This window comes from Rhizobium sp. BR 317, assembly GCF_047445835.1.
GTDB lineage: Bacteria > Pseudomonadota > Alphaproteobacteria > Rhizobiales > Rhizobiaceae > Rhizobium > Rhizobium paranaense.
In genome coordinates, this window is sequence record NZ_JARWLB010000016.1 from 1 (window position 1) to 113095 (window position 113095).

Sequence of the window (113095 nt, forward strand, 5' to 3'; positions counted from 1 at the left end):
TCGCTTCGAGACCGCGAAAGAGCCGTCAACGTTTCGATCTCCTGCTCGCTCATCGCCAACTCGATTACGCGCCGTCTGGGTGCCATGATGAAACTCCTCATTTGGATAACTCAAACCAGGAATCCGCCAGCCCGCTTCAGGTTCCATCAAAGGCCGCTTTCATGGATTCGCTCGTCTAGTATGCATAGGTGCTCGACATCAAGCGATCCTCCGATTAAAACCCCTGCGAATGAAGTGACCGGTCGCGGCCAATGCTGTGTTGGGAAAGGGGAACACCCATCTTGGAGATTTCAATGTCGACTGAAAAATTCGCTTCATTCGAATCGGCGCTGGCGGGAAAACGCATATTGGTAACCGGCAACACTGGCTTCACCGGAGGTTGGGTTTGTCTGTGGCTGAAATCGATAGGCGCAGCTGTTACTGGCTACTCGTTGCGCCCCGAGACTTCCCCATCTCTTTTCAACGCCATCGCTGACGATATCGACACGACATTCGGAGATATATGTGACTACGGTCAATTGGCCGATGCCGTTTTCCGAGTCGAACCGGATATTATCCTTCATCTTGCTGCGCAGCCTTTGGTGAGGCGCTCTTACGCAGAGCCGTTGCGTACGTTCTTAGTAAACGCGCAGGGAACCGCGCATGTGCTTGAAGCCGCACGTAATGTGAAAAGTGTGCGCGGTGTCCTCTGTGTAACCACTGACAAGGTTTACAAGAATAACGAATGGACGTGGCCATATCGCGAGAATGACGCGCTTGGCGGCAAAGACCCATATAGCGCTTCCAAGGCAGCGGCCGAAATGGTGATCCAAAGTTATGCGGCTTCGTATCCCAATGAACTTGGAAAAGGGCCTGCAATTGCAACGGCGCGTGGTGGCAACATAATTGGGGGAGGTGATTGGTCCGAAGACAGATTGATACCGGATTTTGTCCGCGCGGTTATGAACAATGATCGTCTTACGTTGCGATACCCCGACGCAACCCGTCCATGGCAACACGTATTAGCTCTCGTCCAAGGCTATCTGATGATCATGGCAGGCTTGCTGTCTAAAGATCCGGCACGTTACGCCCGAGCGTGGAATCTGGGCCCACACGACGTGAAGCAATATTCCGTTCGGGACGTGCTGACATTGATGTCGGTTTCCTGGCAGCGCCCGGATCTTACTTTCATGGAAGAACCGCTGCCTGAGGCAAGAGCTCTTGCCCTTGACAGCACGTTGGCCCGCAACGAATTAGGCTGGATGCCAGTTTGGGATACGGAGCAAGGTGTTAGGGAGACAGCTCGCTGGTACCGGCAATATTATGAAAATCCAAGTTGTGCCTCACAGATAACGCAGGAGCAGATTAACGCTTGGCGCGAGAAGATCGTCCAATGATCTTTATCATTGGAGGGACTGGACGGCTTGGAAAGGCAATTGCCAGCCGATACAGTTGCGAAGAGACCGCTTTACCAAGCCGCAGCGTTTATGAGAACTGGTGGATGCCGAATTCGGTTAGCTTGATTTCCGAATATTTTAGACCGTGGGACGGCTCCGGCTCGGTAATATTTGTTGCATCGGGATTATTGGACCCAAGTGCCGCCATGTCGGATCTCCAGAGGATAAACTATTCTTTGCCTGTCAATATTATCGAAGGGACCAAGAAGCTTGGAATACGCGTTGTCACCTTTGGAACAGTTACGGAAAGACTATTTCCTGAGGGTAATGCCTACGTTAAAAGTAAAATTGCGTTGAGCGAGTATATTGCGAGATCGGCCATACACGACGGCAGCGCTGCTCATATAAGATTGCACACGCTATACGGCCTTTATGAGCCCTCACCGTTCATGTTCTTAGGTCAAATATTGCGTGCGCTTCGCTCCCAATCGAAATTCGAGATGACGCAAGGAAAGCAGTTACGCGAATACCATCATTTCGAAGATGATGCCGGAGCAATCCACTGCTTTACGAAAAGTTGGGAGCCGGGACTTATCGAATTGAACCACGGCCAGTCCGTAGCGTTAAGAGATATTGCGGCCACGATATTTTCGGCATTCGATGCAGAAAACCTGCTCGCGATAGGATCGAAGCCGGAACCAAAGGAAGAAAACTACGGCGTGTCTTTTGACAAACCTGACTTTCTGAAATCTGTCTCCTTCAGGGATACTTTACCTGGGATACTCGGATATATGAAATACTGCTTGGCTGGCCTCGATACGGAATCATGATGGGCGAGAAATCTACCCCGAAGCCAAAACCGCTTATATCGATTTCGATCCCTGTTCTTAACGAAGAGGGAAATCTCGAGGCGCTTTATTCACGTTTGGCAGCCTTGGCCGTCGAAATGGAGGATAGGTGTAATCTCGAGTTTGTGTTTTCCGATAACCACTCGAGCGACCGCACGTGGTCGATGCTCACAGAACTGGCGGAGAGAGATACACGCGTTAAGGCAATTCGATTTTCTAAAAACTTCGGTTTTCAGCGCTCTATTCTCGCCAATTATCTCCATACTCGAGGCGAGGCAGTCATGCAGGTTGACGCGGATTTACAAGACCCGCCCGAGATGCTGGAGCAATTTTTTGAGCTGTGGCAAAAGGGCTACCATGTAGTCTACGGCGTGCGACGCGGGCGGCCGGAAAGCCTTTTCATTTCCAAGTTTAGACGCGCCGGCTATTGGTTTATTGACAAACTCAGCGAGCATCCCATCCCCCGGAATGTCGGCGATTTCAGGTTGGTGGACCGGAAGGTTGTCAACGTGCTGGCGAGGGTGAAATCACCCAGCCCGTATCTTCGCGGGGCGATAGCCGGATTCGGTTTCAAGCAAATCGGACTTCCGTATGATCGCGACGCCCGCGTTGCGGGGCAGAGCAAGTTCAATGTCAGCCGGCTGATACGCCTAGGTCTTACCGCGGTACTAAATCATTCTACTGTTCCCCTTAGGGCGGCATCATTTCTTGGCGGGGTAATATTGGCCCTGAGTCTGATAGGGGCATCCTACTATGTCATCTATCGGCTAATGCATCCTGACTTTCCTGTCGGAATCGCGAGTCTTCACATTCTCATGCTGTTCGGAATCGGGCTGAATGCGTTCTTATTGGGAGTTATTGGCGAATATCTGCTCAGGATTTACCTTATCCTTCGAGCGGAGCCAATTGCCATCGTGGAGCACAGCCTCAACTTCGAACCTTCGGAACTAAAATCATTGTAGGAGGAAGACTATGAAAGCCGTAATTTTAGCTGGCGGTCTTGGCACTCGCATAGCAGAAGAGTCCGACACAAAGCCAAAGCCGATGGTAGAAATTGGCGGCAGGCCATTGCTGTGGCACATCATGAAAATGTATGCTCACCACGGAATAAAGGATTTCATTATATGCCTTGGTTACAAGGGCTACGTAATTAAAGAGTTCTTTTTTAACTATTATCGACACATGTCGGATATGACAATCGATCTTGGTGTTGGTGATCACAAGATACTAAACAGCCAGTCAGAGGACTGGACTATTACGCTTGTTGACACGGGCATCGATACAATGACGGGTGGCCGCCTAAAGCGTGTGGCTTCTCATATAGGCAACGAAACGTTTTGTCTCACATACGGCGATGGCCTCTCAGATATAGATATTAGCGAAGAGATACGATTTCATAAAGGCCACGGTAGGCTGGCGACGGTGGCGGCAGTTCAGCCGCCGGGACGTTTTGGTGTATTAAATATTGACACCTCTTGGCGGGTTAATAGCTTTGAGGAAAAACCAAGCGACGAAATCGGGTGGATTAATGGCGGCTTTTTTGTCCTTGAACCAGCAGCTATAGACTATATTGAAGGCGATGCGACATCCTGGGAACGCGAACCGTTGTCTCGACTTGCGATAGATGATCAACTGTTCGCTCATCACCATCACGGATACTGGCAGCCTTGTGATACGCTTCGCGATAAACGCGAGTTAGAAAGCCTTTGGGCGCGTAATAAGGCCCCTTGGCGCGTTTGGTCTTAACGGAGCATGTTAGAGTGCGAAAACACCGGAAAAAAGGTAGGCTTTGGTCCCCATTCCCGCTCTATACATGCATAAAATAGATCTCGCCGATTCGAAATTAACCAACAGACATGCAGTTTTGCTGACTGGACCAGAACGGCGGCGGCGATGGTCGGTAGAAGATCGCGCGCAGCTACTGGCGGAGGTGCGTCGTTGGCGAAAGATTGCCGATCGTCATGTCATCGATCATGCGCCGGCGTAGCGGGCTTATCTCTGTCATTGTAATCTCCTGGATGAAGGTGCGCAGAACAGCCCAATCCTTCAAATCAGAAGCGCATCATGTAAATCCCGCGCTCCAAATGCCGCGCAAGCGGCTTCGTTCAATCCCTTCCGATTCAGCTAAAAACGGAAACGCTCTAACGAGCAAGCGATTTAAACCAAACGGCGTAAGGTTGCGCGAGCCACCACTTCAACGGCACTCTGCCGTAATGCTTTCGAACTGTTGCTATTGCCTCACGGTAGTGACGCACCCGCAGAGTTTTCGTCTTCGTGTTCTCATGCACGCGATTCACCGCAACGTAGTTATCAACGAAGCGGGGAGGGCCGCACTCCTTGTAAAGCCTCCACCAGAGATCATAGTCCATCGTCATATGGAGGTTAGGATCGACGCCACCTACTTTCTCCCATGCAGTACGCCGAATGACCGTCGCAGGTTGCGAAATAATACAGCGTAGAGCCAGTCGCCGCTCTGAAAATGGCTCAACCCACACCGGCTTCAGTGATTGCGTCTTTTGGACAAAATTCCAGCAGCGCCCATATGCCATGGGGGAATGCGGGCTCTGTTCGGCCACTCGAATCAGTCTCGATAGGCTCCCAGGTAGGAACCAGTCATCACTGTTGAGCCAACACACGTATTTAGCATGGCCGAGCCCAATGCCTTCGTTGATGGCCGCGGCCTGTCCGTCGTCGGCGTTACTGCGATAGCCAGCGAGGCGGTCACTCCACCTTTCGATGATCGCCTTGGAATTGTCAGTCGAGCCGCCGTCCATCACAAAGACCTCGACAGAAACATCTTGTTCGAAAATCGAACTCAATGCCTTCTCAAGATAACGACCCTGGTTGTACGAGGGAACGGCGACTGTAACAAGGGGCTCAGTCAGCTTAAACCTCGGCAGTCTTCGAAAGAAAATCGGAATAGGCGAGCTTGATCCCGTCTCGTAGTTTTGTACGCGCCTGCCATCCGAGCTTACGCAAGCGTTCGACGTTCAACAGCTTGCGCGGAGTTCCATCTGGTTTGGAGCTGTCGAATACTATTTCGCCTTTGAATCCTACCACGTCCGCGACCGTCTCAGCCAATTCTCGGATCGTAACGTCTTGCCCCGTGCCGACGTTGAAGAGACCTCCATCGACCTCTTCACGCTCCATCAAAAATACGCAAGCGTCGGCCATGTCATCCACATAGAGGAATTCACGCATTGGCTGACCCGAGCCCCATACTTCGTAAGTCTTGTCGCCCCGCATTTTGGCCTCGTGCGCCTTGCGAATTAATGCGGGTAATACGTGACTGTTGTTTAGATCGTAGTTATCATTGGGGCCATAGAGATTTGTTGGCATGGCATTGATATATTGTGTTCCATACTGCCGGTTATAGCTCTCACATAGTTTTACGCCGGCAATCTTGGCAATCGCGTATGGCTCGTTCGTTTGCTCAAGCGGACCAGTCAGTAGATACTCTTCGCTTATTGGCTGCGGACAATCACGGGGATAAATGCAGCTCGATCCAAGGAACAGCATCCGGTTCACGCCCGCTTGCCAAGCCGCGTGCGTGACGTTCGCTTCGACCATTAGGTTTTGATAAAGGAATTCGGCCCGGTAGATATTATTCGCGTGGATTCCGCCCACTTTGGCGGCCGCCATGAAAATGTAATCCGGGCGCTCGATAGCCATAAAACCGACAACGTCTGCCTGCTGCGTCAAATCAAGTTCCGAATGCGTTCGGGTCACCACGTTCGAATAGCCGGCAGCCTTGAGACGGCGCACTATAGCCGAGCCCACCATGCCACGATGACCTGCGACATAAATTTTGGCATTTTTGTCCATCTGTCTACTCGTGATATTGGTAAGTATTGAAACCGTGCTTCTTCACGACTTCATCCCGCTCTGCCGCCTTTAGGTCCTCACGCATCATCTCGGATACGAGTTCGGAGAAGGTGATTTTAGGTGTCCACCCCAGCTTCTCCTTAGCCTTGCTGGCGTCGCCAAGCAGGGTTTCGACTTCGGCAGGGCGGAAGTAGCGGGGGTCAACAGCAACAACGCAGTTCCCGTTGGGATCGAAACCTTTTTCGTTGACGCCCTCGCCAACCCAGCGAATTGCGATTCCGATTTCCTTTGCCGCTGCGTCCACGAATTCGCGGACACTATATTGAATGCCGGTGGCAATGACGAAGTCTTCTGGCTTGTCCTGCTGCAGCATCAACCACTGCATTTCGACGTAGTCCCTGGCATGTCCCCAGTCACGCTTCGCGTCGAGATTGCCGAGATGCAAGCAGTCCTGAAGGCCAAGTTTAATGCGCGCCAGCGCCCGCGTTATCTTGCGCGTGACGAAGGTTTCGCCGCGCACCGGGCTTTCGTGATTAAACAGAATGCCGTTGCAAGCATAAATGCCGTAGGCTTCACGATAGTTTACCGTGATCCAATAGGCATACAGTTTGGCGACCGCATAAGGGCTCCGGGGGTAAAATGGGGTTGTTTCCTTCTGTGGTGTCTCCTGCACTAGACCGTACAGTTCAGACGTACTTGCTTGGTAAAAGCGCGTCTTCTTTTCCAGGCCAAGAATACGGATGGCCTCCAGAATTCGTAGTGCACCTAGCGCGTCGGAATTTGCCGTGTATTCGGGCTCTTCAAAGGAAACGGCAACGTGCGACTGAGCGGCAAGATTGTAAATCTCGTCAGGCTGAACCGACTGAATGATGCGAATAAGGCTAGTGGCATCCGTCAAATCACCATGGTGCAAAATAAATCGACGGTTGCTCTCATGTGGGTCGACGTAAAGATGGTCGATGCGATCCGTGTTAAATAAGGATGATCGACGCTTTATGCCATGAACCTCGTAGCCCTTGCTCAGCAAAAGCTCGGCGAGATAGGAGCCATCTTGACCGGTGACGCCAGTAATGAGTACTTTTTTCACGATATTTGTCTCTACCTAAATTACACGAAACGCTGTAGCCGACGTATTTGGGCCTGGACCATACGCCCTACCATTTCTTCGAAGCTGACACTAGGCTGCCATCCTAGCATTTCTTTCGCCTTGGCTGGATCGGCAACCGTCTTTCTCGGTTCCAGCGGCCTGACTAATACGGGATCGCTGAATACACATTTTTTCCAATCTCTGCCAACACTTTGATAAGCCACTTCACATAAATCCTGAAGCGTATGCGATAGTCCCGTCCCGATAACGAAGTCTGTTGGCAGGTCCTGTTGTAAAATCATCCACATTGCGCGGACGAAATCTGGCGCATAGCCCCAATCGCGCGAAACTTGCAAATTTCCCAGTGCCAGCTTGCCATCCTCGACGATGGGCCTGCCTCGTTCGTTGCGGTCCGGAGAACTGGTGATATTCAGCGCCTGACACGCTGCCCCATATGCAACCTTTTGGGGAAGGAAGTGCAGTGGCCGCCGCTCGCTTTCGTGATTGAAGAGGATGCCGCTGGCGATATACATCCCGTAGCTATCGCGATAGATTCCAGCCATTTGATGAGCATACACCTTGGCGGCAGCATAGGGGTTCACAGGATTGAAGGGAGTTTGCTCGTGCTGGCATTGTACGTCAGTCTGACCAAACATTTCCGACGAAGATGCGTGATATATCCGAGCGCGGGGGCAGTTATGCCGCACCGCCTCAAAAAGCCTTACTGCTGCCAATCCATTAACGAGGAGCGTTTCAGGCGCCCGTGACCAAGATTCTCCAGGGCGGGACTGCGAGGCCAAATTGTAAATCTCGTCCGGCTTAGCGTCCTGCACGGCCGTTGCGAGGTCGATCCCTTCCGAAACATCTCCAAATAAGACCTCGATTCTGCCGACCAGATGGCTGGCGCAATTTGCCTTATACCAGCTCTCCTGTCGCGCAAACCCGAAGACCTTATAGCCTTTTTCTAGTAGGAGTTCGGCTAGATAGGAACCATCTTGTCCAGTAACGCCTGTGATCAACGCTCGTTTCATCGGCACGTCTATATCACCTTCCATTTCAAAAGGCGCACTCAACTGAAGCTTCTGCGAAGGCTCGACGAATTGCGCCATGCCTTTCTGATCAGAGTGCCCATTGCGGGTGATCGACGATCAATCACGCTGAACACTGTGCGGGCTACATACCTCATATTCTCTCGGTTGCGCCGGATTCGAAAAAGCTGTCCGGTGAAATGGAACAGAGCAGGCAACCGATATACGCGCGGCAATATGCGCCGCAAGGTGGCTCCGCCCGTCCAAGATTCATACAGGCGATAGTACCAGAGCCCGTGGTAGTAGCTGTAGCTGACATAGCCGCCATGCTCTTCGCAGATTTTGAAAACCTCTTCGAATATCTTTCCGCGCATCGCCAACGTCTTGGCGTCCTTATGCAAGCGAGATTGCGCGAGCTTTTCAAAAGTATGGTGGATGATGCCCCCTGACGATCCGATCCTCAGCCAGTAATCGTAATCCATGGCGGTCTGAAGTTCGGCGTTGAACGTACCAGTGCGCTCCGAAATGCGACGCCTCCAGAAAGCGGCCGGCTGGCAGATGCAGCAGTCCTGCATTAGCCGTTCAAATGTGAATTCGGCCGTCGCATACGCGCCGGTTATTTTGCCGTCTTCATCAATATAGTCGGCATTGCCGTAAACGAGGTCACATTCGGGATAGTCATTGAAATAATCAACAACTTTTTCAAGGGCGCCCTGTAGCAAAATATCGTCAGAATTGAGATAAGCTAGGATTTCGCCGCTGACCTTTCGCATGCCTTTGTTGATGGCATCCGCCTGTCCCTTGTCCGGCTCCGATATCCATCGGATCTTGTCGCCATAGCTTTTCAGAATCTCGACAGTTTCATCGGTCGAAGCGCCATCCATGACGACCAACTCGACATTCTTATAGCTCTGCGACAAAACACTGTCGATCGATGCCCGAATGAAATGGGCATGGTTACGGGTCGGCATCACGATGCTCAGCAGGGGTTGCCGCCTCTGAGGCCCTGGCGCGTGTGCGACCCTATCAAGGGCAGCGCGCAGGTTGTGAGCGGGTGTGGTCCAATTGTAAGCGGCCAGACGTTCGCCCGCCTTCACCGAAAGGCTCTCCCGCAGACCCTCTTCGTTGACTATCCTGGACATGAGTTGCGTCATCGCGCCGACATCGGTGGGGTCACAGGCAAGGACGGCATCGCCGCCCACCTCGGGCAGCGAGGTCGCGTTGCTGCAAAGAACCGGCGTGCCGTGATTGAACGCTTCCAGAAGCGGCATGCCGAAGCCTTCGAAGAGTGAGAAATAGACCAACGCGACGGCTTCCCGGAAGAGCGCCGCCACCTGCTCGTGGGGAACGAAGCCAAGATGTATTACAGGAAGGTCTTCGAACCCCTTGATCACGTCCGCAAAGCCATCGGGACTTCCCGTCAGCACAAGACCGGTTCTCGGCGGCAGTAATTGTTGGGCATCGCGAAATGCTTCAAACAGCCGACGATGATTCTTATGCGGCCAAATGTTGGCCGGCATGTAGAAGAACCGATCAAAAGCCCGCGCGGCGGCGGGCAGGGCGCCGTCTGCAGGCTCGTCGCGAAGCTCTTCCGGCAGCGCGGCTGGCATCAGGAACACATCCTCAGAAAGAGTCCAGCCGTTGTTCACCAATGTGGCGCGCGAGTGATCCGTCATAGTCGCGACAGCACCGCCGCATGACAAGGCATAGGCAAAGGCGCGCCGGCGGGCCGCCAAGACATGCTTAGGAAAGAACTCCGGAAAGAACTCGTGCTGAATATCCGGAATGACGAAAATCTGCCGTCCGAACGGAATGTTCGGATGCTGCTCTTGTGGATATGTGCGTATAATCGCTTGAGCGCGCATGTTCTCACAATGGCGAGTCATCTCGTTGTAGAAAGCGACCGGGTGTTCATCGAGCGGAACGAATTCTACATTGTCTCCCTCAATCAAGATAGGCGGTGGTCCAGGGCGATGGAACATGACTACCCGATCCATTGGATAAAGCCGCACCATCTCGCGAAGGACGCCTTTCACCCAAGGGACAATTCCCCCGGAGGTGCCGGCGTATAGCGGGAAAAGATCGACGCCGATCACCAGCCGGTCCATTTCTCCCGGGTGTCTGGGCATCCCTATGGCATTGACATTTAGTCGCTGCATGTCCGATTGTACCGCGAACCAGAAGTCCTGGAGCGTTCTCTGAATATCACCTTGGAACATGGAGGGGTCTGATCGCATGGCATTCGTAAGAGTATCCAGCCAATAGGACACTGCTCCATGGGTAATGGCTTTGCCGCTATAGCGCTCAGCCATGAGGCGCAGTTCCTCCGCCCGTCGAAACCCACCGTTAGCCGTTAGAGTATCTCCCCATTCGCGCGAAGCTGCCAACGGCACATCGATCGTCGCGGGCTCAGCCAATTTTGCGAGGCGGATCCAGAGATCCCAGTCGAAAGTCCAGCGGAGATTGACGTTGAGCGGGCCAGCCTCCTTCAGAACTTTCGGGTTCATGAATGTCGCCGGTTGCAGGATATAATCCAGGCCTTCAACAAGTGCATCACGATTGTAAAGTATGGTGCCCGGATTGAAGGTGGCCTTCATCTCACCGGCCTCATCCACGCGAAGACCATTGCCAAACCAGAAACTCGCGTCGGGATTCTCGCGCCACTTAGTGGCCAGTTGCTCGAATGCGCCAGGTAAGTAGAAATCATCCGCATTCAGCCACGCGACGATATCGCCGGTGCACTTCGCCAACCCCTTGTTGATCGCATCGGCGGCACCTTTGTCGGGTTCACTCACATAATTCGTCAAACGCTCACGATTACGGTCCAAAATCTCCAACGTGTCATCAGTTGAGCCGCCGTCGATGACGAAATGCTCAAAATTTCCCCAATTCTGGGCAGCGACCGAATCCAGACACTGCTGGAGAAAGCGCCCCTGGTTCAGGGACGGGGTGACGATCGAAATTTTTGGTAGCTGGCTAGAAGAAGACATGATCAGCTATTTTTTTCCTGCATTGCGGCCTGCAATTCGTGGATCATCTTGGTCAGCGTATTGATCTGATCCAATCTATCAGCCCTATCACCATCGATAATCGCGATCTGCGCGCTTAAAGTATCGATCTGCGCGCCCAAAGTATTGATCTGATCAAGCCTCTCGGCGCGATCGGCGTCGATCACCTTTATGCGGCTATCCAGATCCAACATCGCCTGCACGAACCGACCGGAAGGCGTTGACGTCAACGCAGCCTCGGCGGTCTCATCTGAGTTGGCAACGATTGGCTGCCTGCTTACCGCGAAGAACATATCGTATTGGTAGAACATCGGTGGCTCAAACACGATGTGCTCTGCGCCGAGCTGCTTGAAAAGACGGCTGACCGATTCCTTCGTAAAAAGATAGAGATGCTCGTTGGATTTGAATTGCTCGAGGAATGCCCCGTTTGTCGCCACCAACTGTTCGTAATTCATTTCGTTTTTGAATTGCGGGGTTTGAATTAGAAGTAAACCATCCGGCTTCAGCAGGCGTAGGGTGTGCTCCATGGTTCCGACGGGATCAGGCAGATGCTCGAGTACATCCATTAACGCCACAACATCCAGGCTTCCAGGCTCGATGTCGAGATTCTCTACTGGGCCCACCGAGATTGGCACGCCAAAAGTCTTATGTCCGAACTCGACGACCCACGGGCTCATTTCGAGACCGGCGGCTTCATAGCCGGATTGGTGAAGCAGCCCTACAAAGCTGCCATGCGAGCAACCCAATTCCAACACCTTTGCCGGAGGGAGGCGATATTTAAGGAGCGTCCTCAACCAATGGAGATTGCGGTCGGTAAGGTCGCTTCTGGATCGCTGAAAAATGTTTGGAAAGCCCAGGTCTTTGCTTTGGTGCTCAAGCCAATATTGCCGCCCATAAAAATCGGCGTCATCATTTGAAACCTGGAGCTCCTCGTTCGACAATCCAACGAGCGAAACAAGCGTGCCGCAATTTGCGCACCTTTCGTATTCCGCGCTGAATGGAAGAAATTCGTGAGCGCCACACCAGCAAATTCGCTTTGTCATCACCTAGTTTTCCTGACTCTGAATACTGCCCCGCTGCAGTTATTCCATTTATTTTCGATATCGAGCAACCCAGAGGTAATCCCGTTGGGCGAAAGGAGTGCGTATACCTAAGTTCACCGCCTTCCGATCACTTAAGCTGCCGCTTTCCGTAAACACGCATACAGCACCGTTAAACTGTGTGGCGCCATATTGTCTGTCTGTGCGGATACGGTCGACCCCTTCGGCTGTAGCCATCGCTGCAAATGACCGGTGACTGACGCAGCGCTCGTTATCGCCAGATCAGCTTGTGGCGACGGTTTCAAAGGCATATTCGAAAGCTCCAGGTAGATCAGCAACACCATGATGAGTGAGCGCTGCGCCACTATGCATACGGCGCCAGCCGACCGCGATAACTCCTGCCCTAGGCAAATGGCAGAGGCGAGATATGTGAGAGAAAATCCTCTCATGATTGAAGTTTGTCATACCATGATATGTTTCCGCATCAATCGTGGCTAGACCTAGCTCAAAGCTATATTCTCCAAGTTCGAGCTTCAGCTCGACGCTCTGGCGGCAGCGAATAAGCGTGCCCGCCGGCAGATATTGCGGTGTTTCTACGCTGTATTCGAGTGATCCCTTGCCGTGAACGTTGATCCCTCTTTCGTTCTGTAGAACGACACCGGCAAGCGGAATCGCGATCGGATTCGATAATAGGAACTCATAGCAGAAAACCGCGGTTTCCCCCTGGGCAAAGCTGGCGCAACGGTTTCCGGATGTGTCAAAAACCCCGTAGCGGGTGCAGCGTGCCGAGCCATTGCCAACCTGGTTCGTCGCTTCGGCATTAACGAACGCAGTATCATCTGGCCAGAAATCCGTTCGGGTCGCTCTCGGCAAGGTGATAGGGTTCGCAAGAGACGCATCAAGCTGCGCCACGCCAATGCGCTCCGCCAGCTTGGGTTGATGCAACTGATAATAGCGCTTGGCAGCTTCGCTCGATTCTCCGACGAATAACGCTTTGCCGCGATCGAGTAAAATTGCTCGATCGCAGAATTGCTCGATATCAGTCATGGCGTGCGAAACAAGTAAGACAGCGGCACCGGAATCTCGCAGGGCTTCGAGGCGAGCATAACATTTTTGCCGGAAAAATACATCTCCAACCGCAAGCGCTTCGTCGATGATGACAATGGAGGCATCGATGTGCGCCTGGACCGCAAACGCTAGCCGCACAAACATGCCGCTCGAATAGCTCTTTATCGGTTGGTCGATGAAATCCCCGATATCGGCAAACTCGACAATACGGTCGTAGCGTTCTTCGATTTGCTTCTGGCTGAGGCCAAGGATTCGAGCATTCAGGAAGACATTATCGCGGCCGCTGAATTCAGGATTGAATCCACTACCCAGTTCCAGCAGCGCAGCAATTCGGCCATCCACTCTGACCTCACCGGAGGTCGACGACAATGTGCCAGCCAGGATTTGCAGCAGGGTACTTTTACCACTGCCGTTGCGCCCGATTATGCCTAGAGTCTCACCAGGTTTGACCTGGAATGAAATATCGCGCAACGCCCAGAATTCACGATGGTAAGAGGGCGGATTTCGAGGTTTCGCTAGCCCTGTCCAACTCGTCAGCTCATGCAGGCGTGGCATCAGCAGTTGCTTCAGACGATCCCGAGGATGATCATAAATATCATATCGTTTGCTGAGGTTTTTAACATCAATGACAGCTTTGTCAGAGTACATCGGCAAAGCCTTTTCTTGTCTTCTGGAACCACGTGAATCCCAAATAGAAGACCAGCACGCCAATGACAAGGCTGACACTCCATGCTTCCCAATCAATGGGCGCGCCCCACAATAGTGCGGCTCGGAGCTGTATGACGGGAAGCGTAATCGGGTTCCATACCAGCATTGCCTGATACAACGGCGGCAAGGCGTCGATGGGATAAAATATCGGTGCCAGAAACAACATGATCGTAGTTGCCATTACAATCACCTGTGCAAAATCGCGTAGGAAGACCCCCAATGAGGATAAAAGCCAGCTTAGGCCGAGTGCAATTAGAAGCATCGGCAACAATATAATAGGAATTAGCAGACCGCTCACATGCAGAGGTGCACCGGAAAATACACAGAAAATCACCAGGACCAGCAGGCTGACCAAGAAGTGGCCGAGCGCGGATCCCAATGCCATCAGCGGGAGTATCTCCAAAGGGAAAACAACTTTTGTGACATAGTTCGGATGGCTCACAATCAACGTCGGTGCCCGGTTAAGGCATTCGGCAAAAAGCGCATGAACGATCAATCCAGAGAAGAGCACGATGGCAAATCCGACCTTACTCTCATTGGCAATACCCCAACGGGCTTTAAAGGCCACACTGAAGACAAACGTATATATAGCCAACATCAACAGTGGGTTGAGAAGCGACCAGGCGACACCAAGGAAAGAACCTTTATATCGGCCGATGAAGTCGCGCTTGATAAGCTCCCAAAGAAGTTCGCGGTGATATGCCAGTGTCGAAAGCATACTCGTTGGGTTTATGCTGTGTTTGTTGATCATTCAGCGCGCCTATGCAGTTTTCATAGTGATGAAGTTTTCCCAGAAAGGTAACTACGGATTTTTCTGAACATCCACTCACACGTGGCGGGAGTATCATTTTTGCATTCGCGTCCATCGGCGCGCCAGCCTTTAATCAGCTATTCGTTTCGAAATCAAATTCTTTAGGAACGGAACCAGGCACTATGTGTTCATAATTCATAATTCGAGGTGACCCAAAAATCATGGGCACCTGCCTTGCCGCGTAACCCCCGCGGATGAAAAATGATTAATCGCTATATAAAATTTGTGGTTTGGCTCACTTTCTGGATAGACTAAAAGCTGCTATCTGGGCCACTGAAACAGCTAAGGCCTGATGAATAATGCCGCAAACAATTTCAGCTGGGAACGATGCCAGCAACCGTTTGTCTCACGTCCTAGAAGGCGCCACCAATCGCCTCGCAGACATCCAGACCGAGTTATCTCTTCGGCGCTCAGAGTTCCAAATTCTTCTTGAGCAAAATTCGGCTATCTTAGCTCAATGCCGTGCATCTAGTATGTTGGCTCTGGATTCATACATACTGAACAATCCGCGGTATCAAGACAAAAGATGCGTAAACGGGGCTTATGGCCAAGTTTACAGCCAAAACAATGAGGACGGCATTATCGCGGAGATATTCAGGCGGATTGGTCACGACACGAAGTCATTTGTCGAAATCGCCGCTGGGAATGGGATCGAAAACACAACTCGCCTCCTTCTGGATCTCGGCTGGACCGGTGTTTGGATTGAAGCCGGCGAAGCGGAAGCAGCATCTATTCGATCGCATATGACTGGCCCTATTTCGAACGGTCGACTGGTTTATCTCCAGGAAAAGGTTGATCGTGATAATGTTGCCCCGCTTGTCGCGAACGTGATCAGAGCAAATCCCGATTTCCTTTCATTGGATATTGACTATAATACCTCCCACATTTGGACTGCATTGAAAGACTTGACCCCTAGGGTTGTCTGCGTAGAATACAATGCCCACTTCCCGCCAAGCGTAGATTACGAAGTCCCATACGATCCAAATGGAACGTGGAACGGAACAACTAACTTTGGCGCCAGTTTGAAGGCACTTGAAAGGATTGGTCACGAAGCCAACTACAGTCTCGTAGGCTGCGACATCTTTGGCGTAAATGCCTTTTTCGTACGAAAAGACCTTTGTGATGAAGATAAGTTTTTGGCGCCGTTCACTGCTGAAAATCACTACGAACCACCGAGGTTCAATCTCATAGGTATGCGTGGGCACGGCCGTCAGGCACAGTACTCCGTGCTGTAGCAAAGGGACAGATTGCACCAAGATTCAGGCGTTTGAAATGTTCGGCAGCCATCTCTGGCAGCCGTCGCCGGGATGCTGCGCTTTGGGGTTACGCACACTCTCTTGCGAGGTGGCCTCACCGCCGCGATTTGAAGAGTAAGCGTGCGAGCAACCAATGTGGCAGCCCCTGCCGTCATGCCAAGCCTTAACGCCGAATTTAGCAAGTTCGCGCCATAGTCGCGTCCTAACTCTTGGGCATTGGTACTGTTTACATGATTTATGGTGCATCGACGGCGACACCTCAGCTTCCATGGTAAGCGTCCGGCGTAAGCGCGCGTTTTGCGGCACCTTTTGGCATTGAAAGATGTGAGGCATGAGGTGTGCACCAGAAAAGAGGTGGACACCATATTATGGCCAATGAGGATGAGAAACTTCGTGTGAAGCTCGTGGGTCGGGACGGGCGGCGGAGCTTTGATCGGCTGTCGAAGGCACGGTTGATCGAAAGTTGTTTGCAGCCAGGCACGTCGGTCGCGCAACTTGCATTGGACCATGGGATTAATGCGAACTGAACCGCGCCGGGTTTGCCGGAGACCCCAACTTCTGAGAAAGTGGAGCCGATATGAGCAAGACAACAAACAAATTTTCACCGGAAGTCCGCGCCTGAGCAGTGCGGATGGTTTTGGATCACCAAAGCGAATATTCCTCGCGATGGGCAGCGGTTTCCTCGATCGCCGCCAAGATCGGCTGCCCGGCGCAGACGCTCAATGAATGGGTGAAGAATTCGATGCAATCTGAACTTACCAATGTGCAAATACAATTAAACACGCTATTTCTAATGCTCTAAACTATAGGCGGAAGTATTTTTTCGGAGCTTATCGAGATGCTCCTCGCAGATTGTTTTCACTAGGTGCTGCAATCCACTGGTACGCTCGCTGAGCCAGATGAGCGACAATGCGAGAACTGTGTTCGTTGGACCGGGCAGGATCAAAAGAGCGAAGGCGGCGATAAAGAAATGTGAGAGATCCATTTACGGGGTTCCAAAGTTTGCTCGCTTCTATTGGCACACGATACATGGGGGGTAATTGATCAAAGTCATTTTGGGATGGAACCAGCCTTCCCCTTGGCCGTTGAGATCGATCGGAGGATGTTGCCATGCCTCGCTTGATTTCATTCATGCTCACTCGGCTTTTGATCGGGTTTGCGATTGGCACCGTGGTCGGCCTGATAATATGGACGAACGGTGTCTCACCAGTCGCTTTATCGCTCGTTGCTCCGGAGCGCTACATAGCGTTCGGAATGTTCGTCTACCTTTTCGCCAGCACCATCGGCATCAGCTATTTCTCTACGGCACTTTTCCTGGACGATCTTTAGAATGATAGGTCGTCGCATGGAAAGCCATCAATCAGCATTTTGAGTTAGGTCAAGGACGGGAAGTCCGGTTGGTTGCATATTAGGCCATGCTCGGTTTTCGACCCTCTTGAAGGCGTGCCGTTGTGGCCCGCTCTTGGATGAGGAGAGCGGGGCCACGTCAATATCTCGAAAGTTGCAGGTAACCTTGATCAACCTAAATCCACAGCAAGCCGCGGCAGTGCAACAGATTCATACCAGGATTGCCGGCTCTTCGTGGTTCAATAGAAATTCGGTTACGGAATGGGAGCTTTTGAAGCTCATCCTTCGCAGCCTGGCTCGCAGCGATGAGGAAATGGCGGTTCAAGAGATTTGCGAGCGCGAGGCTCGTGCGCGCTTTTCGCACTGATCGCGGTGCCGAATGCTAGAGTTGCTTTTGCCGCTAGCCCGGGTGAGGCTTATCTTGTCTGTTCATTGCCATCCTGCCACCAAGCCGCTGCCATAATCTTACGTCTTCGGCGGTGATCCTCAGGGCTGGAATTGCTCCGAGTTGCAAAAGCTTTTCCGAAGCGATCGCCGCAAACACATCCATGCACTCCAGAAATCGAAGCGCTCCGTCGCGCGGCGGCAAGGCGGCGGTCAGAATGCCTCTTCTTGTCACCGTCACCTGGCAAGAATGCCGGTCATGCGCGTGAAACAGGAAGGAGCCGGTTCTGGTCGTTTTGTCGAATGCGATCGTGTCTGCGGTGCGTCGATCAATCCCGATCATCTTCCAGCGTTCCACTCCGGCTTCCTCTGCCTCGCGAGTATGTTTGGATTCCCTGGACACCAGGTGTGAGGCGCCAACCGTGCAGAAACGATTCCAGAATGGCGCGTGGCTCTCCACCGACACTGCTGTTTGAACCGAGGAATTCGAGAACATCCAGGTGACGGCGCCGCTCGAGTTCGTTCCTCATCGTTCCGATCCTTCCATGCTCGAGCCCTGGGCGCCCATGGACGCTCCTGCGAGGCTCACTCGACTGAGCACGACTGCCTTGAGAAGTTGCGACCCAAGCCGCGCCTGCAGCGCCATGTCGTCGAAGAGCATGGCCGCTTCTTCAAGCTCTCCTCGCTCGGCATACGAGGCCAACTCTTCCAGTCCGGTGGTGAGGTCGACGAGGGTGGCCACTTTCACACGTTGTCGAAGTGCGAGATGATAGAGTTCTTGAACGATCGATTTCCTTTCGGACGGCTCCACCCTCGTCAGAACCTCGCCGACGGCCGACGAGCAGTCGTATTCGGGGTCGAGTCGCCTGGCGAGCACCTTTATCTGACGGATGGCGGAGACAACGTCCCACTCATCCGGCGACGGCCTGAGAGTTGAAGTCATCGGCTTCCCCCTTTACCCATTCGATTGCTTTCAGCCACATTGTCTCGGCCAAAATACTGGCCTGGACGTATCGGATCGGTCCAAGCATCGGCACGAACAAGGGTGCCATATGGGACGTCTCGATTGGCTGTATGGTACCCATTTTGTCGCCGGCCTTGCTTGTTCGGCATCAAACAGAACGTGAGTTGTGCCCGCTTCTAGCGAAGGCCATGCCCTTGCCATATCTTTGGTCCGCACCCTGACCGGCTGTCGGTTATCTCCGTGCGCCGTCGGCGAGGATGAGCAGACGCTCTCCATCGGTTACCGTGAGTTTCTGCCGCCCGCCCTCGACGATACCCTTCGCCTCCCATGCGCTGAGGATTCTTGAGACCGTGTGCAGTGTCGTCCCGGTCATCTCCGCGATATCCTGGCGGGAGATTGGGAAATCGATGCGAATCCCCGCATCCACCGCCCGACCGGCCTGCTTGCAGAGTCGCAGGACGGCATGGGCGACCCGCTTTTCAACTTCCTCGGTCGACATTTCGCGTATCCTGGTATGCGCTTCTTCCAGACGCTGCCCGATCGTCTGCATCGCGCTCATAGCCAGTCGAGGATTCTGCTCTACGAAACACGACCACATTTCGGTCGGCCATCCGAGCACCACACTTTCCGCTGCAGCAACCGCGGTGCCGGGATAATCCGATCTGCGAAGTGCCATGGCGAAGCCGAATAGATCCCCCGGATGGACCATCCGGACAATGATCTGCTGGCCGTCCTGAGTGACCTGCGTCACCTTCAGCCGCCCGTGCAGCAGCAGAAAGAAGGATTTCGCCGGCGCGCCCTGCTCGAACACCGAGTCTCCCATTGCGACACGGCGTGAAATAGCATGCTCGAGCATTGCATCGAGATCGGGATCCGTCATCCGCTCGAATAGCGGCAGCGTCTTTAAAACTGTGCGATCGACCCTCATCGTCTATTCGTCTTTCTTTAGGTTTTAATGATTGTTGCAAGGAGCTGCGCGGTGGCCCTGCGAGCAAAATTTACGATGCTTTCCAACAGCGACGGGCGGCGCACGAGACGGAATCCAAGATTGTCGGGAGGTGCTCCCACGGAACATCCTCCGCCCTTCGGGTTTCTGACGAAGCTGTTCATCGGCGAGCGATGTCTTCCGGCAGTGATCATGACCCCGCAACTGGAAGGGTCCAGATCTTCATCGGCTTTCGTCTTGTCGAGATCGATGCGCCTGTTGCAGGTCGACGTCCATTCCCAGATGTTTCCGGCGAAATCGACGAGCCCGGTCTGGCTGATGCCGAAAGAACCCTTCGGCTGAGGGCGAGGATCAACCGAAGCGGAGCGGCGGGCTTCTCGTTCGTAATCGGCGAGCCAGCGCTTGGCGGGATTGCGATCGTCCGGGTCTATGCCAAGCGCATCGTCTGGAAATCGATCGGCCGCCGCGTAAGCGAGTTCGAAATCGGTCGGTAGCGTCCATTCTTGCCCGGTATGGTGCGACAGCCAAGCGGCGTAGCGCAGCGCATCATCGTAGCTTACACCGGTCACCGGGATGCTGTCGTTCGGCAAGGTGACGCCGGCTTCCGAGGGGATACATGCGGCGTCAGAGACGCAGCGTTCGTATTCGGCCTGCGTGACCTGATATTTCATGACGTCGAGCGGAACCACCACGGCTTCCTGCCGTTTGGGAGCGTCGATCGCCAGACCATTGCGAAAGTATTCCGTCACGTCGCGATATTCGAAGGCATGCGGCGCGATGGTGACGACCTCGGGGGAGACGACGGCGACACCTTGTCCTTCGAACGAAAGAAGCCCCGCCTTCTCGGCGAGCGCTCCGGAGAGCAAGCCGAGAATAGCGAGGGGAATGATGATCGACAGTTCCGAAACCGTTCTTCTAACGGCGTGCGGTGTCATGGCTTTGTTCGCAATTGCGCCCTTCTATTTGAAGCGGGTGCGCGGGGCCACATCGAGGGACCCGCGCGCCCGAGATACGATCAGGTTGCCGAGGGCGCCCTGATCGAGGTCATGAGATCGTCGTTCCAGTCGCCGGTCACCTTGAAGTGGGCGGCCGCGCCCAGCTCGAACGCCTCGATGAGATTGTGGTTCACGTAGGCGTAGATGCCCGGCTGCTTGAACGTGTAGATCGCGGCCCCAGCGGTGCCGCCCGGAATGAACCATGTTTCCTGGTCGGTATCCGGAGCGTTCAGGAACTTGCCGGTGGCCCACACATACTCGCCGTGGCCGCCGATGAGATGCGGACGGGTGTCACGGTTCGCCTGCGAATGCACGATCAGGACGGTCTCGCCCACCTTTGCAGTCATCGCGTTTTCGCCGGTCAGCGCTCCCACGGCGCCGTTAAACACGATGTGGGTCGGCAGGAGGGTCTTCATGACGGCGACCGTCTCTTCGTATGCCTCGCCGGGGCTGCCGAACTTCTTGAACTTGCCGTCGGCGTCGCGCGGGACGTAGAAGTCCTGTTCGCCGACGTAATAGACCTTGTCGTAGACGATCGGTTTGCCGCGGCCGTCAGTCAGCCCCTCGCGCGGCAGCACCATAATCGCGCCGTTCATCCCGGACGTGACGTGCCAGGGGACCATTCCCGGAGGTGCGCAATGGTAGACAAACACGCCTGCCTTTGTCGCCTTGAAGCGTAGAACCGTGCTCTCGCCGGGATTGACAACGGTGAGCGCTCCACCTCCCAGACCGCCGGTTGCGGCATGAAAGTCGATGTTATGCTGCATCGTGTTCGTATCGGGGTTGACCAATGTCAGTTCGACGTAGTCATCCTGATGGACGACCATCAGCGGTCCCGGAACCGAGCCGTCGAAGGTCATGGCGTTGATTTCGGTGCCTTCCTTGTCCAGCACCATCTTCTTTTCCTGGATGGTGAGCGTGAACTCCTTGATCTTGGGGCCGCCTTCAGCCTTCTGCGTGTGGGCATGGACGAAGGGCGGCTTGACGAGCTCGATCCTCTCTCGCGCGATCTTCGATAGATCTACCGCCGCTCCCGGCTTCCTAACCGCTTCCGCCGAGGCCACTTCCTCGTCGGCATGAGCAACCGTGGACATGATGATGGGCGTAAGCGCTCCCGCGACAGCAGCGCCCGTCAGCATCGTGCGCCGGGTCATTTGCAGAGTATGTGTCATTTCCAATCTCCATCATCGAAGAGAGGGCGAACGCCGCCCGGTCGACAAGGAAAGTAGAAGAAGACCCGAGAAACTCTTTGATGTGGCGCAAACTGCCTATTTGCTGCGACGCAAACTTTAGGCTGTGGTCTTCGAGTAATCTCAGAGACCGCCATTTTTCCCACTTGAACGTTTATCGCAACGACATATTGTCCGCTTAGAGATCTTTCACTTTCATGTGACGCTGCTGCGGAGGGACGTGGTAATCATGCGAGGAATGTTCTTGGTTCTCTGTCTCTCCTTGTTGGCAGAGGCGCCGGCGCTCGCCCAACAGATGGCCCATTATCCGAACGATATGGCTGACCGGGTGCAGGCATGCACGCCCTGCCACGGGGTCGAAGGGAAGGGCACCAACGACGCCTATTTCCCAAGACTTGCCGGAAAGCCGGCGGGGTATCTCCTGAACCAGCTTGAGGCATTCAAGGCGGGACGACGAAAATACCCGCCGATGAACTATCTCCTTGAATATCTGACCGACGACTACCTGGCTCAGATCGCTGCGTATTTTGCAGACCAGCATCCGTCGCTGCCCGAGAAGCCGCCGACGGATGTTAGTCAAACGGTGCTTGACCGCGGGCATGCGATCGTAACGCAGGGTGATCTCGACCGATCCATCCCCGCCTGTGTTAGCTGTCATGGGAGTTCTCTGACCGGACAGGCGCCCGGTATTCCCGGCCTTCTTGGTCTTCGCGCAACTTACGTGAGCGCGCAACTCGGGGGCTGGCGGTACGGAACACGCACCGCCAAGGCTCCCGACTGCATGCAGCTTGTTGCCGCGCGGTTGACGGAGGACGACGTGCGCGCGGTCGCGGCCTATCTGGCGAACCAGCCCCAGCCTGCCGACCCCGTGCCATCGGCAGCCGGATCATGGTCGCTTCCCTTTGCGTGCGGCAGCCAGCCGGATGGAGAGAAGAAGCCATGATGCGCCGAAACTCGATCAAGCCGGCTCTGGCCGCCGCATCCCTGATCGCGCTGATGGCGACGCTTGGTCCCGCTTCCGCCCAGTCTCCGCAGCTCAGTTCGGACGTTGTCAAGAAGGGGGAATACCTGGCCCGTGCCGGCGACTGCGTCGCATGCCACAGCGCGCCGGAAGGGAAGGTGTTCGCGGGCGGGAGAGCCATGCCGACACCGTTCGGAACGCTTTATACCTCCAACATCACGCCTGATCCTGAGACGGGAATTGGGCGCTGGTCCGCGGATGACTTCTACATGACGATGCATCATGGGCGGTTTCCGGATGGCGGCCTTCTCTATCCCGCGATGCCTTTCGGCTCCTATACCAAGGTTACCCGTGAGGATAGCGATGCTATCTTCTCCTACCTGAAGGCGATCGCTCCGGTCCATCAGGCGAACCGGCCGCATGAGCTCGATTTTCCCTATAACAACCGTTCGCTCATCCTGGGCTGGAGAACGCTGTTCTTCAAGGAGGGAGAGTTCGAACGCGATCCAAACAAGTCCGACGAATGGAACCGCGGGGCCTATCTCGTCGAGGGCCTTGGGCACTGCGGGATGTGCCACACGCCCATCAATGCATTGGGCGGCAGCAGGCAGTCGGAGGCGTTCCAGGGCGGGCTCATTCCGATGCAGGACTGGTATGCCCCCTCGCTCACCTCCAACAAGGAGGCAGGCCTGGGCGGCTGGTCACTCGAGGAGATATCGGATCTTCTCCAAAAGGGTGTTTCAACCAGGGGCGCCGTCTACGGTCCGATGGCGGAGGTTGTGTTCAATAGTCTCCAATACATGACCGATGACGACATCCGCGCAATGGCCGTCTACCTCAAGAGCATCGCCCAGGACGAGCCGGCGACACCTCGGCCGTCCGTCGCGACCTCGGAGGCAAGTCTCCTGATCAGCTTGGGCAAGACGGTTTACGACAAGCAGTGTTCGAGCTGTCACGGAGCCGCGGGCGAGGGAAAGCCGCCGGATTATCCGCCGCTCGCCGGCAACCAGTCAATCCAGATGGAATCGGCGGTTAACGGGATCAGGATGGTTCTCAACGGAGGATATCCGCCCGCGACCTACAAGAACCCGATGCCTCATGGCATGCCTCCCTTCGCCGTCAACCTTTCCGACGACGAGGTGGCGGCCGTCGTCTCCTATATCAGAACCGCATGGGGAAACCGCGGCACGCCGGTAAGCGCCGCGGACGCCAACAAGCTCAGATCCGCACCACTCCAGTGAGGGCGTCATGATCAATTCGCAAGAACCTGCCGAAGCGCCTGACGACGCGATGGTGGAAAGGATTGTCTCCGAGGGGCCAAGAGGAGCGGTTGCGGTCGCAGGCGTGGCCACGGTCATCGTTCTTCTCGTCTGGGTTCTCTTCTACCTACTCGTATTCGTACCGAGGAGCGGCTGATGAGCCACATTCATGGCGAAGGCGCCGCAGTCGCCGAACGGGTCGAGAGGCGGTGGGCAACCATATCGGTCCTGATCATCGTTTTCCTGGCCGGAATGGCTGCATTCGCGGGCATCCACCAGGCGACCATGCCCCAGGCAAGCGTGGAAACCACGGATCCCACGACGATCCACCTTCAGGGCGAGTTCATCGAATCCAACCTTGGAAGCGCGCTGGAGCCTGACGGCTCGGTGACAGTGCGGGCGATCGGGCAGCAATATTCCTTTTCTCCATCCTGTATCGTCGTACCCGCCCAGACCCCGCTGACGTTCCGCGCCACCAGTGCCGACGTCGTGCACGGAATTCTTATCCAAGGCACGAACGTCAACACGATGCTGGTGCCTGGATATGTCTCCGTACTGAAGGCGACTTTCGACAAGCCGGGAGATCATCTGATGCCCTGTCAGGAGTTCTGCAGCGTCGGCCATGAAGGAATGTGGGGAAAGGTGAAAGTCGTGGACAAGCAAGAGTTCCTTTCGGAAATGGCGAACAAGAGGAGGCTTTCCTGTGCTCCATAATCGCAGGCTGATCCTCGCGCATTTCTGGCTGGCGTTTGCGTCATTCGGCCTCGCGCTTCTATTGGGCGCCTGGCAGATGTACGTTCGCAGCCCGCTTCATCCGTGGCTGAACAATCCCGAATGGTATTATAGGTCGGTGACGGCGCACGGCACCGTCATGGGATACGTCTTCCCGACTTTGGTTGCGATGGCGTTCGGCTATGCGATCAGCGAGACGGCGCTGAAACAAGGGCTTATCGGCGTCCGTTGGGCCTGGGCGGGATTTTGGCTGATTGCGGTCGGCGCGATCATTGCGATGGTGCCCGTCGCGCTCGGCCTCGCGTCGGTATTGTACACGTTCTATCCGCCGCTGATCGGCTCGCCGTTTTACTATATCGGCGTCGTCCTGGTCGTCGTCGGCTCGTGGATATGGGTCGTGCTCATGTCGATCAACCTCAGGGCCTGGAAGAAAGCCAACCCGGACGTTCCCGTGCCTTTGGCGATGTTCGCAAACGTTGCGGGCTCCTATCTCTGGGCCTGGACGGCGGTCGGTGCTGCCCTGGAATTGCTTCTCCAGATACTTCCCGTTGCGCTTGGGTTCAAATCGACGATCGACGCCGGCCTGGCACGCGTCTTCTTTTCGTGGACCCTGCACGCCATCGTCTATTTCTGGCTGATGCCGACATACATCGCTTATTACACGATCGTTCCACGCTCGATCGGCGGCCGTGTCTACAGCGATACGATGGCGCGAATTTCTTTCATCCTATTCCTGGTCGTGGCGATGCCGATCGGCATTCATCACGCCTTCGCCGATCCTGAGGTGGGCGCCGGCTTCAAATTCGTGCATTCGGCCTTCACCGCGCTCGTGGCCCTGCCGACTCTCCTCACGGTCTTCACCATCTGCGCCTCCGTGGAGATCGCCGCGCGCGCACGCGGCGGAAGAGGCATGTTCGGATGGGTCAAGGCATTGCCGTGGCGCAATCCGATGATGCTCGCCTTGGCCTTTTCGTTCACCATGCTTGGTTTCGGTGGCGCCGGCGGCCTCATCAACATGAGCTACCAGCTCGACACCTCCATTCACAACACGCAATGGATCACCGGCCACTTTCATCTCATTTTCGGCGGCGCGATCGTCATTATGTATTTTGCGATCGCCTACGATCTATGGCCCCATCTGACCGGTCGCCCCATTGCAAGCCTGTCATTGGTGCGGACACAGCTCTGGCTCTGGTTCATCGGCATGATCGTAACGACCTTCCCATGGCACTATGTCGGCGTCTTGGGAATGCCTCGCCGAATGGCCTATTACGACTACGCCGATTCCGCTCTTGCGAACGAGGCGATGTCGGTTGTTCTCTCCGCCATCGGTGGGTTCATACTCGTGATCTCCGGCCTCCTGTTCATACTGGTTCTTGTGCGCACGCAGTTTGGTACGCCAGAAAAGTGTGAAGATTATCGCTTCGCGCTGGCCGTCCATCCGCCGACGAAGGTTCCCCTTGCGCTCAACAGCTATGCTCTGTGGATCACCCTCATGATCGGGCTGACGATCACGAATTACGGCTATCCGATCCTTCAGCTTGCAGTGCGCAACGACACGTCGGTGCCGGCGGTTTACGTGGGAGAACGGTAAATGGCTGACGAGCCCCTCATCAGCTTCCGAAATCGATGGACCGTCACCAGCATTGCGGTCGTGGCGGCGGTTTTCGTGGTCGCAGCCGCGCTGGGGTTCGTCATTCTTCCGAACCTCGAGGCGAGGGAGAAGGTCGCCGGCATCTGGGATTCGATCTGCCGAGCCGCGGGACTGCCGCAACGCAGCGCGCCGGTCGAGACGGTAACGTCAGACTATAAGACCTCCCAGGTCAAGCTCGCCACGGCGGTATCACTGAAGCGGGACCAAGCGGCGATCGGAAGAGGCGCCACGCTGGCACAGCAATGTGCCATCTGCCATGGACCGACGGGGGTAAGCCGTGCGGATTCACCGAACCTTGCCGGGCAGTATGCAAGCGTGATTTACAAGCAGCTTCGCGATTTTAAGGACGGCGTTCGGACCAACGCGGTCATGAGCCCGTTTGCCGCGAAGTTGTCCGAGCAGGACATGCAGGATCTTGCCGCATACTATTCTTATCTTCCGCGCCTGCCCAGCTACCATCCCGCTGGCGAGATACCGGTGCCGCGCATCGTCGCCGGCGGCGCGCCAACCCGCGGAATTGCTCCTTGCGGGTCGTGCCACGGCAGTATCGAAAACAAGCTTGGCAGCCCCTGGCTCGAGGGGCAGTCGGAACTCTATTTGAAGACGCAGCTTTTGGCGTTTGTCTCGGGCTTGCGCCGCAACGACATCAGCGAGCAGATGCGCAACGTCGCCCGCGCGATGACACTGGAGGAAATCGACGAAGCGGCAAAATATTATGCCAGCAAGCCGCCGCCCTATCTCACCACCGATTAGGGCGGCCGCATCTATTCCACTATGGTCGGAGGCCTCGCATATTCACCGCTATGAATTCGACGATGCCGAATTCTTAAGTCGAGCGATCCACTCGGCTCCGGCGTGGCCGTGATGAAAGCCGTTTGCGAGCGGCACATCGGGATAGATGGTCCTCAATCGTGCGGCCACCTCGCTGGCGTCGCTCTCGCGGTTTGCCAGCGCTCTGAATGCCTTGGACACACCGACCATGTCGCATACCTGCGGGGAAAGCCGCAGCGACGCAATTCCCATCGAACGCAGGTCCTCAGGGGAATCCAGGAGAGCCTGGCATGCGTGGGAGACGGTCTGTATGCCGTTCAGCGCCAGAAACGGCTGCCCGGATAGGGTTTTGACGGCGAGACCATCCGGATCCTCCTGACAGACGAACTGACAGTTGTCTTTCGTCCTCCCCTTGGACCGTGCATGGGCGCATCGGGCCGATAGGGCGAGAGGAATGCGGCCAAATGCGAAGAGTTCGAATTCCGGGCCGGGGCAGGCTTGGGTGATCTTCGACACGGACGTTGCAGGAAGCTCGGGAGGGAGGCAGATGCTTGTCGCGCCATTTCGCGCAAGCAGTCGCGCGGTCTCTCCGTTATAGACGTTGACGAAGGGACCGACAGCATGCGGTCGGCCTTTCAAAATCCTCAGAGCCGACAGGTCGTTTGCCTCGACGAGATGCGATTCATCCTCGGCGAGTTCCCTCTGATATTTTGACTCGCGCTCGAGCGTCACCATCGCAAGTGTGGAGAGCCGAACCGTCTTGCCAGCCCTTTCCAACCGTTCGATCACTGTGGCCATCTCGGCTTCCATGACGTGCAATCGCTTCGAGCAGATCGTCTCGCCGAGGACGACGACGTCGACGGGTGCTTCGTCGGCGATCTCGAAGTAAAAGTCGCGGAACTTTTCCGCCGGCCATAGATAAAGCAGTGGCCCGAGGGTCAGGTTGATCGAAGCTGTCATCTTACCTCCAACGCTTCTCATAGGCACCGTGTGTCGTCTGCTGACCCTCGCTCAGCGTTCTAAGGCGTGCCATCAGGCGGGTTCGCTTATCGGGAGCAGCATGAAGGGCCGCTCGCAGGGTCGAGACGACTTCCGAGATGTAGGCCTTCCCGCGCTGGCGGCCCTCGACCTTCAGTGCCTTGACGCCGGCATCGCGAAGCTGGTCGAGCTGGTCCATCACATCAAGGGAAACGGGATCTTCGAAGGCGTAGGTCTTGGCGTCTCCGATCTCGAAACGCCCTTTGCATAAGGTCGGATAGCCGGTCGGTTCTGCTTCCGCGAAGCGGTTGATGGTGAAGCCACCGAGATCCGAGATCATGTCGCGGCCGGACTGCTGATAGCGCACATGGCTTGCCGGCGAGCAGACGCCGTTCATGTTCGGAGACTTGCCTGTCGCATAGGAGGACAGAGAACAACGCCCCTCCGCCATGACGCAAAGCCCGCCGAATACGAAGACCTCGACTTCGCAGGCGACCTGACGGGCAATTCTGGCGATGTCCTGTATCGTGAGCGTGCGCGGAAGCACCACACGCGCGGCCCCGAAATTTTCCACCAGATAGGCCAAGGCGTCTGCGTTGGAGGCCGAGGCCTGAACCGAGATGTGGAGACGCTGGGTCGGATGATGTTTGGCTATGTGCGCCATGAGACCGAAATCGGCAACGATCAATGCGTTTGCGCCGGCTCGCGTTGCTTCGTCTGCCCGGCGATACCAAAGGTCTTCCTTGCCCGCCGTCATGAACGTGTTCAGCGCGACAAAGGTCTTCACATTACGCTTTCTTGCGTAGGCGACGGCCTCGCGAAGCTCGGACAGGTCGAAGTTCAGGCCAGGAAAATTTCGCGCATTCGTCTCGTCGCGGAAGCCGCAATAGACGGCGTCGGCCCCGGCGTCGACAGCTTCACGGAAGGATGCCGGCGTTCCGGCTGGACAGATCAGTTCCATTGGACACCCTGGACTTCGAGTGCTCCACGTCTGATGGCATCAAGTATCTTCCTGGCCGAATGGCTCATCGGACCGGCCGGCTTGCTCAGCGACCGAACCAGATCGATTTCGTTGTCATCGAGTGCGTTTCGCAATGCCAGCACGGCCTCCATGTCACCGGAGACAAGGAGTTTTCGGGCAAAGAAGAGCGCGTCGCCATCGACCCGGCCTTCGGCAAGAGCGAGCATGAGGGCCAAGGGGCCTGTGATCGTGGCCTCTGCTTGCGGAACATTTCCCTTGCGAACGGTGCGCACCGAACGATCCAAGGGTCGAATGCAGAAGGAGAAGGCGAAGTCCGTCGGTACGAAAGCAAACCGCGCATTGCCGTATTCGCCCAATCGATCGAACAGTTTCGGGTGATTTCTCAGGACTTGCTGAAGGAGAAGGTCAGCGATGCGTGCGGCGATTGGCAACGGAACGATCCTGGCTGTCGCCATCAGGGAGGGTGGAGCGAGCATTGAGGCCTCTTAATTTGACGAGGCAAACTAGTTCCAATCGAGAGGTCGCTGTTTGATCCCGCACAAAGACGTCGACGGTTTCGTGGTGCGATTGCTCATGAATGCTGAACGACGATCGGACTATTCAAAGACATGTAAACCTGCAGGGTTTTCTCTCGGACCTGGAGCGCCGAGGAATGCTCGTTGCAGTGGACGAGCCAGTTTCTCTTGTCCACGAGGTTACTGCGGTGCACCAGAAGGTGCTCCGTCAAGGCGGCCCGGCGCTCCTCTTCAGACGACCCATGAACCGCGAAGGGGCAATCTCCGCGATACCGGTGGTTGCCAATCTCTTCGGCACCAGGGAACGCATCGAACTAGGCCTGGGGCTAGGGACCGGCGGTCTGCCGCGTCTTGCAGAGGAGTTGGCGGAACTGCAGCAGGCATCCCCTCCGAGGTCGCTTTCCGACGCCTGGAGGAAGCTTCCGCTATTGAAGGCCGCCGCATCGATGCGCTTCCGCTACTCCCGAAAATCACCCTGTCAGGAGATTGTGCTGGAAGGGGAGGATATCGATCTTGGCCGTCTTCCAATCCAGTGGTGCTGGCCCGGCGAACCTGCACCGCTGATAACATGGCCTCTCGTGATCACATGCAGCCCCGACGATCCCCACGACATAAACGTGGGCATCTATCGAATGCAGGTTCGTGACAAGGCTTCGCTGATCGTTCGGTGGCTTGCTCACCGCGGTGGCGCGAAGCACTTTAGGCAGTGGCAGCAAAAGGGGCTCGACATGCCTATCGCCGTCGTCATCGGCGCCGACCCTGCCACGATCCTGTCGGGGGTCATGCCCCTTCCGGAGGGAATGAGCGAACTCAATTTCGCCGGCCTTCTGCGGGGATCGCGAACGCAGGTGACCAGAGGCCGCACCGTGCCCCTATTCGTACCGTCGCACGCGGAAATCGTTCTGGAGGGCCTGGTTTCAAAAGACGAGACGGCGTTGGAAGGTCCCTATGGCGACCACACAGGCTACTACAACTCCGTCGAACCCTTTCCGGTCGCGCGCCTGACGGCAATCACCAGCCGACGATCGCCGGTCTATCTGACGACCTACACTGGCCGACCTCCCGACGAACCCTCGGTGCTCGGCGAGGCAATGACCGCATTGTTCGTCCCGATCGCGAAACGCCATTTTCCCGAGATCGCCGACATCTGGCTTCCGCCCGAGGCCTGCTCCTATCGCGCCGCCGTCGTTTCGATCGACAAGCGATATCCGGGTCAGGCGAGGCGGGTGATGATGGGTCTCTGGTCGATGCTTCCCCAATTCAACTACACGAAGCTTGTCATCGTCGTGGATGCCGGCGTGTCCGTCCGGAGCTGGGGAGACGTCTTTTGGGCGATATCGACGCGGTTTGACGCAGCCCGGGACCTTGTCGTCCTGGAGAATACGCCGATCGACTATCTGGATTTCGCCTCCCCGAAGGCCGGGCTCGGAACGAAGATGGGGCTCGACGCTACGAACAAGATCGGCGTCGAGACGGAACGGGAATGGGGTCGCGAGCTTCATATGCCCGAAGAATTGACAAGACGCGCGGGCGAAATCTGGGAGGGGATAGGTCGTGAACTGGCAAGCGGACGGGCATGACGTCGTTCTCGCGGTCAGCGGAGCGTCCGGGGCGTCGCTTGGCGTCGCGGTTCTCGACCGGCTGACGGCGCTGCGGATCAGGGTTCATCTCGTCGTCACCGACGGTGGCAAGAGGACGCTGGCGCATGAGGTCGGGCCGGAAACGCACGGCCGGATGCTGCTCAAGGCGCACACATGGTACGATAACAAGGACATTGGTTCGGCGATCGCGAGCGGTTCCTTTCCCGTTTCGGGGATGATCGTCGCACCGTGCTCGATGAAGACGCTGGCGGCGATCGCGACGGGCGTGTCGGAAACCCTGGTCGCCCGTGCCGCCGACGTTCAGCTCAAGGAGCGCCGCCGTCTTGTGCTCATGACGCGCGAGACGCCGCTGCATCTGGGCCACCTTCGCAACATGACATCCGTCACGGAAATGGGAGCCGTCGTCATGCCTCCGGTACCGGCATTCTACAACCGGCCGCAGTCGATCGAAGACGTCGTTGACCATCTGGCCCGCCGTGCGATCGACCTGCTGGGCCTATCTCTTCCGCATCAGTCGCGGGCATGGACCGGAGAGGCTTCGTTCACTCAGCTGAACACAGCGATCGGATCTGCTCCGAAAAGCAGAGCATGACCTCCTGCGAACAACAGCCAGGCGCCGAGTGCCACCGTAATCAGGGCGGAGAGGAGCATGGGGAGATCGCAAGTGGGGCGGCGACCTGAGAAGAAGGCTGCCAGCGGCACGATCGAGGTGCCTTTCGAAAAGGTCTTCCACCGGTCCCCGAGGCGACGGCGGGCCCGCTTTTCGGTGATCGCGATCGACCCCAGCGAGAAAAGGGCGAAGCCTCCAAAGAGAAGCAGCGACCGCAAATCGCCGTTCGCGACGATGTGACCGGACGCCCAGATCGCAAATCCCCAAAGGACCGGATGCCTTGTTATGCCCACCACGGCACCGACATCGTCCGATTGCCTGATCGCAATGGAGAGCGGGTTTGCACTCAACAATCCCGCAATCACCAGGAAACCGCCGAGTGGCGCGAGGACAAATGTTACGGCTGCATGCCAAGGGCGCAGGTCCCACAGCGGGATATAGTCCAGCGCCAGGGCAGCCGAGAACAGCCAAATCAGAGCAACAACCGAGGCGGTGGAGTAGCCGACGAAGTATGTCGGCCTGCCGATGCGCGAGACGATGCTGGAGCGAACCACTGGAATAGCCGGGATCGAATGAAGGAGAAGGAAGAATGCAAAAGCGGAAACGAACGAGATCATGAGAACCTCCTGAAGCGTCCGTGATAGCAAATCGGCTCCGCCTTAAGATTGATCGCAATCAATTACCGCAACATTGGCGCCACCGACTTCAGCGTTTATCGGCGTTTCTGTGGTGGCGCGCCCCGTATTTGCGCAATCTCAACGACCCCTCCTGAAAATAATGACATGTCTCAATGATCAACTTCGGAGACAATGATCATGCAGAACAAAAAAGATGGCGGCGCCCATGCTCCCCGCGGAATGTCTCGTGAGGGTATTGTCATCTTCTCCTACGGTTTTCGCCCATTCTTTCTCGCTGCCGCGATATGGGCGATCGTCAGTATCGATCTCTGGGCTGCCTTTTTGACGCTCGGCATTCCACTCGCCACGGAGTACGGGGCGCTCTACTGGCACGCCCACGAAATGCTCTTCGGATTTGCACCAGCTATCCTCGCCGGCTTTCTGCTCACAGCCATACCGAACTGGACTGGACGATTGCCGATTTCGGGCCGCCCGCTCATCTATCTTTTAAGCCTCTGGACTGCCGGTCGTCTCGCCATGCTTGCGAGCAGCCTCGTAGGCGTTATTCCTGCCGTGATCATCGACAGCGCGTTCCTTCCTGCTATGCTCATTCTATCAACCCGTGAGGTCGTCGCCGGCCGGAAGTGGGCCGACCTCAAGGTGATTGCCGGTCTGGCTGTCTTGTCGCTTGCGAACATTCTCTTCCATCTCCAAGTCGTGAAAGCAGGCCATCCGGAACTGGCGATCCGCCTGGGCCTCGGCGCCTACGTTCTCTTGGTGACGATCGTCGGGGGCCGAATTCTTCCGAGCTTCACGCGCAACTGGATCAACCAGTCCGGCCGGACCGATTTTCCCGTGCCCTACAACCGCTTCGACGCCGCCACGATCATCGTCGGCGCGGTATCGCTCACGGTATGGGCAGTCTGGCCCGAAGCATGGGCGAGTGGCATTCTTGGCTCAGCAGCCGCCGTTTTGAACGTTGTCAGATTGGTGCGCTGGCGCGGCTGGACAACTTGGCCGGAACCCATCCTCTTCGTGCTGCACGTCGCCTTCGCGTTTGTGCCCCTCGGATTTGCGGCCATCGCACTCCAGGCGGTGGGCCTGCCGGAGCTTGCCGTTCTTCATATCTTCGCGATCGGATCGATATCGCTGATGATGCTGGCGGTGATGACGCGTGCCAGCCGCGGCCATACCGGCCGGAAGCTGAAGTCCAGCCGGCTTACGAACCTATCCTATGTTATTCTCCTCGTTGTAGCCTTCGTCAGACCGATGGCGGAACTGTTCCCTGACTATAGTGTGGCGATCTTGATGATGGCGCTCCTCGGATGGACAGCGGCGTTCGGCCTCTTTACCATCGAACATGCACCTATGCTCTGCTTCGGCAGAAAGCCATTGACGGTTCGGTAAGGCTGATAGTCTTTCAGTCCGAGTGCACCGCACGCCGCCAGTTCACTCGACGGCGTGTGGGACGCGTTATCAGGGAAGGACCGAAGCCATAGACATCTTGCTTTAAGCGGTCGTCGATATTCCTTTGGGATTTTCCGAGAGCCAGGCGCTCACCGCAGTCCATACAGAAAATATGATAGTTTTCACTCATGGCCTCGTCCAAATAGTCGGACCCTGACTGGGACCTATCTACATCTCGATGAGATCAGACTGAAGGCGCGGGATTTTAGGTGGCCGCTTGCCGGTTCGAGTCTCATCAAGCGCAAAGCGTTGCTCGGTCTATCCGATCGTGGATTCGATGGAGCGTATCAGACGTTGGGTTGGGCAGTTGCTCTGTTGTCTGACCAAAGAATTTATACAAACTTTGGTCAGTCGCTCACGTTTCACGCGAAGATTCTTCAGATGTCCGCCAAAGGGCGCTTGAATGGAAATGCCTTACCGGGAGGAAACCGAACAAACGCCTGTCCATTCGGTCGAGTAGTCAGAAAATGAGAGAGATGCTGGCAGTCCTGTACGCAGCGAGCCGGATGACGCAAGGATGCGTGCCGATCCTATTCGGATGGGGATTGGCTGTCGGTAGAGACTTCTAAAACCAATTCGTAAGCCGTGCTGCGGCCGCCGGCCTCGCCTTTGCGCAGGATGCCTTTAGCCAAGAGGTCCGCGATGTCACGCGAGGCCGTGTCCTGAGATGCACTCGTCAATTTTGCCCACTTGGTCGATGTGAGCTTCCCGTCGAAATTTCCTTCCAGCAACCGATTGAGAACCTTGGCCTGTCGGGGATTGAGATGATGCGCGGCATGGGCCTGCCAGAATTCGTTTTTGAGTATGACATTGTCGAGGGTCAGCAATGCGGCCCCCACCGCATCGCCTAGACAATCCAGAAACCATCGAACCCATTTCGTGATATCGAGTTCCTCTCTGGCGGTTACCGATTGTAGAGCTTCGTAGTAGCCGGTACGCGATTTCTCGATGGCCGCGGACATGGAATATAGCCGCGGAGCTCCCCCGCCACCGCGCGCAAGGGTCATGTCGGTAATCGCACGGGTTATGCGGCCATTGCCGTCGCCGAACGGGTGGATGGCCACGAACCACAAATGGGCGATGGCTGCTTTGACGAGAGGATCCATCTCCTGTGATCCGTTGAACCAATCGAGGAAGGCCGTCATCTCCTTCTCCAGGCGGTCGGCGGGTGGCCCAACATAGTGTACTTTCTCGTGTCCGAACGCACCGGATACGATTTCCATCGGGCCACCGGAATCGTCCCGCCAGTCGCCGACGCGAAGCCTCTGTCCCCATTCGTTGCGGCCGGTTGGAAATAGAGCTGCATGCCATTGAAAGAGGCGCTCGGCTGTTAACGGCTTGAGACAGTCGATCGTAGCATCAAGGGTTATGTGAACGATGCCCTCGACCGAGCGGTTGGGCGTCACGAAGCCAAAGGCCGTCAGAGTGGGAAGACGTGAAATCGTCTATCGCAGGCCGATTGGATTTAAAGGCCCGGTGGCAGGCTTGGTCCGTCACTTCTTTGCGCACTGTAAAAACCCTCTCGAAAGGCATTTCAAGTTATTTCACGGTGCTCTCCGAGACAGCTATATCAAATTGATTTACTTGCATTGTGGCGTCGATGATCGGCGATAGGTCGGAAGTTCATATTTGTTCAACTGCAAAAGACAGGTGGTCGAATCTCTCTGGGAAATCCCGGCCTTCTCCGCCGATGTTGTCGAGGATCTTACCGCAGCCGCGCTCAAAGGCGGAGTCCGCATTTGGGCCGCCGCTAGGGTTCCTGGGTATCATGCGAATTCTGAAGTCAACGATGCGTGAGCGCAAACTACTACGGTGCCCACGAGGCGCGTGTCGGTCGCAACGCCATCTACACTAATCTTCGCTCCATGATCGAGGATCGCGTCGTGCCACTGAACGCAAGATTATTTCCGAAAAGCTGGCTGCCTGGGAAGACCAACTCGCCCAGCAGCGAGCCCTGATCCAGGTTTTGCAAATCGAGGAGCGACGCATGGTGAGTGAAAATACCGTCCTGATGAAGCCTTCACTGAAGGCCGAAACGCAGGTCGAGCGACAGAAGCGTCACAACGCTCGCCTGATTGCCGAACGCGATCGCACCGTGAGGCCTATGCCTCTCCACCGCGCGCCAAAATCCTAACCTCGCCCACACCACTTCATTCCAATTTATCCGACTTGCTGACCCATCTATTGCCTACGGCCATTATGCCGGGCATGGTCCAGACATGCTTGACCCGTTTGACCCAGACAACTTCATCGTGCGTGCCGAGGTTCATATCCTCGACATCGAACCCGAGATTAGCCGTGTTCTCGAACTGCCGATCTCACTCAACCTTGCTCAACTTCACGAAGTGCTGCAGGTTGCTTTCGGCTGGACCGACAGTCATCTGCACCAGTTCAACATCGGCGGTCTGATCTACGGCGCGCCGGAGTTCGATGAAGACGGGCTGTTCGACAGCAAGATCTTCGAGGCCACTGAGGTCAGAATGATCGACCTTCACTTCCCATACGTTCGCGACGAAAACACCCTCACGATCCTTTATGAATACGACTTCGGAGACAGTTGGCGTCATCTCCTTCGTTTGGAGCGTGTTCCTCGCGAGGAAGGCGCAAAATATCCCCGCTGCACTGCCGGCAAACGCTCCGGACCTCCAGAGGATGTCGGTGGAACCTCCGGCTATGCCGACTTCCTCGACGCCTGGCTTGATCCAGAGCATGATGAACACAAAGATATGCGGCGATGGGTCGGCCGAAAATTCCATCCGGAAGCCTGCGATCTCGACCAGATCAACAAGGCGATCGCAAAGGCCATGCGCGTATCAAAGGGAGACTATCGCTTCCGTCGCGAAAGCGCCTGATCGACAGAAAAAAGGGCTGTTGACCTAACGATACACTCGGAATAACTGCCATAGCCGAAAACTCATCCTAGCAGCGTCTTCCAGCTAAGAGGACACTTGGCTAAGACCTAAGAGCAGTTCCCGCAATTTTTCGTCGTCGCCTTTGCGGGCGACACTAGAAATCGGCTTCCCACTTGCCGGCTCCGCCGGTCGCTTCGCGATCCCTGACCCTCTCATACCGCCATGACCGGAGCGCTCGTCTTTCACAAAGGTCAAGGAGACGATGACATGGCCAACGAACTGGATCGGACCATCGAGGAGCTCAAGGACCTGCGAAACCCCACACCCGCACGAGCGCCACCAGATCGCCGCAGAACTCGAGCTGACGCGGGCGGAACGAGAGGTCTTCTTGGCGAAGCAGGAAGGTCGCAGCGCCGAGCCTCTTCTGAGGGAGGCGTTGCCATGTTGCCAGGCTTGTCCCACCGGATCGATCGGGCTCGGGCGGCACTCTTCGGCGGCGTTCGTTTCTTTGGTCCGCGCCGGTTCATGGCGTCTCAGTTCTCCGCAGGTTCAGATGTGGACCTTCATATCCCTCCAAACTGCCGCCTAGTACGAAGGCGGCTGCAGGTAGCTCGATGGTGACGGCAGGTCGATGACGAACCTGATGTCGGCGGCATTCGCCGCCACGATCAGCTGGTAGTCGCCCGCTTCGGCCCGGAAGGCACCGGCTTCGGCGTCGAAATAAGCAAGGTCGCGCGGGAGGATCTTCAGTATGGCCGCGCCGGTCTCGCCGGGCTGCAGTGCGAGCTTGGCGAAGGCGCGCAGCTCCTTGTCCGGCCGCTCCACTTTGGCTTTTGGCGAACGCACATAGAGCTGGACCAGTTCCGAGCCGGCGCGGTCGCCGATATTGGTCACATCGATGCTGACGATTACGCCTTCGGAGCTCATTTCGCTTGCCGAGAGCCGCGGCTCGCTCCAGCGGAAACGCGTATAGCCGAGGCCGAAACCAAAGGGGAAGAGCGGCTCGACGGCGCGAGTATCATGATGACGGTAGCCGACGAAGACGCTTTCGCCGTAACGCACATGCCCATCCTTGCCGGGATAGACGGCGAGATCGCCCGTGATGGCGGAATTGTCGGAAAGCGCCTTCGGGAAGGTCTGCGGCAGGCGACCGCCGGGCTCGACATCGCCGAACAACACGTCGGCGACGGCGTTGCCGAGCTCCTGGCCGGGATACCACATCTGCAGCACGGCGCGGACTTTACCGAGCCAGGGCATTTCAATGGGGCCGCCGGTCTGCAGCACGACAACGGTATTGGCATTGGCGGCCGCCACTTTTTCGATCAGTTCTTCCTGCCGGCCCGGAAGCCGCATGTTTGGCAGATCAAGTCCTTCCGTATCCCATTCGCCGTCACGGCCAACGAAGAGAAGGGCCACGTCGGCATTGCGGGCCGTCTCGACGGCGGCCTCGATGTCGGCATCGCCAAGCGGCTTTTCGACGCCGAAACGGACGGCGATGAGGTTGATGCCGTCCTCACTCGTTATGGAGGGCTCATACTCGACGGTCACCTCGTAAGTCCGGCCCGCCTCGAGCATCACCGCACCGCGCTGTTCGTCATTGGCGGTGCCGAAGTAATTCTCGCCGCGCGTCCAGCCATCAAGGCCGTCGACCGTCAGCCGCCCGTCGACGAAGAGCCGCGCCAGTCCGGCATTGGTCATGCCGAAGACATGCTCGCCGCTCTCCTCCGGCACGAACTGCATCTTCATTCGCGCAGAGAAATCGGCTGGTTCAAGCTGGCCCGACGGCAGCTCGAACCAGAAGAACTCGCCCTTATCGACAGTCTCGACATGAAGAGGATCGCCCTTAAAGCCGCGTTCCTTGAAATATTCGACCGTGATTTTTCCCTTGAACACGTCGATCAGGCGGTTGTGGCGGCAGCCGACGGAGTGGCTGATGCTGTTGGCATTGGAAAGAGCGGCGCGAATGCCTTCGAGCGGGCTCACCATATAATGCGCCGCGATCTGGGCGCTGCCGCCGCCCATGACGCGGGCGGTCGCGGCATTCGGCCCGACAACGGCGATCCGGTCGAGCGAGGTCTTGGCAAGTGGCAGGATGCCGTCATTCTTGAGGAGGACCGCGCCTTCCGCGCCGAGCCGTCGGATCAGCGCCCGGTCTTCTGTAAGATCGACCGCGCGCTCCGTAAGATCGGGCGTTTTTCGAAACGCGCCGACCCGCTCGAGCAGCAGCAGCATGCGCCGCGCCGCCGCGCGCACGGTCGCTGGCTCCACCTTACCCTCGCGCACCGCCGCAACCAGCGTCTCGCCGCGGTCGCGGGCCGGGCCCGGCATTTCGAGATCGAGTCCGGCATTGATCGTCTCAGCCGCCGAATGCGAACCGAACCAGTCGGACATGACGATGCCGTCGAAGCCCCATTCCTCGCGCAGAACCTTGGTAAGCAGCCAATGATGCTCGCTGGTATAAGTGCCGTTGAGGCGATTGTAGGATGACATGACGGCCATAACGCCGGCGCGGCGGACCGCCTGTTCGAAGGGCGGAAGGTAGATTTCGCGCAGCGTCCGCTCGTCGATGTCTGACGAGATCGTCTGCCGCTCGATTTCGGATTCATTGCCGACGAAGTGCTTGATCGTCGCAGCGATCCCCTCGGCCTGTACGCCTTCGATATAGGCGACCGCAAGTTCGCCAGTCAGCATCGGATCTTCGGAATAACATTCGAAATTGCGCCCGTTGAGGCCGGAGCGATGGATGTTCACCGTCGGCGCCAGCAGCACGGCAGCACCCTTGCTCTTGGCCTGGCGCGCAAGGGCTGTGCCCATCTGCCTGATCAGAGCGGGGCTCCAGCTGGCGCCGAGCGCGATGGCGACAGGAAAGCAGGCCGCCTTGACGCCGGCGACCAGCGAGCCCGCTCCGCGGGCGCCGTTCGGGCCGTCCGTCACCTTGATCTTCGGCACGCCGAGACGCTCGACGGGCACGGTCGTCCAGAAGTCGGCGCCAGATAGCAGGGACACCTGCTCTTCGAGCGTCATCTTTTCGAGAATGGAATCGATCATGCAAATCTCCCGTTCAAAGAAATGCGAGCCGCCGGGCAAGCTACCACTGAGGCTTACGAAAGCTCTTAAACCTACCGATTACTCGGTATTTTTAAGATGTCAACCTGACGAGCCTATTGTATGAAAAGACATAGGCAGACCCGACTGGAAGATTGCGGATCGGCGCCTTGCCGTAAAAAGCGGACGGGAGAAATGATGGCAGAACCGACGACCCAACAAGAAGACAAACGACAGCGCCGGTCCCGCAAGGGCGAAGAACGCCGCGTGCAGATCCTGGCGGCCGCGATGCGGCGCTTTGCCGAAGACGGTTACCAGAATGCCGCGATCGGCGACATTGCCCGCGATGTCGGCCTCTCGCTGCCCGGCCTGCTGCACCATTTCCCGACCAAGGTCGATCTTTTGCTTGCGATCCTCGCCAAGCGCGATCTCGATAGCGCTGACTTCATCAGCCACTATCGTTCGGATCTACGCGGTCTGCTCAATGGAATGGTCGAAATCTTCCGGCACAACGCCGGAATGATCGAAGTCGTTAGAGCCTTCGCAATCCTGAACGCCGAGAGCCTGGTGAAGGACCACCCCGGCAAGACGTGGTTTCTCGATCGCACCGTCCAGATGCAGAACGATATCGCCGCGACCTTCGAGCGGGCAATCGCCGATGGCTCGATCGACGGTGGGATCGACGCCCCGGCGATGGCGGCCGAGCTGATCGCCATAATGGATGGCCTGCAGATGCTTTGGCTCCGCGATCCCAATCGTTTCGACATGGTCGTCGGGCTGGAAGCCTATGTCAGCCGTTTACTGACCAGCCTTGGCTTGCGGGGCTGAGCTTTGGCTTGCGGACGCCTCATCGTGCTGATGGAGGTCGGATATGTCCAGCCGATCACCCGCGCCGCTCGGTCGAAAATTTCGGCAAGGCGGTCACCCGTGACACGATCGCGGTGCTCCGCGGTGCGGGTTTCTTGCGTCCGGCCCGCGCAGTCCGGCGCCAGGTGCGCCCTACACCTTTGTGACCACCAAACATTTTCTCTTCGCCTTGGGGACGGAGACATTGCGCGATATGCTGAACCTCGAGGCGATGGAGGATGCTGGGTTGTTAAGCAGAAAAAAGCTGCTGGTGAGCGATGCTCCAACAGGGCTGGTGAATGGCGAACATGCGGATGACGAGCTGGTGGACAATGCCGGCGGCGACGAATTTGGGCTCGGGGAGCAAGACGACACATGAAGAGGCCGGTTTTCGACGAAAACGAAGTGCGTGCGCTGGCGACGGTAGAATCCTTCGCCCGTGGCCGGGAGTATCTGCGGCGCGATGCTATGTTGGGGCTGGAGCGCCGCGGTGGGCGGATCATTGCCGAGGTCGAAGGTGGCGAGTTCACGTCCACGCCCTATGCCGTCACCATCGAGCTTCACGACGCCGGTGTAGCTGCCACCCGTTGTACCTGCCCGTATGACTGGGGTGGTGCCTGCAAACACATCGTTGCCGTGCTTCTCAAATGCATAGAGGCGCCCGGTGCGGTCGTCGAACGTCCGTCCCTTGCCGACATGCTTGGCGACCTTGATCGTCAGGCTTTGATGGCACTGTTGGTCAAGCGGGCCGGACAAGATCCCGGACTGGAACCCTGGCTGGAGGCCGAACTGACGACCAGCATGCCGGAGATGATGGGTCAGCCTCCAGCCGCGATCAATCCAGAGTTCGTCAGGCGGCAGGCCGAGCGGCTGCTGTCGGGCCGGTATCCGAGCAGACGAGCCTGGGACGACGACGGGTCTGCCCTCGATGAGGAGGCATTCTCGGCGCTGATCGACAAAGCAAAACCTTTCCTGGATATCGGTGAAGGACGCAAAGCTCTGAAGATCCTGGAGCCGGTGATGGAAGCGCTTGTGCCAGCGTGGAGCGAACAGGCCGACTTCGATGAGACGCTGCACGAGTTTTTTCCCTCACTCGGACAACTTATCGCCGAAGCAGTCCTGATGAGCGACCTTCTTCCGGAAGAGCGCGACGATCTGATGGTGCGGCTCGATGTCTGGCAAGGCATGCTCGACGACTACGGCCTGGATGACTATCTGCAGGTTGCAGTCGATGCGCTTGAGCAAGGGTGGGACGAGATTGGCCTTGACGATGCTCTGGCTGGAAGAAGTCGATCCTGGCCGCCATCGGGAAGAAGCGACCGGACGAGCGAGCGTTTGACACAAGCGCGGCTGCGCGTTCTCAATGTTGACGGTCGGACGGAAGCATACCTCAACCTCGCCAGCGCTGCGGGCTGCCATGGCGACTATACGGCCATGTTGGTCCGCCTTGGACGCCTCGATGAGGCCTTGGACCACGCGCGTAAAAGGTTCCGCTCTGGCGAAGAGACGCTCCAGCTTGCGCGCCTCCTCAAGGACGCAGGGCATATCGATGCAGCGCTGGACCTTGCTGAGTGGGGATTGGGCCAGAGGCTGGGAGAAGACCGCTTCTCGGGAGCGACGAACCTAGCACGCTGGTTACGCGATAACGCCGGTTTGCTCGGACGAAAAGAGCTGGCGGTGATAGCTGCACGTTACGCCTTTAACTTGAGCCTGTCGCTTGAGGATTTTGAGGCGGCCGCGATCTTGGCGGGACCGGATTGGATCGAATTGCGCGTCAGCCTGTTGGCAAGCCTTGCGGCCGCGCCGTATGCTTGGGATCGAACGAAGATCTATCTCCATGAAGGCATGACCACTGAAGCGGTACGATCCGTCGATCTCAAGACAATGCTGGTCGATCCGAAGGATACGGATCTTATGCGGCTCGCGGACGTCGCGCGTGCCAGCCATCCCGACTGGGTGATCAACATTGCCGAACGCATGGCTAACAGCATCATGGAGGCTGGGCATTCGGGACGATATGAGTTGGCGGCCCAGTGGCTTGAAAAAGCTGCGCTCGCCTATGACGCTGCAGGCCGGTTGGAGGACTGGGTTGCAAGGATCGAACTACTGATCGAAAAACATCGGCGCAAACACAAGCTTAGACCGCTGCTTGCAGCGCTGCGGCCGGACGCTCGCACGCCTTGACGTCAATCACACCAAGGCGACTCTCACCGTGATTGTCGCCGTCCAGGCTCACGACAGCGTGATCCGCGCCATGGTCCTATGGCGGAAATGACCCCGCTAATCCGTCGACGATAATCCAGTTTTGGGCTGCTCTTCATAGACGCGTGCCTTAGCTCGCCTCGAGGTTTTAAGGAACGCAGCTCTTGCGCAAAGGCGATGATCTATGTTGGCGCACTGATGCTATGTTTAGCCTTGGCAACCACGGCTTTGGTCTAAAGGCTTAACGTTATTTGGTCGGAGCCGGCTTTGTCGTCAGCCCAAGGCTGTCCGCCATTCGAACTAGATCGACGAGCGATCTCGCCCCCATCTTTTGCATGACGTGGCCGCGATGAACCTTTACGGTCACCTCGCTCAGGCCCGCGGCAGCAGCGATTTGCTTGTTCATGCTGCCCGCGACCACCAAGTTCATGATCTCGCGCTCGCGTGGCGTCAAAGAATCATAGCGGCACCGAAGTTTGGCAATGAGCTCGGCCTCCCGCCGCCGAGCGCAATCGCGCTCGATCCCGGCATATGTGGCATCAAGCAGTTCTTGCTCACGCAGAGGCTTCGTCAGGAAATCGATAGCGCCGGATTTCATCGCCCGCACGGAGATCGGAATGTCGCTGTGGGCACTGATGAAAACGACCGGAAGTTGGTTTCCCAAATTGTTCAGCATGCTCTGAAATTCCAGGCCGCTCCGCCCCGGTAGCCTGACATCGAGAATGATGCAACCCGGAGCGTCGGGGCGCTTGCTGTCCAAAAACTCTTGGCTGGACGCGAACGTCTGCACGCCAAGTCCAACTGAACGCAGGAGATCACCGAGACCCTCGCGGACGGATGCGTCATCATCGATGATATAGACAATCTCTTTCATATGCGTCCCATTTCGCGCCGGTCAGGCGGCGGTCCCGGACGCCAATCATTACTGCGCTTTCTCCTCGTTTGGCAATGTAAACTGAAAGATTGCGCCGCTAGGTTCATTCGGAACGGCCCAGAGCCGGCCGTTGTGAGCCTCTATGATGGAATGGCTGATCGCTAAGCCCAGGCCCATACCATTGGGTTTGGTGCTGTAGAATGCCTCGAACATCTTGTCGATCTTAGTCGCGTCGATTGGTGGGCCGCTGTCGTGGACCGCCACCAAAACCATATCCGGTGCCGCTTGTTCGGTGCTTATGACGAGCTCGCGGGATCCGCTGGGGACCGCTGTCATGGAGTCCTTGGCGTTCATGATGAGATTTAGGATCACCTGCTGAATTTGGACCTGGTCTCCCATCAAGGAGGGCAGGCTGTCCGACAGCGTGGTGCGCAGCGATATCGCACTTCGTCGGAGATCCGTGGACACGAGCGCAATGGTCTCGGAAACGATATCGTTGATGCTTAGTCGATCCCGGTGTTGGGGCGATTTCTTTGCCATCGCACGGATCCGGTCAATGACCTCGGAGGCGCGGAAAGCATCGCTGATCATGCGTTCGACTGCGCGACGGGCGGAGACGATATCACGTGGATCCGCGTCAAGATACCGAAGGCAGGCATTGCCGCTGCCCACCAGCCCGGTGAGCGGCTGCCTGACCTCGTGGGCGATCGAGGCTGCGAGTTCTCCCATTGTGGTCAACCTGCTCGCATGGGCAAGCTCTGCCTGCGCAAGTTGAAGAGCGTTCTCTGCATGCTTGCGGCCGGTGATGTCACGGGCCAGTGAAAGTCGAAACCATTGCTCTCCTTGCTGGAATCTGCCGGCGCGAACTTCGACCGGAAATACCGTACCGTCCTTGCGCCGATGGAACGTCTCGAAAGTCGCCGTCTGTCCGGTGTCCACCCGATCCATCAACTTCATTACCGCCGCCGCATCGAGACCCGCATCAAAATCGTTTGGATGCATTCCGATCAGTTCTTCGCGACTGTAGCCGAGGCTCTCACAGGCCTGGCGGTTGACATCTACAATGATCAAATCGTCGGCATGCAGGAAAAACGCGTCGGTCGCGTGATCGACGAAGGTTCGGAAGCGAGACTCGCTCGCGCGCAGCCTCTCCTCCGCATTTTTGCGCGCGGACAAATCGAGCACGAAGGCCACAGCCTGGTTCCCGCTGCCCTCAAAGCTTGCCTGCCCAATCATCACGGGCATGTGGTGACCATCCTTTCGCTGGTATTCTTTCTCAAACGGCTGGACGCTGCCGGTCACTTTCAACTCGGAGTCGGCCTCCGCGTCACGCTCACGCCATTCCGGCGGTGTCAGATCTGCCTCAAGCAGTCGATCCGCGAAGAGTTCATCGCGGCTGTAGCCCACGATCCGAAGAAATGCCTCGTTCGCCTCAATAATTCGGCCGCTCATATCGCGAATGAAAATCCCAATGATGTTGGCTTCGACTAAACGGCCGATCCGCGCCTCGCGTTCTTTAAGGTCGCGATACAGACGGGTAATCTCGAGCGTGCTGGCCGCTTGTGACGCGATGAGCTTCAGCACCGTCGTGCGCCCCGGTGAAAAGACACCGCCGGCCAAAGCATTTTCCAGATACAACGCACCGATCAGCTTCGCATGATTGATCAGCGGTAAACAAAGAATAGATCTGGCCGCGTGATGACGAATGTAGGGATCGGCCGCAAAGGCGTTTTCGGCTGACGCATCGTCGAGACTTACAACTTCCCGGGTCCGCAGGACGTAGTTGAGAACCGATTCTGGCATCGTACCGACGGCAGTCTCATCGCGTAGCTCCATGAGGACCGCTTCACCACGTGTCGTTGCTTCCGCCACAATCCTCGGCTCGTCGCCATGCCACAGGATGAGTAAGCCGCGCTCGGCACCCGCCTGCTCGACGGCCAATCGCAGTACTGCATCGATCAGCTTTTCGATGACGATTTCGCTGGAGACAGCTTGCGACACCTTGATTACGGTCGCCAAGTCGAGGTGTTCGACCGGCGCTTCGATTGTGCTCGTGGCAACGGATGCTGGTTGGTCTTCCCGTAGCTGCGGGGAAAGTTCGTCGAGCTGCCGCACCTTGCCGTCCGCGCCCCAACGCAGGTAGCGGTTACGAGCGTTTTGCAGGTAGAGACGAGCAATCTTATCGAAACCGCGCAAGCGGTAGAAGGCGGAGGCGCGCTCATAGGCGATCGCCTCGTCGTGAGGGAGCACGTGGGCGTGGGCTAATTGGATAGCCTGTTCATAGAGGCGCTCGGCATCGAGAACCCGGTTGCTCAAGCGCGCGTTTTCCGCGCCCAGCAACGCTGCGCGGCTTGCAAAGATCTCTGGGCAGTGCTCGGCCCATTTGTCGAGCTCACGGCGATGAGCACGCAATTTCTTGAGATACTCAGAGCTTTCAGTAGCCGATCCTTTGCTACAAGACGCAGCCAACGCGAGCCCCGCGTAAAAGTGGTATTCCGCCCGCTCGAACATGGCAGGGGTCATCCAGAGGAGGCCCTCTGCTTTCGCCGCTGCCGAAAGCGCGGTCACATAATCACCGGCGAGAGCGCGTGCCTGCAATTTGCGGATCCAGTAAAGGCAACTGCCCGGCTTGCCGTCGGTCTGCCTTTCGTATTGCTGCTCATCGAATTCCTTGTCGTCAAAGTGCCCAAACACCGGCGTCAGCCCACGGAGCGTTCGAATGAGCTGGAGCTGTCCGGAAATGAAGCCGACGACGACACCGAACCCGGCCTGGCGCGCGAAGTCCAGACCTGCTTCCGCATCCCGTTGAACTTCGGAGAGGGGTTCGCCAGCGCCGAGAAGATAGGTCACGAGGTTGTTCCGGCTTAAGACGGCGTAGGTGAGATCTCCGACCTGCTGTGCCGTTTCAAATACGCGTTGCGCAAGCGGACGGCCCGTCCGCGCGTGCCGTGGCGAAGATTTCGCAAGGTTACCGAAGGCTAGATAGACCCGCGCCTTCAGGCGGTCCATACCAGGCTGGTCCGCCAAGTCCAGCCCCAGCAGACCGAACCTGAAACCTGCTTCGTAATTGTTAAAATAAGGTCCCAGCACCGTGCCTACCGCGGTGTAGGCATAGGGCGACGTGTCACTGTTGCCATACTTGAGACTGACGTTTCCCATTCGCCCGATAACGAGGCAGCGCAGATTCTCATCAGTAAACAAGGCTGGAGTGACGAGCGAGGTCAAAACATCCATGGTCGCGAATGCGACCGGGTCCGTCATCGTGGGCGAGTTAAGTAGCGCTTCGATGGGCCTGCCCCCGAGCTGCCGCCACAGCCGCGCGTATTCTTGCCGCACCTGGCTCCTGGTGGGGTGCGCCGACCAGCCGATGCCGACACGGTGCAGGTAATCAAGACCGAACAGGATAGCCTGATCGCTCCGTCCAAGGCTCATGAACAGGTCCACGCGCAGCCGTGTGACGCGTGCCAGATCGGTGAGGCTGACGGCACGGCTTGCCAGTTCTGCAAGGCGTGCCTGCGCCTGAGCCGTCGCCCCGGTGAGGAATTCGCATTCAGCCCTGTGCAGCTCGAGGGCGAAAGCGAGTTCGTACCGGCGCTCCCACTCATCGTCCTGCAAGCAAACCGCACCCGCGCTGGCATAGACCAGCACCGATTCGTACGCCGCGGACGTCTTGGCACGGCGAGCGGCAATCAAGTTCAGCTCGGCGAGGCGCTCGCGCTCTTTGCCCGACATGATAAAGGTGTCGCCACGATTTAGCTGACCGACGATCTCGAAAATATGCTCCTCGAGTGCGTTCGGTGGCGTATGCACTAGCAGAAGGCGGCCAATGGAAAGGTGCACCGTCGCACGCTCGCTTTCGGGAATTAGCCCGTACGCGGCCTCCTGAACCCGGTCATGCAGAAAGCGATATTCCCCCTGTTGACGTAGCACCAACCCGGCTCGCACCGCAGCCCATAATACCGCATGAACCGCTTCTTCATTTTCGCTCCTCATCAGGATCAAGGTCCCAACTGTCGCTCGATTGCCAAGGCACGCCAGCATGCTCAAGGCAGCCTGTGTCGTATTGGGCAGTCGCTGCAGCTTGCCCAGCATGAGATCGGCAACGTTATCGGTATAAGCTTTGGCTCCTATGCGCTTAAGGTCCCAATCCCAGCGTGCCTGCCCGCGATCGAACTCAAGCAATCCTTCGTCCGGCAGCGTACTTAGAAACTGAAGCGCAAAGAACGGATTTCCCGCGCTCTTCTTGTGAACCAGCCGCGCAAGCGGCTGGACACGGTTGCTCCCGCAATGAAGAGCGTCGGCGAGCATCCGCGTCAGATCCACAAGCTTGAGGGGCCCCAATGCAATTTCGTGCACTTGGACGCCGGCCTGTCGGATTGCGGCAAGCCGCTGGATCAGCGGGTGGGCTGGCGTGACCTCGTTGTCGCGATAAGCCCCGATGAGCAGCAGATGACGAAAATCTCGCTGGGTGCACAGATCCTCTATCAGGTCGAGTGTTGCGGCGTCCAGCCATTGGAGATCGTCTAGAAACAGCGTTAGTGGATGCTCAGCTTTGGCGAACACTCGCACCAGTCGCCTGATAACCAATTGGAATCGCCGCCGGGCGTCTTGCGGCGATAAATCCGCGACTGGGGGCTGTGGACCGAGGAGGGCTTCGAGTTCCGGGACGAGCGTCACCATAAGTCGACCGCTCGCGCCCAAAGCCTTGGTCAGACCAATGCGCCAGGGCGCGAGTTCGGCTTCGCTCTTAGCCAACAGAGCCCGGACGAGGCTCTGCAGGGCCTGCGCTAGGCTTGCATAGGGAACGTCCCGCTGGTTCTGGTCGAATTTGCCGGAGGCAAACAGCCCTCGTGGCGGCACAAGCGCTCGGTGAAGCTCGTTCACCACGGTGGATTTGCCAACTCCGGCATGGCCCGAAACCAACACTAGCGTCGGTCCGCCGCCTGCAACAACCCGGTCGCACGCGTCAAGAAGGACAGCGACTTCAAGCTCACGACCATAGGGCCGCTCGGGAACTAGAAGCCGGTCCTGCAGATCGTGCGTCCCGAGAGGAAATTCTTCGATCCGCCCACTCCTCTCGTTCTCGATAAGTGCGCGGCGGAGATCCGCTTCCAGCCCGGCCGCCGTCTGGTAGCGTTCTTCGGCGTTCTTGGAAATCAGCTTCATCACGATTGCCGAAATGCCGCGCGGTAGTTTCTTTATTCTCTCCGAAGGTGACACTGGTCGCTTGGCAATATGGCAGTGTACCCACTCCATGGGATCCGAAGCCGTGAACGGCAGCTTGCCGGTGAGCATTTCGTACAGCGTGATGCCCACGGCATAGAGGTCACTACGGGAGTCGACTGATCGGTTTATACGGCCAGTCTGTTCGGGCGCCATGTATGCGAGGCTGCCGGCAATGATCTCAGGAGGGTCGGGGGCCTGACGTTCCCGAGAAATACGCGATGCCACACCAAATCCCGTCAGCCAAACCTTTCCGTCTGCCGTGTTTGCCAGAATATTCGACGGCTTGATGTCTCTATGAATGAGGCCGCGTTCGTGAGCCTTGCCAACTGCTGCGGCGATACCGATGGCAAGACGCAAGAAGATGGGGAGCTCGGCAGCCATGCCATGTCTACGCAGTCCGATCAGCTGACGGAGCGGCGCGGCGCCACTATCTTCCAGGAGAAGAGCGCTGTGGCCATTCTGCGTGATGAGGTTGAGTGGCATCGCTGCCCATGTACGCTCGAGTTCGCTTCTGAGACCATATTCGTGCGCCAGCCTGTCGAGGCTGGCGCGAGCGGGGTGCTCGGCTATAAGCCGCACGACCAAAACGGCCCGTGATGCGCCATAGTCATCGTGGTATATTTCCCTCGTGAAGATGCGATCGCCGTCATTCCAGGCGCCTTGCAGCCCATCTTCTCGAGGACTTGTGGGAATCTTCTGGTGGACGGAGGCGGCAGCAGCTTCCTGTCTGCTGGCGCTCCTTCTGAAGCTCCTCTTTCCGATGTCTTGGACCGTGTCGTCCATCACCACACCGCTCGGCTCAATGCTGCCCGCATCGTTCTTGTCACGGGCATCGCAGTTCTAATAAGGCTTGACTGACTTCCCTTCTGTGTCAACGGCGCAATTCAGGTACTTAGCATGGCTGATCACTTGTCTCGGTGATCCTCCTGCTGTCCAAGTTCGGTTGGGATGCATACTGCCCGCTAAAATCACAACAGCGACAGCGCTGTTCCCCGTTTTGATAAAAGCCGCGCCGGCGGGGGGCTGGAGTCTTTGCGATCAACAATATGCCGGCGCGGCAAATGGTCCCCTGATGGGGTGTGTGGTGGTTTCAGGGTACCGCTATAACGGTAGCGCTGCACGCAGCATTCCAGGTATTATACTGAAGTATATGCGCTTAGCCGTTTCGGCATATTTTCTAAACATGGGGTAATCGCGGCGCAATCGTCCCAGGCCAAATCACGCGAGTTCATTCGGCTCGCCGGTATCCGCGTTGGCTAGCTGCCGATGTTCGTACTGGCCCAGACGATGCCGTTTGGGCGCATGCACTGGCTGGCAACGAAGAAACGGAAACTGGAATTCCCGGCGTTCGAACAATTTGCGCCTCGAAATCAATCTTCCATCGATAAGAGTTACTTATCGATGATGATAGGCCGAATAAAATGCTCTACCACGATCGGAAGTGATTATCCTCTTAGATTTTTTGTAAAGAAATTATGCAATAAATACATTGCACTATCGCTTGAGTGATGCGAGCATTTCGCGCCGCAAAATGGCGTTGATTGCGCTTCACCAAACCCGTTCATGCAGCACGGTGTCGAACGCGACGTCGAGCGACACGAAGGCGCAGTGCTCCAGCCGCGTCTGGGCAGCGAGAATGCGATCCCAGGGATCGCGGTGGTCCCAGTCGAAGCTTGCCGCGAGCTCGGCGTGCAGATCGCTGATGGCAAGCGTCTGCAAGCCGCTGGCGGCAACGGCGGCGCGCAATTCTTGCGGCTTCAGATCGAGCTTTTTAAGCCGCATCTTGTTGTCGAGCTCGTAGAAGGAGACGGCGCTGACAAGGACGGTGTTGGCCTTGTCCTCGATCAGCGCCCGGGCGTTGCCGGACAGCCGGTCGCTGCCGATCGTCCACCAGTAGATGGCGTGGCTGTCGAGTAGAAGCTTCATGCCTTGGGCTCGCGGCCCGTTGGGCCGCCCTGCCAGACGCCGGTATCATCGTTGAAGTCACCGGCATCGATGGCCGCCTGTTCGGCATCGACCGCGTCGAACAGATCGTCCGGCAGGCCGCGCTGGCGCAGCAGTCCGAACGGCCGCTTGCCGCCACCGGCCGGGCCGATGCGGGCATAGATCTCATTGCCGCGCATGATGATGATTTCCTCGCCCTGGTTGGCACGTTCGAGCACCTCGGCGAAATTCTTGCGGGCCTCGCTGATTTTGTAACTCGTCCGGGGCATCATGGTCTCCAGCCGTTGGAAGGCTCACGCTATCATGGGTTATGCCGTTGTACAACTCAGATGTACATGTCCATTACCGGTCAGACCCGTCGGCGAGCTTCTGCCCCAGTTTGATGATCTGGGCCACGATTGTCGCGCGTCGCCGGTTCACATTGAAGTCGTTGGCCAGCCAGGCGGGTGTGACATCACCCTCCCGCACCATCTGATCCCACCGCCCGGAAGGAATACGAGCCTGCAAGTGCGGATCAATCCTGAGGTTGCGCAGGAACACGATCCGCTCGGTCAGCCCGACCAGGTTCCCTGCCGCCGGCGCATCCGGCGCTGATTTCAACCACTGGAACCGCGTCTGGCCGACAGCCGCGTCCACGACCAGTAGATCGTCCAAGGTTTGCAGCTTTTCCGGATCAATATTCGAGATCAGCGCTTGTTCGGCACGCCGGCGCGCAAGCCCGATCTTCTCGATGGAATGTTGGGAAGGAAGCAACGGCTCTGTTGCAAAAAATTCTTGTGATAGAATGAAATTCCAAAAAGCCTTGGGACTAAGCGGCGAAGCCGACTGGGATCTGATGCCTCGGATCATCGCGGCGGATTTCACATTCGTAACGAACAACGCCCGCGACTTCCGGAAGCTGTATGCAAGAGAGGAACTGCATGCGGGCTTGATGATCATCGTCCCGCAGGTACTTCCTTTCCTGCAGCGAGAATTGTTTGCCCTCATTCTGGAGGATTTGGTTGGGGCGGAGGATATGGTCAACGAAGTCATTGAAGTGACCCTCGATGGAGATGACAGTGCGAGCCTCACCCGCTATACGCTTCCCGAGGCATAGTCGCTTCTGCTGAGTAAATGCCCATTGACCTTGAGCCACGGCCACGAGAGACGTGTGAAGGCATTCGTCGATGAGAAATTTCACGAGGTCGAGCCCGTGGATTTTGGGGTGCTCTCGTTGTGAAGTCGCAGACGCTTCACGGACTTCACTTTCAGGCCGAGTTCCGAAAGCTTGCGGGGCCGTCCTCGGGCCGGGTGGGCGGCTGCCCAGATTTCGGCAAGCGCCACCATGCGCTCGCTGAGCGAAGGATATCCCTCGACGATTTCCTCGGTGCTCGCGCCCTGGACCTTCATTGCGGCAATAGTTCGCACCGGAACGCGGGTCCCCTTGAAAACCGGTTCGCCACCCACGACGCCCTTTACGCTGTGGATTTTTCGTTCTGCTTCTCGAAGCGCTTCGGCGCGTGCAGCCAACTGCTCTCTTGCCCGGGCGACATCGATGATCAGATAATCGTCTACCCTCACGGTATCGGCATTGGGGTTCTCGTCGATTGTGTCGAACAGACGTTTGCGGCGCTCGGCAGACAAAATCGATCCGACACCATACCAGAGCTTCAACCGAAGGAGATCGTCATCCGTGAGTGCGCGACCTCCCCCGCTGCCGGTAAGATGAGTTGCGATGATCCGCTTGTCGATGGCATTGTGCACCGACTTGACAGCGATCTCACTGACAGCTGCAGCTTCGGCGGGCGTGTAGGCGTGTGAAGTACTGGCCAAAATCATTCTCCTTGCGGAGAATATATAACGCGAGTATCGGCCGTCGTAAAGCTTTGTTTCTGGAGTCGCTCGAAAGCAACCTGCCCGGCCGTTCTGATGGTGAGCGGCAGCAATGGCTTGAAGCGATCCGTTTAATCGTCAGGTTGACGCTCCGGCAATGACCGATGACCGGTACGGCGGGAATAAGGCTATCCCAAGCCTGCCGCGCTTGTGGAACGAACGTTTCAAGCTCCGCGACAAACTGCCCATGCCGCTACCTCAGTCCGGCCTTCTCTACACTGGCGAAATCGCGACACAGCTGAGCAATTCCGCCTCGGCCTTCCTGTGCACGATGATCTTGTAGTTCACGCCTATTTGGCCCAGTCGATGGGGTAGCTGGCGCGCTGGGCAAAAGCAGTTAGGTCTCGCTCTTGCCGTTCGCAAGACTGGTCGGCGGTCGAAACGCGGCTGTAGATGGCTGCGCGTTGTCCCAATTGAACTCTCGTGGATTTTGGTGCCTGGAATCTGTGCTTTCAAACCAGCATCGACTGCTGGGCGAAGATGCCCGCCATCGTGCCTTGCCATGATGCCGTGGTGACCGAGGGGATGAGGGGGGTGGTGAGGTCGCCGGCGCCGTAGATGCCGGGCATGCTGGTTTCACGGCGCTCGTCGACCTTGAGGACAATGCCGAGGGGCGTGCCGGCCGTGGCGAGGCCCAGTGGTTCATGCAGACTTGCAGACGGCTTGTTGCGCGGATGCGCAAACAGAATATCGACTGCGACATCGGGGCCGGTATCGATCTTAATGGTGGCGCCATGGCTCCCGCGCCGAGCTATCTCAACGATCCGACCATCGATGATAGGTGTGTTGCGACGCTCCAGATCGGCCCGGATATCGGGCGGAATGTCGTGACCATCGGCGAAGACCGTCAGCCTGTCGGTCCAGTCGTGGAACAGCCTGACCTGATTATGCGACTGCGGGCCCGACCAGACGAGGCCCCAATGCTGGCCGGCGACTTCAAAGCCGTCGCAATAGGGACAGGGCACGATGGACGTGCCCCAGCCTTCGGCAAAGCCCGGAACATCGGGCATCTGGTCGGTGATGCCATAGCTCAGGATCAGGCGGCGCGCCCCAATGTTTTCGCCATCGCCAGTGAGGACGGAGAAATTGTCGATGGTGCCGGAGATGCTATCGGCCCCGGCATTGACCAGTTTGATCGCTGGATAACGTGCCAACTGCCGCCGCGCTTCGGCCAGGATGTCCAGCGGCGGCTTGTGATCATGGCCGAGCATACCATGCGAATGGCCGGCGAAGCGGTTGCGCGGCAGGCCGGTATCGAGAACGATGACCTTGCGGCGGGCGCGGCCGAGCTGCAGGGCGGCGGCGAGGCCGGCAAAGCTGCCGCCGATGATGATGACGTCATCCATGATGATGGGCTCCGAGTTGTGAAGGGAAGAGGTTGGGCAGAATCTGGCGCGCAATGTCGCCCAGCGATGCGCATTCGAAATCGCTGGGTGGCCAAGGGAAACCTGATTTGGCGGACACGATAAAATCCACTCTTGGAATTTATGAAACTACGTAGTATCGTAATTCAAGAATAACGATACTGTCAAGGACTGGAATTATCGTGCCCGAAGAAAACATCCGCGCACGGCGCGGCCGGCCCGCCAATGAGGCGCTTGGCCAAACCATAGTCGACGCAGCGGGCGAACTCTTTGCGGAATTGGGTTTCCAAGCGACGACATTGGACAAGGTCGCCCAGCGGGCGAAGATATCCAAGCTCAGCATCTACCGACACTTCGAGAATAAGGAGGCACTGTTTGGCGCGTCGTTTGCGGCCCGCTGCCAGCAGTTGATACCACAAGCCCTTTTTGAAGGCGTCGACGGTTCGGCCGAAGATCAGCTCATGGCGGTGGGATCATCACTGCTTCGCACGCTGTTGCGCCCGGACGTGCGCAGTGTCGAAGCCATGGTCATGGCCGACGTCACGAGTCAAAAGTCATTAAGCAAGCTCCATTACGAAGCCGGCCCCGCCCATATCATCGCCCAAATCGAGGCCCTGTTGCGTCAGTTGCACGCGAAGGCGGTTCTGAACGTGCCCGATCCTCTCCGGTCCGCCCGCTTGTTTGCCGCGCTTTTCAAGGGATCCGATCTCCTGATTATCGCACGCTTCGATGAGGCGAGAGCAGGGGACAGAGACGAGATCGAATCCTATTGCCGGTCGGCCGTCGCGATGTTCATCGCCGCGCACGGTGGCAGCGACCACGCGGGCGGACAACCTGGTTAAGAACGGATCAGAACAAGGGGATATGGTATGGCAGAGAACAATGTTTATCAGGTCTCGGACTGGAATGGCCAAAGCGGGGAGCGCTGGGTCGCTCACCAGGCCCGGCTCGATGCCATGATGGCGGTGTTCGGCCAGGCCGCGATCGAAGCCGCCGCGCCCGCCACGGGCGAACGCGTGCTGGACATCGGCTGCGGCGCGGGGGCGTCTAGTCTGGAAATGGCCGCCCGCGTCGGCGCAGGGGGCCATGTGCTGGGCGTGGACGTATCCGAACCGCTGATCGGCAGAGCGCGCGCGCTAGCGCCGCAGGATACGCCAGTCCTGTTCCAGGTGGCCGACGCCAGCAGCGCCGAGCTGCCCGACGGGGCGTTCGACATCCTGTTCTCCCGTTTCGGGGTGATGTTCTTCGACGATCCGACAGGGGCGTTCGCTCATATGCGCCGTGCGCTCAAGCCAGGCGGGCGCGTCGCTTTCGTCTGCTGGCGCGGCATGGCCGAGAACGATTGGGTGCGCCTGCCGATGGGCGCGATCAAGGGCATCGTCCCGCCGACGGCGCCGCCCGATCCCGAAGCGCCCGGCCCATTCTCGTTCGGCGACTCGGGGCGGGTAGCGCGTATCCTGACGGCGGCCGGCTTCACCGATATCGCTATCGCGCCATTCGACGCCTCCATCCCTTTTGGTAAAGGGGAGACGCGGGACGTAGCGCTCGCCGACGCCGTGAAGATGACACTCGAAGTCGGCCCGCTGGCGCGCGCGCTCGTTGATCAACCCGACGACATCCGGGCCCGCGCCTCGGCCGCGGTTCGTGCCGCCTTCGCGGACCGCGCCGGCGAGCGATCGGTGATGATCGACGGCGCGGCGTGGATCGTCACCGCGCGCAATCCGGCAAGCTGACACGACTTTGCCGCTGCGGACCGCCTCTGCCAACGCTACAGATCGTCGACAGTCAAGCTTGAAGACAACGCCGGCGAACAGCCGCAGGAAAAGAACCGCGCGATCAGTCGGTTGATGAATCGTGCCCTCAGCGGCGGATAAGGCCAAACCGGTGGGCTTCGTCCAGCAGGTCCCGGACGGAGGAGGGTTGCCATCTTTTGCCCCCTCGCACAGGCCGTTCTCCCATCTTGTCCAGTTGAGAGGCAATGTCGCGAAGCGACAGATCGGGATCGGCAATGGCGATCGCCGCCGCCAGCTTCATCAGATGATCTTCGGGAGCGCGGCGAGGGGACCGGGCCAGGAGTTCTTTCTCAGCGAGCTTTTCGCGGACCAAGCGGTGAACCGCGCGTCGGAGTCGCTCAACGGTCCAGTCGTGGCCGCGGCGGTTAAGGACGCGGACGACATTGTCCCAGCTATGCTGCGGTCGCAACTGCCGCACGGTCGGAAGCCACGTTTGTGCCGACGAAATCAATTCATCGAGATAGAGTTTCTCGCGTGCTTGCGACACCGCCTTGATCGCTTCCGGTCGGCGCTCGCGCAGACCGGGATTGCCGGGAAGCTTGCCTCTGGCTTTCGCAGCCTTAATGCCAGCTTTGGTTCGCTCGGCGATCAGAGCGCGCTCGAGCTGGGCGACGGCGCCAAGCACCTGCAGGGAGAACATGCCCTGCGGCGTCGAGGTGTCAATCGGATCGCGCAGCGAGCGGATTGCCTAATAAGATCGGGACAGTCGATGCGACGAGAAGAAACGCGACCGAAAGATTGAAGATGCGCGCATAAGTCGGCCGGGTAAGCACGTTGCGGAGCAGGCGGCCGGCAGCCGCCCAGACGGCAACGCTGGGGATGGCCACAAGAGCCAGCAAAGCCGCAGCGATCGAGATGTTCAGCAGATAGTCGCTGCTGGGAATGTAGGTTGCAGCAGCGCTCACCGTGATTGCCCACGCCTTTGGATTGACCCACTGAAACGCGACCGCACCCCAAAAGCCGATAGGCGAACTCTCCGTGCTTTCAACAATTGGGCCGCTGCGCGCGATCTTCCAAGCAAACGACATGAGATAAAACGAACCTCCGATCCGCAAGATCTCGTGCGTGACCGGATAGGCCTCGAATAACGTACCCAGGCCGAGGCCGATTGCCAACATTTGCAAGGCGACGCCAGCAGCAATGCCGCCTATGAGCGGAAACGACCCAGCTAGACCAACACGAACGCCAGAAGCCAGAGCCATTGCGTTGTTGGGTCCCGGCGTAACTGTCATGAGAAAGGCGAAGATGAGGAATGGGGCGAGAATTACTGGATCGGTCATACGCGCAATGTTAGGAAGGTTTTTGCAGAATGTCGGTGCAAATTTCATCAGCGGAGCCGGAAAGATTGCAACAAAAGCCTGTATTTGATCGTATTGACCGTCATATATTGCGCGAGCTATCTGTCGACGCACGCCAGCCGAATGTACGTTTGGCTGAGCGCGTCGGCTTGTCTCCGTCGGCATGTTTACGTCGCGTTCAAGAACTGGAGCGTGCCGGCGTCATTACGGGTTACCGCGCCTCTATTAACCGAGCGCGAATGGGGGCCGGATTCCTCGCCTATGTTACGGTGGGTCTCTCGGATCACACCAAAAAGAGCCAAGACGCATTCGAGGAGGCGATGTCACAGGCTGATGAAGTCGTTGAATGCCATAACGTGACAGGCACAATAGAATACTTGTTGCGTATCGAAGTTGCCGACATTGCCACTTACAAGGCGTTCCATACAGGCGTTTTAGGCACGCTGCCGCAGGTCACGGCGATTACCAGCTTCATCGTTCTGGGCTCTCCGAAAGATCAAAGACGGTGAGATACTCTGTCTTTATCGGGCGCGTCAGCCGCCCTGTGTCAGGTGCTGATGCCGCGACAGCCAAGCTTGTGACCGGAGAACCAGACGGCAGACTTCTAGGACTAGGTGACAAGCCGCGCCGCACGGCCGTTTTTCCGTTCCGCATTGTTGTAGTAGCCGCCTGCGTCACCGACTTGTGCAGCGACTGCTGCACGGCTTCCTGAAGCGGGATGCCGCGGTCGGCTGCTGCGGTCAGATAGCCGGATCTCAGCCCATGCGCAGAAAACGCCTCCGGATCCAAGCCGGCCTGCTTGCAACGGCTTTTGAGGATGAGGTTGACCGACTGCGGCGTCAGGGGGCGCCTATCGACGTTGCCCCATTGGTCGATGCGCCGAAAGAGCGGTCCGGTATCGATCTTGGCCTGTGCCAGCAATTGCTTCACGGCTTCGACCGGACGGCCGATGAGAATGGCATGCGCCTTCTCTTCAGCTGTCGTCGTCTTGGTGCGGCCGAGATTGATGGTCAGACACGGCAGGAGAGGGGAGGCCGAATCTCTCGGATCGGCATGGACCGGTTCCTCGTCGACCAAATCCTCGATGCGAAGGCCGGCAATTTCGGAGCGTCGGCGGCCTCCGGAGGCGAAGGCGGTCAGCAACAGCGCGCGATCACGAATATCAACCAGCCGATCGCTGGCGCAGGTGGCGATTAATTCTGCTAGGATATCGCCGGCGACCGCTTTCTTGCTTTTCCGTTGCCTTGGTCGTGCATTTGCCCGAACGGCGAGCCTGAGAGCAGATTTTAAAGACGGAGCGGTGAAAGATCCCGTCAGGCCGCGCCAACGGGTCAGGATCGACCAGGAGGTCAGGCGCCGGCGCACCGTATCGGGCGCGCGCGGGCCGTCGGTACGCAGCAGCCCCTGAAGACGCATTCCCGCTTCGACGTCCAGCGGCATGCCGTGGCTTGGATCCTCGGCCCGTTCGACCGGATCCCAAAGATGGTGGGCGACGAATTTCAACAGCAGGCTTTCGGGCGCCGGCCAGGGCAGGGGGGTGCCTGTCGACAGTTCGCACCAGGCCTCGAGATAGCCGAGATCGGAGGCGAGCGCCCTAAGCGCGTAGGCGCCCATGCCTTCCCTGGCCAGATGTTTGAGGGTGGCGACATCCTCGTCTGTCAGCAATGTTGCGAGCTGATCCCGACGGGCAAATGGAAGGATGGCATCGAGCGCATCCAATTCTTCGGCGCGTTGCAGCACCGGATCGGCAGCGGAGGGGAGGGGGATTGCTTTGCGTGTCATTGGGCTGCTGATGCAGGATGACGCATTATATCTGTCCGTCCGAAATCATTTCCCTTGAAGAGGAGAGGGACCTTGGCGACGCTTGCAACCGCATAGGAAAAGCAATCCCCCATGTTCAACCCCGCCGGATGGCGGCCTTTGCCATACCTGTCGAGCGCCTGCTCGGCTGCACGGTAATGTTTTGCATCAAAGGCGACGGCGGTGATGTTTGGCACCTCCGAAAAACGGGCGACGATATCACCGGGGTTGGAAAATCGCTTGGCGGTCAGCACCGTCCGGGTTTCAAACAAAGTTGGCCAGCCAATGGCGATCACCGGTTCCTGCCGCAACACTATCTTGAATGTTTCAGCTTCCGGCTCATCGAGCATGATCGCAACAAGAACCGAGGTATCGAGAGCGATCATTTCGGCAAGCCATTCTCGTCATAGAGATGGTCGTGAGCCGAAGTGGTGCCGGGTGGCACGGTGCGCCGCCCTTCGGCGGCGAGCTCCCAGATGGCATCAAGCGGATGCGCCTTGTTCTGCTGCCGCAGTTCGACATCGTAGCGCTCAAGTGCCTTTTCAACGAGTTTGTTGACCGGCATGCCGGTGCGGCGGGCGAGCGCATGCGCTAGTTCTTTTGCCTTGGCGCTGCGGACAGAGAGTTGTGGTTCGGACATTGGTTTTCCTTGATCGAATTTTCGCCAAATATAGCGATTTTGAGCGAAGACGGCAATAAAGCGCCATTAGATGGCTCACTATCGATACCGCGTATCAACGTTTGGCGGAGCAGATATTGGCCACCCAGGATTGGAAGACGATTTCCGATGCGAAGGGGCGCCTGCGCAACAGACAGCTTGGCCGCCTCATGAACCAGGCGCTCAAGCGCAAACACCACCGAAGCGACACCCATCGCCCGGTCCCACCGACAAATGGCTTGAACTCTGGACAATGAGTACAATCAGCCGCAGCACTTGCTTTCTACGGCTGGGCCACAGCAAGCGGCCGCCGCCTTGCGGTTTTCTTCTGCCAGCCAGCGATTACGCGGCTTGCAGCTCGCGGCCCGCGGCGTCAGCTCAACATGGACCTGGCCCGCACGAAGGCTGGGATAGGCTGCCTGATAGAGCTGCATCGGCTGTACGCCGTCGCTCACCTCAAAGGTCAGCTTTGCCGACCCGTCCAGTTTCACGTGCTCCGAGACTTTGCGGATGATCGCCGCGAATTTGCCGGCCGGCATATGGGTGCGGTCGCCTTCCTCGATGTCCCACAGCTGCACGAAGATCTCCGTCCAGCTTTCCGGGTTGGCGCTGCAGTCGAGCGCATCAAACTTTCCGGCTTTGACCTCAGTGACATGATAGCCAGCCTTCACCAACTTGCCATCATAGTGGAAGACGAGGGGAATATTCTTGGCGTGCGCCAGCGTTTCGAGAAGCAGGCCGAGGCTGATGTCGGCGTTTTGAATTTTCGAGTTGTCGATCGCGTTCATTTGCGGTAATCCTCGTTTCAATGATTCAAGGATTATTGAAATATGGATCAACGGCAAGTCCTCGCTGTCTTTTCCGCTCTCTCGCAGGAAACCCGGCTGCAGATCGTCCGCCTGCTCGTCGTCACCGGTCCGGACGGCATGGCGGCCGGAGCTCTGGCCGAGAGGCTTGAGGTTTCGCCCTCGAACATCTCCTTCCATCTGAAGGAGCTTGAGCATTCCGGACTTGTCGATGCTGAGCGCCAGTCTCGCTCGATCATCTACACCGCGAACTACGAAGCGCTTGGTGGGTTTATCCGCTTCCTGATGGAAGACTGCTGCTCCGGGCACCCGGAGATTTGCGCGCCGGCCGTGGAGGTTGCGGCCTGCTGCGCCCCTAAAATGGAGGAGAAACGGCAATGACCACGGACCGCGTCTACAACGTCCTCTTTCTTTGCACGGGCAATTCTGCCCGCTCGATCCTGGCGGAATCCATCCTGAATGCCGAGGGAAAGGGTCGCTTCAATGCATATTCGGCCGGCAGCCAGCCGAAGGGTGAAGTCAATCCCTTCGCGCTGAAGGAGCTCGAAACTCTGGGTTACCCGTCAAACGGCTTTCGTTCGAAAAGCTGGGACGAGTTTGCCGAACCAGGCGCTCCGCACATGGACTTCATCTTCACGGTTTGCGACAGCGCCGCCGGCGAGGCCTGCCCGGTCTGGATCGGCCATCCGATGAGCGCCCATTGGGGCATCGAGGATCCCTCAGCCGTCGAAGGCGGTGACATCGAGAAAAGCCGCGCTTTTGCGCAGGCCGCCCGCTTCCTCAAGAACAGGATCATGTCCTTCATCAGCCTGCCGCTCGCCTCGATCGACAAGCTTGCGCTTGAAACGCACCTGCGCCAGATCGGCGCCATGGAAGGTGCCAGCATCAAACAGCCGAAGGCGAACTGATGGGTGGGTTCGATCTGCCGCGGCGGTTGGTTGCCGAAGGGCTTGGGACCGCGATGCTGGTCGCGACCGTCGTCGGATCGGGCATCATGGCAACATCGCTGACGCAGGACGTTGGCTTGGCATTGCTCGGCAATACACTGGCAACCGGCGCGATCCTGGTGGTCCTGATCACCGTCCTCGGACCGATCTCGGGAGCCCACTTCAATCCGGCGGTCTCGCTGATCTTTGCAATCTCTAGCACACTGGCACGCGGCGATCTTGCTGGATATGTAATGGCGCAGGTCGTGGGCGGCGTGGTTGGCACGATCGCGGCTCACCTGATGTTCGGCCTGCCGGTTATCGAACTGTCGGCCAAGGTTCGCACCGGTAGCGCGCAATGGTTCTCCGAAGGTGTCGCGACGTTCGGGCTGGTGGCGGTGATCCTCGCCGGCATCAAATTCGAGCAGAAGGCAGTGCCGTGGCTGGTCGGGCTCTACATCACCGCCGCCTACTGGTTCACCGCCTCGACGTCATTCGCCAATCCGGCTGTTGCCTTGGCCCGATCGCTGACAAACACCTTCTCAGGCATTCGGCCGATCGATCTGCCGGGCTTCTGGGTGGCGGAGGTTGCCGGAGCGGTTGTTGCACTCATGCTGTTCACCTGGCTCCTGCAGCCGTCCACTTCATCGACAATCTCATCGGAGCCGAAGCTATGAACGTTACCATCTACCACAATCCGGATTGCGGCACGTCACGCAACACATTGGCGATGATCCGTAATGCCGGAATTCAGTCTTGAGGTTAGATGCAAAACGACAATTGCATCGGCGCTCATGATGCTTGCCACTATCTCTCAAGCCAGTTTTCGAGTTTCAGGGCATGAATGCGTTGGAACTCACGAGTGTTGTCCGTAACAAGCGTCAGATCCAGTGCACTGGCATGCGCGGCGATCAACAGATCGTTGTGGCCGATGCTCTGACCGGTAGCCTCCAATTCTGCACGAATGCTGCCGTATTTGATGTCTGCCGGCATGTCTAGCGGGAGAACGGGAATCGTTTCGAGCACGCTTTCGACTTTGGCCGATAGTTTTGCCGATCCTTTCTTTGCGCAGCCATACCGCAGTTCAGCCGCGACAACTATGCTCGTGCAAATCTCTTTGGGATCGATCTCTTCGATGCGACGCGCTGCCGGTCCGAACGGGTTGCGTATGAGGTCGCTGATGATGTTCGTATCGAGCAAATATCCGCTCAAAAGATGTTCTCCGGCTTGACGGGCATATCCTCAATATCCGGGAACTGGTCCTCAGGTCCGAGGGCATCTTCGTTCTTCCATTCGGCAATGAGCTCAATGATATTCGCGGGCCGGGCTACAGGCTCGATGATGAGCTTGTTTCCCTCACGGTGAATCATCACGCGATCCCCCGGCAGCTCAAATTCCGCAGGGATGCGTACCGCCTGGCTGCGATTATTGCGGAAAAGTTTTACTTCCTTCGGTCGAGATGAGGGCAATGAGATAGGCATCAAGGTGACCTCCTTTGTATATGCCATAATGTATATGCCATGGCGCATCGATTCAACTGCGATTTCGGGCGGATTGCTGAATTCGCATTCGTCCCTTTGAAAAGGTGAGGGCGGCAGATTTCCAAATCCAGAAGATACGCATAAACGATCGTTTGTGAGTGTCTCTAGCGCGGTCTCTCGGGCATTTAAATCGGTCGAATCCCTGGCAATGGGACTCTTTTTATCGGAAAAATTCGTTGTCAAAGAAGCCTTGTTCAATTCGATATGAGGGGCTTATCGGAACCTCAGCCAGATCAAGCTCTTCCCAAATCTTCAACCTGCACGCCGAGTGCCTTTGCCAGGGCGTTCCTGCCGCTATCAGGCAGTCTTGTAAGGCTGCTGGTGATCCCTTCCTGCCATGAAGGTCCTCTTTCCCATGCCTCTTCATAGGCATCGGCCAGCACGTCACCTTGGCGCGTCTCTACAAGGGCTTCAAAGAGCAACGCGGCCTGCGATCGATCTTTGTCCGCCTTGGCACGCCCAAGTGCATCTGTAAGCCGTCTCGAGGCCACGATAAGCTTATGGACGGCATACCGCTCGGGCGCTGGTACGAGGACGTTCACGCCATCACGATGAAGAAGCACCGTGCGGACAGGTTCGTAGATCAGGTAATCGAGAAACCGCAGGTTTTCTGCCGACGCGCCACCGAGGGCGGGCATGGGTGACGGTTTGCCTGTATGTTCGTCCGATCCCCGGTTTCCCGTCAGGAACTCCACCCGGTAGCCTTTGCCGTTCACGAACGCGACGACCTTCGCCTGGTCCGATCGATGCGGGACTGCTCGGAAGCCGGGATCGATCGACTGGAGGATTTTGAGCACGGGTGGCAAGCTGTCGCCGACCTCGGCCGAGATCGCAAAATCCTGCGCGAAATCGGCATCGCCTGTCTGCATTGCCGACGACGGCAGCCGAACGCCGAGAAGGCCCGCATAGGTGCCGAATGCCACTGATCCGATCAAGACAGCCCGCAGTCGGAACAATCCCGCGTCCGCAAGAGCCTTCGTGATGTCGCCCGCGAACGGATCTGGACCGGGGAGGCCGGCACGACGCAACGAGCTAACCATGCGTCGGCGCTCCTTGATGTTGTCCTTGATCTCCTTATGGGCGTTCACCCGCGCCGTGATCTCTTCGTCGCTGTGTGGACCGACATAGCTTCGCTTGTCGCCATTTGGAGTAGGGAGATCGAAATACCAGTAGTCGCGGCCCTTGACAGGAACTGTGACGAAACGGCCCTCCAGAGGAAAGTCCGCGTGGAACTGTGCGTCGAGCGACCGCTGCGCTAGCTCGGCAAACATCGTGCGATAGACCAGGTCGATCTCTTTCATTGTTGCGTCGCGTCTTTCCTGAGCGCTGCGGGCGCTAGCTCGGCCGTCGCCCTCTTTGGGGACGGTCCTTTCCTAAGAAGGTGCGTCCGGTCACCGGAGACACCACTAGTTATAATTTTTCTGCAAAAACATTATAACTCTCTTGCGACGTGTCAATGACTGAGCCGGTTATAATGTTTTCGCGAAAACATTATAACTGCGTCGGAACCCCTGCGCTCGCAAGGGCCGCCGGTCGAAAGAGAATGGATCCGCTTTCCAATATCGGACAGATCGCGCCCTTTATCGTGATACCAACTTGTTCAGCCCACGGGCGGATGTCTACCCTCGTCAAGTCACGAGCCGCGCGGCCCGGCCATTCTTTCGCTCGGCGTTGTTGTAATAGCTCGCCGCCTGCGTTACCGACTTGTGCAGGGATTGCTGCATGGCCTCCTGCAGGGATACGCCGCGGTTGGCCGCTTCGGTCAGATAGCCCGATCTTAGCCCGTGCGCCGAAAACGCCTCCGGATCCAGACCTGCCTGCCTGCATCGGCTTTTCAGGATCAGATTGACCGACTGCGGCGTCAGCGCTCGCCGGTCGACATTGCCCCACTGGTCGATGCGCCGAAAGACCGGGCCGCTCTCGATCCTGGCGACCTCAATCCAATGCTTCAGCGCCTCGACCGGCCGACCGATCAAAATAACATGGGCCATGTCGTCGGCGCTTGTTGTCTTGGTGCGGCCGAGGTTGATGGTGAGGCAGGGAAGAAGAGGGGAGGCGGGATTTTTCGGATCGGCATGCACCGGCTCTTCGTCGACCAAATCCTCTATGCGCAGGTTGGCGACTTCGGAGCGCCGGCGGCCACCGGAGGCGAAGGCGGTCAGCAGCAAGGCGCGGTCGCGCAGATCGACGAGGCGCTCGCCGTTACAGGTGGCCAGCAGCTTTGTCAGGATATTACCAGTCACCGCCATTTTGCTTTTACGCTGTCGTGGCCGGCCGCTCGATTTTACTGCGAGCCGCAAGGCCGTCTTCAGCGAAGGCGCGGAGAACGCCCCCGTCAGGCCGCGCCAACGCGTCAGGATCGACCAAGAGGTCAGGCGACGCCGCACGGTATCGGGCGCATGCGGACCGTCGACGCGCAGCAGCCCTTGGGCGCGCAAGCCCGCCTCGACCTCCACCGGCATGCCGTGGCTCGGATCCGCGGCGCGTTCGACGGGATCCCAGAGATGATGCGCGACGAATTTCAAAAGCAGGCTTTCGGGTGCTGGCCAGGGGAGCGGAGCACCGGTCGAAAGCTCGCACCAGGCCTCGAGGTAGCCGAGATCGGAGGCGAGTGCCCTGAGCGTGTTGGCGCCCATCCCTTCCTTGGCCAAGTGCTTCAGGGTGGCGACGTCTTCGTCGGTCAGAAGTTCAGCGAGTTGGTCGCGCCGGTCGAAGGGCAGGATCGCATCGAGCGCATCGAGTTCTTCGGCACGCTTTAGAATTTCATGGCGTGAAAGCGGCAGCTCAGTGTTCATGTTCGAGTGGCCCAACGACGGTGACACCTTCACCGCGGGCGGCGGCGGCCATCTTTCGGTCGCCGGTTGCCAGAGGTAATCCCTGGGTTCTGGCAAGCGCGACATAACTCGCGTCGTATGCGGTCAGTGCGTAACGCGCCGCCAGTTCCAGCACCAGGCCATCTCCGCCGGAGCCAGCGTCCTCGAGCGGCAGCCCTCGCAGCTGTGTCATCAGCAGCAGTGGTTCGCCCTGCTTCAACCGGCCGCGTCGCTCGGCCACCAGAAACAGATTGCGGGTCTCAAACCAGAACAGTGCCGGCACAAGACCGACCGTCGAGCGGATCTCCGACATCAGCCGATCGGCGGCGTCGTGTTGTTCGTCGGGCAGAAACCAGGCGGCGGCGACAGAGGCATCGAGAACGAAGGCCATCAGTATCGCCGGCCTTCATCGCGCCATTCGCGGATTTCGTCCTGCGTGGTGACGGCGCGGCCGGCGCGCTGGGCCTTGATCTCGGAGATCAAGGCATCGACGTCGTTGTCGCGGCGGATGCGGGAGAGGCGGGCGACAGGTGTATTTCCGCGCGAAATAATCACCTCTTCACCGGCTTCGACTTTCGCCAGCAGCTCGGACAGATGGGTTTTGGCCTCGGCGACCTTTACGGTAACGGTCATGACGGGTGCTCCAGGTTTGTCTCTCTCGTCGAGCAGAGGGTGGATGGCATCGTTTTTCGACATTCTGCGCGACTATAGGGCGCTTTCCTCAAGTTGGTCAAGGCCTAACCATATCACTATCGATACCTGCAACTTATCGGTGGTCACCCGAGCAGCAACTCGAACTCCGCCTCCGTCATGGAGAGGGTGGGTTGGCCGTCATGGTCGAACAAACTGGCAGCCAGTGCCCGCTTTTTGTCTTTCAGAACATCCATCTTTTCCTCGATCGTGTCGGTGACAATCAGCCGGTAGACAAACACCGGCTTATCCTGGCCGATCCGGTGGGCGCGGTCGACGGCTTGCTCTTCCACAGCGGGGTTCCACCAGGGATCATAAAGAATGACAGTATCTGCTGCCGTAAGGTTCAACCCGACGCCGCCGGCCTTGAGACTGATGAGGAAGACCGGCAGATCGCCCTGCTGAAACGACCTCACCTCGATTGCCCGGTCGACGGTATCACCGGTCAGCAAAGCATATGGGATGCCTGTGTCGTGGAGCCGAGACCGGATCAGCTCGATCATGGAGGTGAATTGCGAAAACACGATCACCTTGCGACCCTCATCGACAAGACTGCCAAGCAGCTCCATCAGCCGATCGAGCTTGGCGGAGCCGGGAGGCGCCGAGGCATTCTTTTTCGTTCCCGTCAGTTTCAGCAAGCGTGGATCGCAGCACGCTTGGCGTAGTTTCAAAAGAGCGTCTAAAATGATGATGTGGCTGCGAGCGAGCCCTTTCTCGGCAATGGCAGCTTGTACTTTTGTATGCATGGCCAGACGAATGGATTCGTAGATTGTCCGCTGACCGGCCGAAAGCTCAATTTTCTCTGTGATCACGGTTTTTGGCGGCAAATCGGTAGCGACCTCATCCTTGGTCCGGCGTAGCAAGAACGGCTTGATGCGCCCCGCCAGAAGCCGCGCGCGCGTTGTGTCGCCCTTTTTCTCGATCGGTGTCCGCCAGTTTCGGGTAAAGCTCTTCAAATCCCCCAAAAACCCTGGCGCGATAAAATGAAACAACGACCATACCTCGCCCAGGTGATTTTCCAGCGGCGTTCCGGTCAGGCAGAAGCGATGCGATGATTTGAGCCCGTGCACCAGTTTCGTCGTCGCAGCGTTGGCGTTCTTGATGACCTGCGCCTCATCGAGGAAGATCATGTGCCAGTTGCGGTCCGCCAAGATAACCTGATCGCGTGCCAGCAAAGGATAGGTGGTCAGCACCAGATCGACGTTATCGAGGTTTTGGAAATGCTGCTTGCGGTCGGACCCATGCAGAACGAGGACGGAGAGATCAGGTGCAAACCTTTCTGCTTCCGTCGCCCAGTTGGCCACGAGGCTAGTTGGGGCGATGACGAGAACGGGACGTGATAGTCTCCCGGCCGCTTTCTCGATGGCGATCAAGCCGAGCGCTTGCACCGTTTTGCCAAGACCCATGTCGTCGGCCAGGATGCCACCGAGCCCGGCCTCATTGAGAAACGCCAGCCATGCCAAACCCCTCGCCTGATAGGGTCGCAATGTCGCGCCAAACCAGGGAGGCAAGTCGACATCGGGAATGCTGCCATGATTGCGCAGCTTCTGCCCCAATGCGCGCACCCCATCGCCACCCTGCCAAGCGACGCCGGCGCCTGCCGCGGCTTCCAGATCGGCGAGGCTTGCGGCATCGAGTGATGACAGCCGAAGTCGTCCATCTGCTCCGAGCCCACCGGTCAGACTGAAGAGATCGAACAGCGTCCTGATAACGGGCAGAATGCCTCCGAGCGGAACAGCCAGCACCTGGCCGTCTTGCAATGGCAGGAATAGCGGCTCATCCTCCTCCAGCAGATCCAACGTCTCAGGATCAATCATCGACAGCAGTCGTGTCAGTGGACCAACCAGGTCCAGCCGTTCACCAGCGACCATCACGCCGAGGTCGAGCTCAAACCAGTCGACCCCGGATCCTGGGCTGAGGCGGGCTTCGAAGGCACCATCTCCGCGTAGCAGCCGGTGCGGAAAATCCGCTGCAATCTCGAGTTGCCAACCCTGTCGCTCCAAGGCGGGGATCTCGTCATAAAGTGCGTCGTACCAACCGCCTTCGCCCTCAGTTGGAAGAAAATCCCGAACGTTGGCGGCAGGAATACCACCCCGTACTTTTTGCGCGGCCAAGAAATTGGCCAAGCGCAATTGGTTCAGCGCCGCTTTTTCTGCCCTGGTGCTGCGATGGACTTCGACGGGCGAAACGCCATCCATAAGCAAGACAATGGCTTCCGTCGCGCTTGCCGCTACCTCCCAGCTGCCATAGCGAAACGCGACGCGGGCGATGCCGACGGCTTCGGTTTGACCATAGGGATAAATACCAGGACGGTAGGGGAGGGGCATCTGGACAGTCATCAACCGCAGCACAGGTTGGAACGGCCCCTTGACGATCTGGGCCTCTGTCAGCTGCGGCGGTGCTGCCTTTGCCAATCTCGCCCCGGATGCGCGTAAGTGCGAAGCGACAAGAGGAAGCTGGGCTGCCGAAATATCCGGACCATCCAGCATCTCGTATACCACCATGGGCGCAAGATCTGTCTCAATGCGGCCAACGACACCGGCTGTTGCGTCGACATAGACGGGCGGCATGGCATTGAGAAGCAGAAGATTTTCCGCCCGGGACGGATCCTCAAGCTGCAAAGCGGCACGCAGCGATCCGCCCTGTCCTGAGACCCAGTGAACGTGGCCGGCGATCGCCTCTCCCCATGACAGCTCGACGCCGTCGATCGTCAACCAGCGGGCACGGCCAGTGGCGAGGATCTGCTCGAGAACCTCCGCACCGCGCTCTGTCGCCAGCGCGTAGTCATTGCCATACATCGCCGAGCGCGGGATAGAGGTGAGCACCAGTAAGATCTTCCGGTCGGTGTCCCGCAGGAATTTCGCTTCGGAACGGCTGTGCCAATTGTCTAGGCTATAAGCGCTCGACGTTGCCGACATCGTTCCATCTCTCAGCACCCGCCCCGATCGGATCTCCAATCGTAGCCGAAGCATCGATGCTCGGGCCCGCTCCGGCGAAAGAACGTAGATCAATCGTTGTGGAAGATTTTCAGCGCCGTGCTGGCTCCGGGCATCGGCCTGCCGCAAGCGGTTGAGCCAATCGGCGACGGGACTGGACAGTGACAGCGGAGCATGGACCGGGGTGCCCGGTGCAGCCGCAGTGCGGGATGAAGCCGAGATACCCGATGCCGTAGCTGGCCTGGTTGCCATCTGTGTCGGGAACCGTACCTGCCTTGGAACCGATACCAGTCCATGCACCAGGCTTGCCGCGACATGTTTGCAATTGAAGGCTACGGGACAGGAGCAATCCCCTTCGATATCCACCCGGCCTTTGCGGTTTGTGTCGATGGAAATGCTCAGACGATACGGTTTGCGGTCGGATCCATGCACTTGCGCCATAATCCCGTCATCCCCGTCCCACTGAAATGCAATGACGCGCCCTTGGCGTTGATAGGCTTTACCTGCCGAAAATGCGTTGGCACCAACGGCACGAACAATGTCGTTCTCAGAATAATTCATATTGCCGTTGTCACTTGAACTGCGGGTATTGAGTTATGATGCAATATTGACCGTGAATTGGGAACTGGTTTTGTTTCGTGAAGGTCGGGCGGCTAGAGCCCTGGGGCCTTGGTCAGATTAATTCGGAAGCGATCACGCCGGCGCTGGTCCCGCGCGTCATCTCAGCCGAAGCATGGCCAAGCTGCTTTTGCACGTATCGCTCATCGACTTCGGCCGAGGAGGCGAGACAGGCGCGCAACGAATGCCCGGAAAACTTGAAGGCGCGCTCGATTTCGGCAAGATTGCCCCTAATGTCTGCGGCCACTGCGGTGCGCTTGACGAGGCGGGCGACTTCCTTGTCGTTCAATCGCTCCGAACCAACCAACTTGCCTTGACCGGTGACCCTTCGAAAAAGCGGACCGTGGGCAAGTTTTGCGAACTGCGTCCAGGTCTCGGTGGCAACGACCGGGCAGGTGGCATCGGAGGAGCCGCGGCCGATTTCGACCTCGCGCCATCCGGTTTTGCCGCGCAAGGTGACGAGCATGCCCTTGTTCAGAATCTCAATCCAGCCGCGTCCGTCTTCGGTCTGATCGGCCTTGAGGTCGAGGCCGACGATTTCCGAGCGCCGCAGACCGCCGGCGTAGGCGACGATATCGTCGGCCAGAACCGCTTCCTTCTGCAGCGGCGGTTTTCCATGGCTGTTGCGAACGCCGGCCATGACCGTCGCGATATGCCGGTCCTTGCGATCGAGTTGAAGACCGCGATGGGTATAGTTCCAGGACACAGACGAAAGTCTCCGTTCGATCGTCGAAACCGAATTGGCTTTTGTGCCACGCTCTGCAGCGCCGGACGCTCAGGCGGTGATGTAGAGGCCGATCGTCTGCGGATCCGGGGGGAGGGGAAGGAGGTTAGAGCGTCGGCACCACGCGGCAAAGTGTTTCCAGTCGGACGCATAGGCCTTGCGGGTGTTGGCGGAACTCGCCGCCTCGACCTAGCCCCGGGTACGATCGGCGAGGTGCTCGAGATGCGTGGCCGGGGCGCCGGTCGCCCTCGCGATAGAAAGGGGAGCACCGCCTGGATTGCTGCCGTCCGCCGCTTCGCCAGGAGGTGCAATTTCGTTGTCTGCCGGTCGCGCGTCCGAGGCATCGCTCATATCTCGGTCTCCCACGGATTGATCACGAATGCGTCCGTATCCTCGAAATCCCTGACGTTGCGCGTTACCAGGATTAGATCGTGGACGATCGCCGTCGCGGCAATCAGACCATCGATATCGCCGCGGGGGCGGATGGCAGCAATGCGACCCCACTCGACGGCGATCTGGTCGGTCACCGGTAGGATGCGGTCGCCATGATCGTGACGCAGCTTGCGCAGCCATTCGCTGAGGTGAGCGGCGGGCTTCGGATCGGATTTGTGCTTCAGCGCGATGCCGCGCATGATCTCGCCGAGCGTCAGCGCGCTCAGATGGACACTGAGCGGGTCGACCGAGCGTAGCCAGGACACCGCCTGCGGCGTGCCGCGTCGAGCCTCCGAAATAACATTGGTGTCGACCAGATACATCACAACGCCACGTCGCGGCTGGGGGTATTGGTGCGGGTTTCGACCGCGTCGGCGAGTTCATCATCCCAGACCGGACCACCGAGCAGATCGTCGACGAGTGTTGGCCTTCCGGCGCGCAGGGCGTCGTAGTCGCGGGCGGAGAGCACGATCGCTGTGCGCTCGCCGCGCAGGGTGACAATCTGTGGTCCCTCATGCCGCGCCTTTTGCACCACTTTCGAAAATTGGTTCTTGGCGTCCTGTAGCTGCCATTCCATCGATTTGCTCCAACCTAGCTAGACTGTCTAGCTAATCTATGGCATGTTTGGCCACTGGATGGAAGGGGCCGAGCGCCAAAGCGATCCGGTTTTCCGGCGAAGCCGGTTGATTCGGAAATGATGATACGACGTTGCAGCGTAAATCGCTCGACGATCTGGTGCGCACCGAACCCGCCTGGGCCGGCTGCTGGCGCTAAGATGCGCGCAAGCCGCTGTGTAGCTGGTCGGCCGCAATGAGGGCGAAAAAGCCTTGCGCGATGCGGTGCTGCTGGCCGCGCCCGGCGACGATCCCGGTCCGGCCGGGGCGATGGTTTTGGCTCTTCAATAAGCTTGCGGCGAAGAAGCGACCGATCGGCAGCAAGGTTTTGCTGGAGCTGGCGGAACTGATTGGCTTGCGCCGCGACGGCCTGGACGAACTCGCCGATCTGTTCGACGCCGCACTGCAGTCGGGCCGGGCCATCCAGACGATCTCCTTCAGTCTATGCGCACCGACTTTGCACGTGCTCGCTCAAACGCAAGGATTTGCACCTGCCGGCCTCGGTGGCAAAGAAGGGAAATAAGTCCCGATGAGGCGAGTTGTGTCTCTGAAACGAACCACTCTGAAGTGCAACATAAAATTAGTACTATAATTCTATCCTGGCCCACTCTGGGAGGAGTTCGTCGTGATGGATGCACAGACATGGGTCACCAGGCAGCAGGATGGCCTTCTCGATATCGCGTTGGATAACATGCCGCATGGGCTTTGCATGTTTTCCGCCGATAAAAAGCTGATTTTATGCAATTTTTCTTATGCACACATGTACAACCTGCGCGAAGATCTCACCGTCGCCGGTACGCCGCTGCAGGCCATACTCGACTATCGCGCCAATCTCGGCAACGGGCCGCTTCATACGGCCACGTATTTCGACGTGGTGGGATTGGCAGCCCAGAAGGGCGGAAGGGCCAGCCAGGACGTTACGCTTCAGGACGGGCGGGTGGTGCGCATCACCCATAGCTCCATGGACGATGGCCGCTACGTTGCGACCCACGAAGACATCACGGAGAGCGTCCGAAACGCTGAAGCTCTCGTCAAGCACAAGGAAACGTTGGAAGCGACGGTAGCCCTGAGAACGAAAGAAGTTGAGGAACAGGCTTGTGAGCTGGAACGACTTCTGCTGCAGGAACGCAACATCAATGAATTGCAGCGTCAATTCGTGGCGCTGGCGTCGCACGAGTTTCGCACGCCGCTGGCCATCATCGACGGAGCGGCTCAACGCCTGCTGCGCGTAAAAGGCGAGATTTCCCTTCAGTTTGTTCGAGATAAGGCGGAACAGATACGGTCCTCCGTCATGAGAATCGTCGATTTGATGGAAAGCATTCTTGCGGCAAGTCGAATGGAGAACGGCACCATTCAAATCCGACATGAGCAATTTCCGCTGAGGGCGATGATCGAGTCCTGTTGTCATCGTCAGTCGACAATTACCAAATCACACCGCATCCTCAGCAATATTGATTCCCTGCCGGAGTGTATCGAGGCCGACAAATTTGCTCTTGAGCAGGTGTTCTCGAATCTTCTATCCAATGCCGCCAAATATGCTCCCGATCAGCCCGACATCTACGTTTCTGGGTGGCAAGAAGGTGATGCGGTTAAAATTGTCGTGCGAGACAACGGCGTCGGTATCGATGCCGAGGATGTGCCGAAGATCTTTCAGCGCTATTTTCGCGCACGGACGTCCACCGGAATTCCTGGCACAGGCCTTGGCCTCTATCTGGTAAAGCAGATTGTAGACCTGCACGGTGGGTCGATCGAGATCGATAGCAAAAAGGATAGAGGCACTTCACTGATCGTCACGCTCCCGATTTCGAAAAAAGCCACTTCATCCTCCACAGACCGCACCAGCGCTGCGTGACCATCACAAGGGTAAGCGAATGACTACTGTTTTATGTATTGATGACGAGGCAGAAATCAGGGGCCTGATCGTTGAAGAGTTGACCGAGGCGGGCTTTACCACACTGGAAGCCTCGAATGGCCGAGAGGGTTTGGAAGTCCTGATATCGAAATGGCCGGATATCGTCATTTGTGACATCACGATGCCGGAAATGGACGGCCATCAGTTGCTGGCGGAAGTCCAGATCAACTATCCTGAACTTGCCAATGTCCCATTCATATTCTTAACGGCGATGACCGATAAGCAGAATGTGGTCATGGGTCTGCGAGCAGGTGCCGCCGATTATCTGACCAAGCCCATTGATTTTGAAATTCTGCTGGCGAAAATCGAAGGCTGCGTAGCGCGCATTCAAAACGACATTCGGAACGATCGGGCGTTCTGATCAACTGGGGCGCAGACGAAGCTTCTCTGCCCCAACTGCTCCAATTGCCGATGAAGCGTAAGCCCGCATGGGCCGGCCTCTTGCACAAACTCGACCCTCTGGAAGCGCGCGAGAAGCCTCTGCACGAGGCGCTTTACCGCATCGATCGTGTTCGGAATTATTCCCACTGAACGCACCTTTTTGCGCGTACGTTCGCGTCAGGCATCCTTGACAGATGAAATGATAGGAAACGATGACTGTCAAAATTCTTGCAGGGTCCTTAATGCTCACTTTGTCCACAATCGCCACGGCTCACGCCGCAGCACCTGTCTGGATCGATTAATTCGGTGCATGGGGCGCATTTTCATATAAGTGCGACGGCGGTGTGAGTTGCTACATCGTGTCGACACCGATCGCTCAGACGCCCTCCAAAGTGGATCATGGCGACAATTTCTTCATCGTCGCGCATCCATCGGGGTAGGGCCACGTCCCGGAGGCGATGGCGGGCTACGATCTCTGCCAGGGTGCGCCAATGACGGCAGTGATTGGAGGTAAAACTTTTGCGATGTTCTCCAAGGATCGGCATGGCTGGGTTCAGAATGAAGCTGACCAACCGTCCGTGATCGCGGCTCTAAAGTCGGGTGACAAATTGGAGCTGCACGCCACCTCCAAGCGAGGAACGGCGACTAGCTATACCTATTTTCTCTCTCGGGTTTCGGCTGCCTTGGAGCGAATAGAGAAGTGTAAATAGGTTTTTACGCTTTTTCCTTTTGCCCGCCGCATCTGTCGGCGGGCAATTCGCCGAGTGTAGCTATTTCTGTCTCGTTAGGCCACTGTCACAACCGAAGGCGCGGTTTGTTGTGAACGTCATTTCTGACAGTCGGCGGTCCGAGGAATTAGTCTACAGCCTCTTTCGTCAGAGGGATTGTAACCAGTCGTACAGTCAGTAACCCAATCCGCCGCGAGCATTGGTTATGGCATCACGGCATAAACCGGAATGCACGGAAGGATCAGTAGCGGTCTGAAATTTGCGCGTATGCTGCCCTGGGAGGACCCCAATGCTCGAAGGGCTCATCCGCGATCCTCGCGTTGATGGAGACCTTTTTCGACATTACGTCGGCCCCGGATCGCTGCAGCGATGAAGACGCGCGACAGGCCGTGATAAAGCGGCTCGCGCGAGAGCAGCCGCGAGGTCACATAGCCGATCATCGACACCGCCATGATAGGGATGACGGCTTGGTGGTCGCCGGTCATTTCCAGAATGATGACGAAGGCGGTCATGGGTGCCTGGACCACGCCGGCGAAATAGCCCGCCATGCCGAGGATTGCGGCAAGCGCCACACTCCCGCCAACTAGCGTGCCGATCGTGCTGCCTAAGCCGGCGCCGACGGCAAGCGACGGTGCGAAAATGCCGCCGGGAATACCAGAGATCATCGACAGGAAACCTGCCAACAGCTTCTCGAAAAAGAAGAGCAGTGGCAGAGGCTGTCCTTCCACCGCGCTGCGGGCCTGCTGATAGCCGGTGCCAAATGTCTGACCTCCAGACACTACCCCGATGGCGGCAACGGCAAGGCCACAGAGGCCGGCAAGGATCAGCATGCGCTTCAGCGGCTCGGGATGCGCCCAACGGCGGATGCGGATGCCCGCGTAGAGAGCAAGTCCGCTGAAGGTGGCGCCGAGCGCCCCACCGCCAACTCCGCAGATCAGCATGACAATCCAATCGCGAAGTATGGTCGGCGCGGCACTTGCGGTGCCAAAATAGTTGTAGCTGCCGGAAAGGCCGAGTGCGGCAAGACCGGATAGGATCACAGCCATCAGGACGAGGCCATTGGCACGGGCTTCATAGGTGCGGCTCATCTCCTCGATGGCAAAGACGATCCCGGCAAGCGGTGTATTGAAGGCGGCGGCAATGCCAGCCGCCGATCCGGCAAGGATCAGCCCCTTTGCCTGCGCCATGCCGCCAAAGCGGGCGACGGCGAGCATGAAAGAGGCGCCAACCTGCACCGTCGGGCCTTCGCGACCGATCGAAGCGCCGGTGAGAAGCCCCAATATGGTCAGCACGATCTTGCCGAAAGCGAGCCGCAGCGACAGCAGTTTCGTGCGGTCCTCTTCGTGATGCAGGTGCCGTGCGGCGATGGCCTGCGGAATGCCGCTCCCTTGCGAATTGGGAAAGAGGGTCGCTGCGAGATAGGCTGACAGCACGAAGCCGAGCGGTGTAAGCAGAAGCGGCAGCAACCACGTCCATTCGCTCGATTGGGCCAGGCCGGCAAAGATGCGCTGCGCCAGATCGGCAAGCTTGGCGAAGCCAACGCTGATCACGCCGATTGCCAGAGCCCCTGTCCAGAATACCAGGCGCGGCCGCCAGAGATTGAAAGAACCCCATAGGACGCGGGAACGGCGGAATAATTTCGGTTTACGGAAGCGCGATGACATCAGTTGCCCAAACGAGGTGGAGAGAGCTGCTAAACGCTATATGTCATGCAGTGATATAAAAAACGAGGTTTGATTAAAGTGCCGAAGGCGGATCGGCGTAAGGTGGCGACAGTTTGAGAGCATCTTCTCATCGAATGGTCTGCCTTGTTTGCGCAGAGCCTCCCTCATTCGTCCGAGATAGCGGCTATTGAAGAGAACGATGGCAGCCGTGACGAGATTGAGGGCTGCAGCCCGGCTCGTCTGATTTTCATGGCTACGACCCCGAAAGCAGCGCATCTAGGCGCTTGTTGAGATCGTCTTCGGTCATGGGTGTCCTATAGATATATATGATTCACGTATATTCAGTGGCTTGATGTCAATCTTGTCGTGGGTCGCGGATTCGTATCCCATCAAGAGCATTAAAATAAAAGGAATTTTGGAGAGGTCGAAAACTCACTGTGGATATTGTCATTCAAATGCATTACTTTTGTTACTGAATGTGGAGATAGCCATGGCTGCAAATGCACTTGTCCAAACACGTATTGATGCTGAAGTTCGCGATCGTGCTTCAGCCGTTCTTGAGAGCATGGGCCTAACGGTATCGGACGCGGTTCGGATCTTGCTCACCCGGACGGCTAATGAGGGTGTGCTTCCGCTTGAACTTTTCTCGGGCAGTGAAGCTCACGACGCTTGGTTTCGCACGAAGGTACTGGAAGCATTGAACGACACTCGGCCTGACATTTCGGATGACGAAGTCGAGCCACATTTCGCTGAGCGTCGAGCGACAGCGCGCCTCAGAGCGGGTGGCCGCAAATCGTGAAGCTGACGTGATCGGCGTTCGCTCTATCGGATCGCGACGCCATATTCACCTACATCGAGGCAGATAATCCTTCAGCCGCTGTCCTGATCGACGAACGGATCACGGCTGCCACTCGCCGCTTGATCGACTTTCCCGCAAGCGGTCGCGTCGGAAGAATTGCAGGGACGCGCGAACTGGTGATCAACGGAACGCCTTATAGTGCGGCGTAGTCGTTACTGAGGCAGCAGTTCGTGTCCTTCGCGTCCTTCATGGCTCGCAGGAATGGCCAGAGACTTTGCCAAATAGCTGAGCTTCTAGCTTGACGCGCAACCTTTAGATGCTCTGCAATAATCGCCGCCTCGATCTCGCGCCACAGTTGGCAGTCTCATGAGATCGCCGCGGGTCAGCGTCAGATATACGCGCGCTGCTGTCGGCGGTGCCAAATCCGGATCCTGCAAGAAGGCGGACAAATGCGGTTGTTGCTGATCCGTCAGGATCTCCGCTGAAACCCGTCGGACATGTAGCCCCCGAGGCAATCTGCCAAAAGGTCTCAGCGATCCATTACGTGCTTTCGGGCTGAATCTCTTCAAGAATGAGCCGCCTGCGCCGATGATGTTGATGAAGCCATGACGAAATCGATCATATATTCTTCGATCTCCGCTTGCGCTGGCGCGCAACTAGAACCTATCGTTTCACCAATGATTCCGAATCCATCGCTGTCCCGCAGCCAAGCTATTGTGTTTCCTGGATAATCTGTCACGGAGCAGGGTAATCAATGATCGGGTCGACGGCCCGCATCCTTTCAAGGCGAATTATGTGTCCAATGCAAGGTGGTCACGACCGGTGCTGCCGCAGCGTGCCCCAGTTCGTTCCAACAGAATTGATGATCGACGCGTAGCGCCAGCACTTCCACATCGGCATTACGCTGAACGCAGATAGCGTCGGCGCTCGCCGCCGGTAAGGCTGTGATACTCGGCAACAGCGCCATCGAAATCGTACTCGACCGCGCCAAGCGCCACCTTTGAACTCACTTCGATCATCAGGACGCCGGGCGGCACAAATGCTCCACGGCCGAAAATACCTTAGGAACCGCCCCGCTGTAGTTGCGTTTCAATTCTAAGTGACCATGAAAATAGTTGTTGAGAAAAGCGATGGATCAAGAGGATGACCAGCCGCGCGATCTAAGCTCTCGTCGTCAAAATTTTGTCGGCTATACAGAAGTGTGGCAGCGCTTGAAGTCCTCGCCCGCATTCGAGGTACCAGATGGCACTGAGAGGGTGTTTCGTGACGTTCTGCGTCGGCTCGATGAGGCTAGCCGCGAGGGCGGCGTTAAACAGAGGTGAAATGCGCGCAGCGAGGGTAAATGCTATGGTATTCCGGGCTGAAATCGAAGGACAACAATGGGACTTTCGCCGCAACGACACGCTACGATCGGTTTCCCGTTTCGAGGACCTGATCTCGCCACGGGTCTAATCGGCAAACCAGAGCTCTCCTCGATGCCAACGCGGGCGTTCGCCAATTCCCGTTCGATCCAAAAGTGTGTTTGCGGACATATTCCTCTCCTTGCACCGGCGACCTGCACAGGACGCGTGACCATCCGCGAGGCCGACAATGTGGGAAGAATATTTGCGGCTTTCGTGATTTTTCCCTGGCAGGCTGTAATATCGGGCACAGGCTGCGTGATTAACGGTTCAAGTCGAATAGCGGCAGTACGGTGATGCATCCGGTCGCCCGGGCCGGGCGACCTTTTCAGGCAATCTGGCTGAGTGGCCATTTCCAGGGCGCGATCATACCGACGATGCTGACCGGCTCATTGGGCCTTCTGCCCAGCCGCCTCAACGCTGCATGCGAGGCGAAGGTATCGTCACGCCGCACTCAGTCGTGGTGCTCGGGCATTTTCTTCAATTCGTCCTTCGTCCAGCTTGTGACGGCATGGACGTCACCGTCTTCGTCCCGCATGAAGTCGAGATCCGAAATTGGAACAGCGACGGCTTAGCACCGATGCCCAGGAATCCCCCGACATCAATGACAGTAGAACCCCCGGCGCCTGAGCCATGAATGTGGTCGACCGTCCCAATCTTACGATCATCGGCTCCATAGATAGTTGCGCCTTCAAGGACGGCCGGGGTAAGTTCGGAGGGCATCAAGCGTACGTGGATGGTGTGATCCATGTTTGTTTCCTCCTATGTTGGAGGAGGAATAATCGAGCGGGGAGCCGAATGTTCCGCCATTCGAGAGCCTGGAGGTGACGGATCACGTCATCCGCACAGACGGACGCAAGCGGAAGGTCAGCAGTCTGTCCGGTATCGATCCGAGAAACGGCCCGACACCAATACTGCTCGACCTGGAACACCCAGATGACGAACCTAGTGCGTTTTATGTCCGAGATTCTGCGGTGCATAAGGCGAACGGACGTTCCCCCTCCGTTCAGTCTTTGAGACTGGCGCTTGCCGTCATTCCAAGCTCGAAGAGCTTTTTCTCGTCGTGAACGCCTTGTTGGTAAAGTTTGATCACCAGGGCCGCAATGGCCTCGGCCTTTTCGTGTTCACGGTTGATGCCCAGTTCGGCAAGAATGGCATCAAATGCGCATTGGCAGACTCCAAGCGCTTGGGAATCCAACGATATATCTCTGTCGCGAGAGTATCTGGAGACCACCTTAGCCACCTCCTTGAACACCAATACTTGGGAAGCTGACTAGAAGCTAAATCTTTCTTTGACGCATTTCAATAATCAAAGTAGACAAGGGAAATGGCAGAGGAGCGACTTTTAAATCCAGTTGTTTTGACTGGCTCGTCATGCGGCATCAATGCTTCAGCCACTTCGCAAAGCACAGCCAGATATCTGATGTGGTCGACGGTCATCACCGGCAAGCAGAGCGTGAAATTATTTCAAAGTCGGGAATGCTTAAACGCCTTTGCCGGGGCGAACCTATGCTCCTGATTTTGCTGCGTTAGAGAGGGCTGCCCGCGCCGTTAAGATGTGCCGCGCAGGTTCATTGCGTCGGTGACCTCGGGCGGTGTGTGGGGCAGCGGCGTTGCCCATCCCCGAATTTCCCAAATCGAAGTGGTCCTGATGCAGAACTGCTGAGCGCCAAGGTGGAAGGCAATGATCTCTAATGTCTTGACGGAAAACGACGAGCATGCTCGCCAACGAGGGCAGCTCCAAGGAGTCCCCTGATCACATCAACCATTATACCAGGATCGCACGGACGCCGTTGCGGCAAGAAAGCCAAGCCGACAATCATTTGCCACGCGTCTTTTTTCATCACAGGCCAGAAATCGAAGCGCGAGGCATCGAATGGGTAAACACCCGCCACGACGTGCTTGCCGGTGGCGAGCGAGGACCGCGCCGCCTCGCTCTCTAGTTCAGTGGGTTGGAGGTTGCCGCGCCTTTCGACGAGCTCTACCCCTCCTTCGGCAAGCTCCATCACGATAACCGGCACGTGGAATATTGCTTCCAAGGCATTGGCGCCGGCCGAAACGATTGTCTTTGCATCGTTAGCACGGCCAATCTCGTGACTGCCGGTCTGGATAAGCATCATTTGGCGCCTGAGGAGTATCGCATCATCTGCATTTCGACGTGCGATCGAGGCAATAGCACTGGTGATGCATCCGACGACGAACAGCAATGCGATCGCCCATATGTTTGCTGGATCGTTGACGATGAGCGTGTAGCGCGGTTCGGTCAGAAAGAAATTGTAGGCGAGCGCGCCAAGCACAGCTGAAAAGAGAGAAGGACCCAGACCAAAAATGGCACCCGCCGTAACAACTGGCAGAACATAGATGAGCGAAAGGTTGGGAATAGCCACTTCCCGGTCAAGCCCGACCGTCACGGCCGTTGCAAGCGCAGTCATAATAAATGTCGTCAGGTAGCGGGCGACCAGTGGTGCGTCCGCCAGTTGCAGCATTCCGGTGGTATCGGCGGCCCCCGAGAGCGTCTGATCACTCCCAGATATTGGATCATCTGTGCTCACAATGAATCCCCTTGTCGAATCCCTCGCGCAGGACCGTGGAAATGCGCCGGCTGCTCTTGCTGGCAATTCGTGGCTGGACGAAGCTCTTTCGAGCGCCGGTATGATCGTGGATCGAGCGCGCGCCTACGCCCCTCTCACATAGGTGGGCGCTACGACATAAAAACTCCATCGGCATTGGGGCCCCAATTTATAAAAATGTCATATACGTCGCGTTGTTTCAGCGACGGACGTTTGCCAGGCTATTAAAAGTCGCCAGACGCGAACGTGATTCGCAATGGTCTGCTGCATTGCGGGCTATATGACCGCCCATCCGGGCATTTCAAGAATCGAATAATGACCCTCATCGCAAGCGGTATATCGTTGTCGTTGAGAATCTGGCTTCAACGGCGCGGCTGTCGAGAAGTTGCTGCGACCCGGCAAGCAGCGTCCCCCGCGACGGCTTGTGCTATTCACCCGACCCGCCATTGGGAGCGGTTTCAACGTTAAATGGCTTCGCGTGCATAAATGAGATCGGGCGTGACGATCCATTCGTTGGACCTCAGTACCCCGACATTGAGGCGACCGTTGGAATCCCGCAGCGCCAATCCCGCAAATCGATAGGTTTGTCCATCCCCATCTCGTACCCATTCTCGTACCAGATTGGGACCGATCTTGCATAGGATGGGTCCTTCGCGCACGATGTCATTCAAAATGAAATATTCGAACGGAAATCTGGCACTGATCGTCATCATGGGTAGCGTCCCCGACGCCGGCCTGCCACCTCACCGCCATCAATTATACTCGGATCATCCGATCGGTTCTACGTCGAATCCATTGCTCGGCCGACTTCCGCGGACTCTTAACCGGTCCTAAGGCGGGAGCAAATATCGCAAGTGCGGTATTTGTTCAGCCACCTGCGTATCGACCGGTGCGCGCGTTTTCTGTTTCTGTGCTGGAGCCGCTCTAAAAATCTGTCCCAATCCGCTCAAGCTTCAAATTGTTGCTCGCTGTCATCGCAAGCTGGAAGCTCCGCCTCGCCAAGTCCAGGTTGTTGATTTCCGTGATGATTTAATCCAGTTTTGCGGCTAAGACCCAATCAAAAATTAGAACAATCAATCGTTTCAAGATTTTACAGCGGTTAGGGCGAGTTGGCGCAAAATAGAAACTAGGATCAAAATCTCGTGCAACTCAACAGTCCTTGGGCTTGCCTAGATGCGGCGTGCCGGCCTGTCTTTCCACGGAGGCGACCTCGTGTCCCGCAATGAGGGCCTGAAGCATTCTTGCGGTCGTGACGCCGGGGAGATCTGAATCTCGTGCAGCCGATGCGAGCGAAAGGCCGAGACGGCTGAGGTCGCGTGCGGGATTGCCAATAACCGTCTGATCGAAATCTCTGATCTGAACAGCAACGTCGCCATCGCAATCTGCCAAGGCGCCTAGATTCCCCAGATGACAGTCACCGTAGATCCGAACTGAAGGCCCTTCTGGGACGGATATTGAACGCCTGCTCAGCCATTCATAAAAATGCTTGGTCGTGCCTCGTATGTATGTTTCCGGGGACCGCGCCATCTTAAGGTTTCGCCGATCCTTGCCGCTCATCAGGTCACATTTGCGCCTCTGCTACGTTGTGCTCACGATGCAATTGATGAACGAGCCAAAGCAGGCTGGGTTCCGACGCGCCATCGCGCGATGGCCGATCGCTCCGATGAAACCTTGCGGACGTCCCTAAAGATCTTGCTAGGCAACTTTGAAGACGCGAGTACCGACTGCTTGTGATGTCGGATGTGGAGGCTTTGGCTGGCGACGACAGCGGAACAATGCTCGCGCAACAGGGTTACTACGACGCAGAATGAACAGTGCAGGGAAATCGATTCCTTGCGACGGTTGTTGTTCCTGCGAGGATGAGCGATGGGAATCGACAAACACGAACAAATCCGACGCCGCGCCTACGAAATTTGGGAGGTGGAGGGCCGCCCGGAGGGTTCAGCAACAAGGCATTGGCTACAAGCTTGCGATGAATTGGCGGAGGATAACGAGCACGAGACGTTGCAAGATCTGATCGACGAGGACGATCGCGACGATGAGTCTTCAGAGACACCAAACCTGCTCCCGCGGTTGAGTAAAGATCGATAAGGGCTGCGGATTGCGTCCCCAGCCGGCGGCGCGGTGGCAAATAACGGGCTTTGGTGTGTCCTTCGCCATCCGCCAAGTCTGCATATTACCAACCGAGGAGTGGGCTAAGACTAGCGCGCGGCTTAATGTATTGAGGCGGCGGCGCGAACAGACTCCTCGCCCAACATGGCGATAAGCGCATTGCGAGCACGCGAGACCCGGCTCTTGATTGTTCCGATCTCGCAACCGCAGCGCTCGGCAGCAGCCTCGTAGGAAACACCTTCAACGATCATGAGAAGAGCGTCGCGTTGATATTTCGGAAGCCGATCGAGCGCTTTGCCGACCTCAATAGCATAGATGCACTTTTGCTGTCGGCACTCCATCGGTACCTCGAAAACAACATCGTCGTTCGCCCGAATCTCCAGCCGCTTCCGACGCTTGTATTCCGTCATATAGGTGTTTCGCATGATAGTGAACGCCCAGCTCTTGAGGCTGGTGCCGGGGGTGAACTTTTCCGAATGGCGCAGAATCTTCCACACGGTCTCCTGCGCGAGATCGTCGACATCCGTCGGGCTGGAGACAAATCTTCTGGCGAAATTTCGCAGCGCTGGAAGTAGCAATACGACATCAGCGTGCAGCGACGCGCTCGTTGCTTCGGGCATCTTCTTCCTCCTGATGGGATAGAAGAGCAATGCTTGCGAAGTGTCCTTGTTCCAAGGATTTTTTGAGGAAGGGCATTCGGCTAAAACGCTGATGACATCGCTGCAATACAGCTTCCAGAAGGACCAGAATAGTGCGGTGAGCATAACGTCCATTGGACCGTCACGCTGCAAATATCTGGATACCGCCTTCTTCGAGTGCAGCCAGAAAGGCACTCCTTGCGACCAAAGCTTCCACGTGACCTTCATGGGCACTAATGAGCGTCCGCTTGGCGTTCTTATAGGCAATCCCGTGTGCCTTCGTCGGCCAGTTCCGTAGCAAATAGTGGGTAGCGGCTTCGGTGTTGGCGATCGTCAGGCGCTGGCTGGATTTGGTGGCCCCGATTATAATTGGCTTGTTCCACAATTGTCTTGTCATGGCCATTCTCCGCTGGTGGAACGGCACCGCAATGTTCCCGGGATAAAATCCTGTCGCCACACAACCCATCAGCTCACGCTTACATCATTGCGATCGGACCTTTTATCCGGAACAATTCGATGCCCTGAACGTAAGAAACAATCGATCCAATATTTGAGGGAGGCCGGAGTTGTTCGACGGAATGGCACTGGATTATATTGACGTTGGTCCCGGCCTTTTGCGCGTTCGCCACGGCGGCCATGGGCCGCCGTTGTTGCTCCTGCACGGCCATCCGCGAACGCATATGACCTGGGGCTATGTCGCGGGCTTATTGTCTTCACATTTCACGATCGTCTGCCCGGATCTCAGGGGATTCGGAAAGTCGTTCCAGCCGATTGATAGCGAGGACAGCCGCCATTCTTCGAAACGGGCAAAAGCGCTGGACTGTGTGGAACTGATGCAAGCATTAGGACATCGGACATTTGCCGTGGCGGGGCATGACCGAGGCAGCTACGTGGCATTCCGCCTTGCTATGGAACATCCGGAGACCGTTACGAAGGTCGGCGTGATCGATAGTATTCCGATCCTCGAGCATCTCGAACGGATGGATTGGCGGTTCGCGCGCGACTGGTATCACTGCTTCTTCTTCGCACAGTCTGAAAAGCCCGAGCAAGCGATCAATGCCGACCCGCTGGCTTGGTACAGCGCCATTTGCCCAGATATCATGGGCGAAGAGGCCTATGATGACCTGTTGACGGCGATCCATAATCCAGCCGTTGTTCATGGAATGATCGAGGACTATAGGGCGGGCTTAACCGTTGATCGGGAAGATGAACTGCAGGACCGGGTTGCCGGAAGGCGGATCACATGCCCGATGCTCTGCCTTTGGTCGACTGGAGACGATCTCGAGCATTTCTTCGGCGACCCGAGGGAAATCTGGCGGTCGTGGGCGACGAATGTTACGGGTCACGGTATCGAAAGCGGCCATCATGTCGCTGAAGAAAACCCGGTTGATCTCGCAAATTCGCTACGATTTTTTTTCAGCGATGAATGAACCGGTGACCGTGCCTGCCCACCACCCAACCGGCTTGAGGCTCGCGTTTACGTTTACGCAAAGGATATCAGTATTTCCATTTGTCACCGGGCGTTCTGCGTCATCGCAATGACGCAGAGCAAATTGCTTGCGGGTGCACCTCAAGGGCGTCGGACGCGCGTGTCAACGAGTAGATTCTCTTCTTCGTCACGCTGACGGCCACCAAGGGCTGAAGCCGCGGATGCTATGAATGCGCCGACCAGCAGAGACAGGGCACCGACCAGCGCGGTCGTTGCGCCCGTCTTCCTGACTTTGTCGGCCGCTTCTTTTGCGGCGGATTTGGCATCATCGATTTGCTTGAGCACAGCATCGACACGGTTGCGGGCATCCGTTTCGGAGAGGCCGGTGCGGGCGGAAATGATCGTTGCGATATAGGATTTGTCTCCATCCGGGAGCTGTCCGCTCGCTGCGCCCTGCAAGAGAATTCGCGAGACTTCGGCAGCGGCTGCTCCATCGTCGGACTGAGCCCGATCCGCAGCCTTTGCAGGCCGAAGAAGGGTATCGACATAGTACGCGGTCGAGTCCGCATTCGGGGCTGATGCAGCTGAAACGCCGACACTGATCGCGTTTTGAGCGACCTGGCCCGCAGCATTGGCGGACGCACTTGCCAGCGAAGTCAATGAAGAGGCGAGGAATCCCGCCACGAACACTGTCGCCAGCGCCCAACTTAGAAACCCATGTGCCGTGTCCCGAAAAAAGACCTCGTCCGAGTGAACTTCAACCCATTTCGTGCGGAGCCGACCGGTCAAATAGCCACCGATCGCTGATGACAGCCACTGAACAACAACGAGCCAGATCGCCGCGGTGATACCGACGGTGGTTGCCGAACTACTTTGACCGGACCATGGAGATACCATCGTCAGCCCGACGCCTGAGCCGAGCAGCAGAAGAATGAGAGTAATCCCGGTTGCCGCAAGGGCGCCTCCGATGACGGGCCCCCAAACAATAGCGGGCTTGGAGGATTCGATAGGGGTGGCACCTGCGGGCGCGTTTTCGACGACGGACATCGGCGCCTCCTATCGCGTGAAGAGAACGAGAAGAATGACGATCGGCAATGGAATGCCGAGAAGCCAGAGCAGAATACCTCGACCCATTTGATTATCCTCCAGAGGTTGTACTGATGCCAATTGTAACGGCGCCTGATCAGATTTTGTTCCTGAGTTCGGCGTCGCATGCCGCGTAAGCTCAAAATTACGGTTTCTGAAAAAACCGCCTATTTTCGACCCCATCCTGGCGAAGCAGGCGTGCAACGCCATCACCATCGCAGGACTTGTCGCGACGGCTCTTCCTACTTCTGACGCATTCGTTGATGGCGCCTATTGCAATGGCATCTGCCTTGTCAGCTCATCGAAGGACGGCGTTTGCCGTTTCGCCGCCATCAGCAGGTCGAGTTCAATTGAAGAAGGGCCGAAGCGGACGAAGAGGTCCTCTGCCACGACTTCGTCGAGCCTATATTTCTTTCGAAATTCCGCCAAGGAATAAGCCACACCTCTTAAGGGGCGACACCGTTCGAAGCCTCGTTGCGTCTTCATGTCGATGATCCTCTTCGCTTCGCTCAAAGCACAATCGTCGTTGTGGCTGAAAGTTCCTCTCCTGGCGAAAAATCGCGAAATAGAACGCATAGATTGTAAAAGGAATACGGTTAAGTTTTTGGAGTTGCATTGTTTTTAGCGCCTCGCGCTCTCGGGAACAAATAGACGCAATGCGCGGTTCACTTGCGCCGTGACCGGCGTAAACGCGCCGTGGAATTTGGGAGGCATCATGAGCGACTATCAGATAGACGACAAAAGTGAGGTTGTTGAACCATCAAAACCACGGCTATTGGAAATCCTGGGGCCTGGCCTGGTCACTGGCGCCTCCGATGACGATCCGAGCGGCATCGCCACTTACTCACAAGCAGGAGCGCAGTTCGGCTATGTCGCGAGCTGGACTTTGATCTTTACCTATCCGCTGATGGTGGCCGTGCAGATGATCAGCGCGCGCATCGGTCGGACAACAGGTCGTGGTTTGGCAGGCAGCATGGCGCAATGCTATCCGCGGTGGGTTGGTGTTAGCATCACAATTCCGCTGCTGCTTGCGAATGTCATCAATCTTGGTGCAGATCTGGGAGCGATGGGAGATGCGGCGCATCTGCTCGTCAACGGCAATTCGCTAATCTATGTCGCTGTCTTCGGTGTGATCTGCATCCTGCTGCAGGTGCTTTTGAAGTACAAGCGCTATGTCGCGGTGCTGAAATGGCTGAGCCTAGCGCTGCTTTCCTATATCGCAACCTTGTTCGTAATACACGTTGACTGGTCGAATTTCTCTCGTGGACTTCTGCTGCCAACGCTTAAGGCGGACCCAAACTACTGGTCGATGATCGTGGCGATCTTTGGGACCACCATCAGCCCCTATCTTTTCTTCTGGCAGGCCTCGCAGGAGGCCGAAGATCTGAAGGAAAAGCCGCGTCAGGAAGCACTTGTCAAGCATCCCCAGGAAGCGAAGCGCGCGAACGAACGCATCACGCTGGATACGTTCATCGGCATGGCTGCGTCCAACATCGTCGCGCTTGCGATTATCACGACCACCGCCGCGACGCTCCACAAGGCCGGTGTAACGAATATCGAGAACTCGGTCGATGCAGCGAAAGCTATCGAGCCGCTCGCGGGAAGTTTTGCCAAGATCATCTTCGCGACCGGCATCATCGGAACGGGTCTATTGGCTGTCCCGGTTCTCGCCGGTTCGGCAGCTTATGCGGTCGGAGAGGCGGCACGCTGGAAGGTGGGGCTATCGCGCGAGCCGAGCGAGGCAAAGGCTTTTTACGCAACGGTTGGATTGGCGACGATCGTAGGAATGCTTTTGAACTTCACGCCGATCCCGCCGATGAAGGCCTTGTTTTGGAGCGCCGTCATCAATGGCGTGGTCGCGGTTCCCGTCATGGTGCTCCTGATGCTGATTGCGACCAACCATAAAGTCATGAAGCAGTTTGTCATTCGCGGCGGTTTGAAAGTATTTGGCTGGGCCTCCTGCCTTGCCATGTTCGCCGCCGTGATTGGCATGGCGGTGACGGCCCTCTTCTAGCGAATGCATGACCAAAACTTCCGGCCGACCTCGGGCCTAGTCATAGGCGAGGACTGCTCGCTTCCAAGTGAAACCTCAAATGGTCGATTGTGGTGCAACCGTTCAATCAAGTTTGCGACTCACGGGCATTTCGGCTCAATGGCGGACGAGGTAATCGGTATCGGGCTCAACCATGTGATCAAACGGCCAGTAGACGATTTTTTTGTCACGACTGAGACTGGTCCAGAGCATGGGGCGATGTCTGGCCGGGCCGTTGAACATTGTGACGGTGGAAGACTATTGCCCCCGCGATCAACACGCACCCGAACAGGATGGCCGGGACCAGGATAGCCAGCACGATGTATGCCGCGAGCGCACCGTATTTTCCTCTTTCGAAGACGGGCATTGTTCCGTTCCTTCAGAAGGATGGGACTTTGTGGTCCAACCTTCGTCTTGCTCGCAAGTTCTCGTTCAAACTTGATATCGGCGTATGCCTCGGCTCTCGCCAAAGGGCTGTTCGCGCCATGGGGCGGCTGGAGCCAGCCTTATCCCTAGCCTTATTTTCAGAGCAATCCGGAGTAAGGAACACCCGTTTCCATTGTCGTCAAAGCCTGGCTCGGCGCTCTCAATATTCCCTGCACGCGACCTCCGTGGAGGCAGTTGCAGGCGATTGATCTCTTGACGAAGAAGGTCGTGTGGCGGCGCCCGATCGGAACAACAAGGGATATGGGCCCGCTTGGATTTCGGCTCCCTTCCGGACTTCCGACGGACGTATTCAGCATGGGTGGAAGCGTTGCGACGCAAAGTGGTTTGATCTTTGTCGTCGCGACCACGGATCAATACATACGGGCTTTTGACGGCAGGATCGGAAACTTCTCTGGAAGTTTGATTTGCCGGCCGGCGGAAACGCCACGCCACTCACCTATCTGGGGTCCGATGAAAGACAAAATGTCGCTATTGCCGCCGGCGGAGATGGCGGCCTGCAATCGCGCAATAGCGATGACATCGTCGCGTTTGTCCTGCCGCGGCAATAGTTGCGCGGGCGGCCAGCGGGATGGCCGCCTCGGCATCGCGTTGACATCGTTTTTTAGAGATCGAGCGGGAACCTAACGATCGAAGCGCGGTTCGCACCACGGGACCGATAACGGTCTCAATCACCAGAACGAGGAGAAAACATCATGGCTTCCCAAGGTGGATCCCACGAACAACATGTCAAGGCTGGCCAGCAGAGCCACAAGAACACCGATACGAAGCAGGCTTCGTCGCAGAACAAGCAGTTGGGCAGCGGTACTCGCGGCGGCTCGCGTGAACAGCATGTAAAGGCCGGCCAGCAAAGCCATAAGAACAGTTGACCGACATGAGGAGAAGGGCCGGGCGCACGCCGGCCTCGCTCCCCAAGCGCGGCCGTTACGAATCGTTTCCCGGTCGCGCTTGCATGTCACCGCAAGCAACTATTCGGAAGAACTGAGGAGAATACAATGGCATCCGAAAAGACATTGAACGATCTGTTCCTGGACACGCTCAGGGACATCTATTATGCCGAAAAGCAGATATTGAAGGCCTTGCCGAAGATGGCCCGCGCAGCGCAGGCCCAGGAAGGCAAGGACGGCTTTCTGCACCACCGCGACGAGACCCAGGGTCATGTCGAGCGGCTGGAGCAAGTGTTCGAACAGCTCGGCAAGCCCGCTCGCGGCAAGACCTGCGAGGCAATCCAGGGCATCATCGCCGAGGCGGATGAGATCATGGAGGAGTTCAAGGGTACGGCAGCCCTTGATGCCGGCCTGTTCTCGTCGGCCCAAGCCGTCGAGCACTATGAAATCGCCCGTTACGGCACGCTGGTCGAATGGGCCAAGCAGCTTGGCCTCAAGGAAGCAGTCCCGCTTCTGCAGCAAACGCTCGAAGAAGAAAAGGCGACCGATCAGAAGCTGACGAAGCTTGCCGAGACGGCCGCCAACGCCAAGGCTAAAAAGGCAGCCTAGTACACGAAACTATCTTGGTGCGTTGCTTAGGCAACGCACCTTCAGGCTCTCAAAGCGAAAGCACATTTACGATCCATTGGTCACGGCCGAAACAGATTCCTTTGTTTGCGTGTCCTGCCGGTCCCACCGACGCAGCAATGAAGCTAACGGGTCCACTGCCTCTAACTTCGCATCGATACGCTCAGGGTGAGCAGCCGGAATTCCATTGATACGGACCAAAATGGAAAATAGAGCCCACGCAAACGTGGTTCGAGGCTGAGAGAATGCACCCTGTTCAGTGTCGCAACGCGTTGACCCAGATTTGCATCTGAGGCTGATCCATCCCGTGGATGAGAACGCTTTGAAAAAACTTATGATATCGACATTCAGGGAGGGCTGCGATGAAATGCAAAACTGTGGGAAATCGTGACGCAAGTGAACACTCCGTCGATGCTGCGAAAGCAATCGAGCCGCTTGCGGGAGGTTTTGCCAAGATCATCATTTTCGCGACTGGCATCATAGGAACGGGTATCTTGGCTGTCCCGGTTCTCGCCGGTTCGGCAGCTTATGCGGTCGGAGAGGCGGCACGCTGGAAGGTGGGACTGTCGCGCGAACCGAGCGAGGCCAAGGCGTTCTACGCGACAGTCGGACTGGCGATGATCGTCGGAATGCTTTTGAACTTCACGCCGATCCCACCGATGAAGGCTTTGTTTTGGAGTGCAGTCATAAATGGCGTGGTCGCCGTTCCCGTCATGGTGATCCTGATGCTGATCGCCTCCAATCACATGTCATCCATGGCGGTTTGAAAGCGTCGGGCTGGGCGTGTTCGTCGCCGTAATAGGCATGGCCGTGACTGCTCCTTACTAGCAACCGTAAGACCGAAGCTGCCGAACGGCTGATCACCGCCCAAGCAGTACGCTCGGACACGCAGAATGCCGAGGCACTAGTGTCGCCTGCTTGGTGACGGCTCCTGCCGACGGACGCAGATGGGCCGACTGGTCGGGCATCCACCAAACTTGGATTCTCGCTTCAGCTTGAAAAGGCTCGTGCTGCGACATATTTTCGGGACACGGAGCGATGCTGTTGGTCCAGTTGGAGGAGGGATTTGGCAAATCTCATATTTCATCGCATAGTCTGGCGGCTGTAATGCTATTCCGATATCCCAAGTCCAGCCTGCTTCCAATCCCAGCAGGTCGGCACTTGGCAAGTGGCTTTCAAGACAGGGCTGCTACCGGTGGAGGTGCGTGGATATGACCCGGGACACAATTGAACCTTGGGATTCGCCATTGACCGCTTTCGAACGAAAGAAAGCGTCGTCGGATTTGGCGATCAACAGCACGTTGGCCGAACACTTCGGGACTTCAGCCCTGTCCGCTGAGGCTTGGCTCGCCGCCATTGTCGAGAGCTCCGACGACGCGATCGTAAGCAAGACCGTCAATGGGATTATTACGAGTTGGAACAAAAGCGCCGAGCGACTTTTCGGCTTTACGGCCGCCGAGGCGGTAGGCCGTCATATCAGCATCATCATTCCAGACGATCGTCTGCATGAAGAAGACACGATCATCGAGCACATTCGCGGCGGCCGACGGATTGAACATTTCGAGACTATAAGGCAGCGCAAGGATGGAACGCTGCTCGATATTTCGCTGACGATTTCACCTGTGCGGGATAAGGACGGCGTCATTGTCGGGGCTTCGAAGATCGCCCGCGATATTTCAGAACGAAAGCGGATGGCGGAGCGGCAGCGGTTATTGCTGCGGGAAATGCACCATCGCATAAAAAATCTGTTCGCCACTGTCTGCGCATTGATTTCCGTTAGCGAACGGTCGAGCGAAACTCAGGGCTCATCTTTTGCCGACGATTTGCGCGCGCGGGTTAGAGCGTTGGCCGCCGCCCAGAATTTTGTGCTGAAAGAGTCCGAAAGCGGATCCGGCGAGCATGGTTCGACAAGTCTCTTTGGTCTCATCGAAGCGATCTTGTCGGCTCACCAAGATAACGATAGCGCTCGAATCGTGCTGAGAGGCCACGACGTTCACGTGGACAGCTCGGCGCTTACGTCGCTTGCTCTGCTTCTGCACGAATTCGCAACGAATGCGATAAAATACGGTTCTCTATCGGTGAGCGAGGGTCGTGTCGAGATCGAGGTCGCTGAGGCCGATAAGCTCGTGCTAACGTGGGCAGAAGTTGGTGGACCTCCTGCACATGTTCCCATTGGCCCCGGCGGGTTCGGATCTGAGCTGGAACGCATGACAATTTCCTCGTTGAGAGGGTCAATCCGTCGCGACTGGCATTCCGACGGGCTTCGCATATTGCTTGAAATCCCGTATCGACATTCGTCCGATTAACTCCGGCCGCTGATCGAGCTAAAGAGCCTGTGTGGTGCAGCACCTCGCTGCCTGCCCGTGGCCCGATCATGCAAACATGCGAGACCTCAAGGCTGAGATAGATGCGCCCCAACCCTGGCTGCGATGCTGCACCTAGCCGAGGAGGTGAAGATTACCCGGACGTGGGAGCGGATGCCCAGCGCGATAGGCGCTGGCGTAGCGGATCGCTTGAGCCAGCTCAGCGGCGCTATATGGCTTGGGAAGCACGCCGATCGCCGAAACGCTGTTTTTGACGGTTTCGGGATTTCCTGTAGCGAAGATCCCAGCATCCTGGTTGACATCGTTGCACGGCTTCTTGGGCTTGCGCTTGAGCGCCATCAGGTCCGTGCTCAAAACCAGAATGAGCATTAACTTCAGGAAGCAGACCAAGGCGTGGAGGGGCTGCGTGGTCCAATGAGTTCTCTCGCTTCTTAATCCTTATTCGGTGCCTCGCAGCGACAACTTTTAACCGACGAAGTTCGCTGATGAAAATTGGGCCGCCGTCTTGCGACGAGCGTAGCTCTCGCAGCAATTCTCGGCATGGCGGGTTATTTTGCGGGAGGGTACAGGCGCCCATGAGCGCTTTTGTTATTATCCCGGAAATGACCGACGACCATCAGGCTGTAATCTCGGTCATGGCCGTGTGCATGATCGGTTACGTGACGTCGCGATTACAGCCGTTTTATTTTGGCCTATCGCGCAACTTCATCGCGGCCGTGATACGGGCGCGTAGAACGATAGAAGTCCACGGCCGTGGGGAGTTCCGCGAGCTTGTCATTTGGGGTGCCGACAATGCTCTTGGTTGAATCTGTGTGACATACCACAATTTAAAGATGTAATTGATAATAGAAATTATGGAGCTCCCGCCATGTAGTGCCCTACATTTGGGTCACCGCTCACAAGCTCATAACCCGGTACAGAATGACCCGTCCGGTTGGCATGATTTGCGAAAGGAAATCAAAATCCCGCACATTACCGGTTAGCACGCTCGCACCCAGCTGCCGCGCTTGTAGGAAAACAAGGGCGTCATTGACGAAACGCCTCTCATGCCCTTCCCTTTTGGGAAGGTTGCTCAACCGAAACAGCAGCCCCGCCAGCACACCCGCCTGTCCCCACATGGCTGCATCCGGAGCATGAAGACGGTGCTCAGGGATGTCGTCTACAGTCTCGGCGATCGTTTCGAGAACCGCTTTGGTGGTGGCATGCTTGGGGTCTAACCGGCCGAAGGCATGGGTCAGCTCCGACAGGCAGATTGCGGAATGGTGGCATAGGCGATACCTCAGCAGTGCATCAACCTCAATCGGCGAGCGTCCCTGTAGCACATCCAGATAGACACTGGTGTCGAGGAACAAGGGTCCGCCGATTGCCGGTTCGTCGGCGACCCATGACAGGTCTTCGTCGAGCCTGCGCTCGAGCGTCCCGACATGCTTCTGTGGTTTTAGTAATCGCAGCGTTTCGGAGAGATCAAACCTCAAGATCGAGATCCGCTGAGATGCTGCCCTTGCGCCCCACCAGCCGCGCGCCGAAATCATCCTCCAGGGCAAGTCGGGAAAGCGCTAGTTCCAGAAGTTCGGTGTCGGAAGTGACATGCGCGCGCTTCTTGGCCGCCTCGATCAATTCGGACGGTACACGTCCCGACAAACGGGTATTCTTCGCAGTGCCGAGAAGGCCGACAGCCTTTGCTTGTTCGAGTACGAGCTTATTGCGGGCCAACGCCACTTTTGCTTCGCTTTCTGCAGCAGTTCGTATCTGAGCACCCATTACAATCTCCTGTGTTGAACATAATGTAGATTGTGTTGAACGACAATGCAAGATTCAATGGAGCCCGGTGAGTTGGGATTCACCGATACCTATCGATCGCTGTCCAACCGAAAGATTACGGGAATGGATTGGTTGCATGCAGATGGAGCCTCGCATTCGCCTCTTGTCACGCGTTGAAGCTCATGGCGCGCCGCCGCAGGGCGTCAACTCGGGGAGCTAGGGGCAAAGAGCGCGCCGTAGCATTGAGATATTGCCGTCGCAAACGCTGAGTTCCGACACGACGGCTCGGAAAAGCAGGTTACGTTTTTGTCCCCACGCGTCCCGGAACGCTTGGCCAACCGCCGAAGCCCATTGAGGTGATCGATTTTCGGCATCACCGACATCCGCAACACCCCCCGCCTCGTTGTAGGACGTGCGCGTGGCGGATACCGGCCTGCCGTAGGAGAACGCCTTCACGGGCGCCTCGAAGGCCGCCGCTGGAGGTCCGCAGGCATTGCCTATCGCATGGGTAGTCTCGGGATAACTTTCCGTTGTTACGCCCACTCCGTGACGAAAGAGAAAGCAATAGGGATCGTCGGGATACTCCCACGTCTTTTCCTGCGCAGGCTCCACAACGTATCCGGCCACCGGAAACTGACCATTCGACGCCGTCCACATGCGTGAAGCCAAGCGGCCGGTACAAGTCGTTAAGTCGATCCTCCCGGCGTCGACGCAGCCATTGACGATCCAACTGCCGAGTTGGTCAGCGCTGGGAAACAGCAGATATGCGGTTGTGGTTACGTATTTTGTTGGGAATTGTGTATCGGTATGCGTACAGGCCTGGACGGGCAGGCCCTGCCACTCCGGAAACTGCTTCGGGTCTGCGTCGGTGCAGTTCTGCCTCATGTACTGGCCATCATGGTGCTTGTCGCTGACGTGCGTCCCCAGCCAAGCGGCGATCCGTTTCTGCAAGATCGCGGGCAACTCTTCAGGGGCCTTCGCCGAAGCCGTCGAGGCAATGGCGATGGCGATAAAGCAGCTTGCCACGAGTCTCGACAATGTTGCCATTCAACCAGATCTCCTGCCAAATCCATCGCTTCTCAACCAATCCACGCCACCAGCCTCACCAGTTCACGGCCAAACCGTGTTGAGCAATTGCGCCAGACGAACCCCGCCTTGATCAACTGGCCGCGCTTTATCTGGTTTTCATCTTGAACGTGGAGGGCGGGATCTTCGAAGCTGATCGGCCATTTGCCGGTGGCCAGCTTGGCGCCATATTCGGCGTCAGCGAAAATCAGACGCGAATTCATGATCCCTTCAGATGCCCAGGCCTCTATCCACTTGTCCGCCGGTCCCGCCGTCACTGGGACGAGCCGCGCGTCGCTAACCATCTGTGTCTTTTGGGCCGCCGAATAATCGGGTATCGAGTCCCACTCTGAGTGAAGATTTCCTGCCCCCGTGACCAGATCATTGCCGCCGCGGTTCTCAGTGGCCGGATCATAGGTTCCCGCATCAGGGTCGACCACCTTTCCATCCGCGTCGAAATAGACCGATCCGACATGCAACGGCTGATGCATGTCGCCAATGAGGTGAGCCAGGATAAAAATGGCTTCCTTTTTGTCCTTTATCGAAAAGCTAGATGGTGATGGCATGCCTCTTAGCACCGCTATTGCAGCGTTGGCAGCGTGGACAATGTCATGTTTTGCGGCCCCGATCCGATCGTCGGCATAGCCATTGCGCTGTATGGCGATATCGGCAAAATGATAGCTCTCGTGGCACCCGCGAGTGCCGCTCGAATAGACACAGTTCGACCAGTTACGGCTTACGGCCGGCAATGGTGCGGGAACCGTCTTACTGCGGGTGATCTGGTTGAAGTCGGCATATTTGACCTCGAGGGTCACCGTCTTGGCGCCGATCCCATTGGCCTCGCAATAACCCCACACCTTTTCGATCAGCGGCTGAAGGCCATCGCGCGGATTTCGCTAGTCGAGCCGAAAGACGTCGGCATTGTCCTGGCGTTCTCGCAGACCCTTGTAGGACGGATGTCGCAGTTTGCCGTCAGCCGTCCAGGCCCGAAACTCGATCTCGGCGATCAGGGTCGGCTCGACCCAGACAACGTCAGCACCTCCGGAATAGGGCAGGGGCGGTTGCTTCGGCTTCCAGCGCAGCTTGTCGAGCATCTTCCTCAGCCGAACGGCCTCTGCTTCCTTAAAACCCGTCCCTACACTTCCGACGTGGACGAGATCGGCTCCGCGATAGGCGCCGAGCACCAACAAGCCGAAACCAGCGGAAAACACCGACGACATCTCATAACCGACAATGAAGAAGGCCTCGCTCTGCACGCATTTGACTTTCCCCCAATCTCCGGTTCGGCCTGAGCGGAGTCCAACAAAGGATGATCATTTCGTGTGGGCAGTTCAGGCTGACAATCTGCGAATAAATCGGCCTGGAAAGACGATTGTCTCAGATGCACGCTCTCCTGTGATCATGCCGACAATGGCATCGATCATCTTGTCGGTGGGCTGTTCGTAGCTCGTCAGTCCATAGGCAGGAACTCCGCCAAGTTCGATATTATCGAAGCCGACGACCGCTAGCTCTTGGGGGACGGCGAGAGCGAAGTCGCTTCTGGCGACATCCAATGCTCCAAGCGCCAGAATGTCGTTCTCACACATTAGGACATCAACCCGCGATCTGGGCGCAGCACTGCTCAAATAAATCCGGGCTGCTTCCGCGCCGGCCTGCGCGCTGTATCTTTCTGCGGTCAATTCAACGACGTTTTCAACGCCCTTTTGTCGCCAGAAATTTGCATAGTGATGGCGCCTCCCAAGCGCTGTCGAAAGGGTCCTCGCTCCCATCATGAAGCCGGGACGGCGGTATCCCTTGTTGAATAAATACTCGACGATCTCGCTGAGAGCGAGTTCGGTGTCGCACGCGATTGCAGGTACGCCGGGGATTTGGCTGTCTCTGGCAAGGACAAACATTGGAGGGAGGCCTGGACCAAGCCTGCGATCGCCCAGCGTTTCCTCGCGAAAGGCGGTACCGAACAGGATCACGGCGTCGAACTGTCGTTGATCGGCATTGATCAGCGCGTGAACGTGATCGAAATTTCGATTGATGTTGATCAATACGGTCAACAGCCCCTCCGCCTGCAGGCGCTCGGTCAACATCTCCAAAACGGGGAGCTTGTGCGGATTGGCAAAGTCGTCGACGAAGACGGCAACTTGATGCGTGGTGTTGGTTGCAAGGCTGCGAGCGAGCAGGTTGGGCGAATAGTTCAGCGCCTCTGCTGCCTGAAGGACCTTTTGCCGGCTGGCGTCCGTAATGGAAGCACCAGGTGTGAATGCACGGATCACCGTCCATTTCGATACGCCGGCGACTTCTGCCACCTCTCTCGCCGTTGCCCGCTTGCGCATTCTCGTCTCCTCCCGATGGAATGAATATTCCATAAAAAATAAAAATGGAATGGATGCTTGATTTTTGTCGACAATAAAGTAATTTTACCAGGCTTGCTACCGGGTGCAAAAGGAGTGCAACCGGTAGCATCTTAGGTTCCGCATAAGGCGGACTGTTTTTGGGAGGGTAAAATGAAACTAGGTTTGAAATCGCTTCTTACAGGCGCCGCCGTCGTTGTTGCACTGGCGTGCTCTTCGGCAATTGTCAGCGCGGCGGACATTCGCATCGTCGCCGTCACCCATGGCCAGGCCAATGACCCATTTTGGTCCGTGGTCAAGAACGGCGTCAACGCGGCCGCCAAGGACGTCGGTGTCAGCGTTGACTATCGCGCACCGGAAACATTTGACATGGTATCGATGGGGCAACTCATCGACGCTGCCATCAATCAGAAGCCTGACGGGCTTATCGTCTCCATTCCGGACGCCTCGGCGCTCGGCCCGTCCATCAAGAAGGCCGTGGCCGCTGGCATACCGGTCATCTCCATCAATTCCGGCTCGGACGTATCCAAGGAGCTTGGTGCACTTCTGCATGTCGGCCAGGACGAATACACTGCGGGCAAGGCCGCCGGTGCGAAGCTGCATGAGCTCGGCGGCAAGGAAGGTCTATGCGTCAACCAGGAGGTGGGCAATGTCGCGCTTGATTTGCGCTGCAAGGGCTTTGCCGACGGCTTTGGCGGCAAGGTGACGGTTCTGCCCGTGAGCAATGATCCCGCAGACGTCCGGGCGAAGGTCAAGGCGGCGCTGAGTTCGAATGCCTCCGTCGATACCATCATGGCGCTCGGCGCCGGTACCGCCGGCGAGCCGTCGCTCGCGGCTGTTGAGGACGTCGGTATGACCGGCAAGATCAAGGTGGCGACCTTCGACCTTTCGGCAGATTTCCTGAAGGCCGTGGCCGCTGGCAAAGCAGCCTTTGCGATCGATCAGCAGCAGTTTCTTCAAGGCTATCTGCCCGTCGTATTCCTGGCCAACTACGCCAAATACGGGCTGATCCCGGGGGGTAACGTCCCATCCGGCCCGAACCTGATCACCAAGGAAAAGGCGGCCCAGGTCGTAGATCTTTCCGCCAAGGGCATTCGCTGAACAGAATTGCCGAAAGGCATTCTCCCAGAATCTCCTCCCCTGAACGGGGGAGGGGGTTTGGCTGACAGAGCGCGGTGCCGAGCGAGCGCCGCCATTACCCTAAATTACAATTCCGTGGGAGGAGTTATGGCTTCGCTTGAGCAAAAGGCGGCGGCTGCGCCGAAGACCGATGAGCGCGTCAAACAGGTGAGTTTTCTGACGCATATGATGCGCCGGCCCGAGCTTGGTGCCGTAGCTGGCCTTGTACTGGTCATCCTCTTTTTCTTTCTCACCGCCGATTCAACAATGTTTTCCCTTTCAGGCGTGATGACCATCATGGCCCCGGCGTCGCAGCTGGGGATTCTCGCCATCGCGGCTGCGCTTCTGATGATCGGTGGCGAGTTTGATCTTTCGATCGGCTCGATGGTCGCCTTTGCGGGGCTGGTCTTCGGTGTCATCCTGACGAATTTCGGTCAGCCGCTTTCGGTTGCCATCGTGATGACGATGCTCTTTGCGGCGTTTATGGGGGCGATCAATGGGCAGATCGTCATTCACACGCGTCTTCCATCCTTTATTGTGACGCTGGCATTTCTCTTCATCCTGCGCGGCCTGACGCTCGTCGGCCTGAAGTGGGCGACCGGCGGCTCCACGCAGCTTCGCGGCATCGGCGACCATGTGAAGGACAGTCCGCTGCTCGGGCTCTTTTCCGGCGATGCACTGAAGAGCCTATTCGTCTGGCTTGCAGATCACGATGTGATCGACAAGTTCCCCAATGGCCTGCCGAAGGTCACGGGCATCCCGGTATCGGTCTTGTGGTTCGTTGCACTTGCATTGGCGGCGACCTGGGTCCTCCTGCGCACTCGCATGGGCAACTGGATCTTTGCCGCTGGTGGTGATCCCAATGCGGCAAGAAATTCTGGCGTCCCGGTCCATCGGGTGAAGACGGGGCTGTTCGCGTTGACGGCGTGTGCCGCGGCGCTAGTCGCCATCATCACCGTCCTGGATGCGGGTTCGACTGACGCCAGACGCGGCTTTCAGAAAGAGTTCGAGGCGATCATCGCCGCCGTCATTGGCGGGTGCCTACTCACAGGTGGCTATGGTTCGGCGATCGGCGCCTTCTTCGGCGCGATCATCTTCGGCTCGGTTTCCATCGGCCTGACCTATACAAAGTTCGACTCAGACTGGTTCCAGGTCTTCCTCGGCTCGATGCTGCTGCTGGCTGTCCTCTTCAACAATTTTATCCGCCGCAAGGTTACCGGGGAGCGCTGATCATGCCAGACGTCAATAACCGAACGCCGATCATCGAAGTGACCGACATTGTCAAGCACTACGGCTCCGTGATCGCTCTCAACGGCGTGTCGATGCAAGTTTCGGCCGGCGAGGTGCTTTGTCTCCTCGGCGACAATGGAGCGGGCAAATCCACTCTGATCAAGACGCTCTCCGGTGTCGTCCGGCCGAGCGGCGGCGTGTTCCGGGTGGAAGGCAAGCCGGTCGATTTCCGCAGTCCGCGAGACGCACTCGATGCCGGGATCGCGACGGTCTACCAGGATCTTGCAATGATCCCGCTGATGTCGATCACCCGTAACTTCTTCATGGGCCGGGAGCCTCGCAAAGGGATTTTCCCTTTCCGTCACTTCGACCTCACGCACTGCAACGAAGTCACGCGTGAAGAGATGCGCAAGATCGGCATCGATATCCGCGATCCCAATCAGGCGGTGGGCACTCTGTCTGGAGGCGAACGCCAATGCGTTGCGATTGCACGCGCGGTCTATTTCGGTGCCAAGATCCTCATTCTCGATGAGCCTACCTCAGCGCTCGGCGTGGCTCAAACCTCGATGGTGCTGAAATATATCCACCAGGTCCGGCAGAACGGGCTGGGCGTCATTTTCATTACCCACAATGTCCGCCACGCCTATGCCGTGGCGGACCGCTTCACCATCCTCAATCGCGGCCAGACGCTCGGCACCTTTGCCAAGGCCGAGATCGCGATGGATGAGCTGCAGAACCTGATGGCGGGCGGCAAGGAGTTGCAGCAACTGTCTGAAGAGCTCGGCGGCACGATCTAGCTCCGCTTATCCTGCGGCGCCCGCTGGCTTTGGCAGGCTGCCGCATTCTCAATCATCAAACATGGAAATGGTCATGAACGACGATCCGTCGAATACCCCATCCCCTTTCAAGCTCGCCGTCTGCGCCGAGATGGTCTTCAAGTCGCTTCCGGTCGTCGACAGGCTGAAGCGCATCACCGAACTCGGCTTTCACGCCGAAATCTGGGATTGGACCCAACACGACATCGCCGCGCTTGCGCGATCGGGAGCGGTCTTCTCGTCGATGACGGGCTACGTGACCGGCAGGCTCGCCGATGAAGAGGGCGCCGACGAATTGCTGCGGACTGCGAGGCAATCGATCCCGATCGCCAGGGAGATCAACTGCCCACGCCTCAACCTGCATGGTACCGGTCTCGACGGCCAGGGTCTTCCGGTGGTCAAGGCCGACAAGGTGACGGGTGCCATGTGGCTCAAGGCGCGCGATACCCTTAACCGCATCGCCGACCTCGGCGAACAAGAAGGCGTCACCTTCGTGCTCGAAAACCTCAATGAAACCGTCGATCATCCCAAGACACCTTTTGCCAAGGCTGAAGACACGCTTGCGCTCGTCTCGTCGGTGAACCGACCGGCATTGAGGCTCAATCTCGATCTTTATCACGCACAAATCGGCGAAGGAAACCTGATCGAATTATGCCGGCGCGCTCTTCCCTATATCGGCGAAATCCAGGTGGCGGATGTGCCCGGTCGTATGGAACCGGGGACGGGCGAGATCAACTACAAGGCAGTTGCCCGTGCGCTCAAGGATATGGGGTATCGCGGCGCGATCGGCATGGAGGCTTGGGCCTCGGGCGATGACGAGATGGCTCTTTCCCGCTTCCGTGACGCCTTCACGGTTTGAAGATTCGATAGCCAACGCTTACACATCATGGAGCAATATTGATGATCAGATTTGGATTGATCGGCGCCGGCCGGATAGGCAAGGTGCATGCCGCGACCATCGCGGCGAACCCGAAGGCGAAGCTCGCCTATGTGGCGGATGCTTTCAGAGCATCGGCAGAGACTCTCGCAGCGCAGACCGGCGCCGAGGTTGCCGACGCGGAGGACGTCATCAGGTCCCCGAACGTCGATGCAATCCTTATCGCGACGCCGACCCCGAGCCACGCAGATCTCATCGAGGCGGCTGCGAGAGCCGGCAAGGCAATCCTTTGCGAAAAGCCGGTGTCACTTTCGGTCGAACGCATCAATACCTGCCTCGACGTCGTTGAGAAAAACAGGTCGACCTTGATGATCGGCTTTAATCGCCGCTTTGACCCGAACTTCGCGAGTTTGGAAGCACGCCTTCGCCGTGGCGATGTCGGCGCCATTGAGATCGTGACGGTCACCAGCCGGGACCCCGCGCCGCCGCCTGCCGACTACGTAAAGTCCTCCGGCGGTCTGTTCCGTGACATGATGATCCACGACTTCGATATGGCTCGCTTTCTCATGGATGAGGAATTCGTCGTTGTGAACGCGCTTGGGTCGTCTCTCGTCGACAAGGCAATCGGCGCCGAGGGGGACGTGGATACCGCCGCAGTGCAGATGCAGACGGCTTCGGGCCGCATTGCTGTCATCACCAATTCGCGTCGGGCGACTTATGGATACGACCAGCGCATCGAAGTGCATGGCGCAGCCGGTATGCTTGCAGCGAAGAATATCGCCGCCACGAGCGTCGAACTTTCCAACGCGAACGGCGTCAGCGGTGATCCCGTTCAACATTTCTTTCTCGAGCGCTACGCCCAGGCCTACGCCAACGAGATCAATGCTTTCATCGATGCGATCGACACGGGTACTCGATCACTGAGACCCGGTGGCCCTGATGGACTTCAGGCGCAGAAACTGGCGGAAGCCGCAACGGTAAGCTGGCAGACAGGCAGACCAGTTCAGGTGGCCTAACGGTCGCACGCGGTGCGGCCAAGCTTCATTGCCGCATCGCTGTTCTTTCCACGGACCTCCGGCTTATTGCCGGTAATTGCAATCACCAACAATGCGTTTTGGAGAGTGCGTGCAATGCTAAAAAATGAGCAAGCCCCTCCTGCGAGCATACAGGAGCTTAAATTCAAGATCGCCAAGCGGCAAATTACCTTTCCAACTACCCTCGAGCGGCTCGCCAGGCAGATGATTGAGCGGCCGGAAATCGTAGCGTTCGAGAGCGCCGCAGCGGTCGCGCGCCACTTCAAGGTCTCTCAAACAACGGTTCATCGTCTTGCGCACCAAATGGGGTTTCGAACATTTCGCGACTTTCGCGCGATGATCAGGGAGAATTTGCGCCTAGTATCTTCCAAAATCGATTAGCGCGCGGGATCTCCGGACGGACTTCGGACTCGGCATCTTCGCGCAAACAAATGAGCGCGGCTTTTCAGTTCCAATTCGTTCCCGATTTCTGACCTTCACATGGATCAGTTTACCGGTTTCGCAGTTGCCACGCTAACTCGAAAGACGACTGCCCGAAGACAAAGAAAGGTTGGTGTGGCCGCTAGGACGTCATCAGATGCGGTCGGATGAGAACAGCGCTGATGCGGATTTGTTGCGCGAGATGATCGGCTTTGCCGCTGAACCGTTGGAGGTCATTTTGGCCACGGGTGCTGAATTCGACGAGCAGAACCCGCTGCGACCTCAAATTGAACAAACCCGAGTCGGCGCGGACGCCGACGGTCGTCGCTTGCGATCAGCCCCGCACCCCGAACGGCTTCGGGTGCCTCGTGGAAGGAGTTTTGAAGACGGTCCCCGTGTGAACAGTGGAAAGGGAGAGACGATGAAGCGAGACGATGCCGTAAAGCAACCAGACGGGATCGATCTGGAGGTGGGCCGTCGCCTTCGACTTCAAAGAAAACTTCTCGGCATGTCACAACTAGGCCTGGCCTCTGGTCTAGGTATATCTTTCCAGCAGGTCCAAAAATACGAACGCGGCGCTAACCGGATCGGTGCGAGCCGCCTTGCTCAGATCGCCAATATCTTAAAGGTCGATGTCTCGTACTTCTTCAGTGATACACGCGTGATCGGGGACATCGGCGCCGACGCGGGTGACATAACAAGTTTTGTGGCGACGCCGGAGGGCGTTTCCCTCAATCGATCTTTTCAGAAGATCCCAAACGCGCAAACCAGAAAGAGCCTGGTGAGCCTTATCCGAGCAATCGCTGAAGATGACAGATGAACACAGCCCGCCCGGATATCGCCAAGCACGTTTTCAGGTCCAGGGTGTCGATCAAAATGGTGATACTGTTTGGCGGAGGAAGCTCCAGCGATCCGACGTCTCCAGCTTTTTCGATCAGCGGCCACTCTGTATGTCGCTTTCATGACCCTCACGCCCTCGCGACCAGGCTGAGGAGCAGTTCGTCCAACTGTTCGAACTGCTCGGGCATGCAGCCCTCCATCCCTGAGAAGGCTTCATCGAGAGCTTCCTTCGAGGGATAGAGTTCGTGTAGGACCAGCAGAGTCTTGTCGCCTTTTGCCTCGAATATCACCGTGGTCACCGCAGCGTCCGCACTTTCCTCATTCGTCCAAACCAGGCGGGCGTTCGGTATCACCTCGACGTACTTGCCGAAAAACGCCGTAGCGCTTGAAGCATCGCTGCCAAACTCCACACTGTAACCTCCTCCGACACGAACATCCATCTCGCAGGAGAGCATGGGCACGCCCGTCGACTTCGGCGCCCACCACCGTATGAACAGTTCGGGTTTGATCCATGCCTCATAGACGATGCGCGCCGGACCGTCGAAGGTCCTCGTAACGAGGAGCTGGCAATGGGATCTCCGTTCGATCGTCGTGCGGTTGTTCATGGGGGTGGCTTCATTCTCTGTTCGTTGGCCCATCGAATCTCTCCTTCCGTTTCTATTCGGCAGACGCTTCAGATTGTCGTTTCGGTTCACAGGATTAACCGGAATGAGACGCTGCATCGCTAAAGAATTCGGCCAGCTCCTCGGCCGTTTCCGTGGGGTTCTCTTCAGGAGAGAGGTGGCCTCCAGGCATGGCATGGCCGACGAGCTTGTCCGCCAATTGTCGCCATAACACCAACGGTCCCCCTTCCTCGGCATACCACGTAGCCACAGCGCCGGTTCCACTCCAAAGAGCCATGAGTGGGCAACTAATCCGGTGTCCGAAGATTTGGTCCCGCATATCATGCTGGCGATCGACGCCTGCTGCAGCACGATACTCCTCGCAGATCGCGTGCACACGTTCCGGATTTCTGAGCGCTTCCCTGAGCGCTTCCATGTATGCCTCTCTGATCTCCGGCGGGAACACCGCGGCGCAAGACCCCCAGCCAGTGAGCGCGTCATCGACGACAGCCCCCGGTGCGCAAGCGATCAGCCTTTCCGGCAACGGTTCTGCTTGCGCAAGCAGGAGCCACCGCCAACGCCAGGGCAAATCGGTCACCAGCTCGATCCCACACATTCGCGGTAGGAACGATATCGAGAACGGCAAGCTTTCTGATCGCCGCGGGGTGATCGAGCGCCACACGATAAGCCACGCGCCCCCCTCGGTCGTGACCGGCGATCATAAACTCGCTGAAGCCGAGCTTGGCCATATCCTCCACCATCTCGGCGGCCATAACCCGTTTTGAATAGGGCAGGTGATCGGGGGCGGACGTAGGACTAGCGCTGGCGCCGTATCCGCGTACGTCGGCACAGATGACGGTGAACTCGGAGGCAAGCAGAGGAGCGACCTCGCGCCACATGAGGTGGATTTCGTGGAAGCCGTGCAGTAACAGGACCGGCGGACCGTTCCCGACAATGGTAGTGAATATACACCCGCCTGATAGGGAAACTGATTGCGCGCGGCTGTGGTTCGACACTTCACTTCTCCTTGCAGGTTCGTCACTCGAGCGCTCAAATGCGAGAATGCGGGAGCTCAATTGAACGGCCAGCCGGCCCCGGCAACGCTCACGTCGACGGAAACGATTTGGCCGGTGCCGGCCATCTCGCTCATCTTGTTCATGCCAAACCATTGTGCTGTGGTGAGGAAAAGGGTGGACCGATCCTCGCCGCCGAGCATGCAGGCGAAAGCACCCCGGTCTACCTTGACCTCGTCAAGCACGTCGCCGCCTTCTCGTACCCGGCGACAGTAGGCATTAGGGACATCCGCGTACCAGACGGCACCCTCGCCGTCGAAACATATCCCGTCCGGCGGTCCATGAAGCTCTGCCCAGATCCGCCGGTTTGAAAGGCGCCCGTCAGCCGCCACATCAAAAGCGGTCAGCTGCCTGCCCCAGCTTTCCGCGCAGATCAGGGTGTGACCATCAGCGGATAGTGCCATTCCGTTTGGAAACTGAAATCCTTCGGCCTGTTTCTCAACGCTGCCGTCCGGCCGGACCAACATGATCGCTGGTCCGTTGACGTAGATCCTTCCCGCAACGTCGATGACGATTTCGTTCCACGCGCCGGAGCATAGCGTGGCGTATTCTTTCAAGCCCTTTCCGTCGAAACGCATGAGCGATGAGGAACCGGACTGGACCACGAAGAGGTCGTTGTCCGGGCCGAAATCGAATGACAACGGTGGAGCTTGCGCCGGGAGGACGAGCCGCGATCGGTTTCCTTCTTCAAGGACCCGGATCTCGCCACTGGTCCAATCGGCAAACCAGAGCGCGCCTCGATGCCAACGTGGGCATTCGACAAGTCCTCTTCCCTTCAACAAAACATGGGCGGGCATGTACGTCTCCTTGGTCCGCTGCACCTGCAGAGGACGTACGACTTTCGAGCGCGCCGACAATCTGGAAAAGAAATTTTGCGTTTTCGCGGAAGACGGCCCGCGCCGATAGCCGCCAACGCTGGTGTGGCGTACTCCGGCTTCGGACGGCTCGGCAACGTAGTACTTTCGTCCTTTGTGTCCCGTGGTGTCGTTTGGCACTTAAACGTAAGAATTAGGCGGTTCCGGCAGAATCCGGCATTTAAAGTGAGACCTGCCGGCGTGAAGTGGAGCCGGCAACGACTACGAAATGAGCAGCAACCTTACGATTTATAAAAGTCTCGCAAGAGAACCGTTCGCACCAGATGCCAGGACGTAATCTCAAATTAAGTGGCAATGGCCCGGATCAAATCTCAAATTAAATGCCAAACCTCACGTTATATGCTGGTCTAGCTAACTAAATGATTTTGTTGGAGGCGCAGTCTTACGATTAAATGCAAAGCGACACCTGGTTCGATGCGGCGCCTGTATGTCCTGCTGCACTTCAGACTTGTTCGGAACAAGGTGAAGGCAAGGTCTGAAAACTAGACCAACCGGGCGCGGCAAGCTTTGTCGCTCCAATGCTCAGCGACGTGAAAGGACAGGATATGCGTGCGCTGCCGTCATCGCCGAAGACGTCGCACCGGCGCGCCGGCGATGAGAACGAGGTTAGATCCAATGCCAGCGAACCCAACTTTGATCTCTACCACGATCGGCGATTTCGTTCTCATCCATCCGGGGGAATGACTCGGTAATGAGCGGAGCCGGCTTTCCTTGTCACAGAAGCATGTCGACCGCCGACGATATTACTGCGAACCGCACCAGAAATGGTCCGATCGACTGCACAGGGATTAAGAGTCTTTTCGGCATATGGGAGCATCATCGTACGGCAGTTGCGCCCCGCAACGCCGACGTCACTAATCTTCTAATCAGGACCTGTCATGAAACATACGCTTTTGGTCGCGGCTCTCGCGATGTCCTTTCCGATGTTTGCTCATGCCGAGACGCTGCAGTTTCCAAGTGAAGAGCCGATAGCTGAGGTGTCTATCCCGCACAGCTGGGGACCGAAGGAAACTGAAACCGGAATTGATGCAACCTCGCCAGATTCCGCCATCTATTTTTCGATCGATATCGCAAACGATGCAACCATGGACAAGACGGTCGACGACGCTGTCGATTTCCTCGTCAAGAATGGCGTGAATATCGATGCGAAGAGCAAGCATGAGTTTCCTGACACGACCCTAAACGGCATGAAGCTCGGCCATCTCGAGTGGGACGGCACCGATAAGGACGGCCCGGTGCATGTGCAACTCGCATTTGCGCAGCCGTCCGAACACAAGATGCTGGTCATCACCTATTGGGGCTCGACGGAAAACGAGGCCAAGCATGATGACGCGGTCAGTGGGATTATCTCATCCCTGAAGCCGATCAACGACTGATCACGGATCGGAGCGCCGGCCTCAGCCGGCGCCCCGAGTACAATCGAACCGTTCCCCGACCTCGAAAGGGCAAGATGCGCACGACCCTTATCACCGTGTTTCTCGCAGCAATCTCCAGCGCTGCCTGCTTTTCATCCGCAATGGCGGCAGACCATTACTCAGCAAGCAGCAACACTGCCATGAGCATTACCGGCGACGTCGATATGGATGATGCCGGGATCACCTTCGAGAACGGCAAGGAGCTTACCTTCTCGGATTTGATCGCAGACAATTTGGTAGTCGATGGCAAGCGCGTGCCGGGATCGGTTTACCGCGTCGCGCAGCCGCTTGATCCGGAATTGAAGAACGGCAACCGTCTTTGCGGCACAGGCAAGGTCACCTATCTCGCCACGTGGAGCGACGGCGACGGCTCCACGGCGATCGCGGTGTTCACCGGTTCGAGGCCGCCGCGAAGCGACGACGAGAGCTGTGCCACCTATAGCTACCAGGACCAGGAGTAAGATTTTTTCTAGCACGCAAGGACCGGGCTTCAACCCCGCGATTGGTGGAGGCCTGCAAAGAGTGACTGGAGGTTGGAGCAGGGCAGGTCGAGAGGCCCTCAGACCCTTAGGCTCGCTCTTTGGCGACTTTGATGATCGTGCGTGACGAGAAGGCTCGAGTTTCGAAGAGAGGCCAGGAGTGGCCGCATAGCTAGAATGCTGTAACTCCCGTCGCGCGCCTCCTCCCCCCGAAAGCGGAGGTCGGCTGCAGCGAAACGGTAGCAGCTCTCACTGCCGCCGTTGTATGACATCAATGGCCGCGATATTCAGGATTGCATCCTTAGGCCCAGAACTGCAGCACGGCTGCATCCGCCAGGATCACGAAAGTAAAGCCAATCGCCGGGGCGAGATGCTTGAAGCCCTCGCGTGCCTTGATCAGTGTGCCCAGCGCAGCGAGGATCAAAAGCGTCAGACCGACGAGCGCGATGGTTCGCTCGGATGGAAGCAGCAAGGCTGCTGCCCCTGCTATCTCCAGACCCACCGTCAACAGACGCCACCCTCTAGGGTAGCCCCAGCGTTGAAAGTCCGCTTCGGCATTGCCGGCATTGATGACGTTGACCAGGCCTGCGACGGCGAACGCCAGCGCAACGATCCCGTTCAAAACCATGGCGATGCTCATAGCGGAGATCCTTCCGTCGGGTAGGGACGCATCTGTTGTAGGACCTCATGCAGATTGAGCTCATCCCGGTGCTCGACGAACCGACCGACTTCGACGCGCCAGATATCGATCGAGCGCATGGTAATTTCACTACAGCCCTTCTTGAGCCGGACGCGCTTGCGCTCTATCGCTTGATCGTCGCCGACGGATGGCGTTTTCCCGCTCTGTCTACCGTGTTTGACATGTCCGGCATGCGCGTTATTCGGCGACGCATAGCCGCGCTACTCGAGCCTGGCGCAGTCCCTTCCAATGAGTCACTGACAATTGCCGGCGGGATCGTGGCGCTAGCACTAGGGGACGCCTATCAGCGCGCTATCATGGGCATCGTCGAAGAGGGAGATGCCGAAGTGTTTGAACACCAAATCGAAGCTGCCATTGCTTACGGGCTTAGCCGCCTTACCCCTTCTTGAACGTCCGCTAGCACCATTCGACTGTCAGAACCTGCCAGTTCGCTACCGGCCCCCAAATCGGTCATTCCAAAGCCGATGTCGCGACTGAGGGATTCAGACGGATAACAATTTGTGCCAATAGGGTCGTCGGTTCGAGTCCTTTCGACTGCAATAGAATCGAATGCTACACGACTTCAGGCTTCATCCCGGCGATATCAAGAGCGTCATGCTCTCCGTTCCGAAAGAGAGATCACTTCTGCCGGTTGCCGCAACCCGGTTGCAACGACAGAAACCCTCAGTCGTCCTTCAAGTTCTCCGTTGAATGTCGCGCCGACGACTATGTTTGCCTCAGCATCGACCTCCTCGCGGACACGTGTGGCCGCCTCGTCAACGTCAAAGAGCGTCATGTCCGGCCCGCCGGAAATGGAAACGAGCAGCCCCCTCGCTCCCCTGACAGACGTATCGTCGAAAAGCGGATTGGCAATCGCTGCCTCTGCGGCGACTCTGGCGCGGCTGTCCCCCGCCGCTTCGCCCGTGCCCATCACCGCTCGACCCATATCGCGCATCACCGACCTTACGTCAGCGAAATCCAGATTGATCAACCCTTCTTTGACGATCAGATCGACAACGGAGCTGACGCCCGCGTGAAGAACGCGATCGGCCATTTCAAAGGCGTCGGCGAAGGTTGTCTTGGCATCGGCTATCCGGAAAAGGTTCTGATTGGGAATTACGATCACCGTGTCGGCGCTTTCGCTGAGACGCTCAATCCCCTGCCGTGCCGTCCGCATTCGATGTGTACCCTCGAAGGTGAATGGCATGGTGACGACACCGACCGTCAGCACGCCTGCCTTCCGCGCAGCCCGAGCGATGACGGGCGCTGCGCCTGTTCCAGTCCCGCCTCCCATGCCCGCGGTGACAAAACACATGTGCGTTCCGGCCAGGTGGTCCATAATCTCGTCGATCGATTCTTCCGCTGCCGCCTGTCCGATCTCGGCCAGAGATCCGGCGCCAAGTCCTTCGGTGACCGCCAGGCCAAGTTGGATAAGCCGCGGTGCCTTTGACGTCGACAGAGCCTGGGCATCGGTGTTTGCAACGATGAATTCTACCCCCTCGAGATTTTGCGCGATCATATTGTTGACAGCATTGCCACCGCCGCCGCCGACGCCAATGACGGCAATCCTTGGTTTGAGGTGCGTTATGTTCTGGATAGTAACCTCCGTCGGTTTCATGGAAGGTCAGCTCCTGGGCAAAGATAGAGGTTTCATGATGCTGCGAAGGTGGTGATGAACCATCAGCCGATGGAGGATGTCCGACGATTGCTTTCCGTCGGCCAGCGTCGAAAAAGTGCGCTGGCGTTAACGCCGCCAAAACCGAAGCCGTTGGATATCGCGTATTCAACGTTCAGGCGGCGGGCTTCATTTGCGACGAAATCGATGCCGTTCGCCTCAGGATCTGGCGTATTCAAGTTCAGGGTCGGTGGTGCGACTTGGTCCCTGAGCGCCAAAATCGTGAAGATGGCTTCCAGCCCCCCGGCCGCGCCAAGCAGATGTCCGGTTGCTGATTTCGTTCCACTCACCGCGACAGACTTTCCGCCGCCAAATAGACCCTTGATAGCCCTAATTTCTCCGAGATCTCCCACCGGTGTCGAGGTGGCATGCGCGTTCAGATGACCCACGTCGTGAGGGGCCACGCCGGCTTGCGCGACGGCAAGCTCCATTGCTCTGCGCGCTCCGCTTCCGTCTTCGGGACCGGAGGTGATATGGTGAGCGTCGGCTGTCGTGCCGTATCCGACGAGTTCGGCGATCGGGGTGGCACCGCGCGCAAGAGCGTGGCTCAGTGCTTCGATGACGAGTATGCCTGCCCCTTCGCCCATCACAAAGCCGTCACGCGACGTGTCGAAGGGGCGCGACGCATTGCTCGGTGTTTCGTTGAAACCGGTCGACAGCGATCTTGCCGCGGCGAAACCGCCAAGGCTGACGATGTTCATGCAGGCTTCTGTTCCGCCGCAAATGGCAATGTCGGCTTCATTGGATCGAATAAGCCTGGCGGCATCGCCGATAGCCTGAACGCCGGCAGCGCATGCCGTCACGGGTGCACCGAGGGGGCCTTTGAAGCCGTGGCGGATTGAGACTTGCCCGGCTGCGAGATTGACGAGGAAGGACGGAATGGTGAAGGGCGAGAGGCGGCGTACACCGCGTTGATCGACGGTGCGGACCGCCTCGGTTATTGCCGGAAAGCCACCGATGCCGGACGCGATGATCGTCGCGGTTCTCAGCCTGTCTTCATTCGAAGACGGCCTCCAGTTCGCTTGCGATAGTGCCTCTTCCGCGGCTGCCAGCGCGAAAATGATAAACCGGTCGACCTTGCGTTGATCCTTTGGCGGCATGATCGCATCCGGATCGAAGCCTCCCTCGGGGTCTTCGGCGAGAGAGGGGACCACGCCTCCCACTTTCGAAGGCACATCCCCGACCACATCGTCACCCAGGCGCCGAATGCCGCTTTTGGCCGCCAGTAGCCGCGACCAGGAAATATCAACGTTTGCTCCAAGGGGGCTGACAGCTCCCATACCTGTGACAACAATGCGACGCATCTGCTTTCCACCTGTCTTCGCATTAAAAAATAGGCATACAATCGTCGTCCCGACCCACAATGGGTCAAGGCCCGTTCTCAAAACATGCAGCTTACTCAAAGACCTAAGACGCTTTCACCCGACTCGGACGCAGCTGAAATTTCGGCCCATGTTCCCGCCGGATACTTGAACCCGACAAGCTCTCAGGCAACATCATCACGGTTGGCGATACGTCTGACTTCGCCACTGGCCGCGTCGAGCACGCCTTGTGACAAGCTCTCGTCCTCGATGATGCGGGACAGCGTCACGGCACCCACCATCAAAGACAGTATCGCTATCGCCTTGTCGCTAGGACCTGCGGTGTTGGCGTCACCCATTAGTTCGTCCAGCACCTCGAAGTGAGCTCGAATACCATCCTCAAACGGGCGCCTGACCTCTCTGCTTTGCCGAGCCGCATCCGCTCCCAGCGCCACCAGGGGACAACCTTCCGCCTTTTCTCCTCTGTGATCCTTGGAGAGATAGAATGCCATGACAGCTTCCAAGGGATCGGAGGTGTCTGCGGCCGCGGTCGAC

General features: G+C 57.5%; 110 protein-coding genes and 16 pseudogenes (1 of these 126 cut by a window edge). 54 read left to right on the top strand and 72 right to left on the bottom strand.

The window, feature by feature from the left end:
• The first annotated feature begins 293 nt into the window (after positions 1–293).
• From rfbG to rfbF, 4 genes are read left to right on the top strand one after another with little or no spacing between them, the layout of a single operon-like run.
• On the top strand, positions 294–1376 hold the full coding sequence (gene rfbG, locus QD357_RS22425; protein WP_414125046.1) for a CDP-glucose 4,6-dehydratase: 1083 nt from the start codon (positions 294–296) through the stop codon (positions 1374–1376).
• On the top strand, positions 1373–2206 hold the full coding sequence (locus tag QD357_RS22430; RefSeq protein WP_414125047.1) for an NAD-dependent epimerase/dehydratase family protein: 834 nt from the start codon (positions 1373–1375) through the stop codon (positions 2204–2206). Before rfbG ends, QD357_RS22430 begins: the two co-directional genes overlap by 4 nt.
• Positions 2206–3186 (top strand): glycosyltransferase family 2 protein, encoded by a 981-nt coding sequence (locus QD357_RS22435; protein WP_414125048.1) that lies wholly within the window; start codon positions 2206–2208, stop codon positions 3184–3186. Before QD357_RS22430 ends, QD357_RS22435 begins: the two co-directional genes overlap by 1 nt.
• A gap of 10 nt (positions 3187–3196) precedes the next feature.
• Positions 3197–3970 (top strand): glucose-1-phosphate cytidylyltransferase, encoded by a 774-nt coding sequence (gene rfbF / locus QD357_RS22440; RefSeq protein ID WP_414125049.1) that lies wholly within the window; start codon positions 3197–3199, stop codon positions 3968–3970.
• Between the two features lie 395 nt (positions 3971–4365).
• Here rfbF and QD357_RS22445 read toward each other — a convergent pair whose 3' ends face one another.
• The 8 genes from QD357_RS22445 to QD357_RS22480 all read right to left on the bottom strand — a co-directional run bounded on the left by QD357_RS22445 (position 4366) and on the right by QD357_RS22480 (position 14739).
• A complete protein-coding gene (locus QD357_RS22445) occupies positions 4366–5145 on the bottom strand; it encodes a glycosyltransferase family 2 protein (RefSeq protein ID WP_414125127.1) in 780 nt (259 codons plus the stop codon).
• Complete coding sequence (gene fcl / locus QD357_RS22450; protein ID WP_414125050.1) at positions 5111–6049, bottom strand: GDP-L-fucose synthase; 939 nt, start codon at positions 6047–6049, stop codon at positions 5111–5113. The genes QD357_RS22445 and fcl overlap by 35 nt, the downstream gene beginning before the upstream one ends.
• A gap of 4 nt (positions 6050–6053) precedes the next feature.
• Positions 6054–7136, bottom strand: coding sequence for a GDP-mannose 4,6-dehydratase (gmd, locus tag QD357_RS22455; RefSeq protein ID WP_414125051.1), 1083 nt, complete (start codon positions 7134–7136; stop codon positions 6054–6056).
• Positions 7137–7156: 20 nt separating this feature from the next.
• Positions 7157–8245, bottom strand: a complete 1089-nt coding sequence (locus tag QD357_RS22460) for a GDP-mannose 4,6-dehydratase (RefSeq protein ID WP_414125052.1) — start codon at positions 8243–8245, stop codon at positions 7157–7159.
• Positions 8206–11154, bottom strand: coding sequence for a glycosyltransferase (locus QD357_RS22465; RefSeq protein WP_414125053.1), 2949 nt, complete (start codon positions 11152–11154; stop codon positions 8206–8208). Before QD357_RS22465 ends, QD357_RS22460 begins: the two co-directional genes overlap by 40 nt.
• Positions 11155–11156: 2 nt before the next feature.
• On the bottom strand, positions 11157–12215 hold the full coding sequence (locus QD357_RS22470) for a methyltransferase domain-containing protein (protein WP_414125054.1): 1059 nt from the start codon (positions 12213–12215) through the stop codon (positions 11157–11159).
• Positions 12216–12494: 279 nt separating this feature from the next.
• Positions 12495–13928 carry an ABC transporter ATP-binding protein gene (locus QD357_RS22475; RefSeq protein ID WP_414125055.1) on the bottom strand — a complete coding sequence of 478 codons (1434 nt, stop codon included), beginning with the start codon at positions 13926–13928 and terminating at the stop codon, positions 12495–12497.
• On the bottom strand, positions 13918–14739 hold the full coding sequence (locus tag QD357_RS22480; protein ID WP_414125056.1) for an ABC transporter permease: 822 nt from the start codon (positions 14737–14739) through the stop codon (positions 13918–13920). Before QD357_RS22480 ends, QD357_RS22475 begins: the two co-directional genes overlap by 11 nt.
• Before the next feature lie 359 nt (positions 14740–15098).
• Between QD357_RS22480 and QD357_RS22485 the strand changes: the two genes are divergently transcribed.
• From QD357_RS22485 to QD357_RS22495, 3 genes and pseudogenes are all read left to right on the top strand, one after another.
• Positions 15099–16034: a hypothetical protein gene (locus QD357_RS22485; RefSeq protein WP_414125057.1), complete on the top strand. Its 936-nt coding sequence runs from the start codon at positions 15099–15101 to the stop codon at positions 16032–16034.
• A 389-nt stretch (positions 16035–16423) separates the two neighbouring features.
• Positions 16424–16579: pseudogene (locus QD357_RS22490) on the top strand (IS66 family insertion sequence element accessory protein TnpB); the annotation flags it as partial.
• Positions 16580–17165: 586 nt separating this feature from the next.
• Positions 17166–17384, top strand: a complete 219-nt coding sequence (locus QD357_RS22495) for a hypothetical protein (protein WP_414125058.1) — start codon at positions 17166–17168, stop codon at positions 17382–17384.
• A gap of 418 nt (positions 17385–17802) precedes the next feature.
• On the opposite strand, the gene QD357_RS22500 is transcribed toward QD357_RS22495, so the two are convergent.
• The 5 genes from QD357_RS22500 to nirK all read right to left on the bottom strand — a co-directional run bounded on the left by QD357_RS22500 (position 17803) and on the right by nirK (position 21863).
• Positions 17803–18144: a hypothetical protein gene (locus tag QD357_RS22500; RefSeq protein ID WP_414125059.1), complete on the bottom strand. Its 342-nt coding sequence runs from the start codon at positions 18142–18144 to the stop codon at positions 17803–17805.
• Between the two features lie 168 nt (positions 18145–18312).
• Positions 18313–18729, bottom strand: coding sequence for a hypothetical protein (locus QD357_RS22505; RefSeq protein WP_414125060.1), 417 nt, complete (start codon positions 18727–18729; stop codon positions 18313–18315).
• Positions 18730–18982: 253 nt separating this feature from the next.
• A complete protein-coding gene (locus QD357_RS22510) occupies positions 18983–19678 on the bottom strand; it encodes a Crp/Fnr family transcriptional regulator (protein WP_414125061.1) in 696 nt (231 codons plus the stop codon).
• 17 nt (positions 19679–19695) lie between these two features.
• The gene (locus QD357_RS22515) at positions 19696–20631 is read right to left on the bottom strand and encodes an SUMF1/EgtB/PvdO family nonheme iron enzyme (protein WP_414125062.1); all 936 of its coding nucleotides are present in this window, start codon (positions 20629–20631) and stop codon (positions 19696–19698) included.
• An 80-nt stretch (positions 20632–20711) separates the two neighbouring features.
• Positions 20712–21863: a copper-containing nitrite reductase gene (gene nirK, locus QD357_RS22520; RefSeq protein ID WP_414125063.1), complete on the bottom strand. Its 1152-nt coding sequence runs from the start codon at positions 21861–21863 to the stop codon at positions 20712–20714.
• A 247-nt stretch (positions 21864–22110) separates the two neighbouring features.
• Here nirK and QD357_RS22525 point away from each other — a divergent pair, with 247 nt between their 5' ends.
• The 6 genes from QD357_RS22525 to QD357_RS22550 are packed head-to-tail and all read left to right on the top strand — an operon-like array spanning position 22111 to position 27240.
• Positions 22111–22824 (top strand): c-type cytochrome, encoded by a 714-nt coding sequence (locus QD357_RS22525; RefSeq protein ID WP_414125064.1) that lies wholly within the window; start codon positions 22111–22113, stop codon positions 22822–22824.
• Positions 22821–24083, top strand: a complete 1263-nt coding sequence (locus tag QD357_RS22530; protein ID WP_414125065.1) for a c-type cytochrome — start codon at positions 22821–22823, stop codon at positions 24081–24083. Before QD357_RS22525 ends, QD357_RS22530 begins: the two co-directional genes overlap by 4 nt.
• A 7-nt stretch (positions 24084–24090) precedes the next feature.
• Complete coding sequence (locus QD357_RS22535; RefSeq protein WP_183940834.1) at positions 24091–24258, top strand: hypothetical protein; 168 nt, start codon at positions 24091–24093, stop codon at positions 24256–24258.
• Positions 24258–24815 carry a cytochrome C oxidase subunit II gene (locus QD357_RS22540; RefSeq protein ID WP_414125066.1) on the top strand — a complete coding sequence of 186 codons (558 nt, stop codon included), beginning with the start codon at positions 24258–24260 and terminating at the stop codon, positions 24813–24815. Before QD357_RS22535 ends, QD357_RS22540 begins: the two co-directional genes overlap by 1 nt.
• Positions 24805–26427: a b(o/a)3-type cytochrome-c oxidase subunit 1 gene (locus QD357_RS22545; RefSeq protein ID WP_414125067.1), complete on the top strand. Its 1623-nt coding sequence runs from the start codon at positions 24805–24807 to the stop codon at positions 26425–26427. Before QD357_RS22540 ends, QD357_RS22545 begins: the two co-directional genes overlap by 11 nt.
• The gene (locus tag QD357_RS22550; protein WP_414125068.1) at positions 26428–27240 is read left to right on the top strand and encodes a c-type cytochrome; all 813 of its coding nucleotides are present in this window, start codon (positions 26428–26430) and stop codon (positions 27238–27240) included.
• Between the two features lie 48 nt (positions 27241–27288).
• Here the strand turns inward: QD357_RS22550 and ubiV are convergent, their stop codons facing one another.
• Genes ubiV through ubiT form a run of 3 tightly spaced genes read right to left on the bottom strand, consistent with a single transcriptional unit; the run spans position 27289 to position 29694 of the window.
• The gene (ubiV, locus tag QD357_RS22555; RefSeq protein WP_414125069.1) at positions 27289–28218 is read right to left on the bottom strand and encodes a ubiquinone anaerobic biosynthesis protein UbiV; all 930 of its coding nucleotides are present in this window, start codon (positions 28216–28218) and stop codon (positions 27289–27291) included.
• A 1-nt stretch (position 28219) separates the two neighbouring features.
• Positions 28220–29197: a ubiquinone anaerobic biosynthesis protein UbiU gene (gene ubiU / locus QD357_RS22560; protein WP_414125070.1), complete on the bottom strand. Its 978-nt coding sequence runs from the start codon at positions 29195–29197 to the stop codon at positions 28220–28222.
• The gene (gene ubiT / locus QD357_RS22565; protein WP_414125071.1) at positions 29188–29694 is read right to left on the bottom strand and encodes a ubiquinone anaerobic biosynthesis accessory factor UbiT; all 507 of its coding nucleotides are present in this window, start codon (positions 29692–29694) and stop codon (positions 29188–29190) included. The genes ubiU and ubiT overlap by 10 nt, the downstream gene beginning before the upstream one ends.
• Before the next feature lie 101 nt (positions 29695–29795).
• Between ubiT and QD357_RS22570 the strand changes: the two genes are divergently transcribed.
• Complete coding sequence (locus QD357_RS22570; protein WP_414125072.1) at positions 29796–31313, top strand: UbiD family decarboxylase; 1518 nt, start codon at positions 29796–29798, stop codon at positions 31311–31313.
• Positions 31288–31926, top strand: coding sequence for a UbiX family flavin prenyltransferase (locus tag QD357_RS22575; protein ID WP_414125073.1), 639 nt, complete (start codon positions 31288–31290; stop codon positions 31924–31926). Before QD357_RS22570 ends, QD357_RS22575 begins: the two co-directional genes overlap by 26 nt.
• Here the strand turns inward: QD357_RS22575 and QD357_RS22580 are convergent.
• The gene (locus QD357_RS22580) at positions 31881–32561 is read right to left on the bottom strand and encodes an NnrU family protein (protein ID WP_414125074.1); all 681 of its coding nucleotides are present in this window, start codon (positions 32559–32561) and stop codon (positions 31881–31883) included. The genes QD357_RS22575 and QD357_RS22580 overlap by 46 nt on opposite strands.
• A gap of 198 nt (positions 32562–32759) precedes the next feature.
• Here QD357_RS22580 and QD357_RS22585 point away from each other — a divergent pair, with 198 nt between their 5' ends.
• Positions 32760–33968, top strand: a complete 1209-nt coding sequence (locus tag QD357_RS22585) for an NnrS family protein (RefSeq protein WP_414125075.1) — start codon at positions 32760–32762, stop codon at positions 33966–33968.
• A gap of 590 nt (positions 33969–34558) precedes the next feature.
• Here the strand turns inward: QD357_RS22585 and QD357_RS22590 are convergent.
• Positions 34559–35434 carry a Fic family protein gene (locus QD357_RS22590; RefSeq protein ID WP_414125076.1) on the bottom strand — a complete coding sequence of 292 codons (876 nt, stop codon included), beginning with the start codon at positions 35432–35434 and terminating at the stop codon, positions 34559–34561.
• A gap of 581 nt (positions 35435–36015) precedes the next feature.
• Between QD357_RS22590 and QD357_RS22595 the strand changes: the two genes are divergently transcribed.
• Both QD357_RS22595 and QD357_RS22600 read left to right on the top strand, forming a co-directional pair.
• A complete protein-coding gene (locus tag QD357_RS22595) occupies positions 36016–36162 on the top strand; it encodes a hypothetical protein (protein WP_414125077.1) in 147 nt (48 codons plus the stop codon).
• A 65-nt stretch (positions 36163–36227) separates the two neighbouring features.
• Positions 36228–36880, top strand: a pseudogene (locus tag QD357_RS22600) (plasmid pRiA4b ORF-3 family protein).
• 585 nt (positions 36881–37465) lie between these two features.
• On the opposite strand, the gene QD357_RS22605 reads toward QD357_RS22600, so the two are convergent.
• Positions 37466–39928: a glycoside hydrolase family 3 C-terminal domain-containing protein gene (locus QD357_RS22605; protein ID WP_414125078.1), complete on the bottom strand. Its 2463-nt coding sequence runs from the start codon at positions 39926–39928 to the stop codon at positions 37466–37468.
• Between the two features lie 195 nt (positions 39929–40123).
• Here QD357_RS22605 and QD357_RS22610 point away from each other — a divergent pair, with 195 nt between their 5' ends.
• From QD357_RS22610 to QD357_RS22620, 3 genes are all read left to right on the top strand, one after another.
• Positions 40124–40753, top strand: a complete 630-nt coding sequence (locus QD357_RS22610; protein ID WP_414125079.1) for a TetR/AcrR family transcriptional regulator — start codon at positions 40124–40126, stop codon at positions 40751–40753.
• A gap of 232 nt (positions 40754–40985) precedes the next feature.
• Complete coding sequence (locus QD357_RS22615; protein ID WP_414125080.1) at positions 40986–41150, top strand: hypothetical protein; 165 nt, start codon at positions 40986–40988, stop codon at positions 41148–41150.
• Positions 41147–42955 carry an SWIM zinc finger family protein gene (locus QD357_RS22620; protein WP_414125081.1) on the top strand — a complete coding sequence of 603 codons (1809 nt, stop codon included), beginning with the start codon at positions 41147–41149 and terminating at the stop codon, positions 42953–42955. The genes QD357_RS22615 and QD357_RS22620 overlap by 4 nt, the downstream gene beginning before the upstream one ends.
• Before the next feature lie 265 nt (positions 42956–43220).
• Here the strand turns inward: QD357_RS22620 and QD357_RS22625 are convergent, their stop codons facing one another.
• The 5 genes and pseudogenes from QD357_RS22625 to QD357_RS22645 all read right to left on the bottom strand — a co-directional run.
• Positions 43221–43847 carry a response regulator transcription factor gene (locus tag QD357_RS22625; RefSeq protein WP_183941123.1) on the bottom strand — a complete coding sequence of 209 codons (627 nt, stop codon included), beginning with the start codon at positions 43845–43847 and terminating at the stop codon, positions 43221–43223.
• A gap of 48 nt (positions 43848–43895) precedes the next feature.
• Positions 43896–49856 carry a PAS domain S-box protein gene (locus QD357_RS22630; protein WP_414125082.1) on the bottom strand — a complete coding sequence of 1987 codons (5961 nt, stop codon included), beginning with the start codon at positions 49854–49856 and terminating at the stop codon, positions 43896–43898.
• Positions 49857–50621: 765 nt separating this feature from the next.
• A complete protein-coding gene (locus QD357_RS22635; protein WP_107106640.1) occupies positions 50622–50999 on the bottom strand; it encodes a type II toxin-antitoxin system VapC family toxin in 378 nt (125 codons plus the stop codon).
• Positions 50996–51286, bottom strand: coding sequence for a type II toxin-antitoxin system Phd/YefM family antitoxin (locus QD357_RS22640; protein ID WP_107106641.1), 291 nt, complete (start codon positions 51284–51286; stop codon positions 50996–50998). Before QD357_RS22640 ends, QD357_RS22635 begins: the two co-directional genes overlap by 4 nt.
• An 88-nt stretch (positions 51287–51374) precedes the next feature.
• Positions 51375–51770, bottom strand: a pseudogene (locus tag QD357_RS22645) (Tn3 family transposase); the annotation flags it as partial.
• A gap of 31 nt (positions 51771–51801) precedes the next feature.
• Between QD357_RS22645 and QD357_RS22650 the strand changes: the two are divergent.
• Positions 51802–52113: a hypothetical protein gene (locus QD357_RS22650; protein WP_414125083.1), complete on the top strand. Its 312-nt coding sequence runs from the start codon at positions 51802–51804 to the stop codon at positions 52111–52113.
• Positions 52114–52193: 80 nt separating this feature from the next.
• On the opposite strand, the gene QD357_RS22655 is transcribed toward QD357_RS22650, so the two are convergent.
• From QD357_RS22655 to QD357_RS22665, 3 genes are all read right to left on the bottom strand, one after another.
• Positions 52194–52829 (bottom strand): DUF433 domain-containing protein, encoded by a 636-nt coding sequence (locus QD357_RS22655; RefSeq protein ID WP_414125084.1) that lies wholly within the window; start codon positions 52827–52829, stop codon positions 52194–52196.
• Positions 52830–53179: 350 nt separating this feature from the next.
• A complete protein-coding gene (locus tag QD357_RS22660; RefSeq protein WP_107106645.1) occupies positions 53180–53302 on the bottom strand; it encodes a recombinase family protein in 123 nt (40 codons plus the stop codon).
• A gap of 39 nt (positions 53303–53341) precedes the next feature.
• Positions 53342–54235 carry an NAD(P)/FAD-dependent oxidoreductase gene (locus QD357_RS22665; protein WP_414125085.1) on the bottom strand — a complete coding sequence of 298 codons (894 nt, stop codon included), beginning with the start codon at positions 54233–54235 and terminating at the stop codon, positions 53342–53344.
• Positions 54236–54432: 197 nt separating this feature from the next.
• Here QD357_RS22665 and QD357_RS22670 point away from each other — a divergent pair, with 197 nt between their 5' ends.
• Both QD357_RS22670 and QD357_RS22675 read left to right on the top strand, forming a co-directional pair.
• A complete protein-coding gene (locus QD357_RS22670) occupies positions 54433–55095 on the top strand; it encodes a TetR/AcrR family transcriptional regulator (RefSeq protein WP_414125128.1) in 663 nt (220 codons plus the stop codon).
• Positions 55096–55122: 27 nt separating this feature from the next.
• Positions 55123–55986 carry a class I SAM-dependent methyltransferase gene (locus QD357_RS22675; RefSeq protein WP_107106648.1) on the top strand — a complete coding sequence of 288 codons (864 nt, stop codon included), beginning with the start codon at positions 55123–55125 and terminating at the stop codon, positions 55984–55986.
• A 127-nt stretch (positions 55987–56113) separates the two neighbouring features.
• Here the strand turns inward: QD357_RS22675 and QD357_RS22680 are convergent.
• Together QD357_RS22680 and QD357_RS22685 are read right to left on the bottom strand one after the other, a co-directional pair.
• Positions 56114–56728, bottom strand: a pseudogene (locus QD357_RS22680) (recombinase family protein); the annotation flags it as partial.
• Positions 56706–57374 carry a LysE family translocator gene (locus QD357_RS22685; RefSeq protein ID WP_414125086.1) on the bottom strand — a complete coding sequence of 223 codons (669 nt, stop codon included), beginning with the start codon at positions 57372–57374 and terminating at the stop codon, positions 56706–56708. The gene QD357_RS22685 and the pseudogene QD357_RS22680, both read right to left, overlap by 23 nt.
• Here QD357_RS22685 and QD357_RS22690 point away from each other — a divergent pair.
• On the top strand, positions 57356–57853 hold the full coding sequence (locus QD357_RS22690) for an Lrp/AsnC family transcriptional regulator (RefSeq protein WP_107106650.1): 498 nt from the start codon (positions 57356–57358) through the stop codon (positions 57851–57853). The genes QD357_RS22685 and QD357_RS22690 overlap by 19 nt on opposite strands.
• A 101-nt stretch (positions 57854–57954) precedes the next feature.
• Here the strand turns inward: QD357_RS22690 and QD357_RS22695 are convergent.
• The 4 genes and pseudogenes from QD357_RS22695 to QD357_RS22710 all read right to left on the bottom strand — a co-directional run bounded on the left by QD357_RS22695 (position 57955) and on the right by QD357_RS22710 (position 60590).
• Positions 57955–59126 (bottom strand): annotated as a pseudogene (locus QD357_RS22695) (tyrosine-type recombinase/integrase).
• Positions 59123–59530, bottom strand: a complete 408-nt coding sequence (locus QD357_RS22700) for a type II toxin-antitoxin system VapC family toxin (protein ID WP_414125087.1) — start codon at positions 59528–59530, stop codon at positions 59123–59125. Before QD357_RS22700 ends, QD357_RS22695 begins: the two are co-directional and overlap by 4 nt.
• A complete protein-coding gene (locus tag QD357_RS22705; RefSeq protein ID WP_414125088.1) occupies positions 59527–59784 on the bottom strand; it encodes a type II toxin-antitoxin system VapB family antitoxin in 258 nt (85 codons plus the stop codon). Before QD357_RS22705 ends, QD357_RS22700 begins: the two co-directional genes overlap by 4 nt.
• Before the next feature lie 281 nt (positions 59785–60065).
• Entirely contained in the window at positions 60066–60590 is a 525-nt protein-coding gene (locus QD357_RS22710) for a DUF6428 family protein (protein ID WP_107106652.1), read from the bottom strand.
• A gap of 42 nt (positions 60591–60632) precedes the next feature.
• On the opposite strand from QD357_RS22710, the gene QD357_RS22715 reads away from it, so the two are divergent.
• From QD357_RS22715 to QD357_RS22730, 4 genes and pseudogenes are all read left to right on the top strand, one after another.
• Positions 60633–60989, top strand: a complete 357-nt coding sequence (locus QD357_RS22715) for an ArsR/SmtB family transcription factor (RefSeq protein ID WP_414125089.1) — start codon at positions 60633–60635, stop codon at positions 60987–60989.
• Positions 60986–61516, top strand: a complete 531-nt coding sequence (locus QD357_RS22720) for an arsenate reductase ArsC (RefSeq protein ID WP_414125090.1) — start codon at positions 60986–60988, stop codon at positions 61514–61516. The genes QD357_RS22715 and QD357_RS22720 overlap by 4 nt, the downstream gene beginning before the upstream one ends.
• Positions 61516–62211 carry an aquaporin gene (locus tag QD357_RS22725; protein ID WP_414125091.1) on the top strand — a complete coding sequence of 232 codons (696 nt, stop codon included), beginning with the start codon at positions 61516–61518 and terminating at the stop codon, positions 62209–62211. Before QD357_RS22720 ends, QD357_RS22725 begins: the two co-directional genes overlap by 1 nt.
• A pseudogene (locus QD357_RS22730) lies at positions 62208–62288 on the top strand (arsenate reductase (glutaredoxin)); the annotation flags it as partial. The gene QD357_RS22725 and the pseudogene QD357_RS22730, both read left to right, overlap by 4 nt.
• Before the next feature lie 53 nt (positions 62289–62341).
• On the opposite strand, the gene QD357_RS22735 reads toward QD357_RS22730, so the two are convergent.
• The 10 genes and pseudogenes from QD357_RS22735 to QD357_RS22780 all read right to left on the bottom strand — a co-directional run bounded on the left by QD357_RS22735 (position 62342) and on the right by QD357_RS22780 (position 71865).
• Positions 62342–62746 carry a type II toxin-antitoxin system VapC family toxin gene (locus QD357_RS22735; protein ID WP_414125092.1) on the bottom strand — a complete coding sequence of 135 codons (405 nt, stop codon included), beginning with the start codon at positions 62744–62746 and terminating at the stop codon, positions 62342–62344.
• Complete coding sequence (locus QD357_RS22740; protein ID WP_107106664.1) at positions 62743–63015, bottom strand: antitoxin; 273 nt, start codon at positions 63013–63015, stop codon at positions 62743–62745. The genes QD357_RS22735 and QD357_RS22740 overlap by 4 nt, the downstream gene beginning before the upstream one ends.
• 293 nt (positions 63016–63308) lie before the next feature.
• The gene (locus tag QD357_RS22745; RefSeq protein ID WP_414125093.1) at positions 63309–64376 is read right to left on the bottom strand and encodes a GSU2403 family nucleotidyltransferase fold protein; all 1068 of its coding nucleotides are present in this window, start codon (positions 64374–64376) and stop codon (positions 63309–63311) included.
• 327 nt (positions 64377–64703) lie between these two features.
• Entirely contained in the window at positions 64704–65870 is a 1167-nt protein-coding gene (locus QD357_RS22750; RefSeq protein WP_414125094.1) for a site-specific integrase, read from the bottom strand.
• Complete coding sequence (locus QD357_RS22755) at positions 65860–66279, bottom strand: type II toxin-antitoxin system VapC family toxin (RefSeq protein WP_414125095.1); 420 nt, start codon at positions 66277–66279, stop codon at positions 65860–65862. The genes QD357_RS22750 and QD357_RS22755 overlap by 11 nt, the downstream gene beginning before the upstream one ends.
• Positions 66279–66521, bottom strand: coding sequence for a type II toxin-antitoxin system Phd/YefM family antitoxin (locus tag QD357_RS22760; RefSeq protein WP_107106665.1), 243 nt, complete (start codon positions 66519–66521; stop codon positions 66279–66281). The genes QD357_RS22755 and QD357_RS22760 overlap by 1 nt, the downstream gene beginning before the upstream one ends.
• Positions 66522–66664: 143 nt before the next feature.
• Positions 66665–70075 carry an SNF2-related protein gene (locus QD357_RS22765; protein WP_414125096.1) on the bottom strand — a complete coding sequence of 1137 codons (3411 nt, stop codon included), beginning with the start codon at positions 70073–70075 and terminating at the stop codon, positions 66665–66667.
• Between the two features lie 92 nt (positions 70076–70167).
• A pseudogene (locus QD357_RS22770) lies at positions 70168–71207 on the bottom strand (tyrosine-type recombinase/integrase).
• Complete coding sequence (locus QD357_RS22775; protein ID WP_414125097.1) at positions 71204–71611, bottom strand: type II toxin-antitoxin system VapC family toxin; 408 nt, start codon at positions 71609–71611, stop codon at positions 71204–71206. The pseudogene QD357_RS22770 and the gene QD357_RS22775 overlap by 4 nt, the downstream one beginning before the upstream one ends.
• Positions 71611–71865, bottom strand: coding sequence for a type II toxin-antitoxin system Phd/YefM family antitoxin (locus tag QD357_RS22780; protein ID WP_183941340.1), 255 nt, complete (start codon positions 71863–71865; stop codon positions 71611–71613). Before QD357_RS22780 ends, QD357_RS22775 begins: the two co-directional genes overlap by 1 nt.
• A gap of 262 nt (positions 71866–72127) precedes the next feature.
• On the opposite strand from QD357_RS22780, the gene QD357_RS22785 reads away from it, so the two are divergent.
• The 4 genes from QD357_RS22785 to QD357_RS22800 all read left to right on the top strand — a co-directional run bounded on the left by QD357_RS22785 (position 72128) and on the right by QD357_RS22800 (position 74175).
• Positions 72128–72193: a hypothetical protein gene (locus QD357_RS22785; RefSeq protein WP_414125129.1), complete on the top strand. Its 66-nt coding sequence runs from the start codon at positions 72128–72130 to the stop codon at positions 72191–72193.
• A 37-nt stretch (positions 72194–72230) separates the two neighbouring features.
• On the top strand, positions 72231–72425 hold the full coding sequence (locus tag QD357_RS22790) for a hypothetical protein (RefSeq protein ID WP_183941343.1): 195 nt from the start codon (positions 72231–72233) through the stop codon (positions 72423–72425).
• Positions 72426–72530: 105 nt separating this feature from the next.
• Positions 72531–73754: an ATP-binding protein gene (locus tag QD357_RS22795; RefSeq protein ID WP_183941345.1), complete on the top strand. Its 1224-nt coding sequence runs from the start codon at positions 72531–72533 to the stop codon at positions 73752–73754.
• 19 nt (positions 73755–73773) lie between these two features.
• Positions 73774–74175, top strand: coding sequence for a response regulator (locus QD357_RS22800; RefSeq protein ID WP_183941347.1), 402 nt, complete (start codon positions 73774–73776; stop codon positions 74173–74175).
• Between the two features lie 1050 nt (positions 74176–75225).
• Here QD357_RS22800 and QD357_RS22805 read toward each other — a convergent pair.
• Both QD357_RS22805 and QD357_RS22810 read right to left on the bottom strand, forming a co-directional pair.
• Positions 75226–76587, bottom strand: a complete 1362-nt coding sequence (locus QD357_RS22805; RefSeq protein WP_414125098.1) for a chloride channel protein — start codon at positions 76585–76587, stop codon at positions 75226–75228.
• A gap of 36 nt (positions 76588–76623) precedes the next feature.
• Positions 76624–76863 carry a Tn3 family transposase gene (locus QD357_RS22810; RefSeq protein WP_183941287.1) on the bottom strand — a complete coding sequence of 80 codons (240 nt, stop codon included), beginning with the start codon at positions 76861–76863 and terminating at the stop codon, positions 76624–76626.
• 214 nt (positions 76864–77077) lie between these two features.
• Between QD357_RS22810 and QD357_RS22815 the strand changes: the two genes are divergently transcribed.
• Positions 77078–77386 carry a type II toxin-antitoxin system RelB/DinJ family antitoxin gene (locus tag QD357_RS22815; RefSeq protein ID WP_183941285.1) on the top strand — a complete coding sequence of 103 codons (309 nt, stop codon included), beginning with the start codon at positions 77078–77080 and terminating at the stop codon, positions 77384–77386.
• A gap of 41 nt (positions 77387–77427) precedes the next feature.
• Positions 77428–77675: pseudogene (locus QD357_RS22820) on the top strand (type II toxin-antitoxin system RelE/ParE family toxin).
• Positions 77676–78285: 610 nt separating this feature from the next.
• On the opposite strand, the gene QD357_RS22825 reads toward QD357_RS22820, so the two are convergent.
• From QD357_RS22825 to QD357_RS22855, 7 genes and pseudogenes are all read right to left on the bottom strand, one after another.
• Positions 78286–78423, bottom strand: coding sequence for a hypothetical protein (locus tag QD357_RS22825; protein ID WP_414125099.1), 138 nt, complete (start codon positions 78421–78423; stop codon positions 78286–78288).
• Between the two features lie 817 nt (positions 78424–79240).
• Positions 79241–79536: pseudogene (locus tag QD357_RS22830) on the bottom strand (PRC-barrel domain-containing protein).
• Positions 79537–79792: 256 nt separating this feature from the next.
• A complete protein-coding gene (locus tag QD357_RS22835) occupies positions 79793–79984 on the bottom strand; it encodes a hypothetical protein (RefSeq protein ID WP_210319037.1) in 192 nt (63 codons plus the stop codon).
• Between the two features lie 359 nt (positions 79985–80343).
• Positions 80344–80475 (bottom strand): annotated as a pseudogene (locus QD357_RS22840) (chemotaxis protein CheW); the annotation flags it as partial.
• A 2-nt stretch (positions 80476–80477) separates the two neighbouring features.
• Complete coding sequence (locus QD357_RS22845; protein ID WP_414125100.1) at positions 80478–81338, bottom strand: DUF4118 domain-containing protein; 861 nt, start codon at positions 81336–81338, stop codon at positions 80478–80480.
• A gap of 482 nt (positions 81339–81820) precedes the next feature.
• Positions 81821–82069, bottom strand: coding sequence for a hypothetical protein (locus QD357_RS22850; protein WP_183941279.1), 249 nt, complete (start codon positions 82067–82069; stop codon positions 81821–81823).
• Between the two features lie 499 nt (positions 82070–82568).
• Positions 82569–82883, bottom strand: a pseudogene (locus QD357_RS22855) (DUF2252 family protein); the annotation flags it as partial.
• 339 nt (positions 82884–83222) lie between these two features.
• On the opposite strand from QD357_RS22855, the pseudogene QD357_RS22860 reads away from it, so the two are divergent.
• Positions 83223–83396 (top strand): annotated as a pseudogene (locus tag QD357_RS22860) (DUF2934 domain-containing protein); the annotation flags it as partial.
• A gap of 173 nt (positions 83397–83569) precedes the next feature.
• Here QD357_RS22860 and QD357_RS22865 read toward each other — a convergent pair.
• Complete coding sequence (locus QD357_RS22865; RefSeq protein ID WP_414125101.1) at positions 83570–84241, bottom strand: sigma-70 family RNA polymerase sigma factor; 672 nt, start codon at positions 84239–84241, stop codon at positions 83570–83572.
• Between the two features lie 7 nt (positions 84242–84248).
• Positions 84249–84503 carry a DUF982 domain-containing protein gene (locus tag QD357_RS22870; RefSeq protein WP_414125102.1) on the bottom strand — a complete coding sequence of 85 codons (255 nt, stop codon included), beginning with the start codon at positions 84501–84503 and terminating at the stop codon, positions 84249–84251.
• A 169-nt stretch (positions 84504–84672) separates the two neighbouring features.
• On the opposite strand from QD357_RS22870, the gene QD357_RS22875 reads away from it, so the two are divergent.
• Positions 84673–85536 carry an alpha/beta fold hydrolase gene (locus QD357_RS22875; RefSeq protein WP_414125103.1) on the top strand — a complete coding sequence of 288 codons (864 nt, stop codon included), beginning with the start codon at positions 84673–84675 and terminating at the stop codon, positions 85534–85536.
• Between the two features lie 140 nt (positions 85537–85676).
• On the opposite strand, the gene QD357_RS22880 is transcribed toward QD357_RS22875, so the two are convergent.
• On the bottom strand, positions 85677–86582 hold the full coding sequence (locus tag QD357_RS22880; protein ID WP_414125104.1) for a hypothetical protein: 906 nt from the start codon (positions 86580–86582) through the stop codon (positions 85677–85679).
• Between the two features lie 309 nt (positions 86583–86891).
• A complete protein-coding gene (locus tag QD357_RS22885) occupies positions 86892–87107 on the bottom strand; it encodes a hypothetical protein (RefSeq protein ID WP_246451678.1) in 216 nt (71 codons plus the stop codon).
• A gap of 229 nt (positions 87108–87336) precedes the next feature.
• On the opposite strand from QD357_RS22885, the gene QD357_RS22890 reads away from it, so the two are divergent.
• From QD357_RS22890 to QD357_RS22910, 5 genes are all read left to right on the top strand, one after another.
• The gene (locus QD357_RS22890) at positions 87337–88635 is read left to right on the top strand and encodes a divalent metal cation transporter (RefSeq protein ID WP_331371197.1); all 1299 of its coding nucleotides are present in this window, start codon (positions 87337–87339) and stop codon (positions 88633–88635) included.
• Positions 88636–89792: 1157 nt separating this feature from the next.
• Entirely contained in the window at positions 89793–89966 is a 174-nt protein-coding gene (locus QD357_RS22895; protein ID WP_414125105.1) for a hypothetical protein, read from the top strand.
• Positions 89967–90092: 126 nt separating this feature from the next.
• Entirely contained in the window at positions 90093–90593 is a 501-nt protein-coding gene (locus tag QD357_RS22900; RefSeq protein WP_183941176.1) for a ferritin-like domain-containing protein, read from the top strand.
• 380 nt (positions 90594–90973) lie between these two features.
• Complete coding sequence (locus QD357_RS22905) at positions 90974–91378, top strand: divalent metal cation transporter (protein ID WP_183941178.1); 405 nt, start codon at positions 90974–90976, stop codon at positions 91376–91378.
• Positions 91379–91822: 444 nt separating this feature from the next.
• Positions 91823–92917: a PAS domain S-box protein gene (locus QD357_RS22910; RefSeq protein ID WP_414125106.1), complete on the top strand. Its 1095-nt coding sequence runs from the start codon at positions 91823–91825 to the stop codon at positions 92915–92917.
• A gap of 132 nt (positions 92918–93049) precedes the next feature.
• Here QD357_RS22910 and QD357_RS22915 read toward each other — a convergent pair whose 3' ends face one another.
• Positions 93050–93274: a hypothetical protein gene (locus tag QD357_RS22915; RefSeq protein WP_414125107.1), complete on the bottom strand. Its 225-nt coding sequence runs from the start codon at positions 93272–93274 to the stop codon at positions 93050–93052.
• 153 nt (positions 93275–93427) lie between these two features.
• Between QD357_RS22915 and QD357_RS22920 the strand changes: the two are divergent.
• Positions 93428–93741, top strand: a pseudogene (locus tag QD357_RS22920) (chloride channel protein); the annotation flags it as partial.
• Positions 93742–93831: 90 nt separating this feature from the next.
• Here the strand turns inward: QD357_RS22920 and QD357_RS22925 are convergent.
• The 7 genes and pseudogenes from QD357_RS22925 to QD357_RS22955 all read right to left on the bottom strand — a co-directional run bounded on the left by QD357_RS22925 (position 93832) and on the right by QD357_RS22955 (position 98088).
• The gene (locus QD357_RS22925) at positions 93832–94410 is read right to left on the bottom strand and encodes a type II toxin-antitoxin system VapC family toxin (RefSeq protein WP_183941183.1); all 579 of its coding nucleotides are present in this window, start codon (positions 94408–94410) and stop codon (positions 93832–93834) included.
• Complete coding sequence (locus QD357_RS22930; RefSeq protein ID WP_145637071.1) at positions 94400–94696, bottom strand: hypothetical protein; 297 nt, start codon at positions 94694–94696, stop codon at positions 94400–94402. The genes QD357_RS22925 and QD357_RS22930 overlap by 11 nt, the downstream gene beginning before the upstream one ends.
• 216 nt (positions 94697–94912) lie before the next feature.
• Positions 94913–95743 (bottom strand): hypothetical protein, encoded by an 831-nt coding sequence (locus tag QD357_RS22935; protein ID WP_414125108.1) that lies wholly within the window; start codon positions 95741–95743, stop codon positions 94913–94915.
• 32 nt (positions 95744–95775) lie between these two features.
• Positions 95776–96510, bottom strand: coding sequence for a S1/P1 nuclease (locus tag QD357_RS22940; RefSeq protein ID WP_414125130.1), 735 nt, complete (start codon positions 96508–96510; stop codon positions 95776–95778).
• A pseudogene (locus QD357_RS22945) lies at positions 96496–96648 on the bottom strand (DNA polymerase IV); the annotation flags it as partial. The gene QD357_RS22940 and the pseudogene QD357_RS22945, both read right to left, overlap by 15 nt.
• Positions 96649–96657: 9 nt before the next feature.
• Positions 96658–97056: pseudogene (locus QD357_RS22950) on the bottom strand (ATP-dependent DNA ligase); the annotation flags it as partial.
• Positions 97057–97092: 36 nt separating this feature from the next.
• Complete coding sequence (locus tag QD357_RS22955) at positions 97093–98088, bottom strand: LacI family DNA-binding transcriptional regulator (RefSeq protein ID WP_183941193.1); 996 nt, start codon at positions 98086–98088, stop codon at positions 97093–97095.
• 171 nt (positions 98089–98259) lie between these two features.
• Between QD357_RS22955 and QD357_RS22960 the strand changes: the two genes are divergently transcribed.
• The 8 genes and pseudogenes from QD357_RS22960 (at position 98260) to QD357_RS22995 (ending at position 104421) form a co-directional block, all read left to right on the top strand.
• Positions 98260–99207 carry a sugar ABC transporter substrate-binding protein gene (locus QD357_RS22960; RefSeq protein ID WP_183941195.1) on the top strand — a complete coding sequence of 316 codons (948 nt, stop codon included), beginning with the start codon at positions 98260–98262 and terminating at the stop codon, positions 99205–99207.
• Positions 99208–99333: 126 nt separating this feature from the next.
• Positions 99334–100455, top strand: a complete 1122-nt coding sequence (locus tag QD357_RS22965; protein ID WP_183941197.1) for an ABC transporter permease — start codon at positions 99334–99336, stop codon at positions 100453–100455.
• A gap of 2 nt (positions 100456–100457) precedes the next feature.
• A complete protein-coding gene (locus tag QD357_RS22970; RefSeq protein ID WP_183941199.1) occupies positions 100458–101252 on the top strand; it encodes an ATP-binding cassette domain-containing protein in 795 nt (264 codons plus the stop codon).
• A 73-nt stretch (positions 101253–101325) separates the two neighbouring features.
• A complete protein-coding gene (locus QD357_RS22975; RefSeq protein ID WP_183941201.1) occupies positions 101326–102129 on the top strand; it encodes a TIM barrel protein in 804 nt (267 codons plus the stop codon).
• 41 nt (positions 102130–102170) lie between these two features.
• On the top strand, positions 102171–103163 hold the full coding sequence (gene iolG / locus QD357_RS22980) for an inositol 2-dehydrogenase (RefSeq protein ID WP_183941203.1): 993 nt from the start codon (positions 102171–102173) through the stop codon (positions 103161–103163).
• Positions 103164–103277: 114 nt separating this feature from the next.
• On the top strand, positions 103278–103562 hold the full coding sequence (locus QD357_RS22985) for a MurR/RpiR family transcriptional regulator (protein WP_183941205.1): 285 nt from the start codon (positions 103278–103280) through the stop codon (positions 103560–103562).
• 196 nt (positions 103563–103758) lie between these two features.
• Positions 103759–103911: pseudogene (locus QD357_RS22990) on the top strand (IS256 family transposase); the annotation flags it as partial.
• A gap of 111 nt (positions 103912–104022) precedes the next feature.
• Positions 104023–104421 (top strand): helix-turn-helix domain-containing protein, encoded by a 399-nt coding sequence (locus tag QD357_RS22995; protein WP_183941211.1) that lies wholly within the window; start codon positions 104023–104025, stop codon positions 104419–104421.
• Positions 104422–104569: 148 nt separating this feature from the next.
• Here QD357_RS22995 and QD357_RS23000 read toward each other — a convergent pair whose 3' ends face one another.
• From QD357_RS23000 to QD357_RS23015, 4 genes are all read right to left on the bottom strand, one after another.
• Positions 104570–105079 (bottom strand): SRPBCC family protein, encoded by a 510-nt coding sequence (locus QD357_RS23000; protein WP_414125109.1) that lies wholly within the window; start codon positions 105077–105079, stop codon positions 104570–104572.
• Positions 105080–105140: 61 nt separating this feature from the next.
• Positions 105141–105479, bottom strand: a complete 339-nt coding sequence (locus tag QD357_RS23005) for an alpha/beta fold hydrolase (RefSeq protein WP_414125110.1) — start codon at positions 105477–105479, stop codon at positions 105141–105143.
• Positions 105480–105540: 61 nt separating this feature from the next.
• Positions 105541–106212, bottom strand: coding sequence for an alpha/beta fold hydrolase (locus QD357_RS23010; RefSeq protein ID WP_414125111.1), 672 nt, complete (start codon positions 106210–106212; stop codon positions 105541–105543).
• Entirely contained in the window at positions 106116–106913 is a 798-nt protein-coding gene (locus tag QD357_RS23015) for an SMP-30/gluconolactonase/LRE family protein (RefSeq protein WP_183941209.1), read from the bottom strand. The genes QD357_RS23010 and QD357_RS23015 overlap by 97 nt, the downstream gene beginning before the upstream one ends.
• A 956-nt stretch (positions 106914–107869) precedes the next feature.
• On the opposite strand from QD357_RS23015, the gene QD357_RS23020 reads away from it, so the two are divergent.
• Together QD357_RS23020 and QD357_RS23025 are read left to right on the top strand one after the other, a co-directional pair.
• A complete protein-coding gene (locus QD357_RS23020; RefSeq protein ID WP_183941381.1) occupies positions 107870–108367 on the top strand; it encodes a histidine kinase in 498 nt (165 codons plus the stop codon).
• Positions 108368–108441: 74 nt separating this feature from the next.
• On the top strand, positions 108442–108867 hold the full coding sequence (locus tag QD357_RS23025; RefSeq protein ID WP_414125112.1) for a hypothetical protein: 426 nt from the start codon (positions 108442–108444) through the stop codon (positions 108865–108867).
• Between the two features lie 319 nt (positions 108868–109186).
• Here the strand turns inward: QD357_RS23025 and QD357_RS23030 are convergent, their stop codons facing one another.
• Positions 109187–109525, bottom strand: coding sequence for a DoxX family protein (locus QD357_RS23030; RefSeq protein WP_414125113.1), 339 nt, complete (start codon positions 109523–109525; stop codon positions 109187–109189).
• A 47-nt stretch (positions 109526–109572) separates the two neighbouring features.
• Here QD357_RS23030 and QD357_RS23035 point away from each other — a divergent pair, with 47 nt between their 5' ends.
• On the top strand, positions 109573–109974 hold the full coding sequence (locus QD357_RS23035) for a TetR/AcrR family transcriptional regulator C-terminal domain-containing protein (protein WP_414125114.1): 402 nt from the start codon (positions 109573–109575) through the stop codon (positions 109972–109974).
• A gap of 203 nt (positions 109975–110177) precedes the next feature.
• On the opposite strand, the gene ftsZ is transcribed toward QD357_RS23035, so the two are convergent.
• From ftsZ to QD357_RS23050, 3 genes are all read right to left on the bottom strand, one after another.
• Positions 110178–111182 carry a cell division protein FtsZ gene (ftsZ, locus tag QD357_RS23040; protein WP_414125115.1) on the bottom strand — a complete coding sequence of 335 codons (1005 nt, stop codon included), beginning with the start codon at positions 111180–111182 and terminating at the stop codon, positions 110178–110180.
• Positions 111183–111244: 62 nt separating this feature from the next.
• Positions 111245–112543 carry a beta-ketoacyl-ACP synthase II gene (fabF, locus tag QD357_RS23045; RefSeq protein WP_414125116.1) on the bottom strand — a complete coding sequence of 433 codons (1299 nt, stop codon included), beginning with the start codon at positions 112541–112543 and terminating at the stop codon, positions 111245–111247.
• 182 nt (positions 112544–112725) lie between these two features.
• Positions 112726–113095: the 3' portion of a TetR/AcrR family transcriptional regulator gene (locus QD357_RS23050; RefSeq protein ID WP_183940453.1), read on the bottom strand. Its footprint extends 218 nt past the window's final position; 370 of the gene's 588 nt are visible here — the last part of the coding sequence; its start codon lies off the right edge, out of view; the stop codon is at positions 112726–112728.

Coding starts and splice junctions, on each gene's coding strand:
- QD357_RS22685 (WP_414125086.1), bottom strand. CDS start 57,374: ATGAAATTTGCACCGACATTCTGCAAAAACCTTCCTAACATTGCGCGT.
- QD357_RS22585 (WP_414125075.1), top strand. CDS start 32,760: ATGCAGAACAAAAAAGATGGCGGCGCCCATGCTCCCCGCGGAATGTCT.
- QD357_RS22725 (WP_414125091.1), top strand. CDS start 61,516: ATGGGTGGGTTCGATCTGCCGCGGCGGTTGGTTGCCGAAGGGCTTGGG.
- QD357_RS22865 (WP_414125101.1), bottom strand. CDS start 84,241: ATGGACGTTATGCTCACCGCACTATTCTGGTCCTTCTGGAAGCTGTAT.
- rfbF (WP_414125049.1), top strand. CDS start 3,197: ATGAAAGCCGTAATTTTAGCTGGCGGTCTTGGCACTCGCATAGCAGAA.
- QD357_RS22880 (WP_414125104.1), bottom strand. CDS start 86,582: ATGTCCGTCGTCGAAAACGCGCCCGCAGGTGCCACCCCTATCGAATCC.
- QD357_RS22910 (WP_414125106.1), top strand. CDS start 91,823: ATGACCCGGGACACAATTGAACCTTGGGATTCGCCATTGACCGCTTTC.
- QD357_RS22595 (WP_414125077.1), top strand. CDS start 36,016: ATGGTGAGTGAAAATACCGTCCTGATGAAGCCTTCACTGAAGGCCGAA.
- nirK (WP_414125063.1), bottom strand. CDS start 21,863: ATGACACATACTCTGCAAATGACCCGGCGCACGATGCTGACGGGCGCT.
- QD357_RS22930 (WP_145637071.1), bottom strand. CDS start 94,696: ATGGGTGCTCAGATACGAACTGCTGCAGAAAGCGAAGCAAAAGTGGCG.
- QD357_RS22525 (WP_414125064.1), top strand. CDS start 22,111: ATGCGAGGAATGTTCTTGGTTCTCTGTCTCTCCTTGTTGGCAGAGGCG.
- QD357_RS22530 (WP_414125065.1), top strand. CDS start 22,821: ATGATGCGCCGAAACTCGATCAAGCCGGCTCTGGCCGCCGCATCCCTG.
- QD357_RS22635 (WP_107106640.1), bottom strand. CDS start 50,999: ATGAAGCTTCTACTCGACAGCCACGCCATCTACTGGTGGACGATCGGC.
- QD357_RS22780 (WP_183941340.1), bottom strand. CDS start 71,865: ATGGAATGGCAGCTACAGGACGCCAAGAACCAATTTTCGAAAGTGGTG.
- QD357_RS22970 (WP_183941199.1), top strand. CDS start 100,458: ATGCCAGACGTCAATAACCGAACGCCGATCATCGAAGTGACCGACATT.
- QD357_RS22640 (WP_107106641.1), bottom strand. CDS start 51,286: ATGCCCCGGACGAGTTACAAAATCAGCGAGGCCCGCAAGAATTTCGCC.
- QD357_RS22765 (WP_414125096.1), bottom strand. CDS start 70,075: ATGAATTATTCTGAGAACGACATTGTTCGTGCCGTTGGTGCCAACGCA.
- QD357_RS22495 (WP_414125058.1), top strand. CDS start 17,166: ATGCCTCGCTTGATTTCATTCATGCTCACTCGGCTTTTGATCGGGTTT.
- iolG (WP_183941203.1), top strand. CDS start 102,171: ATGATCAGATTTGGATTGATCGGCGCCGGCCGGATAGGCAAGGTGCAT.
- QD357_RS22800 (WP_183941347.1), top strand. CDS start 73,774: ATGACTACTGTTTTATGTATTGATGACGAGGCAGAAATCAGGGGCCTG.
- fabF (WP_414125116.1), bottom strand. CDS start 112,543: ATGCGTCGCATTGTTGTCACAGGTATGGGAGCTGTCAGCCCCCTTGGA.
- QD357_RS23025 (WP_414125112.1), top strand. CDS start 108,442: ATGCGCACGACCCTTATCACCGTGTTTCTCGCAGCAATCTCCAGCGCT.
- QD357_RS22435 (WP_414125048.1), top strand. CDS start 2,206: ATGGGCGAGAAATCTACCCCGAAGCCAAAACCGCTTATATCGATTTCG.
- QD357_RS22775 (WP_414125097.1), bottom strand. CDS start 71,611: ATGTATCTGGTCGACACCAATGTTATTTCGGAGGCTCGACGCGGCACG.
- QD357_RS22795 (WP_183941345.1), top strand. CDS start 72,531: ATGGATGCACAGACATGGGTCACCAGGCAGCAGGATGGCCTTCTCGAT.
- QD357_RS22470 (WP_414125054.1), bottom strand. CDS start 12,215: ATGACAAAGCGAATTTGCTGGTGTGGCGCTCACGAATTTCTTCCATTC.
- QD357_RS22510 (WP_414125061.1), bottom strand. CDS start 19,678: ATGAGGGTCGATCGCACAGTTTTAAAGACGCTGCCGCTATTCGAGCGG.
- QD357_RS22620 (WP_414125081.1), top strand. CDS start 41,147: ATGAAGAGGCCGGTTTTCGACGAAAACGAAGTGCGTGCGCTGGCGACG.
- QD357_RS22935 (WP_414125108.1), bottom strand. CDS start 95,743: ATGGCAACATTGTCGAGACTCGTGGCAAGCTGCTTTATCGCCATCGCC.
- ubiU (WP_414125070.1), bottom strand. CDS start 29,197: ATGGAACTGATCTGTCCAGCCGGAACGCCGGCATCCTTCCGTGAAGCT.
- QD357_RS22760 (WP_107106665.1), bottom strand. CDS start 66,521: ATGACCGTTACCGTAAAGGTCGCCGAGGCCAAAACCCATCTGTCCGAG.
- QD357_RS23020 (WP_183941381.1), top strand. CDS start 107,870: ATGAAACATACGCTTTTGGTCGCGGCTCTCGCGATGTCCTTTCCGATG.
- QD357_RS22615 (WP_414125080.1), top strand. CDS start 40,986: ATGCTGAACCTCGAGGCGATGGAGGATGCTGGGTTGTTAAGCAGAAAA.
- QD357_RS22850 (WP_183941279.1), bottom strand. CDS start 82,069: ATGATGACGATCAGTGCCAGATTTCCGTTCGAATATTTCATTTTGAAT.
- QD357_RS22515 (WP_414125062.1), bottom strand. CDS start 20,631: ATGACACCGCACGCCGTTAGAAGAACGGTTTCGGAACTGTCGATCATC.
- QD357_RS23015 (WP_183941209.1), bottom strand. CDS start 106,913: ATGCCCGCCCATGTTTTGTTGAAGGGAAGAGGACTTGTCGAATGCCCA.
- QD357_RS22745 (WP_414125093.1), bottom strand. CDS start 64,376: ATGAAAGAGATCGACCTGGTCTATCGCACGATGTTTGCCGAGCTAGCG.
- QD357_RS22505 (WP_414125060.1), bottom strand. CDS start 18,729: ATGACTTCAACTCTCAGGCCGTCGCCGGATGAGTGGGACGTTGTCTCC.
- QD357_RS22675 (WP_107106648.1), top strand. CDS start 55,123: ATGGCAGAGAACAATGTTTATCAGGTCTCGGACTGGAATGGCCAAAGC.
- QD357_RS22985 (WP_183941205.1), top strand. CDS start 103,278: ATGCTAAAAAATGAGCAAGCCCCTCCTGCGAGCATACAGGAGCTTAAA.
- QD357_RS22535 (WP_183940834.1), top strand. CDS start 24,091: ATGATCAATTCGCAAGAACCTGCCGAAGCGCCTGACGACGCGATGGTG.
- QD357_RS23000 (WP_414125109.1), bottom strand. CDS start 105,079: ATGGGCCAACGAACAGAGAATGAAGCCACCCCCATGAACAACCGCACG.
- QD357_RS22605 (WP_414125078.1), bottom strand. CDS start 39,928: ATGATCGATTCCATTCTCGAAAAGATGACGCTCGAAGAGCAGGTGTCC.
- QD357_RS22740 (WP_107106664.1), bottom strand. CDS start 63,015: ATGCCTATCTCATTGCCCTCATCTCGACCGAAGGAAGTAAAACTTTTC.
- QD357_RS22715 (WP_414125089.1), top strand. CDS start 60,633: ATGGATCAACGGCAAGTCCTCGCTGTCTTTTCCGCTCTCTCGCAGGAA.
- ubiT (WP_414125071.1), bottom strand. CDS start 29,694: ATGCTCGCTCCACCCTCCCTGATGGCGACAGCCAGGATCGTTCCGTTG.
- QD357_RS22870 (WP_414125102.1), bottom strand. CDS start 84,503: ATGACAAGACAATTGTGGAACAAGCCAATTATAATCGGGGCCACCAAA.
- QD357_RS22580 (WP_414125074.1), bottom strand. CDS start 32,561: ATGATCTCGTTCGTTTCCGCTTTTGCATTCTTCCTTCTCCTTCATTCG.
- QD357_RS22700 (WP_414125087.1), bottom strand. CDS start 59,530: ATGATCGCTCTCGATACCTCGGTTCTTGTTGCGATCATGCTCGATGAG.
- ubiV (WP_414125069.1), bottom strand. CDS start 28,218: ATGACAGCTTCGATCAACCTGACCCTCGGGCCACTGCTTTATCTATGG.
- QD357_RS22705 (WP_414125088.1), bottom strand. CDS start 59,784: ATGTCCGAACCACAACTCTCTGTCCGCAGCGCCAAGGCAAAAGAACTA.
- QD357_RS22755 (WP_414125095.1), bottom strand. CDS start 66,279: ATGGCCTTCGTTCTCGATGCCTCTGTCGCCGCCGCCTGGTTTCTGCCC.
- QD357_RS22810 (WP_183941287.1), bottom strand. CDS start 76,863: ATGCGCTGCTTTCGGGGTCGTAGCCATGAAAATCAGACGAGCCGGGCT.
- QD357_RS22955 (WP_183941193.1), bottom strand. CDS start 98,088: ATGCGCAAGCGGGCAACGGCGAGAGAGGTGGCAGAAGTCGCCGGCGTA.
- QD357_RS22900 (WP_183941176.1), top strand. CDS start 90,093: ATGGCATCCGAAAAGACATTGAACGATCTGTTCCTGGACACGCTCAGG.
- QD357_RS23005 (WP_414125110.1), bottom strand. CDS start 105,479: ATGGAAGCGCTCAGGGAAGCGCTCAGAAATCCGGAACGTGTGCACGCG.
- QD357_RS22895 (WP_414125105.1), top strand. CDS start 89,793: ATGGCTTCCCAAGGTGGATCCCACGAACAACATGTCAAGGCTGGCCAG.
- QD357_RS22805 (WP_414125098.1), bottom strand. CDS start 76,587: ATGTCATCGCGCTTCCGTAAACCGAAATTATTCCGCCGTTCCCGCGTC.
- QD357_RS23035 (WP_414125114.1), top strand. CDS start 109,573: ATGCAGATTGAGCTCATCCCGGTGCTCGACGAACCGACCGACTTCGAC.
- QD357_RS22485 (WP_414125057.1), top strand. CDS start 15,099: ATGCCGCAAACAATTTCAGCTGGGAACGATGCCAGCAACCGTTTGTCT.
- QD357_RS22465 (WP_414125053.1), bottom strand. CDS start 11,154: ATGTCTTCTTCTAGCCAGCTACCAAAAATTTCGATCGTCACCCCGTCC.
- QD357_RS23030 (WP_414125113.1), bottom strand. CDS start 109,525: ATGAGCATCGCCATGGTTTTGAACGGGATCGTTGCGCTGGCGTTCGCC.
- QD357_RS22665 (WP_414125085.1), bottom strand. CDS start 54,235: ATGGATGACGTCATCATCATCGGCGGCAGCTTTGCCGGCCTCGCCGCC.
- QD357_RS22480 (WP_414125056.1), bottom strand. CDS start 14,739: ATGATCAACAAACACAGCATAAACCCAACGAGTATGCTTTCGACACTG.
- QD357_RS22650 (WP_414125083.1), top strand. CDS start 51,802: ATGAAATTCCAAAAAGCCTTGGGACTAAGCGGCGAAGCCGACTGGGAT.
- rfbG (WP_414125046.1), top strand. CDS start 294: ATGTCGACTGAAAAATTCGCTTCATTCGAATCGGCGCTGGCGGGAAAA.
- QD357_RS22905 (WP_183941178.1), top strand. CDS start 90,974: ATGAAATGCAAAACTGTGGGAAATCGTGACGCAAGTGAACACTCCGTC.
- QD357_RS22890 (WP_331371197.1), top strand. CDS start 87,337: ATGAGCGACTATCAGATAGACGACAAAAGTGAGGTTGTTGAACCATCA.
- QD357_RS22720 (WP_414125090.1), top strand. CDS start 60,986: ATGACCACGGACCGCGTCTACAACGTCCTCTTTCTTTGCACGGGCAAT.
- QD357_RS22625 (WP_183941123.1), bottom strand. CDS start 43,847: ATGAAAGAGATTGTCTATATCATCGATGATGACGCATCCGTCCGCGAG.
- QD357_RS22710 (WP_107106652.1), bottom strand. CDS start 60,590: ATGAACGCGATCGACAACTCGAAAATTCAAAACGCCGACATCAGCCTC.
- QD357_RS22630 (WP_414125082.1), bottom strand. CDS start 49,856: ATGGACGACACGGTCCAAGACATCGGAAAGAGGAGCTTCAGAAGGAGC.
- QD357_RS22430 (WP_414125047.1), top strand. CDS start 1,373: ATGATCTTTATCATTGGAGGGACTGGACGGCTTGGAAAGGCAATTGCC.
- QD357_RS22570 (WP_414125072.1), top strand. CDS start 29,796: ATGCTGAACGACGATCGGACTATTCAAAGACATGTAAACCTGCAGGGT.
- QD357_RS22690 (WP_107106650.1), top strand. CDS start 57,356: ATGTCGGTGCAAATTTCATCAGCGGAGCCGGAAAGATTGCAACAAAAG.
- QD357_RS22960 (WP_183941195.1), top strand. CDS start 98,260: ATGAAACTAGGTTTGAAATCGCTTCTTACAGGCGCCGCCGTCGTTGTT.
- fcl (WP_414125050.1), bottom strand. CDS start 6,049: ATGGACAAAAATGCCAAAATTTATGTCGCAGGTCATCGTGGCATGGTG.
- QD357_RS22540 (WP_414125066.1), top strand. CDS start 24,258: ATGAGCCACATTCATGGCGAAGGCGCCGCAGTCGCCGAACGGGTCGAG.
- QD357_RS22885 (WP_246451678.1), bottom strand. CDS start 87,107: ATGAAGACGCAACGAGGCTTCGAACGGTGTCGCCCCTTAAGAGGTGTG.
- ftsZ (WP_414125115.1), bottom strand. CDS start 111,182: ATGAAACCGACGGAGGTTACTATCCAGAACATAACGCACCTCAAACCA.
- QD357_RS22965 (WP_183941197.1), top strand. CDS start 99,334: ATGGCTTCGCTTGAGCAAAAGGCGGCGGCTGCGCCGAAGACCGATGAG.
- QD357_RS22550 (WP_414125068.1), top strand. CDS start 26,428: ATGGCTGACGAGCCCCTCATCAGCTTCCGAAATCGATGGACCGTCACC.
- QD357_RS22915 (WP_414125107.1), bottom strand. CDS start 93,274: ATGGCGCTCAAGCGCAAGCCCAAGAAGCCGTGCAACGATGTCAACCAG.
- QD357_RS22975 (WP_183941201.1), top strand. CDS start 101,326: ATGAACGACGATCCGTCGAATACCCCATCCCCTTTCAAGCTCGCCGTC.
- QD357_RS22610 (WP_414125079.1), top strand. CDS start 40,124: ATGGCAGAACCGACGACCCAACAAGAAGACAAACGACAGCGCCGGTCC.
- QD357_RS22750 (WP_414125094.1), bottom strand. CDS start 65,870: ATGAACACTGAGCTGCCGCTTTCACGCCATGAAATTCTAAAGCGTGCC.
- QD357_RS22815 (WP_183941285.1), top strand. CDS start 77,078: ATGGCTGCAAATGCACTTGTCCAAACACGTATTGATGCTGAAGTTCGC.
- QD357_RS22460 (WP_414125052.1), bottom strand. CDS start 8,245: ATGGCGCAATTCGTCGAGCCTTCGCAGAAGCTTCAGTTGAGTGCGCCT.
- QD357_RS22995 (WP_183941211.1), top strand. CDS start 104,023: ATGAAGCGAGACGATGCCGTAAAGCAACCAGACGGGATCGATCTGGAG.
- QD357_RS23010 (WP_414125111.1), bottom strand. CDS start 106,212: ATGGTTTGGCATGAACAAGATGAGCGAGATGGCCGGCACCGGCCAAAT.
- QD357_RS22475 (WP_414125055.1), bottom strand. CDS start 13,928: ATGTACTCTGACAAAGCTGTCATTGATGTTAAAAACCTCAGCAAACGA.